Annotated in this window: 75 protein-coding genes, 1 tRNA gene and 1 CRISPR repeat array (1 of these 77 running past the window's edge); of the genes, 27 read left to right on the top strand and 49 right to left on the bottom strand. The window is 47.4% G+C overall.

Annotation, left to right across the window (positions count from 1 at the left end; all coding sequences use genetic code 11):
* Window positions 1-794: 794 nt before the first annotated feature.
* The gene (locus tag K7B07_RS16105; RefSeq protein ID WP_223711331.1) at window positions 795-1,778 is read left to right on the top strand and encodes a glycosyltransferase; all 984 of its coding nucleotides are present in this window, start codon (window positions 795-797) and stop codon (window positions 1,776-1,778) included.
* A gap of 31 nt (window positions 1,779-1,809) precedes the next feature.
* Here the strand turns inward: K7B07_RS16105 and truA are convergent, their stop codons facing one another.
* The 9 genes from truA to K7B07_RS16060 all read right to left on the bottom strand — a co-directional run bounded on the left by truA (window position 1,810) and on the right by K7B07_RS16060 (window position 8,712).
* On the bottom strand, window positions 1,810-2,544 hold the full coding sequence (gene truA / locus K7B07_RS16100; protein WP_223711329.1) for a tRNA pseudouridine(38-40) synthase TruA: 735 nt from the start codon (window positions 2,542-2,544) through the stop codon (window positions 1,810-1,812).
* An 81-nt stretch (window positions 2,545-2,625) separates the two neighbouring features.
* Window positions 2,626-3,993: a DUF4476 domain-containing protein gene (locus K7B07_RS16095; protein WP_223711327.1), complete on the bottom strand. Its 1,368-nt coding sequence runs from the start codon at window positions 3,991-3,993 to the stop codon at window positions 2,626-2,628.
* A 236-nt stretch (window positions 3,994-4,229) separates the two neighbouring features.
* Window positions 4,230-5,015: a TPM domain-containing protein gene (locus tag K7B07_RS16090; protein ID WP_223711325.1), complete on the bottom strand. Its 786-nt coding sequence runs from the start codon at window positions 5,013-5,015 to the stop codon at window positions 4,230-4,232.
* Window positions 5,016-5,022: 7 nt separating this feature from the next.
* The gene (locus K7B07_RS16085; protein WP_223711324.1) at window positions 5,023-5,487 is read right to left on the bottom strand and encodes a TPM domain-containing protein; all 465 of its coding nucleotides are present in this window, start codon (window positions 5,485-5,487) and stop codon (window positions 5,023-5,025) included.
* Between the two features lie 4 nt (window positions 5,488-5,491).
* Window positions 5,492-6,067: a LemA family protein gene (locus K7B07_RS16080; protein WP_223711322.1), complete on the bottom strand. Its 576-nt coding sequence runs from the start codon at window positions 6,065-6,067 to the stop codon at window positions 5,492-5,494.
* A gap of 11 nt (window positions 6,068-6,078) precedes the next feature.
* A complete protein-coding gene (locus K7B07_RS16075; RefSeq protein WP_223711320.1) occupies window positions 6,079-6,660 on the bottom strand; it encodes a LemA family protein in 582 nt (193 codons plus the stop codon).
* A 232-nt stretch (window positions 6,661-6,892) separates the two neighbouring features.
* A complete protein-coding gene (locus K7B07_RS16070; protein ID WP_223711318.1) occupies window positions 6,893-7,360 on the bottom strand; it encodes a hypothetical protein in 468 nt (155 codons plus the stop codon).
* An 8-nt stretch (window positions 7,361-7,368) separates the two neighbouring features.
* Window positions 7,369-7,740 (bottom strand): diacylglycerol kinase, encoded by a 372-nt coding sequence (locus K7B07_RS16065; protein WP_223711317.1) that lies wholly within the window; start codon window positions 7,738-7,740, stop codon window positions 7,369-7,371.
* Window positions 7,741-7,872: 132 nt separating this feature from the next.
* Window positions 7,873-8,712, bottom strand: coding sequence for a hypothetical protein (locus tag K7B07_RS16060; RefSeq protein ID WP_223711315.1), 840 nt, complete (start codon window positions 8,710-8,712; stop codon window positions 7,873-7,875).
* Between the two features lie 402 nt (window positions 8,713-9,114).
* Here K7B07_RS16060 and K7B07_RS16055 point away from each other — a divergent pair, with 402 nt between their 5' ends.
* Window positions 9,115-9,621, top strand: coding sequence for a hypothetical protein (locus K7B07_RS16055; RefSeq protein WP_223711313.1), 507 nt, complete (start codon window positions 9,115-9,117; stop codon window positions 9,619-9,621).
* Window positions 9,622-9,737: 116 nt separating this feature from the next.
* Here the strand turns inward: K7B07_RS16055 and K7B07_RS16050 are convergent, their stop codons facing one another.
* Window positions 9,738-10,937, bottom strand: a complete 1,200-nt coding sequence (locus K7B07_RS16050) for a phosphoglycerate kinase (RefSeq protein WP_223711311.1) — start codon at window positions 10,935-10,937, stop codon at window positions 9,738-9,740.
* Between the two features lie 205 nt (window positions 10,938-11,142).
* Complete coding sequence (gene gap, locus K7B07_RS16045) at window positions 11,143-12,156, bottom strand: type I glyceraldehyde-3-phosphate dehydrogenase (protein WP_223711310.1); 1,014 nt, start codon at window positions 12,154-12,156, stop codon at window positions 11,143-11,145.
* Window positions 12,157-12,342: 186 nt separating this feature from the next.
* On the opposite strand from gap, the gene K7B07_RS16040 reads away from it, so the two are divergent.
* From K7B07_RS16040 to K7B07_RS16030, 3 genes are all read left to right on the top strand, one after another.
* Window positions 12,343-12,414, top strand: a tRNA-Glu gene (locus K7B07_RS16040).
* A gap of 473 nt (window positions 12,415-12,887) precedes the next feature.
* Complete coding sequence (locus tag K7B07_RS16035) at window positions 12,888-15,290, top strand: NHL repeat-containing protein (protein ID WP_223711308.1); 2,403 nt, start codon at window positions 12,888-12,890, stop codon at window positions 15,288-15,290.
* A 342-nt stretch (window positions 15,291-15,632) separates the two neighbouring features.
* A complete protein-coding gene (locus tag K7B07_RS16030) occupies window positions 15,633-15,989 on the top strand; it encodes a hypothetical protein (protein WP_223711306.1) in 357 nt (118 codons plus the stop codon).
* Between the two features lie 155 nt (window positions 15,990-16,144).
* Here the strand turns inward: K7B07_RS16030 and K7B07_RS16025 are convergent, their stop codons facing one another.
* Window positions 16,145-17,629, bottom strand: a complete 1,485-nt coding sequence (locus K7B07_RS16025) for a family 43 glycosylhydrolase (protein ID WP_223711304.1) — start codon at window positions 17,627-17,629, stop codon at window positions 16,145-16,147.
* A 267-nt stretch (window positions 17,630-17,896) separates the two neighbouring features.
* On the opposite strand from K7B07_RS16025, the gene K7B07_RS16020 reads away from it, so the two are divergent.
* Both K7B07_RS16020 and K7B07_RS16015 read left to right on the top strand, forming a co-directional pair.
* Window positions 17,897-21,127 (top strand): ligand-binding sensor domain-containing protein, encoded by a 3,231-nt coding sequence (locus K7B07_RS16020; RefSeq protein WP_223711302.1) that lies wholly within the window; start codon window positions 17,897-17,899, stop codon window positions 21,125-21,127.
* Window position 21,128: 1 nt separating this feature from the next.
* Complete coding sequence (locus K7B07_RS16015; RefSeq protein ID WP_223711300.1) at window positions 21,129-21,893, top strand: response regulator transcription factor; 765 nt, start codon at window positions 21,129-21,131, stop codon at window positions 21,891-21,893.
* A 110-nt stretch (window positions 21,894-22,003) separates the two neighbouring features.
* Here K7B07_RS16015 and K7B07_RS16010 read toward each other — a convergent pair whose 3' ends face one another.
* The 3 genes from K7B07_RS16010 to K7B07_RS16000 form a co-directional block, all read right to left on the bottom strand.
* Window positions 22,004-23,932 (bottom strand): RagB/SusD family nutrient uptake outer membrane protein, encoded by a 1,929-nt coding sequence (locus K7B07_RS16010; protein ID WP_223711298.1) that lies wholly within the window; start codon window positions 23,930-23,932, stop codon window positions 22,004-22,006.
* Between the two features lie 11 nt (window positions 23,933-23,943).
* Entirely contained in the window at window positions 23,944-27,231 is a 3,288-nt protein-coding gene (locus tag K7B07_RS16005; RefSeq protein ID WP_223711296.1) for a SusC/RagA family TonB-linked outer membrane protein, read from the bottom strand.
* A 216-nt stretch (window positions 27,232-27,447) separates the two neighbouring features.
* On the bottom strand, window positions 27,448-28,704 hold the full coding sequence (locus K7B07_RS16000) for a glycoside hydrolase family 88/105 protein (RefSeq protein ID WP_223711294.1): 1,257 nt from the start codon (window positions 28,702-28,704) through the stop codon (window positions 27,448-27,450).
* A gap of 545 nt (window positions 28,705-29,249) precedes the next feature.
* Between K7B07_RS16000 and K7B07_RS15995 the strand changes: the two genes are divergently transcribed.
* Entirely contained in the window at window positions 29,250-29,990 is a 741-nt protein-coding gene (locus K7B07_RS15995) for a DUF6683 family protein (protein ID WP_223711292.1), read from the top strand.
* 25 nt (window positions 29,991-30,015) lie between these two features.
* Here the strand turns inward: K7B07_RS15995 and K7B07_RS15990 are convergent, their stop codons facing one another.
* From K7B07_RS15990 to lipA, 4 genes are all read right to left on the bottom strand, one after another.
* Window positions 30,016-31,521, bottom strand: coding sequence for a family 43 glycosylhydrolase (locus K7B07_RS15990; protein ID WP_223711291.1), 1,506 nt, complete (start codon window positions 31,519-31,521; stop codon window positions 30,016-30,018).
* 590 nt (window positions 31,522-32,111) lie between these two features.
* Entirely contained in the window at window positions 32,112-32,744 is a 633-nt protein-coding gene (locus tag K7B07_RS15985) for an NAD(P)H-dependent oxidoreductase (RefSeq protein ID WP_223711289.1), read from the bottom strand.
* Window positions 32,745-32,875: 131 nt separating this feature from the next.
* A complete protein-coding gene (locus K7B07_RS15980; protein WP_223711287.1) occupies window positions 32,876-33,448 on the bottom strand; it encodes a YceI family protein in 573 nt (190 codons plus the stop codon).
* Between the two features lie 108 nt (window positions 33,449-33,556).
* The gene (lipA, locus tag K7B07_RS15975) at window positions 33,557-34,468 is read right to left on the bottom strand and encodes a lipoyl synthase (protein WP_223711286.1); all 912 of its coding nucleotides are present in this window, start codon (window positions 34,466-34,468) and stop codon (window positions 33,557-33,559) included.
* Window positions 34,469-34,586: 118 nt separating this feature from the next.
* Between lipA and K7B07_RS15970 the strand changes: the two genes are divergently transcribed.
* Together K7B07_RS15970 and K7B07_RS15965 are read left to right on the top strand one after the other, a co-directional pair.
* A complete protein-coding gene (locus tag K7B07_RS15970) occupies window positions 34,587-35,000 on the top strand; it encodes an OsmC family protein (protein WP_223711284.1) in 414 nt (137 codons plus the stop codon).
* Window positions 35,001-35,028: 28 nt separating this feature from the next.
* Window positions 35,029-35,898 (top strand): ThuA domain-containing protein, encoded by an 870-nt coding sequence (locus tag K7B07_RS15965; protein WP_223711282.1) that lies wholly within the window; start codon window positions 35,029-35,031, stop codon window positions 35,896-35,898.
* A 93-nt stretch (window positions 35,899-35,991) separates the two neighbouring features.
* Here K7B07_RS15965 and K7B07_RS15960 read toward each other — a convergent pair whose 3' ends face one another.
* From K7B07_RS15960 to K7B07_RS15920, 9 genes are all read right to left on the bottom strand, one after another.
* The gene (locus K7B07_RS15960) at window positions 35,992-36,513 is read right to left on the bottom strand and encodes a DinB family protein (protein WP_223711280.1); all 522 of its coding nucleotides are present in this window, start codon (window positions 36,511-36,513) and stop codon (window positions 35,992-35,994) included.
* Between the two features lie 86 nt (window positions 36,514-36,599).
* The gene (locus tag K7B07_RS15955; RefSeq protein WP_223711278.1) at window positions 36,600-37,037 is read right to left on the bottom strand and encodes a VOC family protein; all 438 of its coding nucleotides are present in this window, start codon (window positions 37,035-37,037) and stop codon (window positions 36,600-36,602) included.
* A 71-nt stretch (window positions 37,038-37,108) separates the two neighbouring features.
* On the bottom strand, window positions 37,109-37,546 hold the full coding sequence (locus K7B07_RS15950; protein WP_223711277.1) for an SRPBCC family protein: 438 nt from the start codon (window positions 37,544-37,546) through the stop codon (window positions 37,109-37,111).
* A gap of 36 nt (window positions 37,547-37,582) precedes the next feature.
* Window positions 37,583-38,449, bottom strand: coding sequence for a VOC family protein (locus tag K7B07_RS15945; protein ID WP_223711275.1), 867 nt, complete (start codon window positions 38,447-38,449; stop codon window positions 37,583-37,585).
* Between the two features lie 33 nt (window positions 38,450-38,482).
* Window positions 38,483-38,875 carry an iron chaperone gene (locus tag K7B07_RS15940; RefSeq protein WP_223711273.1) on the bottom strand — a complete coding sequence of 131 codons (393 nt, stop codon included), beginning with the start codon at window positions 38,873-38,875 and terminating at the stop codon, window positions 38,483-38,485.
* Between the two features lie 74 nt (window positions 38,876-38,949).
* Window positions 38,950-39,243, bottom strand: coding sequence for an RNA polymerase alpha subunit C-terminal domain-containing protein (locus tag K7B07_RS15935; RefSeq protein ID WP_223711271.1), 294 nt, complete (start codon window positions 39,241-39,243; stop codon window positions 38,950-38,952).
* A 2-nt stretch (window positions 39,244-39,245) separates the two neighbouring features.
* Window positions 39,246-39,779 carry a DinB family protein gene (locus K7B07_RS15930; RefSeq protein WP_223711269.1) on the bottom strand — a complete coding sequence of 178 codons (534 nt, stop codon included), beginning with the start codon at window positions 39,777-39,779 and terminating at the stop codon, window positions 39,246-39,248.
* A 38-nt stretch (window positions 39,780-39,817) separates the two neighbouring features.
* Window positions 39,818-40,036, bottom strand: coding sequence for a hypothetical protein (locus tag K7B07_RS15925; protein WP_223711267.1), 219 nt, complete (start codon window positions 40,034-40,036; stop codon window positions 39,818-39,820).
* A gap of 27 nt (window positions 40,037-40,063) precedes the next feature.
* Complete coding sequence (locus K7B07_RS15920; RefSeq protein WP_223711265.1) at window positions 40,064-40,615, bottom strand: dihydrofolate reductase family protein; 552 nt, start codon at window positions 40,613-40,615, stop codon at window positions 40,064-40,066.
* Window positions 40,616-40,758: 143 nt separating this feature from the next.
* Here K7B07_RS15920 and K7B07_RS15915 point away from each other — a divergent pair, with 143 nt between their 5' ends.
* Window positions 40,759-41,733, top strand: a complete 975-nt coding sequence (locus tag K7B07_RS15915) for a GlxA family transcriptional regulator (RefSeq protein ID WP_223711264.1) — start codon at window positions 40,759-40,761, stop codon at window positions 41,731-41,733.
* On the opposite strand, the gene K7B07_RS15910 is transcribed toward K7B07_RS15915, so the two are convergent.
* Window positions 41,730-42,584: an alpha/beta fold hydrolase gene (locus K7B07_RS15910; RefSeq protein WP_223711261.1), complete on the bottom strand. Its 855-nt coding sequence runs from the start codon at window positions 42,582-42,584 to the stop codon at window positions 41,730-41,732. The genes K7B07_RS15915 and K7B07_RS15910 overlap by 4 nt on opposite strands.
* A 131-nt stretch (window positions 42,585-42,715) precedes the next feature.
* Here K7B07_RS15910 and K7B07_RS15905 point away from each other — a divergent pair, with 131 nt between their 5' ends.
* The 3 genes from K7B07_RS15905 (at window position 42,716) to K7B07_RS15895 (ending at window position 47,961) form a co-directional block, all read left to right on the top strand.
* Window positions 42,716-43,639, top strand: a complete 924-nt coding sequence (locus tag K7B07_RS15905; RefSeq protein ID WP_223711260.1) for a hypothetical protein — start codon at window positions 42,716-42,718, stop codon at window positions 43,637-43,639.
* A gap of 351 nt (window positions 43,640-43,990) precedes the next feature.
* Window positions 43,991-45,427 carry an RtcB family protein gene (locus K7B07_RS15900; protein WP_223711258.1) on the top strand — a complete coding sequence of 479 codons (1,437 nt, stop codon included), beginning with the start codon at window positions 43,991-43,993 and terminating at the stop codon, window positions 45,425-45,427.
* 359 nt (window positions 45,428-45,786) lie between these two features.
* Window positions 45,787-47,961, top strand: a complete 2,175-nt coding sequence (locus tag K7B07_RS15895; protein WP_223711256.1) for a S9 family peptidase — start codon at window positions 45,787-45,789, stop codon at window positions 47,959-47,961.
* A gap of 58 nt (window positions 47,962-48,019) precedes the next feature.
* Window positions 48,020-50,824: direct repeats of the CRISPR family, unit length 47 nt; unit sequence GTTGTGAATTGCTTTCAATTTTCGAATTACCTTTGGTCTTTGACAAC.
* Window positions 50,825-50,970: 146 nt separating this feature from the next.
* On the opposite strand, the gene cas2 is transcribed toward K7B07_RS15895, so the two are convergent.
* The 3 genes from cas2 to cas9 are packed head-to-tail and all read right to left on the bottom strand — an operon-like array spanning window position 50,971 to window position 56,556.
* A complete protein-coding gene (gene cas2, locus K7B07_RS15890) occupies window positions 50,971-51,309 on the bottom strand; it encodes a CRISPR-associated endonuclease Cas2 (RefSeq protein ID WP_223711255.1) in 339 nt (112 codons plus the stop codon).
* 2 nt (window positions 51,310-51,311) lie between these two features.
* Window positions 51,312-52,220: a type II CRISPR-associated endonuclease Cas1 gene (gene cas1, locus K7B07_RS15885; RefSeq protein ID WP_223711253.1), complete on the bottom strand. Its 909-nt coding sequence runs from the start codon at window positions 52,218-52,220 to the stop codon at window positions 51,312-51,314.
* A 1-nt stretch (window position 52,221) separates the two neighbouring features.
* Window positions 52,222-56,556, bottom strand: coding sequence for a type II CRISPR RNA-guided endonuclease Cas9 (gene cas9, locus K7B07_RS15880; protein WP_223711252.1), 4,335 nt, complete (start codon window positions 56,554-56,556; stop codon window positions 52,222-52,224).
* 1,273 nt (window positions 56,557-57,829) lie between these two features.
* Here cas9 and K7B07_RS27670 point away from each other — a divergent pair.
* The 3 genes from K7B07_RS27670 (at window position 57,830) to K7B07_RS15870 (ending at window position 59,367) form a co-directional block, all read left to right on the top strand.
* Window positions 57,830-58,018, top strand: a complete 189-nt coding sequence (locus K7B07_RS27670) for a DUF4345 family protein (RefSeq protein ID WP_262903509.1) — start codon at window positions 57,830-57,832, stop codon at window positions 58,016-58,018.
* Entirely contained in the window at window positions 58,003-58,245 is a 243-nt protein-coding gene (locus K7B07_RS27665; protein WP_276225268.1) for a DUF4345 family protein, read from the top strand. Before K7B07_RS27670 ends, K7B07_RS27665 begins: the two co-directional genes overlap by 16 nt.
* A gap of 294 nt (window positions 58,246-58,539) precedes the next feature.
* Window positions 58,540-59,367, top strand: a complete 828-nt coding sequence (locus K7B07_RS15870; protein ID WP_223711250.1) for an alpha/beta hydrolase — start codon at window positions 58,540-58,542, stop codon at window positions 59,365-59,367.
* 57 nt (window positions 59,368-59,424) lie between these two features.
* Here the strand turns inward: K7B07_RS15870 and K7B07_RS15865 are convergent, their stop codons facing one another.
* The 6 genes from K7B07_RS15865 to K7B07_RS15840 all read right to left on the bottom strand — a co-directional run bounded on the left by K7B07_RS15865 (window position 59,425) and on the right by K7B07_RS15840 (window position 67,230).
* Window positions 59,425-60,780 carry a Gfo/Idh/MocA family protein gene (locus K7B07_RS15865; RefSeq protein WP_223711249.1) on the bottom strand — a complete coding sequence of 452 codons (1,356 nt, stop codon included), beginning with the start codon at window positions 60,778-60,780 and terminating at the stop codon, window positions 59,425-59,427.
* 304 nt (window positions 60,781-61,084) lie between these two features.
* Window positions 61,085-64,243: a glycoside hydrolase family 2 TIM barrel-domain containing protein gene (locus K7B07_RS15860; protein ID WP_223711248.1), complete on the bottom strand. Its 3,159-nt coding sequence runs from the start codon at window positions 64,241-64,243 to the stop codon at window positions 61,085-61,087.
* A 594-nt stretch (window positions 64,244-64,837) separates the two neighbouring features.
* Entirely contained in the window at window positions 64,838-65,506 is a 669-nt protein-coding gene (gene rsmI, locus K7B07_RS15855) for a 16S rRNA (cytidine(1402)-2'-O)-methyltransferase (RefSeq protein WP_223711246.1), read from the bottom strand.
* A gap of 81 nt (window positions 65,507-65,587) precedes the next feature.
* Entirely contained in the window at window positions 65,588-65,833 is a 246-nt protein-coding gene (gene purS / locus K7B07_RS15850) for a phosphoribosylformylglycinamidine synthase subunit PurS (RefSeq protein ID WP_223711245.1), read from the bottom strand.
* A 71-nt stretch (window positions 65,834-65,904) separates the two neighbouring features.
* Window positions 65,905-66,660 carry a CDP-alcohol phosphatidyltransferase family protein gene (locus K7B07_RS15845; protein ID WP_223711243.1) on the bottom strand — a complete coding sequence of 252 codons (756 nt, stop codon included), beginning with the start codon at window positions 66,658-66,660 and terminating at the stop codon, window positions 65,905-65,907.
* Window positions 66,661-66,663: 3 nt separating this feature from the next.
* Window positions 66,664-67,230 (bottom strand): hypothetical protein, encoded by a 567-nt coding sequence (locus tag K7B07_RS15840; protein WP_223711241.1) that lies wholly within the window; start codon window positions 67,228-67,230, stop codon window positions 66,664-66,666.
* 108 nt (window positions 67,231-67,338) lie between these two features.
* On the opposite strand from K7B07_RS15840, the gene K7B07_RS15835 reads away from it, so the two are divergent.
* Window positions 67,339-67,812 carry a YbaK/EbsC family protein gene (locus tag K7B07_RS15835; RefSeq protein ID WP_223711239.1) on the top strand — a complete coding sequence of 158 codons (474 nt, stop codon included), beginning with the start codon at window positions 67,339-67,341 and terminating at the stop codon, window positions 67,810-67,812.
* Window positions 67,813-67,908: 96 nt separating this feature from the next.
* Here K7B07_RS15835 and thrC read toward each other — a convergent pair whose 3' ends face one another.
* The 3 genes from thrC to thrA form a co-directional block, all read right to left on the bottom strand.
* Window positions 67,909-69,207 (bottom strand): threonine synthase, encoded by a 1,299-nt coding sequence (gene thrC, locus K7B07_RS15830; RefSeq protein ID WP_223711238.1) that lies wholly within the window; start codon window positions 69,205-69,207, stop codon window positions 67,909-67,911.
* A 68-nt stretch (window positions 69,208-69,275) separates the two neighbouring features.
* Window positions 69,276-70,196 carry a homoserine kinase gene (locus tag K7B07_RS15825; protein ID WP_223711236.1) on the bottom strand — a complete coding sequence of 307 codons (921 nt, stop codon included), beginning with the start codon at window positions 70,194-70,196 and terminating at the stop codon, window positions 69,276-69,278.
* Window positions 70,197-70,315: 119 nt separating this feature from the next.
* On the bottom strand, window positions 70,316-72,772 hold the full coding sequence (gene thrA / locus K7B07_RS15820; RefSeq protein WP_223711235.1) for a bifunctional aspartate kinase/homoserine dehydrogenase I: 2,457 nt from the start codon (window positions 72,770-72,772) through the stop codon (window positions 70,316-70,318).
* Between the two features lie 540 nt (window positions 72,773-73,312).
* Between thrA and K7B07_RS15815 the strand changes: the two genes are divergently transcribed.
* A complete protein-coding gene (locus K7B07_RS15815; RefSeq protein ID WP_223711233.1) occupies window positions 73,313-74,212 on the top strand; it encodes an OmpA/MotB family protein in 900 nt (299 codons plus the stop codon).
* A 51-nt stretch (window positions 74,213-74,263) separates the two neighbouring features.
* Here the strand turns inward: K7B07_RS15815 and K7B07_RS15810 are convergent, their stop codons facing one another.
* The 3 genes from K7B07_RS15810 to K7B07_RS15800 are packed head-to-tail and all read right to left on the bottom strand — an operon-like array spanning window position 74,264 to window position 75,615.
* Window positions 74,264-74,716, bottom strand: coding sequence for a hypothetical protein (locus K7B07_RS15810; RefSeq protein ID WP_223711231.1), 453 nt, complete (start codon window positions 74,714-74,716; stop codon window positions 74,264-74,266).
* On the bottom strand, window positions 74,713-75,111 hold the full coding sequence (locus tag K7B07_RS15805) for a group III truncated hemoglobin (protein ID WP_223711229.1): 399 nt from the start codon (window positions 75,109-75,111) through the stop codon (window positions 74,713-74,715). The genes K7B07_RS15810 and K7B07_RS15805 overlap by 4 nt, the downstream gene beginning before the upstream one ends.
* Window positions 75,112-75,132: 21 nt before the next feature.
* Window positions 75,133-75,615: an RrF2 family transcriptional regulator gene (locus K7B07_RS15800; RefSeq protein WP_338041288.1), complete on the bottom strand. Its 483-nt coding sequence runs from the start codon at window positions 75,613-75,615 to the stop codon at window positions 75,133-75,135.
* Window positions 75,616-75,697: 82 nt separating this feature from the next.
* Between K7B07_RS15800 and K7B07_RS15795 the strand changes: the two genes are divergently transcribed.
* The 5 genes from K7B07_RS15795 (at window position 75,698) to K7B07_RS15775 (ending at window position 82,364) form a co-directional block, all read left to right on the top strand.
* Window positions 75,698-76,054 carry a DUF488 domain-containing protein gene (locus tag K7B07_RS15795; protein ID WP_223711228.1) on the top strand — a complete coding sequence of 119 codons (357 nt, stop codon included), beginning with the start codon at window positions 75,698-75,700 and terminating at the stop codon, window positions 76,052-76,054.
* Between the two features lie 139 nt (window positions 76,055-76,193).
* A complete protein-coding gene (locus K7B07_RS15790; RefSeq protein WP_223711226.1) occupies window positions 76,194-76,589 on the top strand; it encodes a hypothetical protein in 396 nt (131 codons plus the stop codon).
* Window positions 76,590-76,614: 25 nt separating this feature from the next.
* Entirely contained in the window at window positions 76,615-78,018 is a 1,404-nt protein-coding gene (locus K7B07_RS15785) for a TolC family protein (protein ID WP_223711225.1), read from the top strand.
* Complete coding sequence (locus tag K7B07_RS15780; protein WP_223711223.1) at window positions 78,018-81,224, top strand: efflux RND transporter permease subunit; 3,207 nt, start codon at window positions 78,018-78,020, stop codon at window positions 81,222-81,224. The genes K7B07_RS15785 and K7B07_RS15780 overlap by 1 nt, the downstream gene beginning before the upstream one ends.
* Window positions 81,225-81,281: 57 nt before the next feature.
* Complete coding sequence (locus tag K7B07_RS15775) at window positions 81,282-82,364, top strand: efflux RND transporter periplasmic adaptor subunit (protein WP_223711221.1); 1,083 nt, start codon at window positions 81,282-81,284, stop codon at window positions 82,362-82,364.
* 132 nt (window positions 82,365-82,496) lie between these two features.
* On the opposite strand, the gene K7B07_RS15770 is transcribed toward K7B07_RS15775, so the two are convergent.
* The 3 genes from K7B07_RS15770 to K7B07_RS15760 form a co-directional block, all read right to left on the bottom strand.
* Window positions 82,497-85,478: a glycoside hydrolase domain-containing protein gene (locus K7B07_RS15770; protein ID WP_223711220.1), complete on the bottom strand. Its 2,982-nt coding sequence runs from the start codon at window positions 85,476-85,478 to the stop codon at window positions 82,497-82,499.
* 216 nt (window positions 85,479-85,694) lie between these two features.
* Entirely contained in the window at window positions 85,695-88,037 is a 2,343-nt protein-coding gene (locus K7B07_RS15765; RefSeq protein ID WP_223711218.1) for a hypothetical protein, read from the bottom strand.
* Entirely contained in the window at window positions 88,003-89,037 is a 1,035-nt protein-coding gene (locus K7B07_RS15760; RefSeq protein WP_223711216.1) for a hypothetical protein, read from the bottom strand. Before K7B07_RS15760 ends, K7B07_RS15765 begins: the two co-directional genes overlap by 35 nt.
* A 511-nt stretch (window positions 89,038-89,548) precedes the next feature.
* Here K7B07_RS15760 and K7B07_RS15755 point away from each other — a divergent pair.
* A complete protein-coding gene (locus K7B07_RS15755) occupies window positions 89,549-90,613 on the top strand; it encodes a sensor histidine kinase (RefSeq protein ID WP_223711214.1) in 1,065 nt (354 codons plus the stop codon).
* Window positions 90,614-90,648: 35 nt separating this feature from the next.
* A complete protein-coding gene (locus tag K7B07_RS15750) occupies window positions 90,649-91,374 on the top strand; it encodes a LytR/AlgR family response regulator transcription factor (protein WP_223711212.1) in 726 nt (241 codons plus the stop codon).
* Window positions 91,375-91,452: 78 nt separating this feature from the next.
* Here the strand turns inward: K7B07_RS15750 and K7B07_RS15745 are convergent, their stop codons facing one another.
* Window positions 91,453-92,211, bottom strand: coding sequence for a phosphoglycerol geranylgeranyltransferase (locus K7B07_RS15745; RefSeq protein ID WP_223711210.1), 759 nt, complete (start codon window positions 92,209-92,211; stop codon window positions 91,453-91,455).
* A gap of 206 nt (window positions 92,212-92,417) precedes the next feature.
* On the bottom strand, window positions 92,418-92,954 hold the full coding sequence (locus tag K7B07_RS15740; protein WP_223711208.1) for an LOG family protein: 537 nt from the start codon (window positions 92,952-92,954) through the stop codon (window positions 92,418-92,420).
* Between the two features lie 87 nt (window positions 92,955-93,041).
* On the opposite strand from K7B07_RS15740, the gene K7B07_RS15735 reads away from it, so the two are divergent.
* Window positions 93,042-93,189: the 5' portion of a sodium:solute symporter gene (locus tag K7B07_RS15735; protein ID WP_223711206.1), read on the top strand. It continues 1,331 nt past the right edge of the window; 148 of the gene's 1,479 nt are visible here — the first part of the coding sequence; its start codon is at window positions 93,042-93,044; the stop codon falls past the right edge of the window.

The following is a 93,189-nucleotide window of genomic DNA, read 5'->3' as shown; positions in this document are numbered from 1 at the left end:
GAATCAACTCCCCTCCGCCACTTTCGATAATACCGTGGAATCGAACCACCAAACCTGGCGCCAACCGCCTGTACCATTTTTACCTTAAAGAACTAACTTCCCAAACTCTCAACCCCTACGTTTTGGGGTTGCAAAGATACACGCTTTTTCCAAACTAACAAAAATATTTAAGAAAATATTTTTGTCTAACCAATTAAATCTGAAGAACTTACCTGCCATAAGAAAGGATCGGATCTGGCAGTGCCTTATTTTCAGGCGGACTGCAAAGATACAACTTTTATTTTGATTTTTGATACAATCATGAAAAATTATTTCAGTATTTTCTGTATCAAAAGTGACGGTAAGATATAAGCGGAATAACCAATAACTATTACTGGAATTCATTATGTAGATGCTCCTGGAACTTAAGCTGTGTCAGCATTTCAGGGTTTTTGAATCTTTCAATTTTTCTCAGAGAACTCATCCGTTTCACAAACGGAGTGCAAATATAGACCGAATTTTTAAACCACAAAATTTATTTCAAAAAAAACTGCAGTTTTTTCGAAAATAATCGCCGCCCTCCGGAATACTTCCTTTAGATCATGCGTCAACCGCAAAGTTTGCGGATAAAAAACGTCAATTGTATAAGCGGATTTCTACAGCAGACCGTTTATCTGTCATTACCCGATACTTATTAAAGTATCCACAACGTTACATTAAGGAAGACGGAAACAACTCCGGCCTTATCATAATAACCCGGTTCATACAGCCGGCTTTTTCAGCCTTATTGAATGGCGCAAACAACGTATTGAAGTATGAATAAAATCCCGCGTTCGATCCTTATTGCGAATCACCATCTGGAACATCTGGGCGGATCAGAAACCTACACCTACGCACTGGCGGAGGAATTAACAAAGCAGCAGTTTGATGTGGATTATTTTACCTTCCACAAAGGAACCGTATCGGATAAACTGGAGACAGATCTGGGCGTCCGGTTCCGGCAGAAAAAAAAGTACGATCTTATACTGGCCAATCATTATACCTGTGTGAATCAACTGCGCTCTTCCGGTTTTATTATTCAAACATGTCATGGCATTTACCCCGAACTGGAGCAACCCTCTCCCCATGCCAACGGATATGTAGCTATTTCGCAGGAAGTACAGGATCATTTAGCACAACGGGACCTGGAAAGTAAAGTCATTCTCAACGGGATCAATATGGACCGGTACAAAAGCACCAACCCGTTGCATAGCGAGGTCCGGACGGTTTTAAGTATGTGTCAGTCCGATGAGGCCAATCAGATCATTGAAGCCTCCTGCAAAGCAGCAGGCGTGCGCCTCATCACCCTGAACAAATTTAAAAACCCGGAATGGAATGTGGAAAAAGCCATTAACAGGGCCGATCTCGTGGTAGCTATCGGCAGGTCTGCCTATGAAGCGATGGCCTGCGGACGGCCGGTGATCATTTTTGACCACCGTTCCTATTTCCAGTCCTGCGGCGACGGCTATGTGAGGGACCGGCTCGAACGGAGCCTGCTGAAAAATTGTTCCGGAAGGTATTCCAATAAAACGTTCTCTGTTGCTGAAGTGACCAAGGAAATCAAGAAATTCCGGCCGGAGGACGGCACTTTTTTCCGGAATTTCGCTTTAAAAAAACTAAACATTGCCCATACAGCACAGGAGTACCTGGATTATTTTCAACACCTGCGCTACCAACGTTCCGGTATTCCGCAGCTTTCTGCAGCGATCAAACGCTTTTTTTCCAGACGCTCTTTAAAAAAACAACCGTATATAAAATAACGACAGCTGGTTGTTCTGCCGGTCTATGATCTTATGCCTCCGAATAATTTACCTGTACGAGGGTCAATCCGTGTGCCGGTGCGTCAAAATATGCGGCGCCGCAAACGGCTTTTTTTACGATCGTCTCAAAATCCTCCATGCTCAGCGAATGCCGGCCTATCCGCAGCATAGTGGCGACCAGCGCCCGCACCATCCCCCGCAAAAAGCGGTTGGCTGTAACATGATACTGAAATACATCGCCCTCCTGTTCCCAGTAACTTTCCATAAGATGGCAATTGAAGGTTTTTACCTGGGTGTTTTTTTTTGAAAAACTGCTGAAATCACTAAAACCTTTCAGCAGGGTTGCCGCATGGTTCATCGTTTCAAGATCCAGCGGGTAAGGATAAAAATAAGCGGTGTCGGATAAAAAAGGATTCTTGTACCCGTATATCTTATAGAGATAGGAACGGCTCACGGCATCAAAACGGCTGTGGGCATCAGCGGCAACCTCCCGGATCCCTTTAATCACAATATCCTCCGGAAGGATCGCATTGAGGTTATAAACCGAACGGGGGTCGATGGCCCCATCCCAGTCAAAATGAAAAAAATTCTGCAGGGCATGTACCCCGCTGTCCGTCCGGGACGAACCGGTCAGCCGGAACGTGGTTTTAAAAAAAACCTGCAGTGCCTTTTCCACTGCTTCCTGAATCGTAGGCCCTGTATCCTGGATCTGAAAACCGCTGTAGCGGGTTCCCTTATAACTGACTTCTAAAAAAAACCGGGGCATAACGAAAAATATATTTTAAAAAAAAGCGCTCCGGGATGCTGCCACCACACGGAACGCTGCGTATCTGTTACAACTGCCGGTTTATTTCAGCGAGTTGAATTTGTCCTTGTAATAAGCGTCTTTTAGTTCGTCCTGCAGCGAGCCGAAATTTTCGGGATCAGACACATGCGCTTTTGCTGCGTCGAAGAAATTGTATTTTCCTGCATTGGACAGGAACATGCTGCTGATGTACTTCACCTGTGCGGTGGAGTAACATTTGTTTTTAAATGCCCGGCGGGCTTCCTCTATCATCGCCTCGTCATTGTCCCTGCCTGCCATCTCCCTGCGCAACTTCAAAAAATCATCTTCCGTGGCAATTGACTTACAGCTACCAGAAACGGCCTTTGCCGCTTCTTTTGTCTTTCCTTTCTTTCTTCCGGAACTGCTTTCCTGTGGAATCGCAGGCTTTTCTTCCACTACGAACGGTGCTGGTTTCTGGTCGGTGGCTGCCGGCGTTTCCTGTGGTGTATCGGGTGTTTTCTCCTCTGGCGTTTGGGGCGCGGCTGCCGCATCATCCCCGCCCGATGCCGGGATCGTTATTTCGATCTGTTCTGCGCTGCCCCCCGTGCTGCGGTCTTCATATACCACAACCGTTCCTGTTCCTGACGAATGCTGCGACAATTTTACCACCGCATCTTTGCCTACCCTGGTTGCCACTTTCGGGGCAGCTTCCTGAACCGGCTGTTCTGCTGCTACTTCCTGTGGCGGTGTTTCTCCTTTCTCTCCTGCATCAGCAACCACAGGTTCTTCTTTGGGAGCTGCTGCCTGTACAACCGGTTTTTCTTCCGGTTTGGGCTGCTCCAGCAAACTCGGATCATTGGCTGCCTTGGAAAGCACTTTTGTAAAATCGCTCACATCTGCATTTTCCGCAGCAGGCTGTTGCTGAGGCGTAGCAGGTGGAGGCGTAGCAGGCGGAGGCGTTTGTTGTACAGCAGCCGTTTCCGCAGGCGGCGTGGCAGGCGTTTCCTGTTTCGGTTGTGGCTTCGGCTCCTGGCGACGTGGCTGTTGCGGCTTGGGTGCTTCGGCCTTGGCCAGCGCTGCCGCCTCATCTGCACTTAATGGCTTCTGAACATCCATGGACTGAAGATCGAACAGCGACCATCCCTCAGCACCAAAATTTTTAATAAGGTATCCTTTATCCTTTGAATCGATCTTGAACCGGAAGGTCATCTCCGGGTTCTTATTATCCTGAAAACCAACAATCAGGCGGTAGTCTCCATCCCTCAGTTGCGGTAAAATAAGGTAACCGGAAGAATTGGCCTCAATCCGCTGGCCGTTGATTTTAATATAAAAAGGTTGGGCAGGTTCGGTTTGCAGATAAACAAAATATTTGGATTGAACCGAATATTGAGCGAAAGAAACAAAGCCAGTCAACAGAAAGACGATCGCCAGTAAGAAACGCTTATTCATGATGTATGTATTGTTCTAATAATCCTATCAAAATGATTCTTCCAAACAAAAATAAACGAATAATATGAGGTGGAAAAAGTTTAATGGCTAAAGTTGCCAGTTACCGGTTTCAAAACCTGGGAGGTTGTATCCGGGGCTTATTGCTCTATTCAGATGTTTTGTATTCAAATTGTTACCGCTCAAATGCCGCCTGAATCCGGGCCGGAGCTTCAGACCTGTTATTGAAACGATTCCGGTTACCAGCTTCCACCGGCACCACCACCACCAAAACCGCCGCCACCGAAGCCGCCAAAGCCGCCGCCACCTCCGCCGCCGGACCAGCCACCACCACCACCGCCCGACCAGCCGCCGGGTATGATCCATCCGCCGCCGCCCCGGTATCCCCGGCGCGACACATAGCCACCGCCACCACCGCCGCCACGGCTCATGAAGGAAATAAAGATAATAATCACAATCACCAGCACGATAACCGTTCCAACCCCCGGGCCTTTGCCCCGGTCGCGATACCCTTCAGGGGCTTTGAACCTCCCGGCTGCCGCCTGTATCAGGGCATCCGTCCCCTCGTCCAGCCCCCGGTAATTATCCCCCAGTTTAAAGTCCGGGATAATGATCTGCTGAATGATCTGGTCGGCGATCAGGTCGGTGATCGCTCCTTCCAGTCCGTACCCGGTGGCAATAAACAGGCCCCGGTCTTTCGGACCTGCGTTCACCAGGATCACCACCCCATTGTTAAACTGTTTTTGTCCGCCTACGCCCCACTTCCTTCCCAGCGCAATGGCATAATCATCTCTTGAATACCCTTTCAGATCGTCCACGATCACCACGGCGATCTGGTTGGAGGTGCTGTCGTCATAAGCCACCAGCTTGCGTTCCAGCGTCTGCGCCTGCTCCGGCGTTAAAAAACGCCCGGTAAAATCATTTACCAGTTTGGGCGGATTGGACGGGTTGGGGATCACGGATTCGACCTGTGCGAAAGACAGCGCCGAAACCAGCAAAAAGTATAGTAGAAAAAGTTGCTTCATTTATTCATTAACTGCCAAAAACAATATCATCCGGAAGTTCATTATGGTCTGTAGCCCGGTCAAAGGGAAAATACTGATGGAGGCCTTCCCCGATCTGGTGGATGTACTCACTGATACCGGTGGCAAAGTGTTTCTGGTTAAAATGTCCCAGTATCTTCTTCACCAGGTTATTCCAGTACTCCTTCCCCGTCCGCTGATAAATGCCTTCATCCCCGTAAATAGCCAGCTGCCGGTCCTTTACCGCAACATACAGCAGCACGGCGTTCCGGTCGATGGTATTCTCCATTTTCAGTTTATAAAAAACCTCCACGGCGCGGTCAACGGGGTCCACATATTTATTGTGACTTTCGAGGTATACCCGTATCTCCCCGCTGGTGCGGCTTTCCGCCTGGCGGATCGCTTCAACGATCTGCTCCTTTTCTGCGACGGTAAGTACTTCTTCCGGATTTCGATTGAATAAGGAAAAGGCCACGTTTTTAAAATTTAATTTCTACATTTTTTTCGGCTCCGGCAGTTGCCTGGAATCCTTCTTTTGGCTTAAAGCCACAGATACCGGCAACGATCTTCCCCGGGAATCCCCGTACGGCACTGTTATAGTTGGCTACTGCTGCGTTAAAGTCATTCCGCGCCACTTTTATCCTGCGCTCGTTGCCCTCCAGCTGGGTCTGTAACCCGCGGTAGGCCTCGGTTCCACGCAATGTAGGGTACCGCTCAATAACAGCGATAACCCGGTTGGATGCCGCAGCCAGGGAGTCCTGCAACCGCGATTGCTGGCTGTAATTATCCGGGGTAGGTTCCCCCCCCAGTCCCTGCTGTGCCCGGCTGCGCGCATCGGCGATCGCCACCAGCGTTGATTGTTCAAAGCCGGAGATGCCCTTTACCGTATTTACCAGGTTGGGGGTAAGATCCAGGCGCCGCTGGTACGTGTTCTGCACCTCACTCCACATCTGCCGTACCTTTTCATCTTTTTTTACAAATGAATTATACGACAGCAAAAAGTAGATCCCCAGAACGGCAAGAACAACGATGATGATCAGACCGGATTTCTTCATCGGTTACCGGTTTAGAATTTCACTTTCGGAGCGTTCTCGGCACCGGCATCCGCCTTGAAACCTTCCTTGGCATGGAAACCAAAGATCCCGCCCAGGATGTTCATCGGGAAGGAACGCACTTTCACATTATAACTGTTCACTGCGGTATTGAATGTCTGGCGGGAAGCACGGATATCATTTTCGATCCCTTCGAGCTGCCCCTGCAACTGTAAAAAGTTCTGATTGGCTTTTAATTCCGGATAGGCTTCCACCGTAACCAGCAAACGGCTGAGCGCACTGGTCATCTGTCCCTGGGCCGCCTGGAATTCGGCCAGTTTTTCGGGAGTAAGGTTTTCCGGATTCACCTGAACGGAAGTCGCTTTTGCGCGGGCGTTGATCACATCCGTTAATGTGGACTTTTCAAAATTGGCAGCGCCCTTTACCGTTTCAACAAGGTTTCCTACCAGGTCGTTCCTTTTCTGGTATTCACTCTGAACATTGTTCCATGCTTTATTTACACTTTCCTGTTCTTTTACCAGGCCATTGTAGCCGTTGCAGCCCATAAAGCCCAGTATTACCAGAAGAACGACAATGATTAATGTAACTCCTTTCATATGATTGTGTTTTAGGATTTGATGAAACAAATTTATACTAAATAATACACCAATTTATCAAATTATATTCCATATTCTTCATTTTCAACTGCGTTGTCGGTAAACCCGCCCTAAATAACGGCGAAACCACCGGCAGGTCCAGGCTCTCAGCCCAAAGCTATCAGCAGTCAGCTTTCAGTCATCAGCTGTTCCCTGCAACTTGCCGGGGTACCGGCCGCTGATGGCTGAAGGCTCATGGTTTTACTTTCAGCAGTATCTTCTTATCCAGGAACCAGAGCATTCCCTTGCCGCCGGTGCCCAGGAATATATCCGGGTTGCCGGTATAATCCGGTTTGCTGTATTGCAGTTCTGCGTACTGGGCGCTGTCGAGCCAGGCAAAAGCAAACTGCTCCTTTGAATAATTCCCTTTAGGGAATCCCGCACCCATGTAGGCGTTGAGAATAGCGCCATACGTTTTTTCGTCATAATATAAAGCGGCTTCCATACCACTGGTATTGCGGCCGTTCCATTGATACACCACATGAACCGGCGGGTATTGCTCCAGCCGGAGCCATTGTTTCAATTTTGCGGGATCTTCTGAAATTGCCATTCCCATGTGAGGTTGCAATGGCGGAACCGCTTCCGCCTGTGCTGCCGGCGGCTCCTGGTTCTTACAGGCGAGCATCAAAATCAACATTATTCCGATCAAAGGGCGTTTCATAACAACAATTAAATCCATTGCAGCAACCGGGGTATAAAAATGATAAGACCGGCAGCAGCGGCTCCTATTGCCACTACCAGCACTGCAGCCGCCGAAACATCTTTTATATAACGGATCCCGGGATCTTTTTCCGGCATGATCCGGTCGCAGAGTTTCTCCACAGCAGTGTTGAGCAGTTCCATCCCCATTACCATTACCACACAAATGATCAGGATCAGCCATTCAAAAGCATGGACATCAAAAACAGCCCCCATCAGCACTACCAGCACAGCCGCCACCACATGCACCCTGAAATTCTGTTCTGACAGGAACGCAGCTTTTAATCCGCTGCCGGCATAACCGAAACCTTTTACCAGTTTTTTTACAGAGAAGCCGCTCATATCCAAAGCTACGTCAAAAGCCCTACAATAATGAGCCGGAATCAATTTTGTTAAAAGGTGTACCGGTGAAGCAGGCTGACCGGGAGGATTATCAGGGTACTCCGGTTACAGAGATGAGAGGCGCACCTGTTTTTATTCTTCGGTAGAAGATCCTTTTTCCGCAGCTTCAGTGTTTTGATGTTCTTCCTCCATTGTTATCGAAAAAGCTGCCCATACACAGCGCCGGCATCCCAGTTCCCCGCCTTTTTCGAACACTTCCTTTGCCTTGTTTACATTTTGTAATGCGGCATAATAGCCACCCAGAACGGCATAGCCATCCAGGTCGCCCATACCGATGGCTTTTTCAATCAGTGCCAGTACCCCCGGATCTGCTTCCTTTTTTTCTGCTGTTTTTTTATCATTCAGCAGTGCCATAATGCCCCCCATACCCTCAAGGATCTTTAGCCCAGCATAATCCAGACAGGCTTTTGAAAGGCCGCTGTCGCAGAGATTTTTCATTTTTAGCGAAAAGCGGTCATCGGTACCGGTCAGGAATCCTCTCTCACTCCTGCCTTTCAGTTCATAATACCGGTTCATCAACCGGGCAATGCGGTCTGCCGCTTCGGGATCGGTACGTTTATTTTCTACGGCAGTATCCTTTACAAACCTCCATACGCCGCCGTTCACCCATTCAGAAGCTCCGTATAAGGTGTCGCCTTTCAGCAAAAACTTGAAGATGCTTTTATCAGGATAAACGATCACACTATCTCCTTTTTGAAAATAATAGCCATCGCCCATTCCCATAATATCCACTTTTCCGTTCCCGTCAAACGCAAAATAATTGTACAGCGTTGTATCCGCCATTGCCTGGAAATATCCGTGTAACCGGTTGGTAAGTGCCTGCCCTTGTACGGCAGTTGCAACCAACAGCATCAAAACAGCCAGGGAGCGCGTAAGACAACGTAAAACAATCTTCTTCGGAACCATCTTCATATTCAACGGGATTTTAAACCGCGCAAATATATCAAAAGCGCCTGTAAGGTACCGGTCACCCACCAACAAATTGAGTGCTATCAACAATCAGCACCGGTTTTGCTGAAGCCCCGGTTCCCTGCTATATCCGAAGGAGCTGACGGAAGGATGGAATGTGGCAGGACTTTTTTAACATGTTGATTGCTATATCAACACAATTTATTTACATATGAAAAACAGTATCCTTTTCTCTATGCATGGCCTGTCTGTTATTGTTGCTGGGTGCCGGATGTACAAAGACCGGCAAACCCGAAACGGGAGATGACGATACCGATAGCAAGAACACTGAAACGGTAGTGCTCTCTGATAATTTTGATAATAATTCCAACAAATGGTTTGTAGGCACATCACCCACCAATAGTAATGTCAGTGCTTCGATCGACAAAGGAGTCTATTATATGGTCAATAAATCTCCCAACAGTAACTACTATTATTTCACCCCTTTCCAAAAATGTTTTTCCCGACCGTGCAAAAAAATATATTGTTGAATGCCAGCTCGACGGCGGCGGAGTTGAGGTTAATAAAGAGGGTTATTACGGATTGGTCTTCAATTTAGATATGAGTATCGGGCGCCATACCAGTTTGTTGCTGAATAATCTACACACTTTTAGTGTATGGCAGGGTAAGGAAGATGGCACCGGCGGCAATAAACAATTAAAGGGCTGGACGAGCTTTGTCCGTAACCCGAACGCAATTGGCGAGCTCCTGCGTATAGAAGTTACGAGTGACGGGAAGAGAAGTTTTTTCCTGAACAATAAACTGGTTTTTGCAACGACTATCAACAATTTGAAAATGGACAAAATTGCCTTTGTGGTAAGTAATAATGCAGGCCTTAGGTCCTACTATATCAAGGCCACCGTCATAAAATAATAATGGATTGAAGGATCCATTTCCGGGGGAAGATCTGAAGCTGGCTGTACAATAATGCGTTTATGAAAAAGAGGCGTCGTATGACGCCTCTTTTATATTGACCGGGATCGTTGTAATTATGCCTCTTCAATAGCAGCGATGCCCGGAAGTATCTTTCCTTCAAAGAACTCGAGCATGGCCCCGCCACCGGTGGATACATAGCTTACCTTATCAGCAAATCCGAACTTATTCACTGCAGCCACACTGTCGCCGCCGCCTACCAGCGAGAACGCACCGTTCTGTGTAGCTTCGGCTACTGCTTCAGCAATGGTTTTGGTTCCGGCCTGAAATTTTTCCATTTCAAAAACCCCCATCGGACCGTTCCATAAAATGGTCCTGGAGTTTTTGATCACATTGCTGAACTGATCTCTTGCACTGCCGGCAATATCCAGTCCCATCCATCCGTCGGGGATATTATCGCTGGGTGCCTCGGAAACGCTGGCATCCGCGGCAAATTTATCCGCAATGATGCTGTCGCCGGGCAGGTGAATGTTCACACCCTTTGCCTTTGCTTTTTCCAGGATCTCTTTTGCGGTATCCAGGCGGTCTTCCTCGCAAAGGGAAGCTCCGATTTTACCGCCCATGGCTTTGTAGAAAGTATACGCCATACCACCACCGATAATGATATCCGTGGCTTTTTCCATCAGGTTTTCAATGATGAGGATCTTATCCGACACCTTGGCCCCGCCCAGGATCGCGGTGAACGGCTTTTCACTTTGAGTAAGTACTTTTTGTGCACTGCTGACCTCGTTTTCCATCAGCAGCCCGAACATTTTTTTGTCTGCGGGGAAGAATTTGGCAATGATCGCGGTGGAAGCGTGGGCGCGGTGTGCCGTGCCAAAGGCATCATTCACATACACATCCCCGAGCTTGCTCAGCTTTTCTGCAAAAGCCTCGTCGCCTTTTTCTTCTTCTTTATAAAAGCGCAGGTTCTCCAGCAGCAGTACTTCGCCGGGGCGCAGCATATCTGCGGTCAGATATGCCTGCTCACCGATGCAGTCATTGGCGAACAGTACGGTAACGCCACCCAGCAATTCACTCAGGTGGTTTACCAGGTGCTTCAGGGAGAATTTATCTTCCGGTCCGTTTTTGGGACGGCCCAGGTGCGACATTAAAATGACCTTGCCGCCGTCATTAAGGATTTTCTTAATTGTAGGAACGGCCGCCTTCATACGGGCATCAGAAGTGATCTCCATCTGGTCGTTCAGCGGAACGTTGAAATCCACACGTATCAGTACTTTCTGATCTTTGAAGTTATGGTTTGAAAATTTAGACATTGTTAAAGATTTGAGGTTTCAGAATTCAGATTTGAGTGTTAAGACATCAGAATTGAGCACTAAGAGCAGCGACCGGATCAGACTGATGCCAGGCGCACAACAGTTGAACTGAGCGTAGCAACAAAGATGCCACATGTACTGCTGCCCGCCTAATAAAAAGCAAAAAGCGGAACAATGTGTTCCGCCTTGGCTGTTTATTTCTGAATTACTTGCTGATCAGTTTCGCAAAATATTCAACCGTGCGCACCAGCTGAGATACGTAGCTCATTTCATTGTCATACCAGGAAACGGTACGTACCAGTTGTTTGTCTCCTACGGTCATCACTTTTGTTAAAGTAGCATCAAACAAAGAACCATAATGGGTGCCGATCACATCGCTGCTTACGATTTCATCTTCGGTATAACCAAAGCTTTCGTTGGAAGCGGCTTTCATTGCAGCATTGATCTCTTCTGCAGATGTTTGTTTCTTCAATGTTACGTTCAGCTCGGTGATAGAGCCGGTGATGGTAGGAACACGCTGAGCGCTGCCATCCAGTTTCCCTTTCAGGCTCGGCAATACGAGGCCGATCGCTTTTGCAGCGCCGGTGCTGTTGGGAACGATATTGGCCGCTGCAGCGCGTGCTCTTCTCAGGTCACCTTTTGCATGCGGGGCATCCAGGGTGTTCTGATCGTTGGTATAAGCGTGGATGGTGGTCATGATACCCAGTTCGATACCAAAGGTATCATCGAGTACTTTAGCCATCGGAGCCAGACAGTTGGTGGTACAGGAAGCACAGCTGATGATGGTTTCGCTGCCATCCAGAATGTCGTGGTTCACGTTGAACACAACGGTTTTCAGTTCGCCGGTAGCGGGAGCAGAGATCACTACTCTTTTAGCACCTGCTGCGATGTGTGCTTCTGCTTTTGTTTTATCGGTAAAGAAACCGGTACATTCCAGCACCACGTCTACATCGTGCTCTTTCCAGGGAATCTGGGAAGGGTCCTTTTGTGCATATATTTTAATTTCATTACCGTCAACGATAATCGAATTCTCAGTGCTTTTTACATCTTGGTGAAAACCTCCCTGAGCGGAGTCGTATTTTAACAGGTGAGCTAATACTTTGGGGCTGGTCAAATCATTGATCGCAACAACGTCGATACCTTGCTGGTTGTAGATTTGACGATAAGCCAAACGACCGATTCTACCAAAGCCGTTAATGGCTACTTTTACTGTACTCATAGTTGTGTAAAAAATTTAGTTAAGTAAGAACAATTTTTGGAGGCGTAAAGTTACAGCATTTTGTACGGAATACATATTAAACAATTTCGATTTTTCGGCCCTATTTTTTTAAAAGCAATTATTTTTTAATTTTTTTTGGCCGATCAATTCCTGTCCATTATCTTTGCACTCCCAAAAACGGATAACGCCGCGTTGGTCAAGGGGTTAAGACGCATCCCTTTCACGGATGAATCACGGGTTCGATTCCCGTACGCGGTACTAAAAGCTCCTTTTCAGGAGCTTTTTTTTATATCATGATTCTACACCTTTTACAGATTGTTTACTACACGACAGGCCTTTAAATTGTCCGTTTTTTGGGATGAAACTATGGCAACCCTCTCACTCCCTGGTCAATAAGTTATTGGTACGTTTGGCTTGCACAAGCACTGTTGCGCCCGCCACAGCAGTTTTTTACCCATAATTCACGAAGCAGACCTTTAAAACGCACCTGTCTTTTTCTTATTCCAACTTGCTTCTCTATAAATTTTATTGGTATATTTACGAAGCCTTCGGATCTGGCGCAAAACGGATTTGTGATCACAGCCGGAAATTTCTGTGTAATGCCCCCTGATCAATGTAGGGCGAGACTGTGTGATGCCCTTCAGACCAGTTATATGCAGCAATTATAATACTCAATCAGTATCAGCCCACTCCCAAATCTCACCATCGTGAAAACCAAGCTTATTTTTTCAATGTTATTTTTGACAGGCCTGCTGCCGGTCATTGTCACAACCGCTCAAAGACCCTATTTTACATGGGCCCGTTCCTGGGAAGGATCATCAGGCACAGCGTTCGATATTGCCACTGATGCAGCCGGCAATGTTTGGACCACCGGCATTTTCGAGGGCACTATAGACGGCGATCCCGGAGCCGGAACAGTCCCGCTCACCAGCAATGGCAATTTGGATGTGTACATTACCAAACTGGATGTCAACGGCAACCTCCTTTGGTCGAAAAGCTTTGGCGGTCCCGCTGTTGAATACGCCCGAAGTATTGCAATAGACGCAGCGGGTAATGTATATATCGCCGGTCAGTTTAACGGGACGGTCGATTTTAACCCTGGCCCCGGCACGGCCAACCTCACCGGTGCCGGTGCCACCGATGTTTTTATTTGCAAGCTCGATGCCAATGGTAATTATGTATGGGCCAAAAATATGGGTGGTACCGGTGTTGAGGATGTCTATGGCATTGCTTTGGATGACAGCGCCAATGTGTATACAACCGGTGATTTTGCCCTTACCGGTGATTATGACCCCGGACCGGGTGTTGCGAACCTCACCAGTGCAGGTGGTACAGATATTTTCGTAAGCAAGCTTGATTTTGCCGGCAATTATGTATGGGCAAAAAGCATGGGCGGCCCAATGTCAGAAACAGGCGAGGACATCACTACCGATGCCGCCGGCAATGTATACACTACCGGTCTTTTTTCAGCAACCGCCGATTTTGACCCGGGAAGCGGCGCCGCAAACCTAACCAGCGCGGGCAATTCAGATATTTTTATAAGCAAGCTGAATCGCGAAGGCATTTATATCTGGGCCAAAAGCATGGGCGGCAGCAGTGGCGACAATGCTGCGGCTATTGCCCTTGATGCCGCCGGCTATATATACACCACCGGTTTTTTTTCGGCGACCGCCGATTTTGACCCGGGAGGCGGCGCCGCAAACCTAACCAGCGCGGGCAGTTCAGATATTTTTATAAGCAAGCTGAATCGCGAAGGCATTTATATCTGGGCCAAAAGCATGGGCGGCGCCGGTACAGATAATGCTGTAACATTGGCCACAGATCTCCGGGGAAATGTATATACTACCGGCCGGTTTGCCGGCACTGTAGATTTCGACCCGGACGCCGGCGTGTACAATTTAAGCAGCTCAGGTGTCAATGATATTTTTTTCAGTCGGCTGAACAGCAACGGCAACCATATGTGGGCCCGGAGTATTGTAACCGCAACAGATAATGTAGCCCGCGGCATGATCATTGACGCAGCCGGTAACCTGCATGCGGCTGGTGGTTTTTATGAACCCACAGATTTTGATCCCGGCCCTGCCGAGCTGCTGTTAACTGCACCCACCCAAATACCATTCGCTCTTAAATGGGCCCAGTGTATGTCTATCAGTCTGCCCACCGCTTATACCTCCGTAGCCGTTCCAATAAGCGGTACGGAGCCGATCCTTATTTATGACAGATGCCAGGATATTGCCACAGTGCAGCCCACCGGCACTACCCCCGTCAGCGGGAATACCTCCGCCAAAGTATGGGTAGATGCCGCACAGCCGGAGTTTGTTGTAAAGCGGCATTATGAAATCACGCCCGCGAATAATGCGGCCGCCGTTACCGGCGACATCACCCTTTATTTTACCCAGCAGGAATTTGCCGACTATAATGCCATCGCCGCCAGCCCATTGCCCACGGCGGCAGATGATGCAGCAGGAAAGGCCAACCTGCGTATCCTGCAGCTCGGCGGCACCAGTAACGATAACAGCGGACAGCCCGGCAGCTACAGCGGTGCCAAAACCGTTATTGATCCCGACGACGCCCAAATCGTATGGAATGCAGGCCAAAAGCGTTGGGAAGTAACTTTTCCGGTAACGGGTTTCTCCGGTTTTTTTGCAACAGACCCCTCCACACTGGCCCTGCCGGTTACGTTCGGGAGCATCAGCGCCCGCCTCAAAGACGACCGGATCTCTGTAAACTGGGAGACCCTGTCGGAAACCAATAATGATCATTTTGATATTGAAATATCTGTCGATGGTTCCACTTTTAAAAAGATAGGAACAAAGGCATCAAAACACGCAGCAGGAAACAGCAACGGTATCACTGCCTATAACTTTTCGCTGCCGCTGGCAGATGCCATGGGTTACCTTGCGGTATCGGCACTCACCCTGCTGCCGGTCCTTACCCGCTGCCGCAACCGAAGAAAAAAATATGTCTTGCCCGCCTTTTTCGCAACCTTCGCTTTGCTGCTTAGCATTGCCGCCTGTAAAAAACAAGCACAGGAAGTGGATACCGAAAACAGGGATCTTTATGCGCGCATTGCCCAGGTAGACAAGGATGGCACTGCAAAGTACTCCAAAGTAATGAAGCTGAAAAAAGAATAACGCGCTGCCACTTTGCCGCACATGCGAAACCAGTCCTGTTGCATAGGGTACTTTTTTGTACAAAGAAAAAAAGCGTATTTTCTGATCCAATTCGTTGTTCTTTTATAGCCCATCGGCTATGAAAAACACGCTTTCATCGAATTAAGCGGCCAATTATTTTTTTTTACTGAAACCAGTGCTATCTTCATTGTTGTTTTGAGGACCTGGATTGGGGCACCCGGTCTTGCCAGATCAGAGTTTCCCCTTTTGTTAAGACGATTTGACCAGAATTAAACCGGATAAAAGCCCTGAAGTGCCAGACCGTTAATTCAATATAATTTATAAACAATAATTACGACCAAAATGAAGTATCTGGAAATGAGATCCGCTTTATTATCCAAATTGCCACTCGTCTATTTGGAGCGACGCTATCAAAAAAAAGCAAAACCGGCATCCTTCAGGATCTTTAATAAACACACCCTCTACGGGCAGCTCGCACATGTAGATGTCCGGAATAAGGGGGTTATCTTTCAGTTAACGGGCGATAAAAAAGAATATATCTTCTATCCGGTATACGATAAAGATTCCGGGACAGATCAGCTATTTCATCACTTTGCAACCGCCGGCGACCGTATTATAAAACTGGCTCATTCAAATATTTTGATATTGAGAAAACAAGGAACGAATTATATCTATACATTCCGTAAACCGATGTACTGATGCTCCGGTTACATACACCGCGCCAACCCCGGCTGGGTTCCATCTCTCCCTCCGGTCTCACCAGCCCACTTTATATCCGTCTTATAACCTTGCATCTTTAACAGGTTAGCTACTTCTTTCAGTCGGCTGTCTTTTACCGGACCCCGGTCGCAGCATTATTGATTCTTCAATATAAAGCTTTTGAAAAAAGCAGTCTGGCCACTAGCCCCCTTTGAAATCAGGCCTACACGGACAGCCCGGTCCCAGGGCGGCAGCTGAGAAATATCGGCAGACGTATCTCCCAATGCCCGGAATTTTTTCCCGTCCCCGCTATATGCAAAGCGAACCGCTGTGTTATTGGTTACCGTTGCTTTTATGGTTATGGCAGATGGTGACTTCCGGATCTTTTCGCGGGCGATTAAAGTTTCTTTACCCCCTTTTACCTGTATCAAATAAATTTCATTGTGCTGCACTCCGGTATATAACAGGTTCCTGTCGTCACCGATCAGGGCCAGCCCGGCCTGTGCGGTAGTACTTTTCTGCACGGCAACCGCTGCGGTATAATCACTTGCCAAAACAGGCTGGCCGATGTATGCGCCACACACGGAAGGGAGCGCGTCTAATTTCAGGGTATTACCCGAAACCGTATAATGTACATCCTGGAATATACTCCAGTGCCACTGATCTGCCAGCCGGTCCCCCGTAAAATCATCAGCAAATGTCTTTGCATCCGGTAGCCTGGTCTGTGTATTGCCATTTAAAAACCGGATCCACCCGTCCGCAGTAAATTCGAATTCGTTCAGTAATCCCTGGCGACCGGCGTAGGCCCCGCTGTTCGTACTGTAGCCGTGGTAAAGAAAATAGAACCGGCCTTTTTCCTCAACAGGCGTTCCATGACCCGGACATTTCCATTCCTGATCATTGATCAATACCGGGTTGCCCAGATATTTTTCCCAGGGACCAAGCAGGTTTTTGGATCTTGCGATACCTGTTCCGTAGTTACATGCTTTGCCACAGCATTTTGCGCCTGCATAAAAAGCATAGAAATAATCATTGTGCTTCATTACCGACACTCCTTCAACCAAACCTTGTTCCCAGGGGGCCTCCCCACGGAAAAGTTCGGTCTTTTCGCCAACCAAACCGGTCCGGTCCTCTTTCATTTCGGCGGCCCAGATGGGTGTGGGTTTTCCGGCGCTGTTACCATCTTCTTTCCATATCATATACAGTTTCCCGTTCTCATCCCGGACCGGAAAGGCATCTATCGAACCGTCTTCCTGGCATATAAGCGGACCAAGATCCCGGTATGGTCCTTCCGGCTTATCCGCTACTGCCGCGGCGATACAAAGACTTCCGCCCTTTTTGTGTGCGGTATAATAGAGGTATACCTTCCCGTTATCGTAAGTAATTTCGGGCGCCCACATATAATGATCGGCCCAGGCGGGCATTTCTGTAAATACATGTCCTGCGGATTTCCAGTTTACAAGATCAGCTGACCGATACAACCGGAAAGCCGGGAACCAGTCGGAAGTGGTTCCTGCGGCCCAGTATTCATTGCCGATCTTAACCACCGAAGGATCCGGATTGTCGCCCGGCAGCACAAGTTGCTGACCATGACTCTTAACAACAAAAACAAACAGCAACAGGATTAAAGAAAAACGCATACCGGAATTTATTTGTAAATAGTTTTTTTATCAAAGGGGTTGAAAGAAGCAGCGTCCCGGTCAGCCAGAGATCTTCCGGCACCGGCACTTCGTTCTTATTTAAATGATGTTCATCAACCATGGCCCAGAGGGCGATGCATCTGACAGCCGCTTCCGAATCGTTAATAAACACAAGGTTAATATTCCGCCAAAGTAAAGAAACCCGTACCGAATACTTTGTTCAACATTTTGCTGAATCGTGTCAAATTCCGCACAATTCTGACGGCTATGCACTGCGATAGTCTTATTTATATATTTTTGAGCTCAGTAGCCATGTGTATTTTCCGCTATATCATTTCTTTTGTTTTGCTGTTTCAATGGACCACAACCTCCTGCCATGGTCAGTATTATTTTAAACATTACCAGGTGGATGACGGGTTGGTCCATAACGCCGCCATGTCCATCATACAGGATAAAAAAGGGTTGATATGGATCGGGACCCGTGGCGGATTAAGCCGTTTTGACGGGTATACCTTCAAATCATATAAAAACGAAAACAATAAACTCGGAAATATCGGCAATGATATTCTTGTGTGTGTCACCGAAGATAAAAAAGGAATGATCTGGATCGGTTCCGGCAGAGGGGTATTCCGGTTTGACCCCTATCTCGAGCGTTTTAAAGAACTGGAGAATGCCCCGAAAGTATATATCAGTCATCTTGAAGTAGATAACAACAACAATCTGTGGTTCCTTGCGAATGGCGCACTTTATAAATATGACCAGTCTGGCAAACAACTAGAAAAATTAAAGATACACGGCTCCTGTATGGCATTGGATCAGCATATGAATATATGGACCGGAGATGATGACGGCGTTCTGAACGTTTATAACCCGCTGCAAAAAACCAGTAAAACCATCCGGCTGATCGAAAAAAAAATACCGGAGCACCTCCGTTCCATCAGTAAAATTTATCCGATCAGTGACAGTGAGCTGCTGATCGGTTGTTTTAAATTAGGTTTAAAAAGATACAATATCAATACGGGAAGTGTAAAATCTTTGCCGCTCCGGAGTGCTGAAAACACCATTGTATATGTACGCGACATCATTGCGGCTGGCAACGACCAGTACTGGATCGCCACTGAATCGGGGATTTTCATTTACAATCTCAACACCAATGCCAGCACCCACCTCCGCAAACGCAACGGGGATCCGTATTCCATCGCGGACAATGCGGTTTATACCTTCTGCAAGGACAATCAGGGCGGCATGTGGGTAGGCACCTATTTCGGCGGATTGAACTACTTCTCAAAACAGAATGCACGGTTTGAAAAATATTACCCGTTACCGGGAACCAACTCGATATCGGGCGATGCAGTGGCCGAAATCGTTTCCGACAAAAATGAAAACCTGTGGATCGGCACTGAAGACGCCGGCATCAATAAACTGGATCTGCGGACGGGAAATTTCACCTATTATACCGCCGGAGGAAAAAAGGGGGATGTTTCCTATCCCAATATCCACGGCCTCCTGGCATTCGGCGACCAATTGTATATCGGGCCCTTTTTCAGCGGTCTGGAGATCATGAATATGCAAACAGGACAGGTAACCGACCGGTTCAGATCCGTGGGCGCAAAAGATGCACGTATAAGCAGTTTTATATCCCGTATTTATCTGACAAAAGACAGCAGTATACTTATAGGCACTTCCTATTACGGAGCTGGCCTGTTTAAGTATGATCCCCGCAGTAAAACATTCAGCCGTATTAATCAGATCCCTTACGGGCCTTATGTTTATAATATCCTGGAGGATCATGAAGGCACCATATGGACCGGGACCGCGACCCAGGGAACCTTTTTTTACAATCCCAAAACAGGCATCCATGGCAACCTGCTCCTGGGTGATTCATTAAACAACCCCGTTGATAACGAATTTGCCGTTCATTATATTTTTGAGGACAGCAATCATGAAATATGGTTCGCTACCAGTGGTGGTGGACTTATCAAACTAAGCAGGGACAGAAAAACCATAAAAAGATTTACCATGGAGAACGGGCTGCCCACCAATGTGGTATACTGTATCCTTGAAGACAACGCAAAACACTTATGGATCAGCTCGCTTAAGGGCCTGATCTGTCTGAACCTTTCTACCGAAACATTAAAAATCTACACACAGGCCAACGGATTGATAACGGATCAGTTCAACTACAACTCCGCATATAAACATACCGACGGCAAAATGTACTTTGGCTCCGTAAAAGGAATGATCGCCTTCAACCCTTCTTCATTCGATCAGAAAGAACCAAGTCCGCCCACTTATATCACCGGCTTCCAGATCAATAATAAAGAAGCAGTTCCCGATACAACCAGCGGCCCGCTTTATAAATCCATCCTGTATACCGACACCATCACCCTCAACTACAACCAGAATAATTTCAGTATTGAATTTGCTGCAATAAATTTCTCGTCCCCGGAGGTCACCCGGTATAAATACCAGATGAAGGGGCTTGACAGATCGTGGACCTATCTCAACACCAATCGCAATGCTTATTTTACCGATCTGGCACCGGGAGACTATGAATTTAGCGTTCAGGCCGAAAGTAATGTCGGAAGCTGGGCCGGTAACGAACGCCGGTTGTTTATTAAAATCCTGCCGCCTTTCTGGAGGAGTGATATCGCCTACTTATTTTATTTTATCGCCTTTGCGGCTATCGTTTACTTCCTGATGCGTTATTACCGCCGGTACCTGGAAGGAAAAAACCTCCGGAAGCTGAAACTTTTCGAACTCGAAAAAGAAAAAGAAATCTACCAGGCCAAAATTGAGTTTTTTACAAATATCACCCACGAAATACAGACACCGCTTACACTGATCGCCGGACCGATCGAGTGGCTGATCAAAAAATTCAGGGACCGGCCCGATGTGAATAAAAGCCTGCTGATTGCTGAAAAGAATTCCAAACGGCTGGTGGAACTAACAGGGCAACTGCTCGATTTCAGAAAAACCGAAGCGGATCAGTTTAGCTTAAACTTTGTAAACACCGACATTGCCGCCCTGGTAACCGACCTCGCAGCGGGATTTAAAGAACAGGCCGGCCGCAACAATATAAAACTGGATGTCATATTGCCCCCCGATCATTTTAAAGCCTTTGTTGACCGGGAAGCTTTCATCAAAATATGCACCAATCTGCTCTCGAATGGGATTAAATATGCTGACACTCATACCATTGTAAACATCGACGCTGTCAACTCCACCGACGCATTCTTTACGATCCGTTTCACCAATGATGGTAAAGGCATACCCGATGAATACAGGAGCCAGCTATTCAAGCCCTTCTTCAGAATGAAAGGCAATAACAAACCCGGGACCGGCATCGGTCTTTCACTTGCCAAATCGCTTACTGAACTGCATAACGGATCACTGCAATTGATTTCCGGCGAACCGGATTCAATTATCTTTGAGCTGCGACTGCCCATACATCAAAAATTTGAATTCCAGTTAAGCAGTTGGAAAAAGATAAAATAGTATGACTGAAAGCATTCTTATTATTGATGATAACGAAGATATCCTGGAATTTTTATCGGTAGTTTTAGGCGACACCTACAAACTCCATCTTGCAGCCAACGGAGAGATCGCACAAGCCATTTTAGACAAAGAGATCATCCACCTGATCATTTCAGATATCATGATGCCGGGTATAGACGGATTTGAGCTCTGCAGCCTTATCAAATCAAGCATTGAATACTGCCATATTCCGGTGATCTTACTGACATCAAAAAACACTTATAAAGCGCATGTTGAGGGCCTGGAAGTGGGTGCCGATGCATATATTCAAAAACCGTTCTCATCAGAATTGTTACAGGTTCAGATCTCCAACCTTCTCAGGAACCGCCGGAAAATAAAGGAGCATTTTTCAAGTTCTCCTTTTGAAGATGTCCGTGTAATGGCACATTCCAAAACCGACGAGGCTTTTCTGAAGGAGCTGGACGAATATATCAGAAAAAATATTAAGCGGCCGGATATCGACATCGACATGCTCGCTGAGCATCTGTATATGAGCCGCACTACATTTTACCGCAAGATCAAGTCACTTTCATCACTCTCTCCAAAAGAGTTGATTGACATTACACGTCTTAAGAAAGCCGCTCATTTAATTGCTGAGAATGAGCTTTCATTACTGGAGATCTCAAGGCAGGTGGGGTACAGCTCGCAGAGTCTTTTCAGCCGTAATTTTCAAAAGTATTTTAAAATGTCGCCTATGGAATATTTCAATTCCCTGCCCCGGGAATAAGACTTCCGGTGTTAAGGCTCCAATCATCCTTTTGTTATACGCCCACCGCCTGCCGGCTTACAGACACCAATCTTTAAAAAGCGTTGATGCATAATTGATCCGGCTCCTTTTTAATTTGTGTCCTCATCAGCCACGGCATCCTGCCAGTTCGTCCACATTTCCGTACTGGCATCATAACCGGTATAACCCGGGTTCTGGCGCAGTTTGCCATAGAGGTTGGCATCGATCGCCGATTGCGGTATTGGAAGATAGATATTATGCGGTGCAATCGTATAATTTCTTCCTTTTACAAGTACCCGGTTCTTATTGTAGTAGTCACTGTAATGCTGAATACGCTGGTACCAGTAATTGTTTTCAGAAAGTGTATTAACAGTATAAGCATTTCCCCACTCATCGGGTTTACCGCTTAATGCAAGGCTGTATGATATTCTGCTGAGTTCCATATGGCGCCATTCTTCCATCCACAATTCGCGGGCGCGTTCGCTTACGATATCACCGATCGTTACGGTTGTATACAATTCACTGCACTGTGCTCTTGCCCTTACCGCATTTACATCTGCCGTTGCAGCTCCTGTATTGCCTTTATAAAACTGTGCTTCCGCTCTTAACAGGTAGGTTTCGGCCAGACGGTAGCAATACCAGTCGGCAGCCCCGCCCCTGTTATTGTTACTATTGGGATTGGCAATATGGTCGGGGTCTGTTACGAATGTCTTATAATGCGGCCAGTCGAACCAGTTACGAACGGTGTCGGTACATAAAAGCCGGTCGCCATCATAAAGCTGCAGATTTTTTCCAAAGTAAAGGGCATCAGAAGGGTCGTTGTATTTCATAGAGTCCATGCGCGCCCAGTTACCCACCGTACTGTTATGGCGCAGATCAGTAGGGTCTTCTATACCATTGACCGCCCAAAGACCATGCTGGGCAAAATAGGTGGGTCTTATCATTGCAATCCCTCTTCCCACTGCAGAGTTAAAATCCAGGTTGGCCCTGTAAGACTTATTAGTAGATGCATAGGATTGCATATACTTTCCTGCCGGTGATACCAGTGTGGAAATATTCCACATAGGGCCCCAATTCCGCATGGAACGTAAAGCAATACCGGCATCTGTGCCATGGCGGTTCGGCATTGCCAGAATGGCTTCTTTATTGGCCGGGATGCATTTATTTACCGGCCGGTGCAGATCCCATATCACGTTGCGGGTAACAGGCCAGGCAGCGGGGAACGGATTCTCAAATGTTCCGAAGGTCGAGTTCATTAAGGCGTACCCGGAGTTATTGATCAATGTATCCGCCTGCGCAATGGCTTTGTCCCATTGCCCTGTAGCCAGGTAACATTTTATCAGCAATTGACGACAGGCACCTTTGTTCACCATACCGATATAGGCCATTTGAGACTGATCGGGTACCCAGGCTACGGCATTTTCCATATCCCGGGTGATCATTTCGAGGATTGCCTCACGGCTGGTGCTTTTATAATTTTGTTTGGGTCCGGACAATATCTTGCTTACCAGCGGCACGTTATTAAACTGGAAACACAGGGCCAGGTAACGGAACGCTCTGTGAAAATAGGCCCTCCCCAGGTATTCCTGCTTAGCCGTTTCATCCAGTCCCGGAACATTATTAATATAGGTTGTAACGGTATTGGCATACTTGATACCATTGTATGTTTCGCCCCAGAAATAGGACAGCATATTGATGTCGTTCTGATACATTCCGTCCGTTGGTGTCAGCCTTGTGGCCACATCGGCAAAAATATTTCCGTCATCCGTCTTACCGGAAACGGCTACGTCGGATAACATGTATTCGCTGTTCATCGGCACCGATATATCCCGTGTTGTTGTATAGCTCCAGTAAGCACGTAAATGCCGGTCGCACAGCGCTAAAGTCGCATCAATGCCCGAACGGGTAGTAAAAGTAGCTTCCGGTTCATAAAATGAAAGCGGATCCGGCTGCAGGAACGCTTTTTTACAGCCGGCCAGCATACTCATTGCCAGGGTTGCGGCAAAAACAAAGCTTATATAAAAATTATTCTTTTTCATGCTTTATTCATTTAAAAGGTCAGATTTAATCCAAGTGTAACGATTCTTGGTGCCATTTCTCCTGTTTCAATATCCCAGTACTGCCAGTTCTTATCTTTCTTCCATACGGCAACATTGCGTACAGAGGTATAAAACTTTAATCGTTCTATATTCAGGGATGAGGTCAATTTAGCCGGCAATGTGTAGCCCAGCGTCACATTATCCAGCCGGATAAAGGACCGGTCGAACACCCTGCTCGGGGCTGAAAGCGTTCCCGGACCTCTTGCATCCAACCGGCCGAAAAAGTTGTTGGGATTATCAAGCGTCCAGTAGGTCTTTTCATAGGCATTGGCATTATAAGTAACCAGTGAAACACTGTTGTCCTGATTAAGATACGCGGTACTCAGGCTTTTATGGCCCCAGTAAGAATAGAGATTGAAAGAGAAATTAAAATTCTTATAGGCAAAATCATTACGTAATGACCACATAACAGGAGGCGTTGTCTGCCCCAGGAACTCTTTGTCATTATTGTTATAAACAGGAGAAGTGCTTCCGTTCCCGTTTTGCGTATCATCTGCGGTATAATTGTTGGCCACCTTGGGATCGCCGGGGCGTTGTCCGTATTTAGCCGCTTCCGCAGCCTCATTTACCTGCCAGATACCCGTCACCCGGTAATCCCAGATGGCACTGATGGGCTTGCCGATAAACCACCCGTTTGAAATATCATCCAGCTCTCTTGTGGCCACTACATTTCCTGCTGCATCCAATACATCTTCATACCTGTAGTAAAGGTGTTTGATGGTGTTTGTGTATTTTGAAAAACCAAAGATCGTGTTCCAGCTGAAATCTTTTCGTTTGATATTTTGCGAATTAATTGAGATCTCGAAACCCTTGTTCTGCACTTCTCCCAGATTGGTTGTGATACTGCCAAATCCTGAAAAACCGGGCAACGACTGGCTCATGATCATATCATTGGTGGACATTATATAGTAATCCATCGTGGTCGTGATACGATCATCCAGAAAGCCCAGGTCCAGTCCAATATTAAAGGATGCGGTCTTCTCCCATTGCAGCTGCTTGTTTGCCAGACGGTCGATCCGTAAGTAGTAGTATTGTATATAATTCCCGTTTGCGTCTACATAGCCCTGGGTACCCACTCCATTGGCAAGATTGGCCAGCGCAACATAGGCATTGGCCAGCGAGCGGTTTCCGTTTTGTCCATAGGACAAACGAAGTTTACCATTGCTCAGCGGATCCCACTTAAAGAATTTTTCATTCGTGAAGGTCCATGCCAGGGCACCGGAAAAAAAAGTGGCCCTGGGATTCGATGTTCCGAACGCCGAATAACCATCCCGGCGTATAGAAGTGGTGAGCATGTACCGGTCATCGTAAGAATAAAATAAACGGGCCAGCATACCATCGGCGGATTCCCGGGTGTCATCTGAATTAAAACTGCTGTACAACGGGTCGCCATTGGAAGTTTCATGAAAACCCAATGCATCAGTAGGCAGGATATTCCGGGCCTCAATCACATCACTCCAGTACTGACGCTCTTCTGCCTCCTGCACCAGCGTCACATTTACGCGGTGCTTTTGGGCGAATGTTTGTTCCCAATTGATCGTGTTGTTTAGGGACCAGTCAAAACGCTTGGCACTACCCCGGTCCACCCCTCTTGTAGTAGGTATCCAATCGGGATGTTCTGACGATTCAAAATAGCGGTTATAGTACCACTGGTACCGCGGTGACACATTGAACGAGTAGTTAATATTAAAAGGCAGTTTCACCTTTGCAGTAAAAATGGAGTTCAGAACCGTATACCCTCTTTCGAGATCCATATACTGTTTGTTAAAATCATAATTGTACCCTTTACTGGCTGTAAACCCTTCTCCCTGCGGATGTACTTCCAGGTTCCCGTTCTCATCCCTGTAAGAAGCAAAAGGACTGTTGTTTATAATGGCCGCACCCCAGTTGGTGGCGATATTGCCGTCCGAACGATCCTGAAAATTGATGTTGGCACCGATATCCAGCCATTTGGTTATTTTTCCATCTACTTTAAGATTGGAGCGTACGGCGCGGTAATTATCGCCTACAATAACACCCTGGTTGGACAGGTAGCCGGCGGATAAGTAATAGTTCATCTTGTCGTTGGCACCGGAAACACTGAGGTTATAATCCTGGTTGATCCCATCCCGGAAACTATGATCATACCAGTCGAAGGTTTTACCGGCGAGATAATTTGCCAGAACCGTATGCTGGAGGGAAATACGATTGGCCCAGATATTGTCATCGGAAATACCTGCCGCATTCACACTATAAGCCCTCCATTGATCGAGGGTAATGCCATACTTGGACAACATCTGTTGTGTAGGTTTTTCGTAAAAGCCCGGTTTTTTCTCTGACTCCCCGATCATGTAGGGCTGATAGTTGCCGGTGGCAGAGTCGATACCGTAGGATGCCGCCGTATACCAGTCCTGCCGGTATTGCAGGTATCCTTCAGGGCCAAAAACGTTCCGGTTGGCGCCCATTGTAGAAAGGCCCAGGTTGGTGATAAAATTGATTTTGGGTTTTCCCTGTTTCCCCTTTTTCGTGGTAATAATAAGAACCCCGTTGGCAGATTTTGCCCCGTAGATCGCTGCAGCGGACGCATCTTTGAGTACATCGATCTGTTCAATATCATCCGGGTTGATTTCAGACAGTTCTCCGTAAAAGATCATCCCATCCAGGATAAGCAACGGATCGTTATGACCACCATCCGTATAAACCGACCGCTGTCCGCGTATCCGGATCGTACCGCCACTCTTCGCCGAAGCATCCAGCCCAATGGTCAGGCCCGGCGAGCCGCGAAGAATATCCTGCACGGTCCGCGGATTTTCATCGGCTATTTTGTCCGGCTTGATCTGTGTGATCGCTCCCGTCAGATCCCTTTTCCGGGCAGTGCCATAGCCGATCACCACCACGTCATTCAGGTCGTTGGCAGCCTGTTGCAGTACAATCTTCAAAGGCCCGCCATCCGGTACCACCTCTTTGCTCATATAACTGATGTGCGACACTTCCAGGGTGGCACCACTGCCTGCCTGAATGCTGAAACCGCCCGACACATCCGTCATGACACTCAGTTTGGTACCCTTAACAGCCACTGTAGCACCGGCGATCCCATTACCAAGCGAGTCGGTAACGCTGCCTTTTACCGTCTGATGCTGCGCGCCGGCATAAAAGGAACAAAACAACAGCAACAGGGATCCGAATAACTTCGGTACCAGGAATTTTTCATACAAAGAAAAGGCCCGGCCTTTCCCTGTATTTTTAGAATCGCTCTTCATAATAATCATTTTTAATCATTATTTCAATGAATGCTGCGGCAGGATATAACCGCTTCTACAGTCCCCTGTTTTTCTTTACAGCCACAACCGGTTAAAAAGATGAACAGGGAACTACGGGAACTTCAAACAATGCAGGCCGGTTGGATCCTGATGCGAACCGGGCCTTAACACAGACCACCCAGCGATCAAACATTAACAGCGCACCGGCCGGATCTTCTACCGGCCGGTATCCAGTCGCAACATTTCTGTGCCGGCCAGCAATACCGCGCCCAATGCGTGAAAATCGTTGACCACCTTTGGACGGTTATAATAAAAAGAAACATTATCAGCGATGCCGGTACCGATACAGACATCCGCTATATTGCCATCCGGCCTTATTTTTTCAACCAGGCCTTTCCATCCTTCCATCGCTATTGATTTATACGATGCGGGTATCCATTTTTCATTTACGGCCCTGGCGATGGCATATACGAACATGGCAGTGCCCGATGTTTCCAAATAAGAATCCGGTTTGTTCATCACCTGATGCCACAGTCCGCCCGGGTCCTGGAAACGGGACAAGCCGATGAGCTGCCGCGTTAACAGCTTTATAAGTTCATTTCTTTTGGGATGATTCCGGGGCAAATTATTCAATAACTCCACCTGCGCCATGGCGATCCATCCATTGCAGCGAAGCCAATGTGCCACACCGTTTTGTTCCAGATCGCTGTACCAGCAATGATAATACAACCCGGTACCGGGGTTATACAGGTACTTATTGAAATTCAGCACCTGCTTTACCGCATCATCAAAATAGCGGTTTTCTCCAGTCAACCGTCCCATCCTTGCCAGAAAAGGAACACTCATGTACAGGTCATCGGCCCATAACGTCATATTATGCGGATTATTCCGGGAAAGCGTTCCGTCATTAAGGCGCAATTGCTTATTAAGGATATAATCTGCCGCTTTGGAAAGATATTCCTGATAGCGTTTATCTTTCGCCTTCTCGTTTGCATCCGTTAATGCTGCAGACATGGCACCGCAGTCATCCAGGGAACCCATACGGAAGAACGGCGCCCATTCAGACCGTTTCTTTGCGGCATAGACCTTCTTAAAATAATCGGCATTCTTAAATACAAAATCAAAGTTCTTCAAGACATAGTCTGCATATTCTTTCCGGCCGAATGCCTCGGCAGCTTTAAGCATGCCGATCATCATCACTCCATTTGAATACTCCCACCGGTTGTAGAGCGACTGGGTTCTGATCTCGGCCTCAGCGGGAAAATTTCCGGTGGAAGTATACACCGTTTTTGTTTTTGTATCGATAAATTTATAAGAGGTATTCCTGATAATATTACCGGCTACACTATGCACGACCGCTTCTATATTTTCTTTCTGCGCGCCGGCGGGAAGAGAAAAGAAGCTCAAACAAAACAGACAGATGATACCATAAACGAATTTTTTCCTTACACGGAAAAGAACACACTTCTTCATTTTTAAAAGCCGGTTTATTTTTTAAATAAAAGTCTGGCGGTGCATCGCCTTATACTATTCTTCAGCAAATCGTCAAAGAATATTGTTATAGATACAATCGCTTAAATATTGGATTTCGTAAGGCGAAGTAAAAAACTTTTCCCTGTACGTTTTATTCAACTTTTTGTCGAATCGTTCCAAATGCGGAGAAGTGTTCTGCCCAGGTTCTTTTGATTCTTTTGCGATACGTGTACCGGTTAAAATGGCCGCCAGCGGTCGAAGCAGGTTGCTTAAAAGCATACTCAAGCTGGCAATTACTGAACGGATATGCCTGCAGCAGAAGATTCCGGGATCCGTTGGGAAACATCGGTCTTATATTAAAAATACTCCTTTAAGCGTATTGTACAAATGCCGATCCCGGCTCAACTTTACCAATAAATACGCAAATGAACGATATCAAGATTTTTCCGGTACTCTTTTCCCGTACAGCTTTTTTAGCCGGCTGCAAAAAAGATACTGGAATGCCAGAGGGGTGCTTTTATACGAAACCGATTTAAATCAAACACATGAAAAAGAATAGATTCAGCCGGTGTTTTCTCTTATTGTTTTCCTTTGGCATCACTTCCGTCAACAGCCACGCGCAAATCGGAAACCCCGGTCTGATCTACCAGGGTGCTTTTAACAATGCGATGTTTATGAATACCCAGACAGCCATCCGGCGCAGTATGCAAAAACAGGCAGCTTCGGGCTATAAGGCACAAAGCAATACCAGCCTGAATAACAGGTTCAGCTATACCCCTTCCGCAACCGTGCGTCAAAAGCTGACCCGGTCTATTGCAGAAAGCATGGCCGGAACGAATAAGCCGGCCATACAATCCAATATAAATATGCTTACCAGGGCTGCATTGCTCCGGGATTTTGAAAACCTGCTCCGGCAATATGATTTTAACAGCCATAATCTGGCAGATGTATTTGCAGCCTATATAATCGTTTCCTGGGAAACTGCCAGCGGTAACGATGCCTCCAATAGCCGGAAAGGTATTGAGGCTTTCAGAAAAGAAGTACATCAAACCTTTTCTGCCACCCCGGAAATGGCTCAATTAAGCAATGAGCAAAAGCAAACCGCCACAGAAACGCTTTCCTACCTGGCCATACTCACGATTATGATCAACCGTGAACTGGCCACTAAAGGGAACAGTCGCGCTATAACACAAGTACGTGATAATATGGCCAGGATGACCCTGCAGGTTACCGGCATGGATGTTTCCCAATACCTTCTTACACCGAAAGGCCTTGTTAAAAAATAACCCATATCACAAAAACAGGCGGCCCTCAATCATTCTTTCTTTTTATAAAAGCACTTACTTCGGCCAGTCCCGGCTGAGGCTGGGCATCGTAGCCCGATACAGGACGCAATTTAAAGTAGCGGAATCGTTTCCGCGATGGCAGCGTCAGGTATTGCCGGGTCCGGTCTATATTATTCAGTGTAAACAAACCGAGGGGCTCCCAGCTTCCGTTATCATCACTGACCAGTATCTCCAGCTCTTTTATCTTCCGGTCACCTGCTTTTTGAGAAATGGTAAAACCGTCCACCCATAAGCTTTTACTCATATCAACGGTGATCCAATGATCGGGATAGTTGGTCGGGTTGGTCGAGTATCTTGTGATCCAGTAGGTCGTAAGATCATTATCGATCAGGCGGATCGCCAGGCGGCTGTTATTTTGTTCTTCAGAACTAAAACCGGCAATGGACCAATCGTCTTTTACATACTGAAAACGTACCGTTTCCCCGGACGGTTTTCTGACCGGTTCATTTATTTTAACAGGCTCCCCAAAATTTGGTGTACCGTCAGCATTCCATGTAAACTTTTGGATACGCGGGTTCCGGCCATTGTTGCTTCCCCCGTTGGGCAGGCTCCTGGCATGATAGATGATCCAGTCCTCTGTTCCGTCCGGTGATTTGAAAAATCCGTTATGCCCGGGCCCATAAGCCCCGCTTTCGGCTTTCATTGAAAATACCGGTTGCGGTGTTTTTGTCCAGTCCTCCGGGTTCAGGGGGTCTCCGTTTGCTTCAAGACTTAACAGTCCCAGGCAATAACCGTCTACCCAATACCCGCTTGCCGAATAAACGATAAATACCCTGCCGCCCGGCCCCCGCAGTACCTGCGGGCCTTCATTAATGGCATTCCCGTTCTTTTCCCAGCTGTAATCAGGTGTGCTGATCTTTACTTTTTCGCCGGTTATCGTCCAGGGGTTGCTCATTTTTGCGATATACAAACTCTGGGGCGGAGCACCGGCATTTCCTCCGGACCACAGCATATACAGCGTGCCCTTATATTGTAAAATGGTCCCGTCAATGGCCCATTGATCCGTGGAATCCGCTACCTTGCCTTTCATCATCCAGCTGCCTTCCATCGGGTCGGCGGCACTGTTTTCCACCACATACATCCGGTGATTGGCATTGGATCCGTTATCCGCAGCAAAATAGAAATACCATTTTCCATTGATCTGGTGTAATTCCGGTGCCCACAGGTTCTTGGAATAGGGTGTGCCGGAGGGTGGCACCCAGGCGTCCTTCCGGGTGGCAGAGGCCAGCTCCGAAAGATTCCTGGTTCCGTAAAGGACCAGTTTACCACCCTGGGTATAGGTGTAATAATACATCCCATCTTTTTGTACCACCCAGGGATCCGGGCCACCGGGCAGGATGGGGTTGGTGAATGTGGTATCGGCAATAACCGGTGCATCATCTAACACGATAGGATCACCGGGCCGTTTCATGCAGGCATTTGCCAGTATAAAAAATAACAGGCAGACAACAGCGACAGTTCTTTTTTTCATAGAAATTGGTTTAATCGTTAAAAATACGGGCTGTTCAAAGAGTGAAGGAGTAGCGGGCACTATATATCTTCACACGGGTGCATCGTCATAAAAAATAATGGCATTGGTTTCAATAAGCACATCCGGAAGCTGATCCGAATTACAAATCTAACAGGGTAAAATTAATCCAAAGATGCAGAAAAAAGAGAGGTATACTGTTCTACTTTTTGTCGAATCGTTCCAATTATCAGACCAGTGCGGGCAAAGGGATTTATAGGAATAAATGCTTCAGCAACGGGGTGCAACAGCTGCTTCTGCCATTAATTTCGTATCTTGAGCAAAATGTTTTTATGTGGGATTTTCTGGATCTGGTTTATAAAATTGGGATTATGATTACCTGCATAGCGGCTATTGCCGTATTTATCAAAAGAAAGAAAGCCTGATCTCCCGATGTTCACATTAATCCTTATTATTCTGGTATTCATCATTGTTGCGGGCTATACCCAGCGCAACAAGTAACAGCCCCGCCGTTCGGATGGCTGATAAAATAATAAGCCCGGTACCGGATGAACCGGACCGGGCTTTCCCTTACCACAACCAACACCTACAACTTAGTTGAGTTCTGTTATAAACTGCGCTTTATGTTTCCTGACCTTTTTGAGGTTGACCAGCCAGTCCTTTTCAGCATCACGGTATCCCAGTGCAATGATCACGGCAGTTCTCAGTCCTCTTTCCCTTAAGCCCAGGATGGCATCCAGCTGATCCGGATCGAATCCTTCCATCGGTGTATTGTCCACGCCTTCTACTGCGGCCGCCACAACAGTGACACCCAGCGAAAGGTAAGCCTGCCGGGCAGCATGCGCATAGCTGTCTGCAGCATCCATGCTCCCGAATTTATCCATCAGGCTTTGCCGGTAGGATTCCAGCCGCTCCCGGTCCCCGCCCCGTTCTGCAGCGGTATGTTCAATAAATCCATCGATCCGCTCCGGTGTATACTTATCCCAGGCAGCAAACACAAGCAGATGAGAGCACCCGGTGATCTGCTGCTGGTTGAATGCAGCCGGCCGGATCTTTTCTTTCAGGTCCGGATTACTGATTGCAATAATTTCAAAAGGTTGTAACCCGTTGGAGGTAGGCGCCAGCCGGGCGGCCTCCAAAATGCGGTCGATCTTCTCCTTCGGAATCCTGGTTCCGTTCATTGCTTTAGTGGCGTAGCGCCAGTTCAGCTGTTCGATTATTTCCATAGTATCTGTTTTGAGAACGCTTAAAAAACAAAATAACTGACCTTGTATCCATTTTACCGCATGCGGCCTCAAAGAGGAGTTATCCGGCAAACCGGAACACCTCTTTCTTTAAAGCGTGCAGTTGCTCGTATTTATTTCCGGGGTTGCAGCTCCAGGTAGATTTTCACCTCTACGTCCCTGGCAACGGCCTGGCCGGTAGGATCATACTGGATGTGATAATCGAAGCGGTTGATTTTTATAGCAGTCTGAAATCCGATCACTTCTTTACCCATCTGGTTCTTTGTTTTACCACCATAGGTTACCTGGAGGGTTACCGGTTTGGTAACGTCCTTGATCGTGAGATCACCGGTAAGGATATATTGCGTCCCGGTCTTCTTTTTAAAACCGGTACTTACAAATTTCATTTCTGGAAATTGCTCTGCATCAAAAAAATCAGCAGTCTTCAGGTGTTTGTCACGCGGTTCCACACCGGTGTTTATACTGGTGGTGGCTACGGTAAAACCGATCTTTGCGTCTGTAAAATCGGGGCGGGTGGCTTCCATAGTGCCCTGGAACTGATCAAATTTACCGGCTACAAAACTGATGCCCATGTGTTTGATCGTAAAGTTAACAGAGGAATGCATGGGATCCACCGACCAGGAGGTTTGCGCAAATAACTGGAACCCGAACGCAGAAAGCGTCAGTAATAAAAGAAACTTCTTCATAAATGCTTTTGTTTGTTACTAATTATCAGTGATCACCGGTTGAATACCGGCAACGCTGCAAAGCAACGGCATCTATGTGCTGTAAAAAATAACCTAGATTAAGTCGGATCAGCTTACCATCTTTTTGCTTTCCTCCCATTGTATACGCCCGAGACCGGGATAAACATGACGGTCGCTGTGGTAGGAAGAACGTACAAGAGGACCACTTTCCACATAGTCCAGTCCCATTTCATAACCCGCGTCCTTGTAGAAGGCAAATTCATCGGGGTGTACAAAGCGCTGAACCGGAAGGTGCTTGGGAGTCGGCTGCAGGTATTGACCGATGGTAACCACATCACAGCCGTTGTCTTTCAGATTCTGCAGGGTTTCCAGCACTTCGTCTTTGGTTTCACCCAGTCCCAGCATGATACCGCTCTTGGTGCGGGCGCCGCCTTCTTTGAGGGTGCGGATTACTTCCATACTGCGCCAGTACTTGGCCTGGATGCGCACTTTTTTGGTCAGCCGCTCCACCGTTTCAATATTGTGGGAGATCACTTCAGGCGCTGCTTCCATAACCGTCTGAATGTCTTCCTTCTTTCCTTTAAAATCAGGGATCAGCGTTTCGAGGGTGGTTCCGGGATTAAGGGCCTTCACTGCACGGATGGTATTGAACCAGATCGATGCGCCTCCGTCTTTCAGTTCATCCCGGTCAACCGATGTAATTACCGCATGTTTCACCTTCATCAGGTAAATGGCTTCGGCCACGCGTTGCGGCTCGTCGTGATCCACTGCTTCCGGGCGACCGGTTGCCACGGCACAAAATCCGCAGCTGCGGGTACAGATATTCCCAAGGATCATAAACGTTGCCGTTCCGTCCCCCCAGCATTCCCCCATGTTGGGACAGTTGCCGCTTTCGCAGATCGTATGCAGTTTGTGCTGATCCACCAGGCCCCGTACATGCTTATAGCTTTCACCTATCGGCAGTTTTACCCGGAGCCAGTCGGGTTTTTTTATCTTAGTTGTTACCGGTAATTCGATCATGACGCGAAAATACTTTAATTTGACTGAAATGCTGCAAATTCGGGCAGCGCCGTCGGCTCCCGGGCAAAAGGGTAATTTTCTACCGCTATTCAATATCTTTACGGCTCAAACAATTACTATGACCTCAGAAGTACGATACAACGGTGATTTACGGACCACCTGCACCCATTTAAAGAGCGGGTCGCATTTTGAAACAGATGCGCCTATTGATAACAACGGAAAAGGAGAAAGGTTTTCCCCCACCGACCTGCTGGCGACCAGCCTGGCAACCTGCATGGTTACCGTAATGGGCATCAAGGCCCGTACAATGGACTTTGACCTGAACGATATCCGTATTGAGGTCCTGAAAAAGATGGCGGCAGACCCGAGGCGTGTAAGCGGTATCGATCTGAAAGTGCATATCCCGGAAGCACTGGCAGGGGTCGATGCCCGGACCATTGCTGTTTTGAAGAACACGGGGAATACCTGCCCTGTGGCAAAAAGCCTTCACCCGGATATTGAAGTAAATGTGGATTGGGGAGCCTGGCAATAAACTTTAAAAAAGGTTCTGTTTCTCCAAGATGAAAACCGCGAAGGCGATCCTCTTTTTTTGGGCCATCAGCTGTGCCCTTCCTGCCCCTGCTCAGTTTGCGAAACCCCTGTTCAGGGTAATTGCCTTTTACAGTGCGAAACATGACCCGGCACATATCAGTTTTGTAGAGGAGGCCAATAAATGGTTTGCGGTCACTGCCGCACAGGAGCATTTTTATTATGAGGCCACCGATGACTGGAACCGCCTCGATACCGCGGTTCTTTCCCGCTACCAGCTCGTATTATTCCTGGATGCCCGCCCCGACAAGGCGGAACAGCGAAAGGCATTTGAAACCTATATGCAGCATGGCGGAGCCTGGATGGGGTTTCATTTCTCGGCCTTTGCGCTGCCGGGATCTGCTTATCCGGACAACTGGCCCTGGTATCATAACGACTTTCTCGGATCAGGCAATTATGTCAGCAACACCTGGCGGCCGACCGCTGCATTCTTAAGAACAGAACAAAAAGAACATCCTGCATTAAAGGGGCTACCGGCGGTCTTCCGTTCTTCCCCCAATGAGTGGTACCGCTGGCAAAACGACCTGAGGAAGAACCCCGACATCGACATCCTGTTGTCCATTGACCCTCGCAGTTTTCCATTGGGCACAGGCCCAAAACCGCAGGAAATATGGCATAACGGCTACTACCCGGTGGTATGGAGCAACCGGAAATACCATATGATCTACTTTAATATGGGGCATAATGACATTGACTACGAGCACCACACCAACCGGGAATTGTCTTTCACTTTTCAGAACCCCATTCAGAACCGGCTGATCCTTAATGCTCTGTTCTGGCTGGGCGCCCGGGAGCAGCACCAGCCCAAACGGTCAGTTGTGCAGGCGGGGGCTTTAAAATGAAGAGCAGCCCCCTCGCCTGACCGTGATCCGGCCCGGCTCTAATATCATGGCCTCTGTACGACTGCTGTTTATTTGCGATGTTCCCAAACCTGTTTAATAGTTGATCGTTTCATCCATATCATACCGCATGCCCGGGTAATCAAGGATGCGGCGCATCAGGCCGATCTGACCAAAAAGATAATCCTCCCGGCCCAGACACATGCCAACCATATTAAGTTTATTTTCTTTGATAAAGCTGACACCCATGTCAAATTTATAAGGCTCCTCCAGCGCTTCGTCTGTTACGGTATTGAGCTTTTCAAAAAGTACCCGGGAGATCCGGTGCCACTCCTCCTTTAATACGGTAAGCGAGGGATAAGCAAGGGATTCATCCAGCGCTTTTGCATCCTTAAAAAGCGCTTCGTTGGGGTCTTTATCCGGGATACCCAGTACATCGGCCAGCCAGTAGCGGCAATTAACCAGGTTGCCGGCCATCCATACGATATGATTGGTTCTTCCTTCGATCCTTTTCAAGGCATCGGTATCGCTGATGCCATCAATTGCATTATTGAACTGCTGGCTGTGCATCCGGTAAGCCGGGATCACCAATTGTAATTTGCTTGCTGTTGTTTTCATATATTATTTTTTAAGGCGAGCAGGATTTATTAGTCAGGCGGAAGGCCGTCAGCGCTTAGCTGTCAGCTTTCAGTCCCGTTACCTGTTCATTTGTTTTCCTGCCGGGCGGAATAGTTGATCATCCAGTATACGCCGAATTTGTCTTCAAAGCTTCCGAAATAGTCGCCCCAGAACTGGTCGGCCAGCGGCATTTCCACTTTTCCGCCTTCGGACAGTTCCTTGAATAAACGGTCTGCCTCCTCGCGGCTCTCGGGAAAAATGGAAATATAGTTGCTGTTACCAACAGTCAGTTTATGTCCCATGGAAGGAACGATATCCGATGCCATCAGCACACTGTCGCCTACGGGAAGTGCCACATGCATCACTCTGTTTTTCTCCTCTTCAGGAAGCTGTTCGGTACCCGGCGCAGTATTCATACGCATAATGCCGCCGCCCAGGAATTCACCGCCAAAAACTGATCTGTAAAAATTAAATGCGGCTTCAGCTGTTCCGTCAAAATTCAGATAGGGATTTAATTTTGTCATTTTTTTTATTTTATAAGTGCGAGGTAAAAATTAAACTATTGCATGTTAAAAATGAAAGGCGGGGTGAGCAGCTATTTTTCTGCCAGTTCTTTTACAATTTCAAAGCCCCTGGTAAATCCATTGTCCATCATTTCCTTGAATTGCGGATCGGTATCCACCCGGGCTTCGAGTGTTGTAACACCTCCTTCTTCCCTGAGATAATACCGTTCCAGGGAGCCCGCCCATTGTTTTACCGCATCACTGGTGGTGTCCTCAACCCCGTTCTGAATAGAGCCCAGATGCTCAAAAATCAGCTCCGAGGGCTCATTCATGCTGTGAATGGTACTGACCATACCATTGCCCTTGCCGTCAAGAAAGCGGGTACGGCCCTGTACCTTCCAGTCTGATTCTATTGTAGAGCCGGGCGCAAAAGGGGCTGTCCATAGCTTGTAAGAATCTGTGTTCCACAGTATGTCCCACACTTTTTTTGCGGGCGCATTGATTTGTTGTTTGTAAGAATAGGTTTCCATATTATTTTTTTTATATCGTTTATGGGATCTGCGATATCATTTAACACCTTCATTGTAAGCAGCTTCCAGTGCCGCTATGTCCAGCTTTTTCATTTTCATCAGTGCTTCCATCATCCGTCCGGAAGCTTCCGGGTTACCGGCAGCCATCAGCTGACTAAGCCGGGTTGGTATGATCTGCCAGCTGAGTCCGAATTTATCTTTCAGCCAGCCGCACATGCTTTCTGCTCCGCCATCGGCGGTAAGCGCGTTCCAGAAATGATCGATTTCTTCCTGTGTATCACATTCCACCACGAGAGAAATCGCTTCATTAAAATCAAACGGATGATTGAGGGAGCTATCCATTGCTCCCAGTGTATAACCACTGATATGGAACTGCGCATGTTGTACATTACCGGGCGTATCACCACCGCCTTCCGGGTATTCCAGGATGTTCTCGGTCTTTGATCCCGGGAAAAGCGCGGTATAAAAACCGATCGCTTCTTTTGCCCGGCCGTTCTGTTTGTTTATAAACATCAGTGTGGGAATAAGGTACTGGGTAGTGGCGCCGCTGTCTCCGGTATACAATTGCCAGGAAATACCGTATTTATCCATCACCCATCCATATTTTTTACTGAAGGGATATACTTCCAGGGGCATTAATGCCGCTCCGCCTTTTATCAGTTCCCGGTACAGCCGTTCCGTTTCTTTCTCATCTTCATTCGCGATCAAAAAGGAGACGGAAGGATTGGGTTTAAACAGCGGTCCTCCGTTAAGGAGCATCAGTTTCTGACCATTAGTGTCCACTGTTACCACCATCGCTGATTCAGACCCGATCTTTGTGTCGGGAAAAATACCGGCATAAAATGAAGCCGCCTCTTTTCCGTTGCCATCGAACCAAAGACAAGGATAAATTAGATTGATCATGACATTATCGTTTTAATAAGGGATTATTTTTTGTTACTTTTTTCCATCTCCTGTTTTTGTGAGCGTGGCTTTTTCTTTTGTCGCCTTTGCACGAAAGCCGACCATTTCTTTGATCAGTACCCGCGGCAGGTGCTGCTCCAGCGGAAACTGTACGGCACCTTTGGAAGTCTTGTAGTCCAACAGCCTGTCGGCAAATACTTTTATCGGCGACCCCGTAGGATAAAAACCGATGTGCTTTGCGTACCCCGCATAATACACCAGAACCGCACTGGTCTTTATTGCGGGCATATTGTAACTGATCACCTCCGTTGCATTTTTCGGAGCGGCCTGTTTGACGATCTTCCGCATTTCTTCCAGCCGCTTCTTCTGTATGCCGGAGAAGGCGTTAATGTATTCATCCACGGTAGTAAATTTTGCAGCAGGCATGTTCTTTATTTTATAAATTGATCCTTGTTATTAATGGTTCAAGCAACGAGCTATCGGCGGTCAGCTATCCGTCATCAGCTGCCGGTACGGAATGCCAGATTCGACTCCTTCAAAACCGCTCTTAAAACAGGCAGGGAAGACGGTCCCATTCCATGCAGGGTTAAGATCTCTTTTTCTGTGTGCAATGCCAGCTTCTCCGGGCTGTCGATGCCTGCATTTGCCAGGGCCCTTCGAGCCGGTGCGCCCAGCCGGGAGAGGAAACCGCTTTGGGGCTTTTTCTCCTGCTCACAAACGGGGCAAACCGGACAATCGCTGCTCTTATAATAGCTGTGCCCTTTTTCGCAGATCCTGAGTGTTCCCTTTGCCATTATTATGCGGATGCGGTGTTGGAATGGGATTGCATCTGCACCAGCTGGCGGGTATGACGCTGCAGGTGGTAGGTCCCGAACAGTACCCATTCCAGTCCTGTCATATCACCAATGGTAGGGAAGGGCGCTCCTTCACACAGAAGCAACAGGTTGCCTTCGCCGATCTGCGTGCCAAGTATTTCGGAAGTGCCTTTCAATGCATGCATCAGTGCGTCCTTGTGGATCGTTTCATCGGAAGGCGCTACTATAGCGGGCGCTTTTGCTTTCCGTTCAAAGTTTAAGAATATTTCCCGCAGCAGTGGTTCATGGGCATCCGGTGCCCGTCCCGGCTCCGCCTGCGGCAATGCCAGTGCGCCTTTGATGCCACTTAAAAATTTCAAAACATGGTCTCCCACCTGTGCCGGCGACCAGCTGCCTTCGAACGGCGCGGTGTTAAACGCCGCTTCGGGTACCCGGGAAAGGGTTCGTATAAAGGTGTCGGCCGCGGTTGAAAATTCACGGAGCAACTGCCCATTTTCTGCTGTTGTTGTTTGCATAAAAAAGTATTAAGAAGTTGTTATTATCGTTATAGATATCATTGCAGCACATCTGCCCTGTATCCTTTTGCGCCGAGTGAAAAAGCGACCAGGCCGGTATCGATCGGCTTTGAGGATTCGATCCGCAGGATCTTGTCTCCATCCTCCAGATCAAAGTTGATCTTTGAACGCGGGAATTCCTGTTTTAAACTCCGGACCAGCATCCGGGCGGCCGTTTTATCAAAAACATCCGTTTTAAAAATCTCAATCAATTTCATTTTATCTGGTTTAGCTGGTGACATATCCTACACCACATCATAGTCAAGACGGACGATACCCGATGGGAAGGTCCGGGTCTCCTTTAACCGCAATGCAGTAGGAGGCACATCTGTAAAAAAACGCCGGCCCCTGCCCATCAGCTGCGGATCCAGCAGCAGGGTGTACGTATCGATCCATCCGTTCCGGAGAAGGGTATTGCAGACCATTCCGCTTCCAAAAACAACTATATCATTTCCGGCGGTTTTCCGGATCGCAGCTATGGATTCCGGACTGATCTCTTTGTAAAAAAAGCTGTTTTCCCAGGTGCTACCGGTCACGGTAGTTGAAAATGTATGCTTGGCCGCGCGGCTCATATAACGCGCCACATCCGGAAACTGCTCTGCTGCGCCGGCCGTAGGCCAGAAGGACTCCATCATCTTAAACGTAACCCTGCCAAATAAAATTGTATCTGCGGAATCTAAAATCTCCCGGTTGGCCTGGTCCAGCTCCGCATCATGTGTAAACCAGTCAGTGGCACCATCCGGACCGGAAAAAATACCATCAACGGAAATCCAGTTAAAGACAAAAATCCTGCTCATACAAATTGATTTCAGCCCAATAATTCTTTACTCTACAAACCTACAACAGCCCGGATAGATTACAGATATGCAAATACGACAATATCTGGGGTTGATTACGACATTATTCTGGGTTATATTTGCCAGGCTTAAAAGCCTGAAAAATGAAAAAAGTAGTGATCCTCTTATTAAAAGGCGCCAACCTTTCCAGTATCGAAAATCCCCGTCAGGGTTTTGAAGAAGCCAACCAGTACCTACGGTCAAAAGGCCGGGAGCTCCTGTTCGAGGTACAGCTTGCTGCCGTGGAACAGCGGGTACAGCTCAACAACGGGTTGTACGAGGTGCAGGCACATCGCCTGGTGCAGGAGATCGATCGTGCCGACCTGATCCTGGTACCGGCCCTGCAGGAGCCCGTGGCCCGGCATGTGGAGGAAAACAGGGCCATTATTCCCTGGCTGATCGAGCAGTACCGGCTTGGTGCCGAGATCGCCAGTCTTTGCATGGGTGCCTTTGTGCTGGCTGGAACAGGCCTGCTCAATCACAGAAGCTGTGTTACCCACTGGAAAGCGAGTAATGACTTTGCACGGCTGTTTCCTGATGTAAAACTGGTGGCCGACAAGATCCTGACCGATGAAAACGGGGTATATACCAGCAGCGGTGGTTTTTCCGCGTCCAACCTGGTGCTCTACCTGATCGAGAAATATGCCGGCCGTGAAGTGGCTATTTATTGTTCCAAGTATTTCCAGATCGATATACAACGCAGCAGCCAGTCCCCCTTTATTATTTTTTCCGGGATGCGCGATCACGGCGATGATGCCATCCGGGAAGTACAGGATTATATTGAACGGAACTTTGAAGAACGGCTGCCGGTAGATACGCTTTGCGAGCGGTTTGCCATGGGCCGCCGGACATTTGAGCGGCGCTTTAAAAAAGCCACTACCAACACCGTGGTGGAATACATTCAGAAGGTAAAGATCGAAGCCGCAAAAAAATTGCTGGAGCAGGGGCGCAAAACCATACAGGAAGCCATGTATCATGTGGGCTACAATGATGTAAAAGCCTTCCGGGATGTGTTTAAGAAGATCACGGGCATGACACCCGTGGATTACAAGCTGAAGTATGAAAAAATATGCGTTTAGAGCCGGTGCCGGCGGTGCGGTTTAAACGGTTTATGGAAAAACTCGTCCACCCGTTTGTTGAAGGAACGGCTGTGGTCCATCAGGGTGGCATGTCCTGAATTGGGCACGATCCACAACTCGCTTTTGCTGATACTTCCGGCGATCTGCCGGGTGTGCGCTACCGGGATCAGATCATTATCACCACCGATGATCAACGCAGGACATTTGATCCTGCCGAGCTCCTTTACCGGGATATCGGGTTGCGCATAATCCAGCATGAACACCTTATAATCGTTCTTTTCCTTTTCACCCGTCAGGGGCGTGCGCTTCTGCCAGGTATTATAATCCTTTACACCATCCAGCCAAACATCCGGCCTCAGACCGATCGAATCCGCGCTGAGATTGGCGCCTGAGCTCGCCAGTTTCAGCACTTTCTCCGGATGACGCATCGCCATCTCCAGCGCAATGATCCCCCCGTCGCTCCAGCCCAGCACATAGGCTGCCGGAACATGCATGGCTGTTAACAAGGCACTGTAATCATCCGCCATCATTTCAAAACTGAGTGAATCCGAAGGATCGGCAGAACGGCCGTGTGCGCGGCTGTCGGCCAGAATCACTTTATACTTTTTTGAAAAATAAGCGATATTATTGGCAAAGGCACTCAGATCCCCGCCATTACCGTGAATCATCAGCAGCGGCTTTCCCCTGCCGTAGACTTCTGCATACATACGAAATCCCCTTATCTCATAATATTTTCCGGCGGCATCATTATAGGAATTGGTAAGCACCCGCAACCGGCCGCATCCGGACAGGACGGGTACGAACGCTATCAACATACAGAACAGAAATCCCGGAACGCCTCTTTGTGTCATGGTATTGTTCTTACGCCTCGTGTGTTTTTATATTTGTCTAAAGTTAAGCGCTTACCGCCAATTTATCCGGCAAAAATCCCTGTTCCGTTTTAGCCGCGACATTATGCCGGCTCATCATAAACCATCCGGTTTTGATATCTTTATATCCGATTACAACCGCTATGTATCTTAAAGCAACACTATTATTAACCGGGCTGCTGCACCTGCTTGCGGTCCGTGCGCAGGAAAAATACTTCCGGTTCCCTTTTGAGCTTACTGCAACCAATAACCTGTCTGTTCCTGTCCGGATCAACGGCACCGACAGCCTGCACCTGATGTTTCATTTTGCGGCGGATGCGGTGGCGCTGACGAATGAAGCCACCCGGAGAATGGTTTCCGTTCGATTCGAACGAACTGACAGTGTTTCAAGCTGGGGGGCTGCCGGAAATGCCTCCCGTTTCAGCAGCGATAACACCCTTCAGATCGGGGATCAGACCTGGAGCCATCTTCCCCTGTGGGAGGATCAATATTCTGGCAAGGGTACCGACGGAAAATTCGGCCTCCACCTCTTTACTAAAAAAGCCCTGCTGATCGACTTCGATAAAAAACAGGTCACTGTAGGCAGTCATTTTTCAACCGCCGGCTATAAAAAGCTAAAACTGATCCATAAAAACGGAATGTTGTTCATTGAAGCGGCACTTCATATCGGCGGGAACAGCTACCCCAACCAGTACCTCCTGCATACCGGTTATTCCGGCGGCCTGCTGCTGGACGATGGGTTTGTGGCAACCAATCATTTAGGCCGGTTGCTCAGCGTAACAGAAACAAAAGAATTAAAGGATGCCTTTGGCAATATCGTAAAAGTACAGAAAGCCACTGCACCCCGGTTATCAATCGGTGCATTCCTATTTGATAATGTGCCGGTGGGCTTTTTTGAAGGAAAGCTGGGGACGCAGCAAATGAGCTTTATTGGCGGAGACCTCCTGAAACGTTTTAACATTATTATCGATGCAAAAAGGCAATTTGTTTATTTAAAACCCAATAAACAGCAACAGGCAGGCTTTTTTAAGGGGTAAAGAGCGGGTTACTTTTTTAGTACATGGGTATTAAGTTCCGCTATGCGTGTAAAGTAACTTCATATCATCTTGTACCTGCAATCCACCCCACCGGGAACATTTAACCGGATTGCACGCTCTCTGTTAAAAAAAAAGCAGCACTGTGCAAATAGACTGCACATGGACATCTCAATTTTGTTTTCGGGAGCAGACAAATTATTTCTTACTAAGTTGTTTCGTCTTTGATCTGTTAAAACAGGCAATTCCGGAGAGGACCGGGAACCGCTTCTTTTGCAGACCACACCTGGGGTTAAAGAATAGAAAAACAGTGTGATCTTTCAACGACCGAGAAGAACTTCTTAAAACATTCAAATGAACAAATTAAAAATAACCGGAAAGGAATTGAGACAGCTGGGATACCCCGAAGGTCCGGTGATCAGTATTGCCATGAAACTGGCACAGAAGCATTATAAATATACTTCGAAAGAAACGGTATTCGACCTGTTAAAAGCCGTACTGCAGGCCCCGGCGGATTTTGTATCAGATGCGGCACTGGGACCGGTTGCCCGGCAATTAGTACCACCGCCGCCTAAAGAGGACGAAGGCATGGCCGTATCGCTGAACCAGTCGGGTATTGCCTTTAATATATTCGGAAGGGAGCATATTGAAGAAAGTGCCCTGGCCCAAATGTATACCGCTGCAAAATTGCCGGTTGCGGTTGCCGGCGCCCTGATGCCGGATGCACACCAGGGTTATGGATTGCCCATCGGCGGCGTGCTGGCTACCCGTAATGCCATTATCCCATACGGGGTTGGTGTGGACATCGGCTGCCGTATGTGCCTGAGTATTTTTGATACCAACCCAAAAGAGCTTGACGATCGCACGCACTATTTTGTACGGGAGATCAACGAAGCTACCTTGTTCGGAAGCGGTGCCCAGTTTAAACAGGCAGCAAACCACGCAGTCATGGATCACGAGGCCTTCCGGCTGCTGCCTGTATTAAAAGGATTGCATGGGCGGGCCTGGAAACAACTCGGCAGCAGCGGAAGCGGCAATCATTTTGTAGAGTTCGGTATTGTGACCATTAGCGAAGCGGATGCCGTGCTTGGAGTGCCGGCGGGTGCTTATCTTGGCCTGCTCTCCCATTCCGGCTCCCGTGCACTGGGTGCGGCCATCGCCAATCATTATACAAAGATCGCGATCAGTAAAAGAAGACTGTCGCAGGATGCCCGGAACCTGGCCTGGCTGGACCTGAATGAAGCGGAAGGACGGGAATACTGGATCGCCATGAACCTGGCCGGCGATTATGCTGCTGCCTGTCATCATATCATTCATGCAAAAATTGCAAAGCAGCTGGGCTGTAAGCCGATCCGGATGGTTGAGAACCATCACAATTTTGCATGGAAGGAGGTATGGAACGGCGAAGAAGTGATCGTCCACCGCAAGGGTGCCACACCTGCGGGGGAAAATGTGCTCGGCATCATTCCCGGCAGCATGACAGCTGCGGGGTTTATCGTAAAAGGAAAAGGCGAAACAGCAGCGGTCAATTCCGCTTCTCATGGCGCCGGTCGTAAAATGAGCCGCAGCAAAGCGTTGCAGAGCATCACCGCCTCTGACCTGAAAAAAGAACTTTCCAAAAAAGGCGTAACGCTGATCAGCGCCGGGCTGGATGAAGCACCCTTTGCCTATAAGGACATTGAAGTGGTAATGAAAGGCCAGCAGGCACTGGTGGATGTGGTAGGCACCTTCACGCCTAAGATTGTAAAAATGGCCGGCGATACGATCAAAAAATGGCAGGTGAAAGAATAACCTTGTTTACAACTACACAGATAAGCAGCAGGCACGTTATCTTTTACAGGACGGAAACGTTAAACGCTTACGACCTTCATGCCATGGGAGCGGATATCCGGCTATCTGTTCCTGTTGTTCTCCGGCAATAATAAAGGGCAATCTCGTTTTAGTACCCTATGAAGAAGTAAGCGTTATTAAAAGTAAGTGCCTGGATCATATAATTTTCGCGGACCATTCAAAAGAGTTCTTTATAATGATTTTCTTAATCATCCATATAGCAAAAAAGAGCAGGCCGGCCTGAAAACGCAGGCTGTTTTTTTTTGTTTTTTATGGCGGTCTAAGAAAAGCCCGTTAATTTAGGCGCAAATATTCAACTTATGATGTCTCCTGCAAGAACAACTTACCTGCTTGTTATCCTCCTGACAATCTGTACACAGGCCGCCATTGCACAGAAGCTGCAATGGACCCCCGACGGGAACAGCTTTTACAGCTTTTCAGATAAGGGAATTTCCAGCATCGATCCGGTACATCCGGAACAGAATAAGGTATTCATGAGCGAACAGGAGCTCACACCTGCCGGGGCCGCCAAAGCCCTGGCGGTACAAAGCTTTACCCTGTCGGCAGACGGCAACCGGATCCTGTTGTTTGCCAACACCCAACGGGTTTGGCGGGAGAACACCCGCGGGGACTACTGGGTGTTTGACCGCACCACCAAAAAGCTGACCCAGCTGGGAAAAGGGCTGCCTTCCGCTTCGCTGATGTTTGCCAAGTTCTCCCCCGACGGCAGAAAAGCCGCTTATGTTTCCAAGCACAATATCTATATTGAAGAGCTGCAGGACAATAAGCGCACTGCCGTTACAAGGGATGGCACCGACCGGATCATCAACGGTACATTTGACTGGGCCTACGAAGAAGAGTTTGGCTGTCAGGATGGTTTCCGCTGGTCGCCGGACGGCAACCGGATCGCCTACTGGAAGCTGGATGCCACTCATATCAGGAATTTTCTGATGATCAACAATACCGACTCCCTTTACTCCTTTACCATTCCGGTAGAATATCCCAAAGTAGGACAGAACCCCTCCTCCTGTACCATCTGGTTTTATGATGTGGCCACCGGGAAGTCGCGCCAGGCCACTATTGACGGAGATCCCGTTCAGCATTATATTCCCCGGATGGAGTGGACCCCTTCGGGGCAATCGGTCATTCTCCAGCAACTCAACCGGCAACAGAACGACAGCCGCCTCTACCTCGTGGATGCAGCTTCTTCCCGCGCCAAGCAGCTTTTCCATGAAACCGATGCCGCCTGGATCGATATCAAAAGCCGCTGGAATAACAACGATCCCAGCGGCTGGGACTGGATCAGCAAAAAAGGGGAATTCCTCTGGCTTTCTGAAAAGAACGGCTGGCGCCAGATCTATAAGATGGATCTGACAGGAAAGGAAACCCTGATCACAAAGGGGAATTATGATGTGATCCACTTCGACCTGTATGATGCGGCCACACAAACCATTTATTTTATGGCTTCCCCCGGCAATGCCACGCAAACCTACCTCTACAGGGTATCCCTTAATGGTGGCGATACAACACGGGTAACACCGGAACAGTTAAGCGGAACGAACAACTATACCATTTCCCCCAACGGAAAAATCGCCATCTTCGATCACAGCAGTGCTGCCGAATTGGCAAATGGTGCCATTATAAGTCTGCCCGATCATAAGGAACTGGTAAAAGCAAGAAGGGTGATCCCCCCTGCACCCGGTGTATCGCCGGCATCGTTTTTTAAAGTAAAAACCAGCGATGGTGTAGAGCTGGACGGATGGATGGTAAAGCCGACCAACTTTGATCCGAAGAAAAAATATCCCGTGGTGTTCTATGTTTACGGAGAGCCGGCATCCCAGACAGTAGTGGACAACTACCGGGCAGGAAAAAATTTTCTTTACAATGGCAACATGGCGGATGATGGCTATGTATATATTTCGCTTGAAAACAGGGGTGCCCCGGCTCCCAAGGGCAGCCAGTGGCGGAAAGCGATCTACCGGAACATTGGCCGGATCAACATCCGCGACCAGGCAATGGGTGCCAAAGAGATCCTGAAATGGGATTTTATCGACTCCAGCCGCGTGGCCGTCTGGGGATGGAGCGGTGGCGGCTCCTCCACACTGAACCTTCTTTTTCAATATCCGGATATTTATAAAACAGGGATCGCAATTGCGGCAGTGACCAACCAGTTATTGTACGACAATATCTACCAGGAGCGCTACATGGGCGTACCCTCAAGCTCCAATGAAGATTTTGTAAAGGGCTCGCCCATCACCTATGCAAAGAACCTGAGAGGCAACCTGCTTTACATCCATGGAACCGGTGATGACAATGTGCATTATCAGAATGCGGAAATGCTGATCAACGAGCTGATCCGTCAGGGCAAACAGTTTCAGCTGATGAGCTACCCTAACCGGACCCATTCCATTTCGGAAGGCGAAGGCACCAGTGAACACCTGTCGGTGCTGTACACCAACTATTTAAAAGCGCATTGTCCGCCCGGTGGCCGGTAATTTTTCATCATCTTTGGTCTTTGACAACTTCATATTACTTAATTGTTTCAGGGTTTATGTTGTGAATTGCTTTCAATTTTCGAATTACCTTTGGTCTTTGACAACCAGATTTTGTAGGCAATCCCTGTGCCGCCGTTGTGAATTGCTTTCAATTTTCGAATTACCTTTGGTCTTTGACAACAGCTTTCGCATTGCGCCCCAAGCCGTAGACGTTGTGAATTGCTTTCAATTTTCGAATTACCTTTGGTCTTTGACAACTGTAACCCGCTGCTTTGCGTGTACTCGGTAGTTGTGAATTGCTTTCAATTTTCGAATTACCTTTGGTCTTTGACAACTGTAACCCGCTGCTTTGCGTGTACTCGGTAGTTGTGAATTGCTTTCAATTTTCGAATTACCTTTGGTCTTTGACAACGTCAAAGAGCATTATGTTCAGATCCCTGGGTTGTGAATTGCTTTCAATTTTCGAATTACCTTTGGTCTTTGACAACGCATCCTGTTTGGCTATCTAAGGGAAATAGGTTGTGAATTGCTTTCAATTTTCGAATTACCTTTGGTCTTTGACAACTATTTGTTTTTGAAATCTTCATAGTCGGTAGTTGTGAATTGCTTTCAATTTTCGAATTACCTTTGGTCTTTGACAACATAACGCTTAACTTTTCCAGTAGCAACACCGTTGTGAATTGCTTTCAATTTTCGAATTACCTTTGGTCTTTGACAACTAGACGCTGAAGGTTATTCAAAGATTCCTGGTTGTGAATTGCTTTCAATTTTCGAATTACCTTTGGTCTTTGACAACGCGCATAATCAATAGTAGTACTCATAAACGGTTGTGAATTGCTTTCAATTTTCGAATTACCTTTGGTCTTTGACAACTCCCATCAACTCAGCACCCGTTTCACTGCTGTTGTGAATTGCTTTCAATTTTCGAATTACCTTTGGTCTTTGACAACACGAATATAACCACCAGTAGTTCCGGGAGTTGTGAATTGCTTTCAATTTTCGAATTACCTTTGGTCTTTGACAACTCCCATCAACTCAGCACCCGTTTCACTGCTGTTGTGAATTGCTTTCAATTTTCGAATTACCTTTGGTCTTTGACAACACGAATATAACCACCAGTAGTTCCGGGAGTTGTGAATTGCTTTCAATTTTCGAATTACCTTTGGTCTTTGACAACTCCCATCAACTCAGCACCCGTTTCACTGCTGTTGTGAATTGCTTTCAATTTTCGAATTACCTTTGGTCTTTGACAACACGAATATAACCACCAGTAGTTCCGGGAGTTGTGAATTGCTTTCAATTTTCGAATTACCTTTGGTCTTTGACAACAAGGAATTAACCGGATTGGACAATCCTAAGTTGTGAATTGCTTTCAATTTTCGAATTACCTTTGGTCTTTGACAACAAAAATTTTGCAAAGTATTACGCTATTGCGGTTGTGAATTGCTTTCAATTTTCGAATTACCTTTGGTCTTTGACAACATAGCCTTAAGAGCAGCACCGGTGCTACCCGTTGTGAATTGCTTTCAATTTTCGAATTACCTTTGGTCTTTGACAACTTCTCTTTCGCATATTCAAGCGGTGTAATGTTGTGAATTGCTTTCAATTTTCGAATTACCTTTGGTCTTTGACAACGTAGCAACACCAGTTCCTTTGCCAGCTAGAGTTGTGAATTGCTTTCAATTTTCGAATTACCTTTGGTCTTTGACAACTTGTTGATTCTTAACAACCGTTTGGCCTGTGTTGTGAATTGCTTTCAATTTTCGAATTACCTTTGGTCTTTGACAACAATCTTATTTCGATAAATCCAGCGTCTTCCGTTGTGAATTGCTTTCAATTTTCGAATTACCTTTGGTCTTTGACAACGCTAAAAATAACCCAGGTGACAAATTTTAGTTGTGAATTGCTTTCAATTTTCGAATTACCTTTGGTCTTTGACAACTTTAATTTTTTGAGGAATATTCCTGTCTAGTTGTGAATTGCTTTCAATTTTCGAATTACCTTTGGTCTTTGACAACCCTACATCTTTTTTGTCCAAATAGGCTACTGTTGTGAATTGCTTTCAATTTTCGAATTACCTTTGGTCTTTGACAACCCTTTTCTTTCATCAAATCCAGACATTAGGGTTGTGAATTGCTTTCAATTTTCGAATTACCTTTGGTCTTTGACAACTACACCCGCGGGGGGTCCGGGGGCCGCGCAGTTGTGAATTGCTTTCAATTTTCGAATTACCTTTGGTCTTTGACAACTTGTTCATAATGTCTTCACTGAAGATAGTAGTTGTGAATTGCTTTCAATTTTCGAATTACCTTTGGTCTTTGACAACTCCGTTTCTTTGTAGGTGTACCGGCCAAAGGTTGTGAATTGCTTTCAATTTTCGAATTACCTTTGGTCTTTGACAACATCGTTGAAAGCAATTGTTTCGTGTAGGTGTTGTGAATTGCTTTCAATTTTCGAATTACCTTTGGTCTTTGACAACTTTCCTTTTTGTGATAGCTTTGGTAATTGGGTTGTGAATTGCTTTCAATTTTCGAATTACCTTTGGTCTTTGACAACCCGCGTATTCAGTCCAGGCGGCGCAAACAGTTGTGAATTGCTTTCAATTTTCGAATTACCTTTGGTCTTTGACAACTTCGGCCACTGGTTCCCCAACATGGTATCTGTTGTGAATTGCTTTCAATTTTCGAATTACCTTTGGTCTTTGACAACTAACGCAAGCGCTTCATAAAGTCTTGCATAGTTGTGAATTGCTTTCAATTTTCGAATTACCTTTGGTCTTTGACAACTATACAACCTGTTGCTGCTTATCAGGATGGGTTGTGAATTGCTTTCAATTTTCGAATTACCTTTGGTCTTTGACAACACGTTTTGTCAAAACCCACAACAGTAAAGGATTCCAGGTTGTCAACAGGATAAAAAACGGGGAAATTCCCCGTTTTTTTATTTCCAGCCCGGCATTTTACGGCTTTTCAAGACCGGTTTGATTTTGCAAAAGGACTCCCTTCCTTTTTAAAACAGTTCTAATTGCTGCGCCGGAACCGGGGAGTCCGTCATTTCCTTTCCGTTAAAGATCTCCATTTGACCGAATTGCTTGTCGGTAATGCACATAATGCCGATATGCCCCTTATCCGGCAGGATCTTTTTTACCCGCTGCACATGCACTTCGGCATTCTCCCGGCTCATGCAATGGCGGATGTACATGCTGAACTGGAACATATTAAAGCCGTCGTCCAGGATCCGCTTCCGGAACTTCGCATAGCGTTTCCGGTCGATTCTGGTTTCCGTAGGCATGTCGAACATCACAATCACCCACATAATCCGATAGGCATTTAACCGTTCAAAATTCATTTTTAAACGAATGAAGGAGGCAATACAGGATATAGCAGCCTGCGGCTGGTGCCTTCAAAACATTTGGCCAGACTGGCAGTGGTCCGCTGTACCGCGTTCATCAGCGGGCTTTTATCGGCATCAATAATCACATCCATCGCCGGAATGCTCAGCAACTGCTGCTTCATGGAAGGCGTTATCTCCAGGAACTTCCCGTTGCCCCGTACAATATCATACACCAGCTTATCCACATAAGGGCGGTAAGGCTCCATGATATCATCGGCAAGGCAGTACGCATTGTATTGGTTCCGATGAAAAATACCCAGTGTGGGCAGGAGCCCGCTGCCCACTAAATTTCTGGCCACGATGGCGCGCAGCACCGCATAACCATAGTTTAATAAATTATTGGGCGGTTCCCCTTCCCGGAACCGTTTAAACCCCGGGAACAGGGGAAACACATTTTTCCAGTAATAACTGGCGGCCTGCGCCTCGCAGTTATCACTATCTCCGCTCTTTACCCGGGCAGCCAGGTTCAATAGGGTTTTATTCGGAATACGGTATTGCGCCAGCAGGTTGGCCTGGTTTTGTATTTTAGCAATTACGGTTTGCTGCCACAATTGCTTCTTCAGCGGCACAGACGCCTCCACCTGTAATTGAAAACGCTGGCTTTGCAGGGTATGCCCATCCAGGTTCAGCATCAACCCGGTTGGAAGGTGAATATCATCACAGGTGATCAGCGCTACATTATTGGCCAGTAATTTGGCAATCACACTGTGCGTAATGGTGATCTGCTGGTGATCCAGGATCAGCACCCCTATATCTTCAATCGCCGCGGTTTTAACCTCGCCGGTATCGGCCAGCTCCACCAGCAATTGTTCATTTTTGGTTTTCAGGTAAGCCGGATTGCCGAAGTATAGGGTACGTTTGATCATATTACTTTAGTTTAATCGTACCGTCCATCGCTATAATGAAATCGTACCCTTCAACTAAAAAATCATATTTCGCATAGCCGAATCGTAATGTTGGCTTAGGATTTTCCCAATCTACTTCAGATTCAACATACGATTCTTCAATTTTACTACGAGCCTCCATGTGGAATCTAAAATTAAGCCTCGCAGAACTCCCATTTTTCTCGAAGTTCGTATATATATACAATCGCTTGAAAAAATCAGCCTCGTTCAATTCATTTTTAGTTTCATTTTCTTTTAAAAAGATAATTCTTGCTCCGGGATTAAGGATATATTTTAACTCTAACTGCTTTTCTGTCTTTCCTTTTTTGATAGTAATGAATGGTGTAAACAAATCTTTTTCACTTTCAATATTTTCAACTGACAAAGACTGAGCGACTTGCATTAGGTTTCTGAAATCAAAGTCTTTTTTTGTTCTCTCCTTGTCTTCATACAATGCAAAATAGCTATTGGTTGCATTAGCTGCATAATAGTGCTGCTTGTAGTCTTTTGAAGAAAGATAAGTATGTTTCTTAACCGGCAATGGTTCAGACACGCTTGCCCATACACGTATATGCCGGATTTTATTAACTTTATTCCCCTTCTTATCAAACATATAAATCCCTTCATCGAAAGCTTCTTTCACCCCACCCACATTATCTATTTGTTGTTTTATCTGCCTTTTTAAACCTTCATCTACTACCTGTTTTTCAATTTCCTCCCAGGTCTTAAAGCCCGGAACATCAGGTTTAGCCTTATACTGAAATTGAACGCGAACAGTAAACCTTAGCTTATCCTCCTGAATAAAATTACCATTTTCATCTTTCTGCATTTTACCGGCTTCATCCAATTTGGCAGGCTTAATAGCACCGTAAAATGTTTCCTGATGTAACTGCCCACGAACGCTATCTCCAGTAGCAATTTTCTCTTTGTTAGTCCCTTCAATTAATTGCACTTTTCCTCTTTTGCGAACTTTCCTTTTGGCCTTCGATAGAAATTGAATGTTATTCAAACTGTTGATGAGCACCTTGTCGTCAATTTCAAAAATTGAGTTTACATTAAATGTAGCATACGGCTTTATAGTTTGGAATTTTAAACCATTTTCTAAAGTTTCAAAATATTCTTTCAGAATTTCTTCCCTTTTTGCAGCTTGCGGGATCAGCGTCAATACTGTTGCGTCTTTTGCGTGATGAGAATGTTTACTTCGGTCTTTTTTCTCATCAAAATTCTGCGGTTGAATAGCATAAATTTTCCTGAAAATTGCCGTTACTTCTCCTTTCTGCACATCTACTTTTTCAAAGAAAGTTTTCAGATAATGTAGTGCATATTTAGAAATCAGCTGAGTATCTATCAACTGGCTATTTTTAAACCCGGAAGTAATCTCCTGTATTTTAAATCGTTCTACTTTACTACTCCAATATTCCAACTCCATCTTCCAAAGATGCTTTTGCCTGATAGCATCATCTTTCCATTGTTTATCAGCTGCCTTTTTTGATTTCGTTTGCCAGAAATCTATTTGTTGTTTGATACGCTCAATTTTCTCTTCCCAAAGCTTAATATTTTTCAGAACTAATTCGTACTGCTCTTTAGATAACTGAGAAGGGATTTTGTTCTTTTTTATGGTTCGGTTGAAATCCATAAAAGCTACCGTTTTATTAGCTAAAGAGTTATCAAAAGATTTACTACGCGGCAAAGTGTGCTCAAAATCTATTATATTGGTATTAAATAAATCGCTTACACCGATTGGCTTTCCCGTATAAATGCAAATACAATTTTGCTCGCGCCACAGGCGATATTTTTCGATTGCAGTCTTCTTTGTTGTAATATCCTTATACGATTGTTTTTTATTTTCTGTCCAACGAATGCCTTTAATCTCTTTTTTTGTTTCGGAAATTTCGGGAACAGACTCTTCCCCGTTCTGCTCATACCAAAGACGCATTTTGTCAATATCCGCTTCACTCTTGCTGTTTGCCTCGGCTCCTTCTTGTTTGACTAGTTCATCTATCGCAGTAGCAAATTCCATATTCTCAGCCTCTCTTTGCCGCTGCCAGGCCTCAATCGCCCAACGTTTATTGGCATCGTTTAGTTGACGGGCTACTTCTACAACAACGCGGGCATCTGAGTCAACCTGATTCGTTTCTATCAGATAATTCAGTAATTTTTTCAATTCCTGTAATGTACGCATTGCCATAGGGTTCTTAAATGAACCAGTTTGGGGACTACCCATTTTTATTTCACCATTTTCATCAGGCATTGCAGGTGGATATATACTGATATCTGATGCATGATAAATTTTTTTCAGCTTAGAAATATCAACTTTCAAAACCTTAACAGAGTATGCAGCTAAAGTATCTTTAAGTTTTGGTTGTTTGTAAAAACCAGAATCTGCTTTGTAATAATTCTTCCCATTTGAAGAAACTAAGAAATGTCTTTCTCCATCAAGATTTACACGTTCAAGCCCTATGGTTTTGAAAAATGCCTGGTAACAATCTTTAACAGTGGAGAAAATCCTATCTGCTTCTGCTTTTTCTTTTGACAGCCAAACACTCTCTCCATAGTGTTCCAAGATAGCATCTGTTATATCCTGTACATCACTACCATCTAAAGCATAAGCATCATCTTTATAGCCGAACTTTTGGTCTAGGCTTTTATACTTTGCTACTAAGCTATTAATGATTTGGATAATATGCTTTTCGCTTCTGTTTTCTCTGATGATATCATCAATGTTCTGCAAAAATGTAGCTTCGTTCTCAATCCAAATATCCTCGCCCACTAAACTCGGCAAATTAGCCAGTAATACAGCTTCTGTGTATTGTATCCCTTTAAACAAGAAACGGTTGATTTTTTCAATAGCGTTAATGCTTAACATTCCATAACCCACAGGCATTGCATTCCAGGCAAATACAAATTGTTTTGCCTTCTCTTCATCTAATTTCAGTTTTTCTGATGCAAACGCTGCAACAAACTCTTGGTCTTCAAATGAAAATAGAACATGCCAAATATCATAGATATCATAATAGTTTTTCTTTTGTTTAGGTGATGGCAATTTGTCAATCTTTACATTGAGATAATCATCACCAAAAATATCTTTCAATCTTGCCGAAACCGGGCAACCGGTTACAGTTTGCTTGGGTTTATAATTTAATACCCATCTGAGGCCTTTCTTTTTTATTATATCTACTATTTCCGAAAAAGGAAAATATGCTTTAGATTTTCTGAAAAATTTCTCTTCGAGAATTTCTTTTTTCAACTCCAAACCCAATGGCTGCCAAGTACTGTTTTTATTGTTCTCCTCTTTAAACTTTATATTATTTAAAAATTGCCAGGCTCTGAATAATTCAAAGCTTGGATGACTAATTGGAGCACGATACTTGCCAACCTGGAAAGATTTTTTTGTCTTGGGATCAATTCGTGTTTCCTGTTCCAAAGTACATAGTCCAATCAAACCTTTTTGAGAACGCAATGGGCGTTTGTAAAAAATAGCACCATCGTTTTTATTTTTTCCGGTTTCTACCAGGCCTTTGTATAACAGGCTGGCAAAAGAAAGATTCTGGATTTTAAAGATTTGGTTGATTTCTTCCTTATAATTTTCACGTATGGCATACTGTGCCATATTTTCGCGAATACGAATCCCATCATCTTCCAAATAGGCGAACAAGGCACCAATGGTTTTTGCTTGTGGATATTTTTCAAATTGGGCAATTATCTCTTTGTTCTTTTTCTTTTCTGAATATTGTAAATCAATATCAGCCCCATCTACACTTTCTTTTATATCATCACTACCTTTTCTACTACTCTTAAATCCTCTGCGTTGTGCAATATGATATAGCGCTCTTCCTAATTTATAACGTTCAGCCTCCTGGTTGAAATCAAATTCCTTTTCTGTTAAAACTCTTCTTAGCTGATAAGGGCTTTTAAAATCGGGCAAGCCATCTTCATTAAAATCCATTTTTATCCATCGCTCAAAAAGCACTTCTTCTTTAGGATAAACCCTACCTCCATTTTTATTTTCACGAGCTTCCTCTTTATTGTAATGCCTCCATTTATTTAATCCTTCCAACGACAAAGGGCAATATCCTTCAGCTATTAAAACTTCAAGCGTAGCCCATAATCTATATTTCCGAGACTGATATAAACGTCTAGTAGAGCGTTTTTTAGTACGCTCTGCTGCATAAGAATATTCTCCGGTTTTGCTATTACCAACCCCTTTATTAAAAGTAATAACCCCAACTTTCTCAGTTTGGTTTCCCGGCAACTGTGTATCTCTAATAGACCATCCAATACTATTCGTGCCAAGGTCTAGTCCCAGAATTTTGCCCATCCTATATAAAATTTAAATTATTTATAACCACAATAATTATCTTATGATTCTCCAAATTTGTTAGGAGAGTCCATTTAACACCTAATAAATCTCTAAACTAAACAATTGATTCTAAAAATTTTACGGATTCCCGTAAAGCATATATAAATTTCCTTTGTATATTCGTTTTTGAAAGACAATTCACAATAAGGCTATAAGCCGAAGAATTTCTTAGCTCTGCGTACTCCGTGGAGCCTTTTTATGTTTCAACCAACGCTATTGCTTAAAAATTAAAGGAATCACTATACACAAAATTACAAAAAATAGGACTTGCTCCAAATAAAAAAAATTTTTATTATCTTTATACTGCAAACAGACAAAAAGTTGCAAATTTTTGGGGTAGGCGTCCAAACCCTACCTATTGTTTCTCCCAAGGGTGCTTTATTGTTTGTAACTTTTTTCAACCTCAAATTAATTCAAATATTTATTTGGAGCGTTGTGAATTGCTTTCTCAAAAGGTTGATTTGAATAACAAGTCAACCTTTTTATTTACTATTGTGACTCCCTGTAATATAACTATTACCAGAACTTTAATTTAAACATTCCGATATAATTTAGGCTTTTAAACGCGAAACGCCCCGTTCCCGGAGCGTCGATCCCCGGATACTATCCAGGGAGCTGTTCTGTAAATGCAATGCGCATTTATTTCTTTTCCACTAAACTTTGCAGCAACCTGATCTGCTCATCTTTTACTTTCAACAATTCCGCGTTTAATCTTTGATTTCGTCCAAGGCTTCCACCCATTTTTCTATAGGATTTATATTAAAATTGGGGTAGTAGTTATAGCCAGCAACATGACGCGCTACCCACAAAGCGATCGTAGCTACGGGAAAAACGAGCCACAAAGACAGGAAGGCACCAATAAACACAAAGAATAAAATCACCTTAGTGCTGCTGCGCGCCTTTGTACCTTTGTGGCAAACACCAGCACCGCTGTAAACCACGAAGACAGGAAGGCACTAAGAAACACGAAGAATAAAATCACCTTAGTGCTGCTTCGCGCCTTTGTGCCTTTGTGGCAAATACCAGCACCGCTGTAAACCACGAAGACAGGAAGGCACCAAGAAACACAAAGAACAAAATCATCTTAGTGCTGCTTCGCGAATCTTCAGTCAGCGCCCCTTACAGGAGACGCCGACAGGAAGCAGATCCCTCCCCCTGCGCAAAACTGTTGACGAATGTCATTAATTTCTAAAAGACGGCTGAATAGTTTTGCATCCTAAAATAAAACAAGATGAAAAAAATATTCAGTTATGCCGGTTATGGGTTTGTTTGTATTTCTGCATTGAGCCTTGCATGGGTTGCGGCAATGGCCTGGTACAATCCGCAGTCGGTTATGGACCTGGTGCATGTAACGCTGAACAATACCGATGCATTAAGTTCCATCAGGGGCGTATATGGGGCGGTGTGGGCGTTTCGGTGATCGCCGTATTGATCTATGCGATGCGCAGGAACCTGACACTTGCATTGCTTTTCCTGAGCCTGTTCTGGCTGCTGTATGCACTGTCAAGGCTTGTTACTATTTGGGCTAACGGATCCCTGGGCAGCTTTGGCAGCAACTGGCTCACCATCGAAACTACGTTTGGTATGATAGCGCTGGTGCTTTACCTGGGAAACCGGAAGCGGTCTCAAAAGACCGTTACACCGTAGTGTCATCAGAACTGCCGCGGATCTGCATCGACGAACAGCCAGACTCCATTCCAGAGCTGAAATCCATCCGGCATAACCCAGCGCATACTGTCGCCCTGAACTTGTTTCAGGACCTGAAAGGACAGACATAAAATCAATTCCGGGCGCAGCAATTTTTGAGACCTCCTGTTTTCTACCGCGTTTTGTTAAAATCCTTATAAATGATGCCTGTGCCGTAGATGCCGGACCTGCAGGCCCGGCATCTTTGTTAACTTCACGCTTCCAATTATGCTGAACCCCTAAATGCGCTTATGTATGAGATACCCGATTTTATTTGGACTGGTATTATTTGTACTGTCCTGTAACACACCGGCTCCTGCGGATCTGAACAACCTCCCTTCTGCTAAAGATACCCTGCACTTTTTTTCAAAAAATGTGAACGATTCTTTCACTGTTTACATAAATCTTCCAGCCGGCTATCGCTCAGACAGCAGCAAGCACTTTCCTGTTGTCTATCTTCTGGATGCCAATCTTTATTTTGATATCATGGCCACTGTACTCAACCGCTATGCGGAAGTAGGCCTTGCACCACAGGTGATACTGGCAGGTATCGGTTATAAGGATTTCCCGGAAATGGATTCACTCCGGAACAGGGATTACACCTACCCTGTAGCGATCCCCGACTACGAAATGCCCGTGAGCGGCGGAGCCGACAAATTCCTGTCCTTTATCGATGAGGAACTTGCTCCTGACCTGGACCGGAGATTCCGGACAGATACATTGCAGCAAACACTGATGGGACATTCGCTGGGCGGTTATTTTACCTGCTATGCGTTATTGCAGCGCCTGTCCGGCAAACAGCACCGGTTCCGGAATTATATTGCGGCCAGCCCGTCCCTGCATTACAATCATTATTTTTTGCTGGATGCATTAAAGAAAACTGTCCCTTCAAAAACCGATAGCCTGAATGTGTACATTACTTTTGGCGGACTGGAAAAACAGGACAGTCTTTATCGGCAGCTTTCATCCCTGTTCCCATCCGGCAGCATCATAAAAAAGACCGATATCTATTCGGCATTGGATCATATGGATACACAGTTGCCCACTTTTATCAAGGGATTGCAATGGCAGCTTGGACAATAACCAAAAAAAAGTCCGCCATCAGCGGCGGACATTTTCGTATTGAACAGTCTGAAATTTTTAATAGTCGTCATTCAGCGCAAATGTTGGTTTGCGGTACATCCAGTCACCACCCGTAAAATCCGGGAACTCAACGGTCTGGTGTCCCAGGGCGATGGATTGTTCGCTCAGTGGTGTGATCGCACTCCAGGTGGCAGCATCATATACATCCATCTGGGTAGGCTCTTTTCTTTTTGCAGACTCAATAAATGAATGGATCACAAAAAAGTCCATTCCGCCGTGACCCGCACCAGCCGCATCTTTCCCATATTTTTTCCATAACGGGTGGTCATATTTATCCAGCCATTCCTGGGCCTTATCCCAGGTATGCGGTTTGGAAACGCCTTCTACATAGATACCACTGTTTACATCCATCCACAGTCCTTTTGTACCCTGAACACGAAAGCCCAGCGAATAGGGACGCGGCAGGTTGGTATCGTGTTGCAGGATCACTGTTTCCCCGTTTACACAGCTGATCTGCGTGGTCACAATATCGCCCAGCTTAAAATTAACTTTTGCATTTTTATGGGTGGGGCCACCTACGTCAACAATGTATTCGTGCAATCCGCGTGATTTTGTAGAAAATGCATTCAGGGAAACAAAGCGGTTGCCGCGGTTGATATTGATATAATGCGCCACCGGTCCGATACCGTGTGTGGGATAAAGATCCCCGTTACGCCATACGGAATGATCGGTACGCCACCTGGCTTCGGAATACCCGTCGGTATGACCAAATTCGGCTCCTTTTCCATAAGGTGTTTTACCATCATTGAATTTTACACCACGCAGATCATGCTGGTAGCCGCCCTGCAAATGGATCAGCTCTCCGAATATATTCTGGCGTACCATATTTAAAACCGCCATTACATCCCGCCGGTAACAAACATTTTCCAGCATCATTACATGGCCGTTGTACTGCTCGGCAGCGCGTACCACATCCCAGTGGTCCTGAAGAGAGATCCCCAGGATCACTTCTGTGCCCACATATTTAATCCCGGATTCCAGCGCCCCGATGATCATTGGTTTGTGCAGCTCCCAGGGTGTTGCGATCACTACGGCCTCGATACCCTTTTTGGCAAACATATTCTTCCAGTCGTCTGCGTTTTTAGAATAGTATACCGGTTGCTTTTTCTTTGCCTTGGAAAACTTTTCTTTGGCGGCTTCAATCGTCCGGGGGTCAATATCACAAACACCCACCACTTCTACATCATCGCGTTTCAGCAAGAGGTCGAGGTGCCAGATCCCGCGGGCTCCCACGCCCACGATAGCCACTTTCAGCTTGGTTGCCGCTGTAGGTTTAAATACACCTTCTGATGGCAGAATCGCTACCGAGGCCATTGCCAAACCGGCGCTTTTTACAAAATCCTTACGTTTCATCCGTATATTTTTTATTTGTCCACCTCCGGTGAACTGTTTTTAATTGCCGGATGGAACACCGCATATATATTCCCTGTTTGAAAATAATTTTCATGCTTCGTTTCATCCGTATATTTTTTGTATTCTATCAGCGCTTCTTTTTTGTTACCGGACCAGCGGGTTGAAGGCCCGTCCGGCTTCAGCAAACCGTTGCTATGATCCCATGATCCGGGAGCGGCCGGCCTAAGGTAATATGAATCCCACACAACAAAAAGAATCCTTGCCGGTTTTTCAAGAGCAACCGTTTGCGCATCCGGCATCCGTTTTAGCGGATCGGACGGATCCAATAGCTGTAATTATACGTTCCGGGAGTGATCCAGTATTGTTTGAGCGGCATGGATCCCCAGCTGTCGATCCCCTGCAGCCCCAGCTGTTTCAGATCCACATGCATAAAGATCTTATCCGCTTTTTCCAGTTCGCCGGAATGGAATTGCTTTTTTACAGGGGCAGGATCCAGTTGTTCCAGGCTGTAAGGCAGCGCTGCTACCGAAAGCACACTGTCGGCCAGTTCAAACCGCACCCCCAGTCCTTTGCTGTTTTGCATACTGAACCAGCGCACCGCTGTTTTATTACCGCTTTCCTGCGGACGCGCATAAGGGAAATATTGCTGGTCAATGGTCTGACTGTAATTACCAATATTGCTGGCGGTATGACGATCCCAGTAATTTTCCCAGGGACCGCGGCCATACCACCGGATGGCTGAGAACGCTTTTGCCAGCTCGATATCGTTCCCGATACGCATCACCGTTTTATAATCCCCGGAATTCAGTGTGTACTGATTTTTTACCAGGATGTTTCCATCACCGTATACGGTGAACACCTGCTCGGTCGCAGCTTTTCCGTCCAGCAGAGCGGCAGTGAATGTTACCCGGTACTCATTTTTACTTACCTGCTCGGTTTTAGCCTGAATATTTCCTGCTGCTGCATATGCATCCCGCCATTCACGCAGCGACCGGTTCAGACCGGCGCCGATATCGTTATCCGTAGGCGCACGGTAAAAGGCAGGCTGCGGTCCTTTGGTGATGATATCCGTACCCTTTAGTGAATATTGAACCAGGATCCCTTTAGACAGATCAAATGCCGCTGCAAATCCGTTTCCTTTCAGTACCAAACTATTACCATTCTTTGTTTCTGAAATTGCTGAAGCGCCCGCAGGATGACGGTAAGGTTGTGGTGCTCCTGAATAAGCGAACTGTTCAGCCGCGATCTCATAATCTTTATCAAGGAACGGCTCTTTTGTCTTGAGCCGGTAAGAAATATTTAGAAAATATTCTTTGCCCTCCCTGGGTTTCAGCTTTACCGGCAATGTCAGCAGTGTTTTTCCCTGAGCGTCAACATTGAGCGCAGCAACGCTGCCCCGGGCTGCCACGGCACCATCCTCTGTCAGCTCCCAGTCGAGCCTTACATTAGCCAGGTCTTTAAAAAAGAAACCGTTGCTCACTTCGATCTCATTATTGCCTTTATAAAGGGTTTTGATATTCTGATGTACTTTTTTAATTTCAACGGCCATCGGGGTCAGGTTCCGGTGTGCCGTCACCACGCCTTTTACACAGAAATCGTTATCACTGAAATTTTCATCCACAGGCCCGCTTAGCGGAAAGTCGCCACCATAGGCCAGGATGCGTTTGCCGTTCTTTACCGTATCGATACCCTGGTCGATCCACTCCCAGATATAACCGCCCTGTGTACCCACGGTCGATTCGATCGCATCCCAGTACTCTTTAAAATTGCCCAGGCTATTCCCCATGATATGCGCATACTCGCTCATGATATAAGGGCGGCCGTCCTTTGAGTTCTTTTGCCAGGCCACACCGTTCGGAGACGGATATTGGGGGCAGATCACATCCGTATTATAGTCATACTCCGCGCGCTCATATTGTACGGGGCGGATGTCTTTCTTTTTCAGCCAGTCGTAAGCCTCATACATATTGATACCATTCCCTGCCTCATTGCCCAGTGACCAGGTAATGATGGACGGATGATTCTTATCCCGTTCGTACATGCGCTGGATGCGCGACAGGTGCGGCATCCGCCATTGCCGGTCATTGGCAAGCGTATATTCCAGGTCATAATACCGACCATGGGATTCGATATTGGCCTCATCGATCACATAGAGTCCGTATTCATCGCAAAGTTCCATCCAGTAAGGATCCGGCGGATAATGAGAATGGCGCACCGCATTCACGTTCAGCTTCTTCATCATCTCCATATCCTTGAGCATGTCCGCTTTGGTAAGAGTATGACCGGTGGTAGCATTGTGTTCGTGCCGGTTCACACCTTTGAAGAATACGCGCTTCCCGTTCACCAGGAAATCCCGCCCTTTGATCTCAATGGTCCTGAAGCCCACACGCACGGGTATCACCTCCTGTACAGCACCCTCCTTATTCTTTAATGTAATGTACAAGGTATACAGATTAGGTGTTTCCGCACTCCATGCTTTTACAGCAGGGATGCTTTTTGTGAACGATACGGGCGTTTTATAACGCCCCAGTACGTTCAGCGCCGGCAGGGTCTCCCGGAAAACCGCTTTGCCTTCGTTATCCACCAATTCCAGCTCCACGGTTGCGGTATCTTTTTTTGAATGCAATGTTTTTTTATCGGTTTTATAACTGTTCACCTCACCCCAGAACGTAAAAGCTCCATCCTTATAATTATTTTCCAGTGTTGAAGTGATCTTGAAGTCCCGTACATCCAGTTGCGGTGTCGCATACAGATACACTTCCCGTTCAATACCGGAGATGCGCCACATGTCCTGGCATTCCAGGTAGCTGCCATCGCTCCAGCGGTATACCTGCAGTGCCACCAGGTTTTCTCCCGGTTTTACATATTTGGTGATATCAAATTCCGCAGCCAGTTTGCTGTCTTCACTATAGCCCACCTGCTTGCCGTTCACCCAGATAAAAAACGCCGATTTTACCGCACCCAGGTGAATGAACACCTGGCGGCCGTCCCAGTCTTGCGGAATGACCACTTTTTTTCTGTAAGAGCCTACCGGATTATTATCTTCCGGTATATCAAACGGAGGATCCAGGCGGCTGCCGGTCTTTGTTCTTCCGGTAAATTCATAGGGATGATTTACGTAGATCGGCAACCCATAGCCATTCACTTCCCAGTTGGCGGGTACGGGGAAATTATTCCATTTACTGTCATCGAAATCTGTTTTATAAAAATCCCTGGGACGTTTATTGGGGTCCTGCACCCAGTTAAAACGCCAGTTACCGTTCAAGGAGATAAAATACGCTGACCGTTCCTTTTCTCTTTTTTCCGCCAGGTCTTTGTTTTCAAAGGCAAAGCCGCTGGCCCGCATGGGCATGCGGTTCACGGAAACCACTTCGGGTGTTTGCAGTTCAGAGGGAATGGACTGTGCATACGTAAATCCGGCAACCAGCAGACAGGCTGCCAGGGATAGTATCTGTTTCTTCATATTAAACGTAATGGTATTACCAAAGACGCTAATTTAGAAAAATTGCCATTAGGAGCAGGGAGGTTTTTTCTGCCGGCCTCCCGGTGGCATCAATTTCAGATAACCGCATCAACGGCTGAAATGCCCTCCGGAAGCCCATTCCGGGAAAAAACACAGGATCCCTTCGGCTTCCGTGCAATCGTTTGTACAAGCAGTGCCGCTGCATGACCAATAAACCGCAAAGGACGCAGCGGGACGCAAGGGATTTACAAAAAAAACAATAAAATAATCGTCACCTCTTTACGCGCCTTGCGGTAAAAAATTTTGTTTTACTTCTTCTCTGGCTGTAAAACAGCCGTCACAACATTGCCGCTGGCAAAGATCTTTTGCGCCGCAGCTTTTACACTTTCTACAGTCGGGCATTGATGTATTTACCGGCGTTCAGAAAACGGGATCCACTGGTATGGAATCGGTCAGGCTTACCTGGGCAGTCAGCAGGAGATTGGTCAACAAAAAGCACAGCAGGCTCAGGCCTTTAACCGGGGTCAGTTTTCGCTTCATATAAAATCATTTAAAACAAACAGCTGTTAGCAAAAACAGGACCTCAAACGATCATTACCCTTCTGTTCCTTTTACCACAATGACAATTTCCCCCTTTACCGTTTTTTGTGAAAAGTAGGTGGCGACTTCTGTCAATGTTCCCCTTCGGGTTTCTTCATATAATTTGGTCAGCTCCCGGCTTACGCTGCATTCCCGGTCGGCGCCGAAATAAGCAGCCAGGTCGTTCAGTGTTTTTACAAGACGCAGGGGGGATTCATAAAAGATCATGGTACGGGTTTCGGTCTTCAGGGCCTCCAGCAGGCTGTGCCGCCCCTTTTTCAACGGCAGGAATCCTTCAAAACAAAAACGGTTGGCAGGAAGCCCGCTGTTGACCAGCGCAGGAACAAAGGCTGTGGCACCCGGTAATGATTCCACATTTACTCCTGCTTTCACACAGGCCCTTACGAGCAGGAACGCCGGGTCTGAAATACCGGGAGTACCCGCATCCGTTACCAGGGCCATTCTCCTCCCCGCAAGCAACTGGTCTACCAGGTAGGCGGTTATCTTATGTTCATTGTGCTGATGATAGGGCGTCAGTGGTCTGCTGATCTGGTAGTGGTTCAGCAGGTGGGCGGTATTCCGGGTGTCCTCTGCTAAAATAACATCCACCTCTTTCAATACCTCCAGGGCGCGGAGCGTAATGTCTTTTAAGTTTCCGATGGGGGTGGGAATGAGGTAAAGCATCCGGGAATCAAAAATGTAAACTTAAAGAAGAAACAACCGTCTGGTGCAGCACCCGACGATCAGTGATAAACGGCAGCGCAATTACAATACCGTCACCTCAAAGTATTCCATTACTGCATTCGCCAGTAATTTTTTTGCTGCCTCTTCGCCAATACCTTTGGCATCTTCAGGCGAAGCCGCATCTACCTGGAGGGTGATATTCTTGCCCACCCGCACATCTGTAACACTTCCCAGCTCAAGGTTTTTCAGGCCACCCAATACCGCCTTTCCCTGCGGATCCAACAACTCTTTCAACGGCATAATAACCACCTGTACTGTATAACTCATACTTTTTCTTTATTACTCTTAAATAGTTTATTTTTCGCATGCCGGAAAGCCATTTCCGTCCTGCCTGGCTTTTAAACGGGAGGAGCATTGTTCCGGTCCGGCTTAAAAATCAAAGATACAATAACATAGGCTACAAATACCAAGGGAACAGCCATCCATTTAAAAAAGATCGCTGCAAGCACTGCTATCAATACCAGCAACAGCTTATCGGCATTGGCTTTCAGTGTGTACTCCCGGAACTTCAGGCTGATGATGGGCAGATTGCTGACCATGAGTATACTGATCACAACAACCGAGGTATATACAAAAACAGGGTTGAAAACAAGATCATTTACTGTTGCCGTTCCGTAATAAGCGATCACAGGGAATGAAGCCACCGTAAGACCCGCGGCCGGAGTGGGTATGCCCTTAAAATAATAGTGCTGCTCTTTATCCAGGTTAAATTTTGCCAGGCGCCAAACGGCGGCACAGGGAAAAATAACTGCCGGCAGCAGTACCCACTGGCTCATCCCCGCCTGACCGGCCCACCCTGCTTCCAGCATCCGGTAAAGGATCATTCCCGGCGCCACTCCAAAACTTACTGCATCAGCAAGAGAATCCAGCTGTTCCCCCATTGCGGAGGTAGCCTTAAAAAGGCGCGCTACAAAACCATCCAGGAAATCCACTATGGCCGCCAGCAGCAGGAAAAAGCTCCCCACCAGCATACCGGTTGTAACACCCTTCTCCCCGCTGCTAAAAAACAACGGCTCCGGCTGCAGGATGAACCGGATCGCAATACAGCCGAAAACAAGATTCAGCAGCGTGAATAAATTAGGGATCTGTTTCATAAGCTATCCGGTTAAGCGGGCCGTCAACTGGTCATTGATTTTTTTATAAAGATGATAGGGTTTATATACTCTCCAGTTATTGATCTCCATCAGTTCGATCAGCTGGTTCAGTTTTGCCTGCTTAAAATCGTACTGCGTCTGGGATGGCATATTCAGGCACACGATCCAGCCTTCCGCATCACTCAGCTCTTCGTGCAGCTCTTCATAATAATCCCGGTCACCACTGTGAAAGTTCAATACATTTTCTGCGACGAGAATGAATTTGTAGATCCCTTCCTGCATGAATACTTCCAGCACATCACGCTTGAGTGTCATGATATCATTTTCCACGGCATCGTTCCACTCCCCGATCAGCTCGATAATGGCATACCCTTCCTCATAATCTGCCATCAGCACCTTCAGGTAAAGCGTGCGGCTGCCAAAATAATCCCACTGGGGGTGGATATAATAATTGTAAACGGCATCTTTATATTCAAACTGCGAATGTTCGATCCCGTAGAAAGGAGAACGTTCGTCTTCCTCGCTTAAATAGATGTGCTGCCAGTTGTAATATGGTTCTATGTCGTGCACGGTGCGAATTTACTGTTTTTTATGAAGCATTACAGGTAGTGTCCCCCCTGATAAAATATGTTGCCTGCTTTTTATTACATTTGAACGTTTCAACAACTTATTTATTTTATGAGCCTGGAAACCGCAAAAGCCTGGTTGAGAAAATTCGGGAAGGAGCAGGAGATTATTCAGCTCTCTGCTACCACAGCTACCGTAGACACTGCGGCCAGCGCCCTGGGTGTGTCCGGGAATGAAATTGCCAAATCGGTGTCTTTATATAACAAGGAAGGAGGAGCCCTTTTGATTGTGACGGCCGGACACCGGAAAATAGACAGCAAAAAATTCAGGGATCACTTTGGTTTTAAAGCCAATATGCTGGCCTATGACGATGTGGAGAAAATGGTGGGCCATCCCGTTGGAGGCGTTTGTCCTTTTGGTGTGAAAGAACAGGTAGCGATCTACCTTGATCATTCATTAAAAGATTATGAATATGTTTACCCTGCCTGCGGATCGCTCCACACCTCAATCAGGCTCTCCGTTGATGAACTGGAACAGATCGTGGCACACCAGGGTTGGGTAGATGTGACACGGCCGCCTTTATAGGTTCCTGTTATTTTCAGGGATCCGCCCGGGTACATCCATCCCGTATCTGCTCTTTTTATCTCCCCTTCTTTTGAGATACCTGCCGGAACGGCGCGGTTACCGGCTCATCAGGTAGCTCTTAAATGCTTCATAATCCGGCGGCATGGTTATTGCCTGTTTGGGCCGGCGCATCAGTCCGCCTAAGGCGCCGGGGATGTCAATATCCGCTCCCGTAGCCGCTTTCACGGCTTCCGGGAACTTTACCGGATGGGCGGTTTCCAGGATAAACCCTTTTGCCTGCGGGTGCCCTTCCCGGTAGTTTTCCAGTGCCCTGTAAGCCACAGCTCCGTGCGGATCCAGGGTATAACCGGTCTTGCTAAAAACCGAACTGATGGTGGCAATCGTATCGGCATCCGAAATACTTACTGCGGACAGATTATCCTTCAGTTTCAGCAACTGCTGATCAAAAAGCTCCATGATCCGTACAAAATTGCTGGGATCGCCTACATCCATTGCATTGGACAGGGTAGCCACCGCCTTCCGGGGCTGCCAGTCTGCAGTTTGCAAGAAAGAAGGGACCACATCGTTGGCATTGCAGGCGGCAATAAAATGACCAAGCGGCAATCCGGTTGCCTTTGCGAGCAATCCGGCGCATATATTCCCGAAGTTGCCGCTGGGGACCGTAACAACAGGTGCCATCGATTTTTCCCTCCATTGTTTGTATGCAAAGAAATAATAGAACTGCTGCGGCAGCCACCGCGCCACATTGATGGAATTGGCAGAGGTAAGAAAATGTTTTGCGTTGATCCCTTCATCGGTAAACGCCTGTTTTACCAGCCGCTGGCAGTCATCAAAGCTACCTTCTATTTCGAGCGCTGTGATATTATTTCCCAGTGCCGTCAGTTGTTTTTCCTGAACCGGGCTCACACGTCCCCTGGGGTACAGGATCACCACTTTTACTCCTTCCACTCCGTAAAAGCCACTGGCTACCGCGCCGCCGGTGTCACCGGAGGTAGCAACGAGCACGGTAACCTCTTTCTGCTGATCCTTTAAAAAATAGCCGAGACAACGGCTCATAAAACGTGCCCCCACATCTTTAAAAGCCAGTGTAGGACCATGAAACAGCTCCAGCGAGGCGATGCTGTCTGTGACCGGTACCAGGGGGAACGGGAAGTTCACCGTTTGGGATACAATATCAAAAAGCACATCGTCCGGCAGGGTACCGCCGGTGTAAGGGCGGATCACCCGGAATGCGATCTCCGCCTCCGGCAATGTTTCAATATCCCGGATCAGATCCGGCTCCAAGGCCGGGATCGTTTCGGGAAAATATAATCCTTTATCCGGGGCCTGGCCACTTATTGCTGCTTCTTTAAAACTTACTTTTGGTGCCCCCTGATTTAAACTGTAATAATTCATTGCTCCTCTTTTAGTATTCCTGTTTACGACAACAGCTAACAGCTGAAGGCTGATTGCTGAAAGCTGTATCAGTTTATTTCTTCTGCCCCCCTGTTGTTAATGGTGGTCACGTATACATTGTGATCGATCCCGATTCCGGAGTAGACCGTCTTCATGATACCCGCAACGTCCTGGGCAATTGCTTCCGTTTCACTCAGCATAAAGATGGAAGGTCCCGAACCGGAGATCCCGCCTCCAAGCGCACCGGCCTCTTTACATTGCCGCTTTACCTCATCAAATCCGGGGATCAGGATGCTTCGCACCGGTTCGATGATCACGTCCTCCAGGGAACGGCTGATCAGCGCCTTGTCATTCCGCATAAACCCTGCAACCAAGCCAGCGATGTTCCCCCATTGTTTTATGGCATCCTTCAGCAGCACTTTTTGTTTTAATATCTGGCGGGCATCGGCAGTACGCACTTCGATCTGCGGATGCACCACCGTTACAAAAAGCTCCGGTGCGGCCAGCGGCACAATATCTATTGGATGGATCGAACGGATAAGTGTTATCCCGCCTAATATACAAGGAGTAATATTATCCGCATGCTTTACCCCGCTTGCCAGTTTCTCCCCGATCATGGCCAGCTGTACCAGCTCGTCCGTTGTAAAACGGTTCTCCAGCAGCAGGTTGGCCCCTACGGCGGCACCTGCGGCACTGGCGGCACTGGACCCCAGTCCGCTGCCCGGTTTGATGCGCTTTTCGATCGTTACTTCAAAGCCAATGTTCCCTCCGGCTTTCTCCATGGCCGCCAGCAGCACCACACCGGCTACATTCTGTTCCGGATCCGTAGGCAATCCGAAATTATCCCTGTTGTGAATGATCACCCGCGGTTCATCGAGCAGGCGGAATTCCATGATATCATAAGGATCATTCAGCGCAAGTCCCAGGATATCAAATCCGCAAACCAGGTTGGCTACGGTGCCCGGGGATTTTATTGTTACTTGTTTCATTTGAGATATGAAATATGAGAATTGAGACGTGAGATATGAGAAGTGAGTGCCCGGCGGCATCCCGCTTTCAACGTTTCTTTTTTAACTGTTCATCGTTCGCTATTCACTTTTCTGCCCGCTCATTCGTTCACAGCACGCATAATGTCTGCAAACACTCCGCTCGCCGTTATATCCGCACCGGCACCGGCACCCTTTACTACAAGCGGCTGTTCGGTATAACGCGCGGTATAAAACAGCACCACATTATCTTTTCCGTATAAGTGGTACAGGTCGTTCCCGGGTTTTATATGTTGCAGACCTACGGAGGCCTTACCATCCTTAAACGTAGCTACAAATTTGAGTTTACTGTTGTCTGCTGAAGCCGCATCCAGCAATGCTTTAAAATGCGCTTCTTCGGCTGCCATTGCTTTGTAAAAATCCTCTACAGAGCCCTCCATGCAGGAAGCCGGCATAAACGAATGATTTTTGATGTCCTCCATTTCCATTTCAAACCCTGCTTCGCGCGCCAGGATCAGTATCTTACGCATTACATCCACACCGCTGAGATCGAGGCGGGGATCCGGCTCTGTGTATCCTTCTTCCTGCGCCTGCTTTACCACCGCGGCAAACGGCCGGGAGCCGTCATAATGATTGAATACAAAATTCAGCGTACCGCTTAATACGGCTTCGATGCGCTTGATCTCATCACCGCTGCGGCGCAGGTCATTCAGGGTGCCGATCACCGGAAGTGCTGCACCCACATTGGTTTCAAACAGGAAGCGGGCATTGAATACATGCGCCAGTTCTTTCAATTTTTTGTACTCGGAGAACGGCGAGGCTGCGGCTATTTTGTTACAGGCCACTACCGAAATACTTTTCTGCAGCATCTTGTCATAGATCTTTGCCACTTCTTTATTCGCAGTAATATCTACAAAAATAGAATTCCGCATATTCCGTTTAATGATCTCACTGGTAAATTCTGTGAGAGACGCCGGTTCGCCTGCGGCCAGTGATTCCTTCCAGCCGCTGAGCGAGATCCCCCTTTCCTTAAAGATCATTTTCCGGCTGTTGCTGATCCCCACCACACTTACGTTCAGCTTCAGGTGCTGGATCAGGAATGCATGCTGCTGTTTCAGCTGCTCCATCAGCTTGGAGCCTACATTGCCCAGTCCGATGATAAAAATATTCAGTTGTTTATGTACGGTTTCAAAAAACTCCTCATGCAATACGTTGATGGCCTTCCGCACATCATCGGTGGCAATCACCGTGCTGATATTCTTTTCGGAAGAGCCCTGCGCGATCGCCCGGATATTGATCCCGTTGCGGCCAAGTGCACCAAACATCCGGCCGCTTACACCCGGCAGGCTTTTCATGTTCTCCCCTACCAGGGCCACAATGGAAAGATGGGTCTCCGCTTTCAGCGGTTCCACTTTGTTCAGTGCGATCTCATCTGCAAATGTTTTATCCACCACGTTTCTTGCCGCCGGAAGGTATTTCTGGTCAATCGCCACACAAATGGAATGCTCCGAAGAGCTTTGGGTGATCAGCACTACGTTGATCCGCTCTTTGCTTAATGCTTCAAACAGCCGCTTGGAAAAACCGGGAATACCGATCATACCGCTTCCTTCCAGGCTCAGAAGCGCGATATTATTGACGCTGGAGATACCGCTTACAATGTGCTCCCGTACCACTTTCACATCTTTGGTTTTTCCGCCTACTATGGTTCCGGGCATTTCGGGGGCAAAAGTATTCTTTACAAAAAGCGGTATATTCTTACTCATCACCGGCTGGATCGTGGGTGGATACAGGACTTTCGCGCCAAAATGGGAAAGCTCCATAGCCTCGCTGTAAGAGATCCGCTCAATTACTTTTGCATTGGCCGCCAGGCGGGGATCTGCCGTCATCATTCCGTTCACATCCTTCCATACCTGCAGGGATTCTGCATCGATCGCCGCCGCGATAAGGGCCGCCGTATAGTCGGAGCCACCCCGTCCCAGCGTGGTCGTCACGCCCTGCTCATCACTGCCGATAAAACCGGGCACAACAAAGACATTGCTTTTATTTTCTTTGAAATATTTTTTTATTTCTTTTTCGGTGGCTTCCAATCGTACTTCCGCATGCGTGAAATCATTGTTCGTAAAAATAAATTGCCGCGCATCTTTCCAGAGGGTCAGCAGGCCCAGATGTTTAAACGATTCCGCAATGATCTGGGAAGACAGCCATTCCCCGTAGGCTGCCAGGCGGTCCTGGTTTTTGGGTGTGATCTCCCGCAACAGAAAAATACCATTACAGACCTCTTCGATTTCATTGATCGTTTTTTTAACAAGACTCAGCAATGAGCTCTGTGAAGCGATGGGGATGAGCTCTTTTATTGTTTCGAAATGGCGTTGTTCAATGGTCGTGATCTTGGCCCTGAAATCTTCATTACCTTCTGCCGCTTCTTTACCGGACAACAGCAGCAGATCCGTGATACCTCCCAAGGCGGAAACAACCACAACAATGGAATTTTTTTTGGCCGCATGGTCTACGATTGCAGCCACCTTTTTTATATTGTCGGCATTGGCTACAGAGGAGCCCCCAAACTTAAAAACCTGCATGAATTTGATTTAGTGATAAAGGAAAATAAATAACCCCGGAAAAAACGGCAGAATGCCCAGAAGATGATATAGCAGCGTACAACCCTCAAGGGGTTGTGGTAATGGTAGTTGTGGTTTCGATACTGAAACTCAAAATTGATTGGATATTTTTAAAATTGTATTCCATTTCCTTAGATACCACCGCAAGATAAGGAAGAATGTTTGAAATATTACAAAGCCTTCTGATTTTTTTTCAAACGGGGCGAGCAGCACCATAAGTCCAGCAGCTACAGGCTGCTCCCCGTTCCTTAATTAACAGGTCCTTAAACAAAACGTTCCCCGCAGTTGCAACGGAACAACCGGAAAGGCCGTCTTATTCTGCGACGGATCAGGTTGTTAGAACCCGGTTCTGTCAAACCCTAATAATTCCTTAAAATAGACGGCGCCTGCTGCATCTGAAACAGATAAAACAGCAGTTCCTGAACTTAGGCATCCGTTTTGTTGTTATTGGGCGACCGGATGTTCAAAACTGACGAACTATTATTTTAAAAGAAAGCAATTATGACGAAACGAACACTTTTTTTACCCTTGGGGATTATTCTAGCGGCATTATTCATGTCGGGTTGTGTCAGCAACAAGAAATTTACAACCCTGCAGTCCGATTACCGGAACCTGAACGAACGTTATCAAACCAGTCAGATCGATCTGGCTGAAAGCAAATCAAGAGTAAAAAGCCTGGAAGACCAGCTGGCCCAGGAACGGGCCAACAATGCCTCTTTAAAAAAGGCACTGGCTGCCCTGCAGGGTACGCTGGACAAAAGCATCAATCAAAACACCCAGGGAAATGTCAATATTTCCAAGCTGGTGGATGAGATCAATTCTTCCAACAAATACATCCAGCACCTGGTGAATGAAAAGAACAAGAGTGATTCGCTGCTGATGGTGCTTACCAACAACCTTACCCGCTCTCTTAGCCGCGATGAACTCCGGGATGTGGACATCAAAGTGCTGAAGGGTGTTGTGTATATTTCACTTGCAGATAACATGCTTTATAAATCGGGCAGTTATGAAATTTCTGACCGCGCCGGTGATATCCTGAGCAAGATCGCCAAGATCATCCAGGATTACAAGGACTACGAAGTACTTGTGGAAGGTAATACAGATAATGTACCGATCAACCGGCCCAATATCCGCAACAACTGGGACCTGAGTTCTCTGCGGGCATCTTCGGTGGTACAGGCATTGCAAAATCAATATGGCATCGAACCCAAACGCCTTACAGCCGGTGGCCGCGGGGAATACAACCCTGTAGCGGATAACAATACCGAAGAAGGTAAATCCCGTAACCGGAGAACGCAGATCATTATCACTCCGAAGCTGGATCAGTTCATGGAGCTGATCGACAAAGCACCGGAAAAAAGCAAGGACACTACGCAAACCGCTGCTCCGGTATTACAATAAAACTGATAGAAGTTACATATATAAAAAAGCTCCGGTCCGGCCGGGGCTTTTTTATTGCGGTTCATGTTGTATACCGGTCCGGCGCAGTAAATAAATACCGGCTGCCAGCAATGACAGCCATTTTATAAGTTCGGCGATCACGAACAGGATGTGATGAACAGCCGGTCCGGATAACCGGTTCTCTAAATACAAGGCCACCTGCCGGTTCAGCGCGGGGAGCAACCAAACGGTTTGCAGCAGCAGCATCAGAAAAGGCAGCGCCAGCAGGAAACATTTTTTCTGCTGTTGGATTGCGGTGCAAAGGATCGCTATACTCAGGAACACCCATTCGATACGGTTCATCGTGGTAAATACCAGGCGGCCGATACTCAGGCCGGTATTCAGGGTAACTCCCGGGGCGCGGAATTTCAGCCAGGATTCAAAAAAACTGATGGCTCCTACAAAACCAACCCAGATAAAAATAACAGCAATCGTTATAGCTGCCGGAACAGACCGTCTTTTCATATCAAAGGGGTTTTGCCGGAATCCCTGTAATACCGGATCTTCGAAAGGAACATTGCGGCCATCTTTCCTGCCCGCCATTTGGCTTCTGCCGCAACGGTACCCTGAAAATGCGCATCGATCGTCTCCCGCCAGAGATCCAGCCATGCATCAAAATGCAGCTGATCCACCGGTAGTTTTGCGTGGGGCGGAAAAGGGCTTCCAAAATAAGTATGCCGCTCCAGGAGCACCGTCTCCCAGAAAGCATACATCTTTTCCAGGTGCTGCGGCCACCGGTCGCCGATCACCGCATCAAAAATGGGTCCGATTTCCGGATGCCTGCGGACCTTTGTATAGAAGGCATCCACCAGCACCTGTATATCCTCCCTTGTTGTAATGTCTTTTGTTATTCCGGACATATCTGTTGAATGTGCGCTATGCTATCGTCCCTGGTGGCGTTTTAAAAACGTTTCCTTCCGGTTGAGCTGGTCCACAAATTCACCGAGGACCGCACTTTCCAGCAGGGTCTGCATTTCCTTACGCACTTTTTTAAAACTGGAATGAATGGGACAGGGATTGGTTTCCGAACATTGCTTTAAACCCAGTCCGCAGCCGGAGAACAATTGCTCCCCGTCTACCAGTCGCACAATGGATGCCAGGGACTGGTTCAAGGCAGCCTCTTCCAGGTAAAAGCCACCGGATGGTCCCTTCAGCGACTTTACCAATCCTTTACGACGCAGCTCCTGGAGGATCTTCGCCGTAAAATGCGCGGGGGAGTCAATGCCGGCGGAGATCTGCTGAATGCCCACACGGGCACCGTTGCGGGTTTGTTGTGCAATGTAGATCATTGCCCTTATTGCATATTCGCAGGTTTTTGAAAACATGAACAACGCAAAGTTACCCTTATTGATAATAAAAGACAAAAATGTCTTTTATTATTTTTTGTACCTTTAAAACAATAAATGCGTGCTTCCTGGCGGCATATCCTGATCTAAAGCAATACATATGCACACAACCTTTCTTCTTAAAAGAGTGTATGAACCGCCTGGTGACAACGACGGCTACCGGGTACTGGTGGACCGTCTGTGGCCAAGAGGTCTGAAAAAAGAAGCAGCGGGTGTTGATGAATGGGCAAAGGAAGTGGCCCCCTCCACCGCGCTCCGGAAATGGTTTAATCATGATCCGGAGAAATGGCCCGTCTTCCGGGAAAAATACCACGCGGAACTGAAAGAGAATCCGGCACTGCCCGCCTTCCTGGCCGGTTTAAAAAAACATCGTAAGATCACCCTGTTGTTTGGCGCCCGGGATGAAGCCCGCAACCAGGCTGTGGTACTGAAAGAGCTGCTTGATCAAAAACGCTGACCCTGCTGCAGGCAGCAGCAACAGCGTGTTGTTGAAAGTTTCAAAAACAACCGGCACCGCAAATAAATTTATTTAAAAAATGATGAGCGGTAATTACCCGGCCCCTTCATCCCTTGCTATTTTTCTACCTTTGCACGTAATGGTTCGTACAAAAAAGGAAAGCAATACAGGGTCTGTTTTTTTCAGAGCAGCAGTAGTGCTTCTTTATACCTGTTTTTTCCTGGTGCACTTCAGTCCCCGTGCATTCAGTGCAAAAGAGTTCGGCCATCATTCTTTTAAGAAAATCACTGCAACAGTAAAAGGCAAAACACAGGCCACCACTCAAAACGGAACAGTTGCATCCAAACGTTTAAACAAGCGGTTTGAGGTGCAGCCGCTTTTCCTGCTGGCAGCACTGATCCTTTTCCTGCTGGCACCCCTCTTTTTTGTGGTGACACGAAAACACCGTTTTGTTGCCGAACATCTGCAATCCATCACCAGTTCTTCCTGGTCGCAACGCGGACCACCTGCAGGCCTTTCATCCGTGTTATTCTAATTCGTTTTCATTTTAAAATTCCTTCATGAGTACTTTCTTATGCAGAAGGTGCTGTGTCTTTGCAGGTATATGGATCCTTTTAACAGGTTTTCATCCCGCAGCGGCCCAGCAGCACCTTAGTCTGATCAACCTGATCGACTCTTCCAGCGCGCACTTTCCTTTACTAAAACAGAAAGCTGCTTTAAAAAAGGCAGCAGAAGCGCAACTTACAACCACCAGGCATTCTTTTTTACCGGAGATAAAGCTGGCGGAACAGGTCAATATCGGAACCGACAATTCCCTGCCCGGCGCCCTTTTCGGAATGGGGATTTTCCCTTCTGCCTCCGGTGGCATTACAGCTGGCAATAACCTGCAGCCCGCCACAGGAAATATTGTTGGCCTCTACAGCGAATACGAGCTCTTTAATTTTGGTCTCCGTCACACACAGGTAGAAGAGGGCGGCCTTAATATCTCCATGCACCAGGCTGACTTTGATAAAGATCTTTACCAGGTAAAGTCAAACGTGGTGCAGCTTTACCTGAACCTGCTGAAATATGAGATCCGCCTGACAACCGACCGGCAGAACATCGACCGGTACAGCAGTATCCGGAATGTGATCCGGGCGCTGAGTGCAAGCGGGCTCATCGCAGGAGCGGACTCATCGATGGCAAATGCAGAACTGGCCAAGGCCCGTATCGGCTATAATCAGACATTGGGTATTATCAATCAGTACAAAGAACAACTTTCATTTATTGCCGGCATCCCCTCGGGTAATATCCATATTGATACGTCGTTCTATAGTCACCTCCACCCGCTGCTTCCCGTGATCAATTTTCCGCTGGATTCGATACAGCATCCTGCGTTGCATTATTTCAGTACCCGCACACAGTTATTACAGATCAACGATCAGCTGATCCGCAAACGCTACCTGCCCCGTGTGCATCTGATGGCCGGCAGCTGGGCGCGGGGCTCCAGCATCCGGTACAACAATCGCTATGATCCGCTGACCACCGGACTGGGATACCAGCGCTATAATTACCTGGCCGGTATTGCGCTCACCTATAACCTGCTCAGCGAAGTGCATAAAAAAGATCAACTGCAGGAAAACCGGGCAGCCCTGGAAGCCAGCTATCAGGAGTTCAGTCAGGAACGGCTGGCCCTGCAAACCCGGGCCCGGCAGGCCGCCAACGACCTTCACACGGCAGCGGCGAACCTCACACAGATTCCCGAGCAACTGCATTCTGCCGAAACGGTATACCGTCAGAAAATGGCGCAATACAAGGCAGGCCTGATCTCGCTGATCGATCTTACAAATGCCTCCTTTGTATTGTACCGTTCCCAGATCGATTTTACAGAGGCCCACACCGACTGGTACCTGGCACTGCTGAACAAGGCCGTGGCAACCGGTACCCTGGATCAATTTATTCAATCTTTAAACTTAGACAAATAATGGTAAAAGCTGCATTAAAGCGGCCGGTGACGATCATGGTCCTTTTTACCGGCCTGTTATTATTTTCCGTAATGGCGCTGCGCACCATTCCCATTGATATTTTTCCCCGGCTGAATTTACCCACCATCTATGTTATCGAATCTTACGGAGGCATGAGCCCGCAACAGATGGAAGGCTTTTTTGCCACCCGTTTGCAGGATCAGTTCCTGTATGTAAACGGGATCAGGAACATCGAAAGCAAGAACATCCAGGGACTTACCCTGATCAAGCTTTCATTTTATGAGGGTACCAATATGGCAGAAGCCTCTGCCCAGGTAGCGTTACAGGTAAACCGTGCCTCCAAATTCTTTCCTCCCGGTGCCCTGCCGCCGCAGGTGATCCGGTTCGACGCCTCTTCCCTTCCTGTGGGGGAACTCGTTTTCAGCAGCAAGACCAAATCCCTTAAAGAGATCTATGACCTGGCAGTAACACGTGTGCGGCCTATGTTTGCAACGATTCCCGGATTATCGGCACCGCCGCCCTTTGGTGCCAACTCCCGCTCGATTGTTGTGAATGTGGATCCCCAGAAACTGCGGCAGTACAATCTTTCACCCGAGCAGGTAGTGGCAGCCATCACCCGAAACAACAGTATGAGCCCTTCCGGCAACCTGCGTATCGACAGCCTGATGTATGTAACCACTGTAAATACATTGGAAGATGAAGTTGCCGCATTTGGAAAGATACCCGTGGTTACCGGCGGTACCAGCGCCGTTTTTATGAACCAGATCGCCACAGTATCGGATGCTGCAGATGTTACGGTAGACTATGCGCTGATCAACGGCAAGCGCTCGGTCTATATCCCCGTTGTAAAAACTGCCGACGCCTCCACCTGGTCGGTGGTGCAGGCCTTGAAAAAAGAACTTCCCGAAATGAAAAGCCTGCTTCCCGACGACATGAATATCAGCTACGCTTTTGATCAATCCGTGTTTGTAATGAATGCGGTAAAAAGCCTGATGACCGAAGGCATACTGGGGGCCTTGCTGACAGGGCTGATGGTATTGCTTTTTCTCCGGGACTGGCGCAGCAGTCTTGTAGTGATCATTACGATACCGGTGTCCGTATTGGGTGCGGTGCTGCTCCTGAATTTCTCGGGCCAGACGATCAATATTATGACGCTGAGCGGACTGGCACTGGCCATAGGTGTACTGGTAGACCAGGCTACGGTTACCATTGAGAATATACACCAGCACCTGGAAATGGGAAAGAACAAACGACAGGCGATCCTCGATGCCTGCAAGGAAATTTCCTTCCCCCTCCTGCTGATCCTGCTTTGTATACTGGCCGTATTCGCGCCGTCTTTTGTGATGAACGGGGTTCCCAGGGCCATGTTCCTGCCGCTTTCCCTTTCTATCGGCTTTGCCATGATCCTCTCTTATATCGCTGCCCAGACGCTGGTTCCGGTGATCTCCAACTGGTTACTGAAGGCAGAACATTTCCGGTATCATCACGATAAAGAACATGCCCATGCCGGTCTGGCCCTGGACCCGGCTGAAACCCGGCAGGTGAATAAACATGAACAGGAGGACCAGCAGCATCCGGAAGAAAATGGTTTCTTCCAGCGGCTGAAGCTCCGCTTCAGCAAACAGCTCCGGTCGCTGCTCTCCCGGAAAAGAACGGCCGTGCTGGTCTATTGTGCCGGATGCATTGCCGTGGTAGCGCTTTGTTTTTTTATCATCGGTAAGGACCTGCTGCCCAAAACCAATAATGGCCAGCTGCAGGTGCGGATCCGTGAAGCCAATGGCACGAGGCTTGAAAGAACAGAAGGCGTAACAAAAGGCATCCTCCGGCTGATCGATTCGGTAACCGATGGCAACGTGGCTATTAGCTCCGCTTATGTGGGGCTGGTGCCCAGCAGCTATGGTACCAGCAACCTGTACGTGTTCAACAGCGGCACCCATGAGGCCGTAATGCAGCTAAATCTGAATGAGACGTACAAGGTAAACCTCGATGCATTAAAAGACCGGCTCCGCACCTGCATCCGGCAACAGTACCCGGGGGTAACGATATCATTTGAACCGATCGAATTGACAGAAAAGATCATGGCACAGGGCGCCGCTACTCCGGTGGAGGTACGGGTAGCCGGAAAAAACTTTAAGGACATCACCAGCTATGCCAATGCGCTGGTAAACCGGTTGAAAAAAGTAGATTTCCTTCGGGATGTTCAGATCGCCCAGCCGCTGAAGTTTCCGACCATAAAGATCAATATCGACCGGCTGGCACTCGCACAGATGGGACTTAATCTGAACGAGGTCGCACGGAGTATCACCGATGTTACCTCTTCCAGCCGTTTTACGGAGAAGATCCAGTGGCTGGATCCCAAGGTGGCTTACACCTACCAGGTACAGGTGCAGGTGCCGGAATACCTGATGAACTCGCTGGAGCAGCTCCGGTCTGTACCCCTCATCAAAGGCCAGGCCAGGCCGGTATTATCTGATGTGGCGCATTTTTCGGTAGAACATCTTCCCGGCGAATACGACCGCTCCGGCCCGAGAAGATTCCTTACAATAAGCGCCAATATTTTCAGAAAAGACCTGGGTACTGCCACGGCCGCCGTACAAAAGGCCATTGATGAACAGGGAACTCCCCCACAAGGCCTGGTGGCCAAAATAAAAGGCATGTCTTCCCTGCTCATCGAAACACTAAGCTCCCTGCAAAACGGACTGCTGGTTGCGATCGTGGTAATCCTTTTGCTGCTTACCGCCAACTTCCAGTCTTTCGGACTGGCAGTAACCGTGCTCGTCACAATACCCGCAGTACTGGCCGGTTCCCTGCTGCTGCTGCTCGCCACCGGCGCCACATTGAACCTCCAGTCTTATATGGGTATTATTATGGCCGTAGGCGTTTCCGTGGCCAATGCCATCCTGATTGTGACCAATGCCGAGACCTTGAGACCGGAATACCGGGACGCAGCCCGCGCAGCACGTACAGCAGCATCGATCCGGTTGCGGCCGATCCTTATGACCAGCTTTGCTATGATCGCTGGAATGATCCCGATGGCCAGCGGACTGGGCGAGGCAGGAGATCAGTCGGCTCCGCTGGGCAGGGCTGTAATCGGCGGTATCATTGCCTCTACCTGGGCAGCATTGTACATCGTGCCGCTGGTATACGCGTGGGTCCGGGAAAAATCGCCGTACAAGGCTCCTTCATTATTACCCGACAAGCAATAAATCAACGCAGGATACCGGCTGAAGCCGGTATCCTGAAAATCCTAAAAATACAATAACATGAAACAATACATCCTTTATACATTAACCGTATTATCACTAACGGCCTGTTCTGCGAGTGCGGAAAAAAAAGCAAAGACGACCGGAACTTCATCTGCCGGCCACTTTGAACTGGCGACAGTAGTAAGGGGAGGAATATCCGCACAATTAAAGTTACCTGCCCAGCTGGCGGCCTACCAGGAGGTCAGCATTTTCCCCAAAGTAAATGGCTATGTAAAATCCGTGCGGGTAGATATCGGTGCGAAGGTGCACAAAGGGGACCTGCTAATGACGCTTGACGCGCCCGAACTGGAACAGGCCTCGCTCCGGGCAAAAGAAGAGTTTGAACAATCGAAGGCCGCTTTCAACATCGATGAAGAGCGCTATCGCCGGTTGCAGGAAGCGGCCCGCACAGAAGGAGCCATCTCGCCCATGGACCTGTCAACATCAAAGGCCAAGGTAAACTCCGGCCTTGCATTGAGCAATGCGCGGAAGAACAACTGGCAGATGCAGCAGACCATGCTTTCCTATTTAAATGTGCGGGCGCCTTTTTCCGGCGTGATCACCCAACGCAATGTAAGCGTGGGTACACTTGTAAGCGCTTCGGAAACCAATACGCCCATGCTGGAACTAAAAGAAGTGGACCATCTGCGGCTGCAGATCGATATCCCCGAAACCATGGCACCGGCACTGAACCAAAAAGATACCGTACACTTTTACGTGAGTGCCCTTCCGGGCGAGCGGCAAACCGGGTTCATCAGCCGCAAATCGATGAATGTAGATCCCCGGCTGCGCAGCGAGCGCGTTGAAATAGATATTCCCAATAAAGCGCACCTCCTCTCACCCGGTATGTACGCCGACGTGGTGATTGATGTACCGGGAAGCCGCAACAGTTTCCGCCTGCCGCAAACAGCGGTGGTCACTTCCACAGAACGGAAATACGTGCTGGCTGAAAGAAATGGCCGGACAACCAAGATTGATGTAAGCACCGGCAACAGCAGCAATGGGGCCATTGAAGTATTTGGCAACCTGCAACCCGGTGAAAAAGTAATTGCACAGGCAAATGACGAAATAGAGGAAGGCATTACGGTAACACCGGAATGACCCGGCAGTGCCTGTAAAAGCGGGACTGTATCAAATTCATCACCGCCCTTCCGGGGAATAACCAGGCTGAACCGTTTCAGCCGTTATCCGCATCCCAAGGACCATCCTTGATATGGTCCCGTTTTATACAGATCAATGGATCACCAGCAACCAGCCTTTATTTTTTGGAACAGGTATCTTTTCACCGGGACGGAATTGCCGGGCCTCCTGGAATTTTTTAACGGCGGGTGCTTCAATAACTGCTGTTGCAGGATCGATGCCCAGTTGTTTCCAATCGATATGCAACAAAACATCCGTATCTGTTTCATTCCAGCTGGCAATGGACACCAGTGCCTTTCCATTCTTTTTGTAAACGGTGGCCTTTACTTTTTCGTTATCCGTCTTCACGGGGTTATTGTGTACCCAGTAACCGATCATTGCCGAACCCTGCATTCCGAAATCATCCCAGAGCTTCCAGATGCCGGTGGGGTCTGCATTCTCCGTCCAGGGGATCCGGCAGGTCATTCCGTACACCATTCCCCTCCAGGCATTTCCGCCATCCTGAAGCATCTCTCCCATCAGCCCGAACGGAATACCGCTCACTTCTGTCAGGAAAAAATCGGGACTGTTGTTTTCATAATCGAAATATTCACCGAACCACAAGCGGTTTAAATAGGGAAAGTGTTCCATGTACAGGTTGGCACTGTTAATAAAGCCATCGCTTTTATTATACTGGTTGGCAGAGTGCAGATCAATAATGCCCGGATGGCCATTAGCGGTTAACACTCTTTTGATCCGTTTCATCGTAATGCGGTCAAATGCCACATCATCCAGATAGATGCCATCGATGCCCACGTTCTTTGTAAGCCAGTTCATACCTTCCACATAATAATTATGCCAGCGGCTCATACCGCTGTTGATGATCGCGGCATCCTTCACCTCCGGCACAAACCAGGCAGCAATATAATCCGAGCCTACATGCTCCTGCAGCCAGCGGAACCCGCCCCCTTTGCCGGGCGAATATACTTCGTGACCAAGACTGCGCAAAGGAAAGAGCTCATAAGCGTGGTTCGACAATTCCCGCACTGTGTTATAGATCTTCACTTTTAATCCATTCTGATGCGCCTGATCGATATACTGCTTCATCTTCTGCCATTCGATAAAGGGATAGTTGATCCAGGGATTGATGGCATTCCCATGATGAATGTTCACTACCGTAGCACCGGTATTCTTTATCTTGCTGATACTGTCGTAGCGGTGATAGAATCGTGTGGCCCATTGAAAATCGGTATTCAAGGTATGAAAAGGAGTGATCAGCAGATTGAAATTAAAATAAAGTGTATCGCCTTTTTTCATGCTGCGGGCCCCGGTATAGTTATCTGCAAGGATCGATTTTCCTTTTTGGGCAATGGTAATGCCGCCCTTATTTTCATTGCCCCATGAAGCCGGGAGCAATAAAGGTTTCTGCAAATAAAAATTGGTATTCAACGGGCGTACATATTTTTCATCGCGCAGCGTATATTGTAAGCCGGCATTTACCGCGCCTACCCAAACCCCGTCCTGGTTCTTATGCGTTACATCCCATTTCCAGGAAAGACTATCCGGCCGGGTCCTTCCCTTTTCCCCCAATCCCATTAAGTACGAAGCAGCCTCCGGTGTAAACGGGATGTGCAGGGAGATGTTCTTAAAATCCACATCCTGCAGCGCGGTTACTTTTACCGTATAGGAAAGAAACCCGTCGAACTCAAGTGATGCGGCCACATCCATCTGTACCAGGGGATGTTTGTTGGTGGCTTTCCATGCAACAGTGCCCGCCGACTGTTGTGTATACTGCATCGGTCCGTTCTCCAATTTCAGATCTTTACCATCCGTTCCCGTAAAATGAAAATGAATGGGCTCCGTGATGATATTGTTCGGTGTTGGTTTGATGCTGGTCATTTCCTCGGTAAAAAACGTCTGCAACTGCGCCGGGAACCCCGACGGATCCACAGTAACCCGCCTTCCCAGCAGATCGACGGTGTTATTTTTTACAACCAGCGGTGTATAAGGAGCGATCACCGTATTCTCCTGGGCAATGGTAGAATTGAGCCATTTCAGTCGGGTCTGGTTCCAGGGTGCGCCACTATTTCCTTCTTTTGCTAGCTGCGGTAAAATAGTAAGCTGAACAGGAACCACCGTTTCAGCAGCACCCGTGGCATTGATGATCACCTGCCCTTTGTAACTGCCCGGCCGGGCGCCGGAAGGAATATCCACCAGGCACCACAGCGGCTGCAGGCTGTCTCTGGAAACATGCACTACTTTTGAAAATGGCTTCCCGGTATAATCGATCCCTTCTGTATTGATGCAGGTCATTCCCGAAGCCGGGATCAGATTCCCCTTCCCGTCTTTCAGGTCCGAGAAGCGGACCTGAATATTTTCTATATTCCGCAACCCATACACGGCCAGCTGGAATGAATAGTTCTCGCCACGCATGGCACTGCCTTTAAAGCCTTTTACCACGCCTCTCCGGACCCAGCAGTAGGGCAACTGTGCAAACATCTTCACCGGATATTGCCGGTCTTCCGGAAAAACAATATAATCGTTGCGCTGATACTTATCTAACAAGGCACGGGTTTCAGCCCCGGTTGCGGTAACCTCCATCGGGTAGAAACTGTTAAAGGCATCGCTGGATTCCATTTTTACCACCACAGCATTAGCGGCCAGGTGTGCAGGCAGTTTTGCCAGCCAGCTATCCGATGCCGTGGTCACCGGCTTGAGATAGTTTACGGTGGGATAATTGGGCGAACCCGAATTCCTGGAAACAAGATAATAGAGGTAATAAGTACCCTTTCCCGAAACCGGCTCAAAGAACACGGTTCCCTTCTCGTTATTCATCGCCCCGGTCTTCACATTGACAATTTCTTTGCCGGTCTGTGCATCCTGTATTACGATCCGTTTCGCTTCAGGATCGCGATCACGTCTTCTCCATTCAACCTCAACCCTGGCCACGTTTCTTGTGCCGTTAAACCGGATCACAGCCCGGTGATCTCCCAGGGAGTCCGTATTCCACTGCCCGCTTGCCGAAGTATAGGGCAGCTCCTGTGCCGCCGATGCGGTGAACAAAAAAAGCAGCAGCGCTGGAAAAAGATATCTCATCCGTAATGTTTTATTGTTATAAAGGCGGGAACCTTTCAGGCAAAATTTTCATACATCGCAAATTCCGGATGAAATTTTTACATGAACATTCCTATCATTTGTCCGGGGACAAACAAATCTATAAAAAATGTATGCGCGGTTCCTGATCTTTTTTGTGCAACCGATTGAGCGCCGTTATATCCGGTCAGGCGAAGGTCCAAAAGCGGAACCGGGCGCTCATTTCGCCACAAAATCCGCCAGGTATGAACACCGGGTCAGCGTTTCCCGGTAAAATTTTGTACCGGAATATTCGTTTTTGTATTTCGGGAAATAGACATTGGCTTTAAATACATCGTAATACTCTTTTACTTTTTTATCATACAGATCATAGTTGTAATTAAAGTCGGCATACTGGGGTTTTCGCAACTCCTTTTGTCCGCAGCGGGCCATCATAAACAGACACCTGGCCTTTAACTCTGCATCCGATGCGGCAGCCAGGGCCTTTTCAAAACAGGCTTTGGCTTTGTAACAGCCGTAATAATCTTTCTCAAATGTGCTGGCCTTTTCCGGGATACAATAACCATCGGCGCCACTTCTGTAATAAGTGGTCAGCTCCCATGCATACCCGTAGTAGGTGATGTTATAATACCCAAGCCCGAGCTGATACAGGGCCTCCGGGTCATTTTGTTTCGCCAGCAGGGCCTTCATTTTTTTTGCATAGTCCAGCTTTGTGGTGGTCACCGCATCCCCGGGGAGCCGTTCTTCCCGGTCGAACAACAGTTCTTTGAACGGATCTTTTTCGATCAGTTTGTTCTCTTCTTTGCCGAGCCATTCGATGGCCTTGTCGTAATTGTAATCCCGCAGATAGGCGGTGCCTACATAATCAGCTACCCCTTTACGGTCGACCGTTCCGGTATGAAGCAGGAACGACTCGAATGAGGTAAATCGTTTTTGGGTCAGAAAATCATACAATCCTTCTGCTTCCTTTACTGTAAACGAATCTCTTATATAATTAATAGCGGCCGGATAGGTCCAGCTGGTGCGGTCTGCAGCCCCATAGGCCAGTACCATCCGGTTAATATCTCCCTGGGCGGCATAGCGGGCGGACATTACCTCCACCAGTATATTTTTATAAAAATTACTCCATTGGTACTGCTGCTGATTATATTCTTCTGTCTTTTCTGCGGCTGCTTTTTTCTGTATCCATTGTAATGCAGGCAGTATCTTTTGCTCGGCTGCTGCATTCAGTTTCGGACTTTCATTGATGGCAACCAACAGGCTGGTCAACATCCACTGATCTTCAAGCACCCGGGAAGATTTCATCTTCTTTGCTGCAGCCAGCAGCCGGTTGGCACTGGTGTAATCTTTCAGCAAGCAGGAAATATAGGCTGCGCCAATAGGATACAGGGCATTTTCGGGATACTTTCCACTGCCCGAGATCGCCTCCAGTGTTTTTACAAAGCTGGTCAGCATCGCGGTCTCGTCAGCTGAAAAAGCACCGGCACCACCATAAAAATTTTTCTGCCCGACAGCGCTCCGGCTTATTCCGAATTCCGGCAACAGCGCCATTTCGATCTTGTTGATCTCCCGTACCACCAGCGTGGGCACTACATCCATACCCGGGTTCAGCCGGTGGATCTCTGCCAGCACCGCCACATCCGGCTCAGTGGTATTCAGGCTGTACAATGCCAGCATATTTGCTTTTTCCTTATCCGTTTTACAAAGAGGAAGATAGGTTTTGCGGAATTGCTCCCGGTCCGGCATTGCCCAGGCAAAACTGTTGAAATTGGCGATCTTCTTGATATCCGTTTCATTAAAGACCTGCGAAAAAATATAGGCTGCCTCCGGTTTGCGATCGAGCCAGTAGAGCGCGCCTGCTTTTAACCCGCGGCTTAAGAACTGCAACACGCCCGGCGTTGGATTGGAGCTCACCAGCTCGTCGTAGTACCGCACTGCGTCCGCATACTGATGATTGTAATGTGCCAGCCGCACTACCTGATACCCGTACTTCAATTGGAACAGGGGCGACTTTGCCGCTTTATACAACTGAAGTCCGTTCTTCAGCAGTCCGTTCATTTTGATACTGTCCCGCGGTGTCGCGTTCCAGCTGTTGTACTCGACGGTCACATAGGGTTCTACCTGCTTGGCATACATCAGGTAGCCCAGGGCCTCCAAATCCTTATGCTCCAGGAAGAAGCGGGTCATCCCGTTTTTTTTAACAGAATCGGGGAGCACCAGCGGCTTCCCCTCTTCAAGATGGTAATACAGGGCCGTCAGTTCCCTGCGGTCGAACTTCATAACAAAGGCATTCGCATCCGTTTCGGAAACCTGGTTCCCGGTAAAAGCGCACCATTCCTTTACAACAGCTTTTGTTGTAGAAGGGTGCTCTTCATCATCTCTTAAGAACTGAAGATCGGCAAAATAAAAAGGAGCATATGCAGGTGTTTCGGCAGCAGACCGGTTAAAAAAGGATACAAAGGAACTAAAAGAGTCTTCCACATCCGCACAGCTGAAAATATTATTGGGAATTAGCAGAACCAAACAGCTAATGCAGGCCGTTAAAGATGTTTTCCAGTTCATAGAACGAATATTTATTTAAAGTTAATGAATCCAGGTGATACAAAGCGACCCGCAATTCCCGGTTACTGATCCGTTCTGACAACTGTTTTCCTACCGTTTTAACGGTTGAAAAGTCACTGTTTTCGGGTCGGAGGAACTGGCCGCGTTTCACCAGGCGGCCACCAAGAACGGTGTCTTTCTGTACTTCATATCCCCAGCCTGATTTGCGGAATGCAGGCCGTCCCTCAAGCGATGCCGTTTCATTGCGGATCAGCCCGGCGAATCGTCCTTTATCAAAGATCACGATCCAGGAAAACAGCGGCAGTCCTGCATCCAGCGGCAACGGATAAGAAGAAAGTTGCCGGACGTAACGCTGAAATTCCTGCACATCGATGATAGAGTTCCTTACATTCACCTGCTGCAGATCGCCCATATTATAACACATCAGCAGTCCCCGGTCTACAGGAGGTATGCCCGCACTTTGTTTGTATTTTACCTGGTGCAGCCGGATAGTGGCGGAAAGCAGTTGGGTCTTATTGATCTCCTTTATCAGCCGCAACAGATCAAAATACCGGTCCCTTGTAGATGCCGACCAGTCGCAATCGATCTGCAGTTCCTTATAATTGCCAAAGCCGCCCTGTTCTGCCAGCCGGGATACCAGGCCCGTGACGTGCCCGCCAAGCTGCCGGATCGCCGCGCTGTCCAGCTGGTAAAGGCATTCATTTGTGATAAACACAACCGGCACCACCTTTTTTTTGAGCAGCCAGGCGCTATCTTTTACCAGCAACTTGGCTGCCGGCTCCGGAACCCCGGTTCTTTTATTCCGGACCACATCAAACAGCCGGAGATAAACCGTGGTGATCCCCAGGCTGTCTGCTTTTTGTTTTTCATAGTCCGTAGGCGCAAAGACACTCTTCCAGTAATAAAAAGCCCGTTCGGTGGTATGCGGCGCCGGACGGGTTTTACATGCGGTACAGCAACACACCGGCAGCAGCACCAATAGCAGGAAGAATCTGTACATACTGTATGCAGTTGCGGCAAATGTAGCGAAGTTTTTCAGCTTTCAGCCATGAGCAATCAGCTGGAACAGAGTCCAGGGTCTGGATTTGAGTTCGGATAGTAATCGCATACGCGTCAGAGCAAAGCCATTTCAGATCAAACTCCGAAAACCGGCACCTTCCTGCACACCTTATCAAGGGAAATAAGCGGACGACGGCGCAGCGCGGCGGTAATTTTCATACACCGGATCTGTGTAAACCCTGCGCTATGACCCGTGCGCTGCACCTCTATTGTCAGCTCCTGTTATTTACTGCAAAGATCAACGCAGCATTGCAGCTTCTTAAACAGTAAAAATCAACCTGACGCATATGCAATAGCCATCGGGATGAGATTTCAGATTGGGGAGCTGAGAATTGAGAACTGAGATTTTGACCTGTAATTCCCAACCTGCGGGTTCTTTTCCTTTTATAGATGATTATCGCCACTTACTTATTTTCGCGGCAAACGGTGATTTTATTAATTAGCTTTGCAGCATGTTTTCAGGTAAAAAGCATTACTGGTGGTTTCAACTCATTGGATGGGGCGGGCTCTTTCTCATCCACCTGTTCTTTGCCTGGTTCTATGGAAAATTCGATACTCCCGAAGACCGTGCATTATTTTTCATGCGGGCCGTGAGTTTTGTGATCATCGGGGTGATCCTGACCCATTTTATGCGGCTGTTCATTATCCGGCTGCACCTGCTGAAGCACAACTGGGGCATCCAGCTCCTCAATTTTATCTTGCTTTCCATCATAACGGCGTCCATCTGCGGGATCATCGAACAACAGGTATACAAACAGTTTGAACTATTCACCCAGCGGGAGATCGAGGTATTAAAGCGGCGCGGTATCTGGCTGGTTTCGTTCAATAATATGATCTCCTGGTTCATCTATATTTTTATCTGGAATGCGATCTATATCATTTATCATTATGCGCGTGAATACCAGCAGCAGCAGATCGATACGCTCCAGTTAAAATCACTGGTGCGGGAGCTGGAGCTGAAGACCATTAAATCCAATATCAATCCTCATTTTATCTTTAATGCGCTCAACAGCATCCGGGCCCTGGTAGATGAAAATCCAGGCCGGGCACGTGAGGCCATTACCGAACTGAGCAATATCCTGCGTAGCAGCATCACCATGCATAAAACAGAATCGGTGAGCCTGAAGAACGAACTGGATATCATTGAAGATTACCTGGCCCTGGAGCAGGTCCGTTTTGAAGACCGGCTGACCGTACGGTATGATATCGACAGCCGGACGCTGGAACAGCAGATCCCTCCGATGATGCTGCAAACCCTGGTGGAGAACGCGATCAAACACGGCATCAGCAGGGAATTACAGGGAGGGCTGGTATCAATAGCGGCACGGCTCAAAAATAATTTTATTGAACTTTGCGTCCGGAACACCGGCACATTTACAGGAGAAAAAGAGGATTCCGGATTCGGGCTGAGCAGCATCCGCGACCGGCTGAAGCTGTTGTACCCGGGCAGAAGCGGTTTTCAGATCCACCAGCTGACCCCCGGTACCGTTGAAGCAAAAATAGAGTTGCCGGTATAAACAGTATACTTCGCAAAAAAATACGGATGAAACATATGCGTACGATAATCATTGATGACGAACGGCTGGCCCGTGCAGAACTAAAGAAACTGCTTCATGATTTCCCCGAGATCCGGGTGATTGATGAAGCAGGCAATGCAGAAGAAGGAATGCGTAAGATCAACTCGCAGCAACCCGACCTGATCTTCCTGGATATACAGATGCCGGGCAAGTCAGGATTTGAAATGCTGGAGGAACTGGAATATACACCCCTGGTCATTTTCACCACGGCTTACGACGAATATGCGCTGAAGGCTTTTGAGGTTAATGCGCTGGATTACCTTTTAAAACCCATCGATTCGAAGCGACTGGAAGATGCCGTCAAAAAGCTCAACATACCGGATTATGAAGAAAGTGAAGCGGCTTCTTTCACCAATCATGAAGTGCTGAATGAAAACAGCCAGGTATTTGTAAAGGACGGCGATCGCTGCTGGTTTGTAAAACTGAGTGATATCCGCCTGTTTGAAAGTGTGGGGAATTATGCAAAAGTGTTTTTTGGACCTAACAAACCGCTGATCCTTAAATCGCTGAATGCGCTTGAAGAACGGCTGGATCCCAAGTCTTTTTTCAGGGCCAACCGCAAACACATCATCAATCTGAGGATGATCGAAAAAATTGAGCCCTATTTTAATAACGGGCTGCTGATCGAGCTAAAGGATGGCGAAAAGATCGAAGTCAGCCGGCGGCAGGCTGTAAAATTTAAAGAGATGATGAGTCTTTGAGGCAGGCTGTCAGCTTTGAGATTTCAGCAATCACCTGAAGAATATTTCACTTATAGCTTTTCACTTCAACATCAGTACCTAAACCGTTTCTTTCTTTACAGAATGAACGGCGTTGCTGATCTCGGTGATCAGGGAGGGTGCTTTTTCAATGGCATTGCCCACAACGATCACATCGGCGCCTGCTTTGCAGTTCCGGTACGCTTTTTCAGGATCCGAGATCCCGCCACCCACAATCAGGGGAACTTCAATGCTCTGTGCCACTGCCCGGATCATGGATTCCGTTATCGGCATCCGGGCGCCGCTTCCGGCATCCATGTAGATCAGTTTCATACCCAGCATTTCACCGGCCATGGCTGTGCAAAGCGCAATATCATTCTTATCGGAAGGTACCGGCGCCGCATTGCTGATATAGGAAACCGTTGTGGGAGCTCCTCCGTCCACCACGATATAACCGGTCGGGATCACTTCCAGTCCGCTCTTTTTTACAACAGGAGCTGAAACCACATGCTGACCGATGAGCAATTCCGGGTTCCTCCCGGAGATCAGGGAAAGGTATAAAAGGGCATCTGCGTACTTGCTTACCTGCGAAGGGCTTCCGGGAAATAATACCACCGGTATATCCGTAAGTTCTTTGATTTTCAGGATCACTTCGTCCAGATGTGTGGAAAGAACCAGGCTTCCTCCTACAAAAAAATAATCCACCCCGGCTTTTTCTGAAAGGTTTACCAGGCTGTTTAATGAAGAAGGGTCAACTGAATCGGGGTCGAGCAATACCGCAAAGGATTTCCGGGCATTCAATTTCTTTTCCACCAAGCCGCTATAAATATTCATCTTCATCAGGTATAAGGGAGGTTTCTGCAAAAATGCAAAAGTTTTTCCAAAAAAACCATTGAAACGCTGAAACACAGTCCCAAATATCCGGGTTTTCAGTGCAGCAGCGGCCACCGGACCGTTATTTTACTGATACGCAGCGCTCAAAAACAGATAAGACAACACGCATAAGCGATTCAGAAACACTGAGTCGCCTGTATTTGAGCGGCAATTCAAAGATATCTTTCCAATTCCTGTGGGGAGGAAAGCACCCGGATCTTCTCCCAGGGGTCCTCGTACAGGAAGCCTTCTTCATACATTTTCCGGATATGCATCAACAGGTGTGTATAGTAATCATTGGTATTCAGTACAAAAATGGTTTTATCGTGAATGGCCAGGTTATTCCAGGTGATCATCTCGAAAAATTCATCAAGAGTGCCATAGCCACCGGGCAGGATCACAGCAGCATCACAGAGCTCATACATTCGCCGTTTGCGGATATGCATGTCGGGCACGATCTCCAGCTGGGTCAGTCCCTTGTGCGACCGTTCGCGGTCGGCCAGCAACTGCGGGATCACGCCGATAGCAGTTCCCCCTCCGGCCAGTACCGCGTTGGCGATCGTACCCATTAACCCCACGTTTCCGCCTCCGTAAACAAGCGTTATACTGCGTGCCGCCATGATGGCCCCCAATTCCGCTGTATGTGTTGTAAACAGTGGATCCCGTCCTTCTTTTGACCCGCAAAAAACCGCAACTGATTTTATGGTCATGATTCGATACTTTTGTTGCAAAAGGAACTCAATTTTCCCTATCTTCAAAAATTATTTCAACTGATAACCAAAGTTTAATACATACACATGTCTGCAGGTTTCTTATTCTCAATTGTTATCGCCTACTTTATACTACTGCTGGCTGTAGCCTGGAAAACCAGCAAAAACAGCAATAACGAATCCTTCTTTATCGGTAACCGCAACAGCAACTGGATGCTGGTAGCCTTTGGAATGA

Origin of the sequence: Niabella beijingensis, from assembly GCF_020034665.1 — a bacterium.
Classification (GTDB): Bacteria; Bacteroidota; Bacteroidia; order Chitinophagales; family Chitinophagaceae; genus Niabella; species Niabella beijingensis.
Note: the sequence above shows the minus strand (reverse complement) of the source record. Positions and strands in the feature narration are given on the sequence as shown.

Coding starts and splice junctions, on each gene's coding strand:
- K7B07_RS27670 (WP_262903509.1), top strand. CDS start 57,830: ATGAAAAAAATATTCAGTTATGCCGGTTATGGGTTTGTTTGTATTTCT.
- K7B07_RS15805 (WP_223711229.1), bottom strand. CDS start 75,111: ATGTCCGGAATAACAAAAGACATTACAACAAGGGAGGATATACAGGTG.
- K7B07_RS15825 (WP_223711236.1), bottom strand. CDS start 70,196: ATGAAACAAGTAACAATAAAATCCCCGGGCACCGTAGCCAACCTGGTT.
- K7B07_RS15960 (WP_223711280.1), bottom strand. CDS start 36,513: ATGAAAACAACAGCAAGCAAATTACAATTGGTGATCCCGGCTTACCGG.
- K7B07_RS16035 (WP_223711308.1), top strand. CDS start 12,888: ATGTTATTTTTGACAGGCCTGCTGCCGGTCATTGTCACAACCGCTCAA.
- K7B07_RS16030 (WP_223711306.1), top strand. CDS start 15,633: ATGAAGTATCTGGAAATGAGATCCGCTTTATTATCCAAATTGCCACTC.
- K7B07_RS15910 (WP_223711261.1), bottom strand. CDS start 42,584: ATGACACAAAGAGGCGTTCCGGGATTTCTGTTCTGTATGTTGATAGCG.
- K7B07_RS15775 (WP_223711221.1), top strand. CDS start 81,282: ATGAAACAATACATCCTTTATACATTAACCGTATTATCACTAACGGCC.
- K7B07_RS16015 (WP_223711300.1), top strand. CDS start 21,129: ATGACTGAAAGCATTCTTATTATTGATGATAACGAAGATATCCTGGAA.
- K7B07_RS16070 (WP_223711318.1), bottom strand. CDS start 7,360: ATGAAACGCCCTTTGATCGGAATAATGTTGATTTTGATGCTCGCCTGT.
- K7B07_RS16055 (WP_223711313.1), top strand. CDS start 9,115: ATGTCAGTGCTTCGATCGACAAAGGAGTCTATTATATGGTCAATAAAT.
- K7B07_RS15995 (WP_223711292.1), top strand. CDS start 29,250: ATGAAAAAGAATAGATTCAGCCGGTGTTTTCTCTTATTGTTTTCCTTT.
- K7B07_RS15920 (WP_223711265.1), bottom strand. CDS start 40,615: ATGAGCAGGATTTTTGTCTTTAACTGGATTTCCGTTGATGGTATTTTT.
- K7B07_RS15970 (WP_223711284.1), top strand. CDS start 34,587: ATGACCTCAGAAGTACGATACAACGGTGATTTACGGACCACCTGCACC.
- K7B07_RS16050 (WP_223711311.1), bottom strand. CDS start 10,937: ATGTCTAAATTTTCAAACCATAACTTCAAAGATCAGAAAGTACTGATA.
- K7B07_RS16000 (WP_223711294.1), bottom strand. CDS start 28,704: ATGAAGAAGTGTGTTCTTTTCCGTGTAAGGAAAAAATTCGTTTATGGT.
- K7B07_RS15760 (WP_223711216.1), bottom strand. CDS start 89,037: ATGTACAGATTCTTCCTGCTATTGGTGCTGCTGCCGGTGTGTTGCTGT.
- K7B07_RS15990 (WP_223711291.1), bottom strand. CDS start 31,521: ATGAAAAAAAGAACTGTCGCTGTTGTCTGCCTGTTATTTTTTATACTG.
- K7B07_RS15935 (WP_223711271.1), bottom strand. CDS start 39,243: ATGGCAAAGGGAACACTCAGGATCTGCGAAAAAGGGCACAGCTATTAT.
- K7B07_RS16095 (WP_223711327.1), bottom strand. CDS start 3,993: ATGAATAAGCGTTTCTTACTGGCGATCGTCTTTCTGTTGACTGGCTTT.
- K7B07_RS16005 (WP_223711296.1), bottom strand. CDS start 27,231: ATGAAGAGCGATTCTAAAAATACAGGGAAAGGCCGGGCCTTTTCTTTG.
- thrA (WP_223711235.1), bottom strand. CDS start 72,772: ATGCAGGTTTTTAAGTTTGGGGGCTCCTCTGTAGCCAATGCCGACAAT.
- K7B07_RS16105 (WP_223711331.1), top strand. CDS start 795: ATGAATAAAATCCCGCGTTCGATCCTTATTGCGAATCACCATCTGGAA.
- gap (WP_223711310.1), bottom strand. CDS start 12,156: ATGAGTACAGTAAAAGTAGCCATTAACGGCTTTGGTAGAATCGGTCGT.
- cas9 (WP_223711252.1), bottom strand. CDS start 56,556: ATGGGCAAAATTCTGGGACTAGACCTTGGCACGAATAGTATTGGATGG.
- K7B07_RS15740 (WP_223711208.1), bottom strand. CDS start 92,954: ATGACCATAAAATCAGTTGCGGTTTTTTGCGGGTCAAAAGAAGGACGG.
- K7B07_RS15955 (WP_223711278.1), bottom strand. CDS start 37,037: ATGACAAAATTAAATCCCTATCTGAATTTTGACGGAACAGCTGAAGCC.
- K7B07_RS15745 (WP_223711210.1), bottom strand. CDS start 92,211: ATGAAGATGAATATTTATAGCGGCTTGGTGGAAAAGAAATTGAATGCC.
- K7B07_RS16010 (WP_223711298.1), bottom strand. CDS start 23,932: ATGAAAAAGAATAATTTTTATATAAGCTTTGTTTTTGCCGCAACCCTG.
- K7B07_RS15810 (WP_223711231.1), bottom strand. CDS start 74,716: ATGAAAAGACGGTCTGTTCCGGCAGCTATAACGATTGCTGTTATTTTT.
- K7B07_RS15925 (WP_223711267.1), bottom strand. CDS start 40,036: ATGAAATTGATTGAGATTTTTAAAACGGATGTTTTTGATAAAACGGCC.
- K7B07_RS16090 (WP_223711325.1), bottom strand. CDS start 5,015: ATGAAGCAACTTTTTCTACTATACTTTTTGCTGGTTTCGGCGCTGTCT.
- K7B07_RS15915 (WP_223711264.1), top strand. CDS start 40,759: ATGAAAAAAGTAGTGATCCTCTTATTAAAAGGCGCCAACCTTTCCAGT.
- rsmI (WP_223711246.1), bottom strand. CDS start 65,506: ATGCTTTACCTCATTCCCACCCCCATCGGAAACTTAAAAGACATTACG.
- K7B07_RS16060 (WP_223711315.1), bottom strand. CDS start 8,712: ATGAAGATGGTTCCGAAGAAGATTGTTTTACGTTGTCTTACGCGCTCC.
- K7B07_RS15930 (WP_223711269.1), bottom strand. CDS start 39,779: ATGCAAACAACAACAGCAGAAAATGGGCAGTTGCTCCGTGAATTTTCA.
- K7B07_RS15940 (WP_223711273.1), bottom strand. CDS start 38,875: ATGCCTGCTGCAAAATTTACTACCGTGGATGAATACATTAACGCCTTC.
- K7B07_RS15985 (WP_223711289.1), bottom strand. CDS start 32,744: ATGGAAATAATCGAACAGCTGAACTGGCGCTACGCCACTAAAGCAATG.
- K7B07_RS15980 (WP_223711287.1), bottom strand. CDS start 33,448: ATGAAGAAGTTTCTTTTATTACTGACGCTTTCTGCGTTCGGGTTCCAG.
- K7B07_RS16075 (WP_223711320.1), bottom strand. CDS start 6,660: ATGAAAGGAGTTACATTAATCATTGTCGTTCTTCTGGTAATACTGGGC.
- lipA (WP_223711286.1), bottom strand. CDS start 34,468: ATGATCGAATTACCGGTAACAACTAAGATAAAAAAACCCGACTGGCTC.
- K7B07_RS15780 (WP_223711223.1), top strand. CDS start 78,018: ATGGTAAAAGCTGCATTAAAGCGGCCGGTGACGATCATGGTCCTTTTT.
- thrC (WP_223711238.1), bottom strand. CDS start 69,207: ATGAATTATTACAGTTTAAATCAGGGGGCACCAAAAGTAAGTTTTAAA.
- K7B07_RS15765 (WP_223711218.1), bottom strand. CDS start 88,037: ATGAACTGGAAAACATCTTTAACGGCCTGCATTAGCTGTTTGGTTCTG.
- K7B07_RS15870 (WP_223711250.1), top strand. CDS start 58,540: ATGAGATACCCGATTTTATTTGGACTGGTATTATTTGTACTGTCCTGT.
- K7B07_RS15770 (WP_223711220.1), bottom strand. CDS start 85,478: ATGAGATATCTTTTTCCAGCGCTGCTGCTTTTTTTGTTCACCGCATCG.
- purS (WP_223711245.1), bottom strand. CDS start 65,833: ATGAGTTATACAGTACAGGTGGTTATTATGCCGTTGAAAGAGTTGTTG.
- K7B07_RS16065 (WP_223711317.1), bottom strand. CDS start 7,740: ATGAGCGGCTTCTCTGTAAAAAAACTGGTAAAAGGTTTCGGTTATGCC.
- K7B07_RS15755 (WP_223711214.1), top strand. CDS start 89,549: ATGTTTTCAGGTAAAAAGCATTACTGGTGGTTTCAACTCATTGGATGG.
- K7B07_RS15835 (WP_223711239.1), top strand. CDS start 67,339: ATGAGCCTGGAAACCGCAAAAGCCTGGTTGAGAAAATTCGGGAAGGAG.
- K7B07_RS15895 (WP_223711256.1), top strand. CDS start 45,787: ATGATGTCTCCTGCAAGAACAACTTACCTGCTTGTTATCCTCCTGACA.
- K7B07_RS16080 (WP_223711322.1), bottom strand. CDS start 6,067: ATGAAGAAATCCGGTCTGATCATCATCGTTGTTCTTGCCGTTCTGGGG.
- K7B07_RS16025 (WP_223711304.1), bottom strand. CDS start 17,629: ATGCGTTTTTCTTTAATCCTGTTGCTGTTTGTTTTTGTTGTTAAGAGT.
- K7B07_RS15945 (WP_223711275.1), bottom strand. CDS start 38,449: ATGATCAATCTAATTTATCCTTGTCTTTGGTTCGATGGCAACGGAAAA.
- K7B07_RS15790 (WP_223711226.1), top strand. CDS start 76,194: ATGGTTCGTACAAAAAAGGAAAGCAATACAGGGTCTGTTTTTTTCAGA.
- cas1 (WP_223711253.1), bottom strand. CDS start 52,220: ATGATCAAACGTACCCTATACTTCGGCAATCCGGCTTACCTGAAAACC.
- K7B07_RS15845 (WP_223711243.1), bottom strand. CDS start 66,660: ATGAAACAGATCCCTAATTTATTCACGCTGCTGAATCTTGTTTTCGGC.
- K7B07_RS16020 (WP_223711302.1), top strand. CDS start 17,897: ATGCACTGCGATAGTCTTATTTATATATTTTTGAGCTCAGTAGCCATG.
- K7B07_RS15785 (WP_223711225.1), top strand. CDS start 76,615: ATGAGTACTTTCTTATGCAGAAGGTGCTGTGTCTTTGCAGGTATATGG.
- K7B07_RS15865 (WP_223711249.1), bottom strand. CDS start 60,780: ATGAAACGTAAGGATTTTGTAAAAAGCGCCGGTTTGGCAATGGCCTCG.
- K7B07_RS15750 (WP_223711212.1), top strand. CDS start 90,649: ATGCGTACGATAATCATTGATGACGAACGGCTGGCCCGTGCAGAACTA.
- truA (WP_223711329.1), bottom strand. CDS start 2,544: ATGCCCCGGTTTTTTTTAGAAGTCAGTTATAAGGGAACCCGCTACAGC.
- K7B07_RS15950 (WP_223711277.1), bottom strand. CDS start 37,546: ATGGAAACCTATTCTTACAAACAACAAATCAATGCGCCCGCAAAAAAA.
- K7B07_RS15965 (WP_223711282.1), top strand. CDS start 35,029: ATGAAAACCGCGAAGGCGATCCTCTTTTTTTGGGCCATCAGCTGTGCC.
- K7B07_RS15900 (WP_223711258.1), top strand. CDS start 43,991: ATGAACAAATTAAAAATAACCGGAAAGGAATTGAGACAGCTGGGATAC.
- K7B07_RS15860 (WP_223711248.1), bottom strand. CDS start 64,243: ATGAAGAAACAGATACTATCCCTGGCAGCCTGTCTGCTGGTTGCCGGA.
- cas2 (WP_223711255.1), bottom strand. CDS start 51,309: ATGAATTTTGAACGGTTAAATGCCTATCGGATTATGTGGGTGATTGTG.
- K7B07_RS15795 (WP_223711228.1), top strand. CDS start 75,698: ATGCACACAACCTTTCTTCTTAAAAGAGTGTATGAACCGCCTGGTGAC.
- K7B07_RS15815 (WP_223711233.1), top strand. CDS start 73,313: ATGACGAAACGAACACTTTTTTTACCCTTGGGGATTATTCTAGCGGCA.